Consider the following 114,256-nt stretch of genomic DNA (forward strand, 5'->3'; position numbering starts at 1 on the left):
GCCTCGTCCCAGCCGAGGAGGACGGGCCCGCCGCCGTTCCAGCAGGTGCGGGAGGCGTCAGAGCACCCGGAACAGGCTCACCGAGCTCGCCGGGACGCCCTGCGCCTGTCCGGTGCGGAACCGGGTGCCGTAGCGCCCGTAGAGCACCGACGCGGTGCTGTGCACGAGGGAGTAGACCCCGCCGGCCGGCTCGTCGGCGGGCCCGTCCTCCTCGGCTGGGACGAGGCCCGTGAGGGCGGGGAAGGTGATCGCCATGTCGGCGCTCGCCCCGTTGACGACCATCAGCCCCGTCACCCGCCCCCCGCGGGACCCGATGAGCACCTGGATGGTCCGGGCCCCGGGGGTCTGCCAGTCGACGGCCGACATGGGGGCGCCGTCGGGGCGGAACCAGTGCATCAGCACCTCGTCGGGCCGGGTCGGGAAGTGGGAGGGCTGCCCGGCCAGGAACTCCCGGCGCACGGCGATCAGGGCCCGGGTGGCGGCCAGCATGGCGCGCGCGGCCGGGGTGAGCCGCCAGTCCACCCAGGAGAGCGCGTTGTCCTGGCAGTAGGCGTTGTTGTTGCCCTGCTGGCTGCGCCCGAACTCGTCGCCCGCCGTGATCATGGGCACGCCCTGGGAGAAGAGCAGGGTGGCCATGAGGTTGCGTGACGTCTGCGCGCGGGCGGCACGGATCCGTGCGTCGCGCGCCGGGCCCTCGACGCCGTGGTTCCAGGAGTGGTTGTCGTTCGTGCCGTCCCGGTTCTTCTCGAGGTTCGCCTGGTTGCGCTTGTTGTCGTAGGAGACGAGGTCGGCGAGGGTGAACCCGTCGTGGGCGGTCACGAAGTTCAGGGAGGCCAGGGCGTTGCGCCCGGAGGACGCGAACATCTCGACGGAGCCGGCGAGCGCGCCCGCCAGCCGGGAGGCGTTGCCTCCGTCCCCGCCCACGCTCATGGCGCGCGGTCCGGTGAGCCAGAAGTCCCGCACCGTGTCCCGGAAGCGGTCGTTCCAGTCCGCCCACCCCTCGGGGAAGTGCCCGGTCTGCCACCCGCCCATGCCGACGTCCCACGGCTCGGCGATGAGCTTCACGCCGAACAGGGCGCGGTCCGCGCCGACGGCCACGAGGAAGGGGTGGTTGCGGGTGAAGCGGTGGCGCTCGTCGCGGGCCAGCTCGGGCGCGAGGTCGAAGCGGAACCCGTCGACGTGGCAGCGCTCGACCCAGTAGCGCAGGGAGTCGAGGGCCATCTGCACCACGCGGGGGTTGCCGAAGTTCACGGAGTTGCCGCACCCGGTGACGTCGACGTAGCGCCCGTCCTCGCCGTGGCGGTAGTACGCCTCGTCGCCGAGCCCGCGCCAGCAGTAGGCGGGCTCGTCCTGGCCGGCCTCGGCCGTGTGGTTGTAGACCACGTCGAGGTAGACCTCCAGCCCCGCGCGGTGCAGGTCCCGGACCATGGCCTTGAACTCGTCCAGCACGGCCTGCGGACCCCGGGCGCGGGCGGCCTCGGTGGCGTACCCGGCGTGCGGGGCGAAGAAGCCCAGGGTGTTGTAGCCCCAGTAGTTGCTCAGCCCCAGGCCCGTGAGGTGGGGCTCGTCGAGGTGGGCGTGCACGGGCAGCAGCTCCACGGCGGTGACGCCCAGCGATGTCAGGTACTCGGTCATCACCGGGTGCGCGAGACCGGCGTAGGTGCCCCGCAGCTCCTCGGGGATCCCGGGGTGCTGGATCGTCAGGCCTTTGACGTGGGCCTCGTAGACGACGGTGTCCCGCCACGGCACCGCCGGGGGCCGGTCCTCGTCCCAGTCGAAGTCCTGCTGGACGACCACCGAGACGTAGCGCCCGCCGTAGGCGTCGGGACCGGGCTCGTCGACGTCGAGCGGCGCGGCGACGCGGCGCATCCCCTTGCCGTAGGGGTCGAGGAGGATCTGGCGGTCGGACGGGTCCGGGGCGCGGCGGCCCGCGGCCACGGGTGAGTCCGCGGGGACGAAGCCGTACTCGGTGCCCGCGGGCAGGGCGGGCGCCTCGTCCCGGTGGAGCAGGTAGCGGTAGCCCGTCTCCGAGAGCCGCTGCTGCTCGGCCGGCGGGATGGTCCCGTGGTGCACGCCGCCTGTGCGGGCCGTGAGCCGGCGGCGCTGCCAGCGCCCCCCGGGCAGCCGGTAGACGATGTCGAGGTCCTGGACGCCGGGGGCGTAGACCGCCACGTTGGCGCTGCCGTCCCGCTCGGACGACGGGTGGACGCCGAGCGGGTAGGGGTGGGAGACGTAGGGGCGGCCGGTGTCCTTCCGGAGCGGGTCAGGAACCAGCACGTCGCCGTGACACCTCGTAGAGCGTGATGCCCACGGCCATGGAAGCGTTGAGGGACTCCATGGCCGAGTCGATGGGGATGGACACGACCTGGTCGCAGTTCTCGGTGACCAGCCGCGACAGGCCCTTGCCCTCCGAGCCGACGACGACGACCAGCGGCTCCGTGGCGAGCTCGAGGCCCGGCAGGCTGACGTCGCCGTCGCCGTCGAGGCCCACCACGAAGTAGCCCATGCCCTTGAGCTCCTCGAGCGTGCGGTTGAGGTTGGCCGCCTTCGTCACCGGCACGCGGGCGGCCGCGCCGGCACTGGTCTTCCAGGCGGAGGCGGTGACGCCCACGGAGCGGCGCTCCGGGACGATCACGGCGCTGCCGGAGAACGCGGAGACGCTGCGGATGATGGCCCCGAGGTTGCGGGGGTCGGTGATGCCGTCGAGGGCCACGAGCAGCGGGGGCCGGGAGATGTGCCGCTTCTCCCACTGGGTCATGAGCTTGCGGGCGGTCTCGACGGCGTCCCGGTACTCGTAGGCCGGCACCTGCAGGGCCACGCCCTGGTGGACGGCGTCGAGGGTGAGCCGGTCCAGCTCGGCCTTGGAGGCCTCGAGCACGGGGATCCCCCGCTCGGCGCAGATCTGGAGGATCTCCCGCACGCGGTCGTCGACGTCGATCCGGCTGGCCGCGTAGAGGGCCTTGGCGGGGATCTCCGCGCGCAGCGCCTCGACGACCGAGTTGCGCCCGGTCACCAGGTCCTCGTGCACCTTGCCCCGGGAGTTGCGGGTGCGCCCGCCCTGGGACTGCTGGCGGCGCTCGGCGGCCTTCTTCATCTTGTGCGCCTTGTGGTACGGGCGGTCCTCGGCCTTCGGCGTGGGGCCCTTGCCCTCGAGGGCCTTGCGGCCGTGCCCGCCGGTGCCGACGAGGGGGCCCTTCTTGTTCTTGCGGATCGCGCCGGGACGCTTGGGGGCTGCCATGGGAACCTCTGTTCGGTCGGGGGTGGAAACGGTGGAGGGGCCGGTCAGGCCACGGACCAGGCGGAGCCCTCGGCGCCGTCCCGGACGACGACGCCGGCCGCGGCGAGCTCGTCGCGGATCGCGTCGGCCCGGGCCCAGTCCTTCGCGGCGCGCGCCTGCTCGCGCTGGTCCAGGAGGGAGCGCACGAGCACGTCCAGGGCGGCGTGCTCGGCGGCGTTGCTGGCCGACCCGCCCAGGTCCATGAGCCCGGTCAGCCCGAGCACGTCGGTCATGGCCCGCACGCTGCGGGCGAGGGCCGCGGCGTCCTCGCCGGCCGCGAGCGCGGAGTTGCCGGCGCGGACGGTCTCGTGCAGCACGGCCAGCGCCTGGGGGACGTTGAGGTCGTCGTCCATCGCGGCGGCGAAGGCCTCGGGCATGTCGGCCTCCGTCCAGGACGGCTCGGCGCCCGTCTCCCGGGCGGTGCGTAGGAAGGACTCGACCCGCTCGACGGCGGCCGCCGCCTCGGTCAGGGACGTGGGTCGGTAGTCGAGCACCGAGCGGTAGTGGGCTTGGCCCAGGTAGTAGCGCACGGCCAGGGGGCGGGCCTCGGTGAGCATCTGGGACGGGGAGACCGTGTTGCCCACGGACTTGGACATCTTCTCCCCCGCGTAGGTGACCAGCCCGTTGTGCAGCCAGAAGCCGGCGAAGCGCTGCCCGGCCGCCGCGGACTGGGCGAGCTCGTTCTCGTGGTGGGGGAAGCGCAGGTCGAGGCCGCCGCCGTGGATGTCGAAGTGCTCGCCGAGGTACTTCCCGGCCATCGCCGAGCACTCGAGGTGCCAACCGGGCCGGCCGGCACCCCAGGGGGAGTCCCAGCGCGCGGTCTCCGGCTCCCCCGCCTTGTGGCCCTTCCACAGGGCGAAGTCGCGGGGGTCGCGCTTGCCGCGCGGGTCGGCGTCGGGGGCGTCCTGCATGTCCTCGACGGACTGGTGGGTGAGCTCGCCGTAGCGCTCCCACGAGCGGACGTCGAAGTAGACGTCGCCGGAGCCGTCCGGCGCCGGGTAGGCGTGGCCGGCGTCGACCAGCCGGCCGATCAGGGCGTGCATCTCGGGGACGTGGCCCGTGGCGCGGGGCTCGTAGGTGGGGCGGGCGATGCCGATCGCGTCGTACGCGGCGTTGAAGACCTGCTCGAACCGGTAGGCCAGCGCCCACCACGGCTCGCAGGGGTGCTCGCCGTCGTAGTCGGGAGCGAAGGAGGCCGCGGAGTTGGCGAGGATCTTGTCGTCGATGTCGGTGACGTTGCGCACGGTGGTCACCCGGTGGCCGCGGAAGGCCAGCCAGCGGGCGAGCTGGTCGAAGACCAGCGCGGAGCGCACGTGCCCGATGTGGGGCATCCCCTGCACGGTGGCACCGCAGTAGTACAGCCGGGCCTCGCCCGGGTGGACGGGCTCGAAGTCGCGCACGGAGGCGGTCGCGGTGTCGTAGAAGCGCAGAGTCACACGCCCTATCATAGTGGCGGGCCCGCCCCCGGCCCGGAGCGCGGGGCTCAGGCGCGGACCACCACGAGGGCGGAGGCCACGGCCGCGAGGCCCTCGCCGCGGCCGGGGAAGCCGAGGTGGTCGGAGGTCGTGGCGCTGACCGTCACGGGGGCGCCCGCCGCGGCCGAGAGCACCTCCTCCGCCTCGGCGCGGCGGGGCGCGAAGCGCGGCCGGTCGCCGACCAGCTGCACCGCGACGTTGCCGATCTCGAAGCCGGCCTCCCGCACGATCCGTGCCGCCTCCGCGAGGATCCGCACGCCCGGCGCGCCCTTGAGTTCGGGGCGGTCCACGCCGAAGTTGGAGCCGAGGTCGCCCGTGCCGGACGCGGAGAACAGGGCGTCGGCGGCGGCGTGGGCGACGACGTCGCCGTCGGAGTGCCCGGCCAGGCCGGTCTCCCCGGGCCACTCGAGCCCGGCTAGCCACAGGGGGGTGCCCTCGGGCCCGAAGGCGTGGACGTCCACGGCGATGCCGGTGCGGGGCAGGTTCTTCGTCACCGCACCAGTGTGCCACCTCCCGGCCCGCTGCCCGGGGCGGCGGCCCGGGGGCGCCGGGGAGTCCGGGGCGCTACTGCTCGCAGCCGGAGCCCTCCAGGCTGCGGTCCGGCGGCGCGGGTGCCGGCGGGTCCTGCTGCGTCTTCGTCCTCGAGGCGATGGCCAGCCGCACCTCGGCCAGCACCTCCAGCGGCTTGGTAGCCACGGCCCGGGGCAGGCTCAGCGTGTAGCCCAGCGGGTGCTTGCGGAACCGGCGCATCATGCGCCGCGGCTTGCTGGCGAGGCGCCGTCCGACGTCGGGCAGGTAGTCGTCGGCCACCTGGATGTCCACCCGGGTTCCGCAGTTGCTGCACTTGAAGGCCGCCACGAGCCGGCCGGCGTAGGCGACCTCGTGGTCACACTCCTGGAGGCACGAGGCACAGACAAACGATGCGTGCTGGATCCGTTCCATCGCTACCTTCGATTCTCGGGGACGGCGCGGCCCCAGGTCAGTGGACCTCGTGGTCCAGAGCGGCGAGCAGTTGCTGGGCCACGACGAGGTCGTGGGCGTAGGTGATCTTGAAGTTCTGGTCCTCGCCCGAGATCCACCGGATGGACAGGTCCGTGTAGCGGGCGACGCAGCCCGCCGTGTCCGTGGCGTCCAGGCCGTCCCGGGCCGCCGCCTCGTAGGCGTCCACCAGGGGCTGGGCGGCGAAGCCCTGAGGGGTCTGCGCGCGGACCAGGTGGTCGCCGTGCAGCTCCACGGACGTGGCGCCTTCCTCGCCGGTCACGGACAGGTCGGGACCGTACAGGGCCGGGATCGCGGCCCCGTACTCGCGGGTCGCGTGCAGCACCGCGGCGCACAGCTCCACGGAGAGCAGGGGGCGGGCGGAGTCGTGGATGAGGATGGAGTCCACCAGTCCCGCGTCGATGCGCGGCACCAGGTGGCGGAAGGCACGCAGCTCCGATCCCTGTCGGGTCGAGTCCCCGTAGACGATCTCGACGTCGGCCGTCACCTCCTTGTCGAGAACCGCCTCGGCACGCCGGTGGTCCTCCGGCCTGATGACCAGCACCAGCGGTGAGATGTCACTGATGGCGGCCATGACGTTGAGCGACCAGGAGATCAGGCTCTGCCCCGCGAGGGGCAGGTACGCCTTGTTCACGGACCCGCCGAAGCGGGTGCCCGAACCGGCTGCCAGCACGATCCCGGCTGCCGTGGGTCGAGTGGCGGAGTCCTGGCCTGCTGGGGGCTTCATGCCTCGATCCTAGTCGCGGCGCCATCCCGGCAACCACCCGATCACCGGCCGGCTGGAGACCTGCTCGACGGCGCCCAGCCGGCCGGGGACCTGCTGGCCGGCGGCCTACTCGACGGCGCCCAGCCGGGCGGGGTCGGCGAGGACGGTGCGCAGCGTGGCGATGAACCGGGCCGCGTCCGCCCCGTCGGCGCTGCGGTGGTCGGCGGTCAGCCCGACGGTGCACAGCAGGCGCGCCCCGAACGTGCCGTCCTCGCCCACGACGATCCTGCGCTCGATCGAGCCCAGGGACAGGGCCGTGGCCTGCGGAGGCGTGAGCAGCGCGTTGAAGGAGCTGATCCCGAAGCCCCCCAGGTTGGACAGCACGGCGGTTCCTCCGCTCAGCTGCTCTAGCTTGAGGGAGCCCCTCCGGGCGTCGGCGGCCGCAGCACGGATCTGCCGGTCGAGCTCCAGCAGGGGGACGATGTCCGGGTTCTTGAGCACGGGCGCCAGGAGGCCGTTGTCCGTGTCCACCGCCAGGGCGATCCCCACGTCCGCGTTCGGTGCCAGCCCCTCCTCCGTCCAGTAGGCGTTGAGGGAGTGGTGGGTGCGCAGCGCGACGGCCTGGGCCTTGAGCAGGATCGCGGTCCATCCCGCGCCCTTGAGCACGGTCCTGCGGACCTTCTCGAGGTCGGTGAGGTCCAGGTCCGCGTAGACGGTGAACTGCGGGACCTGGGCGGAGGCCGTCATCACCTTCGCCGTCTGCTTGCGCAGTCGGCGGCGGCGGATCTCCGCCTTGGACACCTCCTCCGTCCGCGGTGCTCCCGCCCTCGGGGACGGCGCGGGCGCCGGGGCGGGCGCCGCCGTCGTGGGCGGCACGGTCGTGGCGACGGGCTGCCGGGTCGGCGTCGCGACCGGGGCCGCGGCTCGCGACCGGGCGCCGGCGACGGCCTCCACGTCCTGCACGCGCACGGTGTTCCACGGCCCCGTGGGCCGCACGGAGGCCAGGTCCACCCGGGACTCGGCCGCGAGCCGGCGGGCCGCCGGGACCGCGACCGGCCAGGCGCCCTTCCATCCGCTCCTCCCGGCCGCCTGCGGGGCGGCTGGTGCCAGGTCCGGGACCGCGCCCGGGAACTCAACCGCCACCGGCACCGAGACCCCACCCCGGGCCTCGGCCGCCGAGGGCACCGGCGGCCCGCCCACCGGCTCGGCCGCCTCCGGTGCGGCCGGGGCGTCGAAGAGGTCCCCCAGCAGGTCCTCGGCCTCGGTGCTCATGTAGCACAGGGGTTCGCCCACCGGGACCACGTCCTCGGGCTGGGCCACGATCTCCTCCAGCACCCCGCTGAACGGGGCTTCCACCTCCATCTCGACCTTGTCGGTCTCCACCTCGCAGATCGGCTCCCCGGCCGTGATGGTGTCCCCGGGCTGCTTGAACCACTGCGCCATGGTGCCCTCCTCCATGGTCATGGACATCTTGGGCATCGTGACCGGTTTGCGGGCCATCTCACCACTCCTGGACCAGTTGGGTGGCGGCTGCCACGATGTCGTCGACTTGGGGCACGGCGGCCTTCTCGAGCTTCGGGGCGTAGGGGATGGGGACGTCCAGCCCGGCGAGGCGCCTGATCGGCGCCCGGAGGTGGCCGAAGGTGTCGGACTCGGCGATCAGGGCCGAGATCTCGCTGATGAACCCGCCGGTTTTGACGGCTTCCTGCACCAGCAGCACGCGCCCGGTGCGCTTGACGGCGGCGAAGATGGTGTCCGTGTCCAGGGGGGTCAGCGTCCTGGGGTCCACCACGGTCGCCTCGATGCCCTGCTCGGCCAGGAGTCCGGCGGCCTCCAGGGAGCGGCTGACCTCCACACCGGTGGCGACGATGGTCAGGTCCTTGCCCTCCCGCACGACCTCGGCCACGCCCAGGGGCGTGCGGTAGGCCCCCTCGGGGACCGGCCCGGAGGTCTTGTAGAGCAGCTTGTGCTCGAGGATCATCACCGGGTTCGGGTCCTCGAGCGCGGCCAGCAGCAGGCCCTTCGCGTCGCGGGCGTTGGACGGCATGACGACCTTGAGCCCCGGGACGTGGGCGAACCACGCCTCCAGGCTCTGGGAGTGCTGGGCCGCAGCACCGGTGCCGGAGCCGCCCGGGGCGCGGATGACCAGGGGGACGTTGACGGATCCGCCGAGCATGAAGTGGATCTTGGCGGCCTGGTTGACGATCTGGTCCATCGCCTGGGCGGTGAAGTCGGAGAACTGGATCTCCACGATCGGCTTCATGCCGGCCAGCGCGGCGCCAACCCCGGCGCCGACGATCCCGAGCTCGCTGATCGTGGTGTCGCGCATCCGCTGCGGTCCCACCTTGTGGACCAGGTCCCCGGTGACCCCGAAGGCTCCGCCGTAGGTGCCGACGTCCTCCCCCATCATGAAGACCCGGTCGTCGGCCTCCATGGCCAGGAGCAGGGCTTCGCGGATGGCTTCGGAGTACGTCATCGTGCGCGTCTGCACGTCGGTCAGGGTGTCAGTCATGGTTCTCGCTCACTTCGCGTAGACGGCGGACAGGAGGTCGTCGGCGGAGGGTTCCGGGGCGGCGTTGGCGGTGCGCACGGCCGCGCGCAGCTCGTCGCGCACCATGGTGCGGATCTCCTCCAGCTGCTTCTCGTCGAGGGTGCCGTGGGCGACGACCTCCTTCTCGAAGGCGAGGATGGGGTCCCGGCCCTGCCACTGCTCGATCTCCTCGCGGGTGCGGTAGAGGTTCTTGTCGCTTTTGGAGTGGCCCTTCCAGCGGTAGGTGAGGGCCTCGATGAACGTCGGCCCCTCGCCGGCCCGGGCCCGGGCCACGGCCGTGGCCACCGCGTCGTGGACCGCCTGGACGTCGTTGCCGTCCACGGTCACCCCGGGGATCCCGTAGCCCAGGGCCCGGTCGGAGAGCTTCTCCAGCCGGAAGGCCTGCTCGGAGCTCATGGACATGCCGTACTTGTTGTTCTCGCAGATGAACACCACGGGCAGCTGCCACATGTTGGCCAGGACCACGCCTTCGTGCCAGGCGCCCTCGCCCATCGCCCCGTCCCCGTGGAAGCACACGGCGACCTGGTCGGTGCCCTTCATCTGGGCGGCCAGGCCTGCGCCGGTGGCGATGGGGATGCCCCCGGCCACGATGCCGTTGGCCCCGAGGTTGCCGGTCTCGGGGTCGGCGATGTGCATGGACCCGCCCCGGCCCTTGCAGTAGCCGGTCTCCTTGGCCAGCAGCTCGGCCATCATCCGCTCGATGCTGGCGCCCTTGGCGATGCAGTGGCCGTGGCCGCGGTGGGTGGAGGTGATGTAGTCCTCCCGCGTCAGGGCCAGGCAGGCGCCTGTGGGGACGGCCTCCTGGCCGATCGACAGGTGCATCGTGCCGTGCATCAGCCCGCGCCCGAAGAGGTCGTCGACCGCTTCCTCGAAGCGCCGGATGCGCCACATGGTGGTGAGGATCTCGACTGCCTTGTCCTTGTCTGCGGCGAGGTTGTTCACTGGAGCACGTTCTCCTTCTGGACTGCGTCCTGGAAAAGGGAGTCGATCGTGGACAGGTTCCCGTCCTTGAGCAGGAGGTCCTGGAGCTTGCGCAGGATGACGATGGTGCGGGTCTCGTCCAGCTCCACGTCGTCGTAGGTGACCGGCGTCCCGGCGGGGACGTCGCGGACCAGGGTGGCCGCGGAGGCCAGCCCGATCGGCAGCTCGCGCCCGGCGGCGGCCTCCTGGGCGGACACGGCCACGCCGTGGACCGTGAAGCCGCCGATGCCGTCGATCTTCTCGCCGGCCTTGAGGTCCCGCTTGGCGACCGCGGTCACCTCGGCGTTCCAGGCGACCGGCGCCAGGGAGGGCTGGCGCTCGAGGACGGCTTCCCCGATGGAGAGCACGGCCTCGATGCTGGCCAGGTGGTAGGGGCGGTAGAACGAGAAGTACGGGCCCTCGCCGAGCTTCAGGTAGCGCAGCTCCTCGCTCACGACGGGGTCCGTCGACTTGCCGATGACGAACACCCCGGGGGCCACCGGCCCGGTCGCGTAGTCGATGACACCGGAGCGGTCGAGGATGCCGCCGTCGGCCTGGGGCTTGAAGACGTCCGGCAGGCCGGCGACGGTGCTCTCCGGGCCGATCATGCCGCGCTGGGTGAGCTCCAGGTTCGCGGCGTTGGCGAGGTCGGCCATCTCGATCATGGTCTTGGTGCCGTCCACGAAGGAGCAGAGCATCCGGGGGTTCATGCCCTTCGCCTCCGCCTCGGCGGTCAGGTCCTCCGGGGTGTCGGTGGGGCGCAGCGGGTTGTTCTTGCCCTTGCCGACGCACACGACGTCCAGGCCGATGTCCTCCACGAACTCCATCAGCTTCAGGCACTCGACCGGCTCGTCACCGCGGCACACGGTGTACACGACGCCGCTGCGCTGGGCCAGGCGGGCGAGCAGGAGACCGACCGTCACGTCGGCCTCGACGGTCATCAGGGCTACGTCCTTGCCGGCGAGGATCGCCGCCAGGGCCACCTTCGCGGCGACCTCCGGCACGCCGGAGCACTCGATCACGATGTCGACGGGGAGCCGGGTGAGGGCCACGGCGTCGCTGACGACCACGTGGCCGCCGGCCTCGACGGCGGCGACGAGCTCGGCGATGTCCTCGCTCTGCTGCACGTCGGTGACGCCGGCGTTGGCCAGCGCGGTGACGGCGCGGTCGGTAGCGATGTCGGCCACGGCCGTGATGTCCATGCCGGGTTGGCGGGCGATCTGGGCGATGAACCCGGATCCCATCTGTCCTGCCCCGACGAGGCCGACGCGCACGGGGCGGCCGGTGGCGGCTTGGCGGGCGACGAGTTTCTTGCTGTATCCCATGGGAGGGCTCCTTAACTGGGGTGTTCTACCGTTGCGGGACGGAGGTCTGGTGGGCGGTCTTCCGGGCTGGCCCCTGCGGCGCGGCGGGGACCTTCTTCTGCTGCCGCATCAGGGCGGCGAACTGCTGCCGCGCGTCCTGCACGGCCAGGGCCAGCTGCGGCTTGGTGGCGCGCTGGTCGGCGTCGCCGACGGGGCCGAGCAGCTCCGGGGCGGGCCGGAAGCGGGCGAGGACCGACATGCCGGTCATCCTCTCGGCGGCCAGCACCTCACGCGTCGCCTCGTCGACGACGAGCAGGACGACGGCCCCGCGCAGCTTCCCCTTGTGCCGGCCGGACACGAGCTTCGCGGCCCGGCCGCGGTAGGCGGCCGCCAGCTGGTTGACCGCGCGGGCGTAGGCGCGGTGCTGCAGCAGCGTTCCCCCGGCCCCGAGGACCAGGGCCGCGCCGAACAGCAGGGCGAACTCGGTGTTCATGACGTGCCCCCCGCTACTCGGCGGATCCGGCGCGGATGGCGAAGCGCGCGCCCGGGGCCGGCAGGTCCAGAGTGCCGTGGGCGTGGATGGCCCCGGGGAGCAGCTTGACGTTCTCCGCGGGGTCCAGGTAGACCACCACGTGCCCCAGCTCCTGCAGGTTGGAGGCAGCCAGGTCGCCCACCCTGGTGATGCGGACGCTGCTGTCGCCGAGCTGCACGACGTCCCCGGGCTGGGGCGCGCGGGTGGCGGGCACCGTGGGCCTGTGCACCACGCTCACCTCCGCCAGCGCGGCGGGGCAGGGATCGGCGAAGAAGATCAGCACGCCGCCCTCCACCATCGACGCGGCCTCCTCGCCCACGCTGCTGACTTCGCTGTCGTAGATCACGGCCTCGGTCTGCGCGGTCATCTCGTTGCTCCTTGCGTCGTTCGTGGTTCGGATCGGATCCATCGGTGTCGTCCCTCTCAGACCAGCAGGAAGCTGGCGGCCCAGGCGATGAGCACGGCCAGCGGGGAGGTGATCATGCGGGAGAACAGCACCGCCGGCGTGCCCACCGCCACGGTCTCGGGCTTGGCCTCGCCCAGCGACAGCCCCACGGGGACGAAGTCGCACCCGACCTGGCCGTTGATGGCGAACAGGGTCGGCAGGGCGTACTGCACGGGCAGGGCGCCCTGGGCGATCTGGGTGCCCATGAGCACGCCCACCACCTGGGCGATGGCCGCCCCGGGCCCCAGGATCGGCGAGAGGATCGGGATCGCCGTGATGAACCCCAGCAGGATGAGGCCCAGCGGGTTGCTGGCCAGGGGCTGCACGCCCCGGGCGATCCACTCGGACACACCCGTGTAGGTGACGATGCCGATCAGGAGGCTGACGTAGACCATGAACGGGAGGATGGTCTGGATGGTCAGCGTCACCGCCTGGCGGCCCGCCGAGAGCAGCGTGTTGATGAAGTAGCCGATGGCGGAGCCGAAGCTGACGACGAAGCGTGAGAACGCGCCCCCGCCCTTGCTCCCGCCCATGGCCTCAGCGGTCTGCGCCAGGCGCTCCTTGGCCGGAGGACGGGCGAAGGGGGTCGACGCCGCCGTGGGCTGTCCCGCGTCGACCGGAGGAACGGCGGTGGCCGGCTGCTCGCCGTCCGCGGGCTGGACCTGGTCCACACCGACGGCCGACACGAACAGGTCCTCGGTGATGAACTGCGCCAGGGGCCCGGAGGGCTCGCCCGGATAGACGTCGACCGTGGCGATCTTCTTGCGCGGATAGACACCGATCCTCGCGGTGCCGCCGCAGTTGATCACGGCCGCGAGCACCGACTCGTCCGGGACGGTGGTCGTGAAGCCGTCCACGGCCTCGGCCCCGGTCAGCTCCGCGATCCGCGCGGCGACCGGGTGGATGCCCCCGCCGGTCACGGACAGCACGATGTTCTTCTCCGGGGTGGGCGTCAGGTGCAGGCCCTTGCCCCAGCCGGCGCCGCCGCGGTTGACGGTCACGGACCGGTACTGGGTGCTCTCGTCGCTGCGCTGGGCAGCGTTGCTGTTCTCGCTCATGCCTAGGCCTCCTTCACGGCCGCAGTGACGCCGGGCTTGCTGGCGGCGAAGTGGCGGTCGAACTCGTCGAACAGTTCCGACCTGCCGGTGCGCCGGATCATCAGGCGGGTGATCCACTCGGTGACCATGCCGCGGATGAAGATCACGACGATGCCGACCAGGAAGTAGAGCAGCGCCAGGCGGGCGTAGGAGGCCTCGCTGGCCTGCAGGACGCCCGAGGCCACACCGGTCCAGACGAAGAGCTCCCCCGCGTTGGCGTGCGGGAAGAAGGACGTGACCGGGTGCACGAAGGAGACGGCCGAGTCGTAGAAGGCGGGCTTCTGCCGCTCGGGCAGGAACTTCGCGAAGGAGTAGCACATCGGGTTGGTCAGGATGATCACGGCGAGGATCGGCATGACCGTGTACCGCGTGATGGCGTACTTGCCGGAGCGCTGGATCGCTCGGTCCATGCGCTCCTCCCCCACCCAGGTGGTGATGGCGTACATCGTCGTCAGCAGCACCAGCAGGGTCGGGAGGATCCCGGTGACGAGGCTCATGAAGGTCTCGCCGGCCTCGTTGAAGAGCCCGATGAAGTTCGTGGCCGCCCAGTCCAGGGCCCCGAGCACGGGGTTGTCCTGACCGGGCGGTGGAGCGATGGGTTGCGTTGTAGCCAGGAGCTGTGTGATCACGGCGACTCCTCTGCTCGTGGCCTTCCGGCCGGTTGGATGGGAGCGTGCTCGGCGCTCAGAGAGTCCTCACATGCACATATGTGATTAACTATCATCCCATATGTGCATGTGATCCATCTAACACGATCCCCCGAACGGTGACAAGAGAGGGGCGAGTTGTTACCGCGGCCCCGGACGGCAGCAGATCCCCACGCGCCCCGTCCTGGCGCCTTCCACTGCGGCCGGGATCCCCGTTCCCGGCCGGCAGGCCTCAGGCCTCCGGGTCCCGGGAGCCGGTTCCCGTCGTCCTGAGGGCGAACGTGAGTCCGAAACCGACCAGGTAGAGGGCTGCGATGATCCACACGGTGGCCTCGATGCCGATCGGGGTGACGAGGCCGGCGACGACGGGCCCGAGGAACCGGCTCAGGCCGGCCCCCAGGTTGAGCACGGCCACCGCGGCCGCCCTGTGGCCGGGAGCCAGGAGCGGGACGATCGCCGAGAGCGGGACGAACATCCCCAGGGCCAGGCCGTAGAGCACGGCCACCGCCACGGTGGGGCCGAGGCGGGGGCCCAGCAGGGTGGGCACGTAGTACAGGCCCAGCACGGTGGCGAAGCAGCCGACCCCCCCGGCCCAGGCCACGACCCGGACGCGCCCGAGCCAGTCGGCGAGATATCCGGAGAGCAGGTTCGCGGCGACGTTGGCGGCGGACATCGTGCCCCAGACGACCTGCCACTGGGCGGTCCCGAAGCCGACGTCGCGGACCATGTAGGTCGTCAGGAACACCACGAAGGCGTAGAAGGACAGCGTGTTGATCAGGCGCACGATCCCGCCGAGGCCGACCCGGGGGTGGGAACCGACGACGGCGACGCCGCTGACCAGGCCTCGGAGGCTGCCACCGACGGTGACGGGGGCGGCCTGGGGGTCGCGCAGCAGGAAGAGGATCATCAGCCCGCCCACGCCCACGAAGGCCAGCGACAGCCACAGGGTGGCCAGCTCGCCGATGAGGGGGATGGCGGCCCCGGCGAGGTAGGAGCCGATGACGCCGTGGCCCAGGGTGGAGAAGAACCAGTACCACCCCACGGCCCGGCCCATCATCGCGGCCGGGGTGCCCATGGTCACCCACACCAGGAATCCGTAGGCGAACATCGCATGCCCCAGCCCGCGGACGGCGAAGGCGATGAGCATGACGGTGAAGTTCCGCTGCACCAGGCCTGCCCCCAGGAAGACGGTCTCGGAGGCGCACCAGATCCCGAACCCGACCAGCACGACGCGCCTGGGTCCCCAGGCCTCGGCCAGGGCGCCGCTGAGCCAGGCCGCCGTGGCGACGACGACGCCGTAGGCGGCCCGCAGCGTCGCGACATCGCCCCTCGAGAAGCCCACGGCGTCCAGGTACGGGGACAGGAAGCCGGTCTCGATGCCGTCGCCGACCATGAAGACGGCCAGCGCCACGAATCCCCAGGCGATCGGCCGGGAGATGCCCTGAAGCCGCAGCAGGCGCGCGACCCGCCCCTCCGCGGCGGGCGGATCGCTGGGGACCATGCCGGCTCCTCGTCGAGTGGGGTCACGAGGGAGAACACTGCTGGGGCCGTCGGCGCACCCGGTCAGGAGGCCGGTCGCAGGCGGCTGGCCGGTGAGCGGACTCCGCGTGCGCCGTGACGCCTGCCAGTGTCGTCGTGCTCCCGCCACGGGGCAAGAGCCCTCGCCCGCCTGGGCGGCCGGGCAGGACACCGTGGCGGTGGTCGGCCACGGCACGGCCATCCGCTGCTGGAGCGCCCGGCGGGCGGACAACCTCGACGCCGCCACCCTGGAACGGCGCCCGCTGGAGAACACCGGCGTGGCGGCCCTCCAGGCCACCCCCCAGGGCGCACGCCCCTGGACGTGCCGCACCTGGATGGGCGCACCCCCCAGTAGCATCGGCACCCACGCCCCGGCCGAGCCCGCCGGCGCACCGCTCGCCTGAGCCCCCGCCGCAGCCCCCGCCGCCGCGGGGGCCCCGGAATGCGGCCGTTGTACACTTCACGCATGGAGGCCGGGGCGTTGAGGGGAACAGGACACGACCGGCCACTCCCCCGGGGCATCGGCTCCCCGCGGTGGCGCCTCGCCGAACCGGTCCGTGCGGCCGCCGCGCTCCCGGACGTGCCGATGCGATCCCGCCGACTTCCCAGTGGAGCAGTGCATGCCGGCACCCCGTGAATCAGCCATGCTCGCTCGTGCCGCACGCATGTACTACCTGGAGAACCGGCCCCAGAGCGACATCGCCCGGGCGCTGGGCGTCAGCCGGTCCAACGTCTCCCGCATCCTCACCGCCGCGCGGGAGGCCGGGATCGTGGAGATCCGGATCCACGAGCCGGCGGTGCGGGGTCACGAGCTGGAGGACGCGCTCCAGGCCGAGTTCGGCCTGAGGGCCTGCCTGGTGGCGGTGGACGGCGTGCACCGGACGCCCCTGGACGCCGTGGGCTCGGTCGGGGCCGCCTGGCTGCAGGACAACCTCGCAGATGCCCGCCGGGTCGCGCTGTCCTGGGGACGGACCGTGCAGTCGCTGGTAACGAACCTCCAGGACGGGTCACCGCACCCCGACCTGGAGGTCCTCCCCCTGGTGGGCGGGTTCTCCACCGTGGACGCGAGCCAGAACCCCAACGCCGTGGCCCGCGGCCTGGCCACGAAGCTGGGCGCGCACTACCGCCCCCTCCTGGCCCCGGCCGTGGTGCGGTCGGCGCAGGTGCGGGACGCGCTGCTCGGCGAACCGTCGATCAGCCAGGTGCTAGACGACGCCGGCAAGGCCGACATCGCCATCATCGGCATCGGCAGCGTCCACCACGGCTCCACCGCCGCCATCGTCGAGGCCATGGAGTTCACCGCCGCGGAGGCCGAGAGCTTCGAGAGCTCCCCCGTCGTGGGGGACGCCTGCACCCGGTTCTTCGACGCCGAGGGCCGCCTGGTGAGCTCCCCGGCGGACAGCCGGGTCATCGGCATCGACCTGGACACCCTGAGGTCCATCCCCACGGTCGTCGCCCTGGCCGAAGGCGCCCAGAAGGTCCGGGCGGTGCACGGCGCCCTGCGCGGCGGCCTGATCGACGTCCTCGTGGTGGACGCCGAGCTCGGCGAGGGCCTGCTGCAGGTGTAGCGCTCAGAGCTTCCGGAAGGCGGCGCTGCCCTCGTGGAAGATCTCCGCGCGGATCACGTCCACCAGGGCGATCATGGGAATCGCCTGCATCTCCCCGGGGAGCACCGTCACCTCGCCGCCCATGCGGTCCGCGATCCCGTGGGCCAGCGTGACGAACGCCTTGCGCACCGACGTCTCCCCGCTCTTCGGGTCCTCGGTGCGGACGGGCGGCAGGCCCTCGACATGCCCCAGCGCCTCGGCGGAGAAGCCCCAGGGGCTCTGCAGGACTCTCACCTGGTCGCGGTCCACGGCGTCGGAGATCAGCCCCGACCCGTCGTCACGGACCACCTTGATGCTGTCCACCACCGGGATGGCGGGGACCACGACGTCGTGGCCCGACTCCAGGGCCTCCACCACCGACCCGATCAGCCGGGGGCTCGCCAGGGCGTGGGAGAGCCGGTGGACCACCACGTTGCGGTAGCCGTGCTCCGCGGCCAGCCGGGAGCAGTGGGCCAGCAGCGCTGCGACCTCCGCCCCGGGGCGGGCGGGCGGCAGCAGGTGCACGCGCGTCCCGCTCAGCGGACCGGTGAGGCACTCGTCGATCTCCGGACGGCTCCGGTCGTCCGTGAGGACCACGACGTCGGTGACGGAGGGGCATTCGGCCAGGGTGGCGAGGGCGTGCGCGAAGACGCTCCGTCCCCTGAGGGCGGAGGTGGTGAAGGGGCACGCTCCCGGGCGCAGGCGGGTGAAGGCCGAGGAGCACGGGACGACCGCCAGGGTTCCGCTCAGACCGGGACCTCGTTTCTGCTCGGCGCACTGCAGGTGTCGCACCGCAATGGCAGGACGTGCGTGGGGGCCTGGCGGCGGGCCGGGGAGGCTCCTGGCCAGGACGACGAGAACCCTAGCACGACCGCACCCGCACGCCCCCGGGGAGCGGCACGCCCCACGAGCGCCGCGGGTCCACGAGAAACGGCGGACCCGCCCGGGGTGGGCGGGTCCGCCGTCGTCGTGGAGCGCACTGCGTCGCCGGTCACGCGGGGATCAGGAGGCGAGGATGTCGTCGAGGCGCTTCTCGGCCTCTTCCTCGTCGATCTTCTTGGCCAGCGCCAGCTCGGAGGTGAGGATCTGGCGGGCCTTCGTGAGCATCCGCTTCTCCCCGGCCGACAGGCCGCGGTCGCGGTCGCGGCGCCACAGGTCGCGCACGACCTCGGCCACCTTGAGGACGTCCCCGGAGGCAAGCTTCTCGAGGTTGGCCTTGTAGCGGCGGGACCAGTTGCTGGCCTCCTCCGTGTCCTTCGCCTGGAGGACGGAGATGACCTTCTTCAGGCCGTCCTCGTCGACGACGTCGCGCACGCCCACCAGATCCACGTTCTCCGCGGGAACCTCGATCACCAGATCGCCCTGGGTCACCTTGAGCTTGAGATACATCTTCTCTTCGCCCTTGATGGTGCGGGTCTTGATCTCCTCGATGGTCGCCGCACCGTGGTGCGGGTAGACAACCGTCTCGCCAACCTCAAAAACCATATGGAAATACCCCTTTCAGAACTCCCATTCTAACATGGTGTAGGGTTCGCCGATCCGGCCGGGAGGGGCCTGCCCGGACCCCGGCGATGCAGACGATCCGTCGGCAGACGGATAGGCTGGACAGGACACCGTCCTGAGCTCCCGAGGAGTACGCGCCGTGAAGATCGCCGCCCGCAAGAAGCTGAAGCGCGCTGGCCTGAGTGCCGCCGCCGTGGCCGCCCTGTTGTCCGCCACCGGGTGCAGCGCCATCAACCCGGTCGCCACGGCCGACGTCGGGTACGCGCCCGCGGACGGCATCGTCCTCGAGATGAGCACGGTGCAGCTGACGGACATGCTGATCGTGGCCAAGGACGCCGAGTCCCCGGGCCGCCTGCTCGGCAGCATCAGCAACATCTCGGGAGACCCCGTGACCGTGTCGGTGAACGCCGGCGGCGCCACCGCGCAGGTCGAGGTCCCCGCCGGTGAGACGTACCTGCTCGAGAACGAGACGCCCGTGATCCTCGACCCGGCCGGCGCCGACCCCGGGCGCATGGTCAAGACCGAGTTCAGCGCCTCCGGCGAGTCCGGGACCGAGTCCGTGCCGGTGCTGGACCACACCTTCGAGCGCTACGCCGAGTTCATCCCGGGCGGCGCGCCCACCACTCCGGCCAACCCGTCCAACACCCCGGCGCTCGTCGAGGGCCAGGTCGGCGAGGGCGGCGGCGAGGAGGCCCCGGAGAGCCAGGACAACGGCGAGGCCGGTCAGGGCAACGAGGCCGCGGGCGGGCACTGACGCCCGCCGGAGCGCACGGGCGAGGGGCCCGGGGACCGATCGGTCCCCGGGCCCCTCGCCCGTCCGGGGCGCGGGCGGCTCAGGGCTCGAACTTGTAGCCCAGCCCCCGCACGGTCACGAGGTGGCGCGGGGACGAGGGGTCCGGCTCGATCTTGGCGCGCAGGCGCTTGACGTGCACGTCGAGGGTCTTGGTGTCCCCCACGTAGTCGGAGCCCCACACCCGGTCGATGAGCTGGCCGCGGGTCAGCACGCGCCCGGCGTTGCGCAGCAGCATCTCCAGCAGCTCGAACTCCTTGAGCGGCATGGCGACCGGCTCGCCGTCGACGCTGACCACGTGCCGCTCGATGTCCATCCGCACGGGCCCGGCGTGGACGGTCGCCGCGACGAGCTCCTCCGGCTCGGCCTGCCGGCGCAGGACCGCGCGGATGCGGGCCACGAGCTCGCGGGAGGAGTAGGGCTTGGTGACGTAGTCGTCGGCGCCGAGCTCGAGGCCCACGACCTTGTCGATCTCGGTGTCCTTGGCGGTGAGCATGATGATCGGCACGGAGGAGCGCTGCCGCACCTGCCGGCACACCTCGGTGCCCGACTGGCCGGGGAGCATGAGGTCCAGCAGCATCAGGTCCGCCCCGGTGCGGTCGAACTCCGTCACGGCGTCGAGCCCGTTGTCCACGACCTGCACCTCGAACCCCTCCTTCCCGAGCAGGTAGGCCAGGGGGTCGCTGAGGGACTCCTCGTCCTCGACGATCAGGATGCGTGTCACTGTCGGTCCTCCGTGTTCCCGGCCGGTGCCGCGGTGGCGGGCGGCCGTGGGGTCGTTGCCTGGGGGGTGCGGGGCGCGGCCGTCGCCGCGGAGGCCGCGCCGGGGGCCGGGTGCTCGGCGTCGTCCGCGTCCTCGATCTGCGGGATGCTCAGCGTGAAGGTGGAGCCGCGCCCGGCCTGGGACCAGACGGTGACCTCCCCGCCGTGCTGGGACATGACGTGCTTGACGATGCTCAGGCCGAGGCCGGTGCCGCCGGTCTGGCGGGAGCGGGCCGTGTCCACCCGGTAGAAGCGCTCGAAGATGCGGTCCTGCTCGTCCTCCGGGATCCCCGGGCCCTGGTCGGTGACGGAGATCTGGGCCATGCCGTCCCGCTCCCGCACGCCGACGCCCACGCGGGTGCCCTCCGGGGAGTAGCGCACCGCGTTGTCGATGAGGTTGCGCAGGGCCGTGACCAGCAGGTCGGGGTCGCCATAGACGGGGCGGGTGACGCGCCCGCCCACCACGATGTCGATCCGCCGGCTCTCCGCGGGGAAGCGGTTGCGGTCCACGGCGTCGGCGACCACCCGCTGGAGGTCCACCGGGCGGCCCTCGGTGACCACGTCGGCGCCCTGCAGCCGGGAGAGCTCGATGATGTCCTGGACGAGGGCGGTCAGGCGCGCGGACTCCTTGTGCAGGCGCCGCGCGAAGCGGCGCACCGCCTCCTCGTCCTCGGCGGCGCCCTCGATGGCCTCGGCGAGCAGGCCGATCGCGCCCACGGGGGTCTTGAGCTCGTGGGAGACGTTGGCGACGAAGTCGTTGCGGATCGACTGCGCCCGCACGATCTCCGTCTGGTCGTCGGCCAGCAGCAGGATGTACTCCTCCGCGATGGGCGCGACCCGGACGTCGAGCACCACGGTGCCCGTCTGGAAGGGCCCCCGGCCCAGCTCGACGCGCCGCTCCTCGATGACGCCGCTGCGGCGGGCCCGGCGGATCATCTCCAGCATCTGCTCGTGCACCACGGTGTGGCCCCGCACCAGCCCGAACGCGTAGGCGGCCGGCGAGGCGCGCACGACGCCGTCGACGCCGTCGACCACCACGTAGGCGCGCCCGATCACGGAGAGCACGTCGGCGGCGCCGTCCGGCAGGACGGGCTCCTGGACGTCGGCGCGGGCCCGGCGCCCGCGGGCGCTCATCTGGAGGGCGACCAGCCCGCTCACCCCTAGGGCGAAACCAATCAGACCCGCGAGGACGGCGATGGCAGTGGGATTCACGGATCCAGCTTAGGGGCACCGTTGCGCCCCGGGACCGCGGGGGACGTCACGGGCTACAGGTTCAACGGACGTTCACCCTAGGATGGGCGAAAGTTCATCCCTGGCTGTGACCGTGGCGTCGGGTGTGCCCGCACCCGCCCCGCCGTCATCCCGCCCCCCGTCGCGCGCCGCCCGGGCGCGGGGCCGGAGGGCGTCGCCGCATCTCGAAAGGACGCATCCGTGCGCAAGGTTTTCCAGGCAGAACTCCACCAGGTCGGTGAGGAGCTCATCCAGATCGCGACCCTCGTGCGCGAGGCCCTCGAGCGCTCCAAGGACGCCCTGTTCAACGCCGACATCCAGCTCGCCGAGGAGGTCATCTCCAACGACGCCCGGATCGACTTCCTGCAGAACGACCTCGACGAGCGCTCCATCGACATCCTGGCCCTGCAGAGCCCGGTCGCCTCGGACCTGCGGATGATCGTGGGCGCCCTGCGGATGAGCGCGTCCCTCGAGCGCATGGGCGACCTCGCCCGCCACCTGGCCCAGCTGGTCCGGCTGCGCTACCCCGCGCCGGTCATCCCCGAGTCCCTCGTGGGGACCTTCACCCGGATGATCGACCTCGACCTGCAGATCGTCGACCGCGTCATCCAGGTCCTCAGCACCCGCGACCTGACTCTCGCCGACGACATCTACGCCCTCAAGCACGAGATCAACACCTTGCACCAGTCGGTCTTCGAGGCCCTCGCCGACCCGAACTGGAGCTCGTCCGTGCCCACGGCCGTGGACGTCACCCTGTGCTCGCGCTACCTGGAGCGCATCGGCGACCACGGCGTGTCGGTGACCCGCAAGGTCTCCTACCTCGTGACCGGCGACTGGGTGGCGCCCACCGCCGACCGCCCCACCGGCCACGGCCACCTCGGCAGCGACGCGTGAGCGCACCCGCCCGCTGAGCCCGCGACCCCGGGGGCGCACGACGGCGGCGGCCCGGCACCACTGCTCGTGGTGCCGGGCCGCCTACGTCGTGGGTGCGGGCTACTTCTTGCCCTGGTTGGCCACGGCCTGGATCGAGCTCGCGGCGGCCTCGGGGTCGAGGTAGGTGCCGCCGGCGACCACCGGGCGGAAGTTGTGGTCCAGCTCGTAGTAGAGCGGGATGCCCGTGGGGATGTTCAGCCCCGCGATGTCCTCGTCCGAGATCCCGTCGAGGTGCTTCACCAGCGCGCGCAGCGAGTTGCCGTGCGCGGCGACCAGCACGGTGCGCCCGGCGCGCAGGTCGGGGAGGATCTCGTCCTCCCAGTACGGCATGAAGCGCTCGAGCACGTCCTGGAGGCACTCGGTGCGCGGCAGGTTCGGGACGTCGGCGTAGCGGGGGTCCCCGGCCTGGGAGAACTCGGAGGAGTCCTCCAGCTCGGGCGGCGGGACGTCGTAGGAGCGGCGCCAGACCATGAACTGCTCCTCCCCGTACTCCTCGCGGATCTGGGTCTTGTCCTTGCCCTGCAGGGCCCCGTAGTGGCGTTCGTTGAGCCGCCACGAGCGCTTGACGGGGATCCAGTGCCGGTCCGCCCGGTCCAGGGCCAGGTGCGCGGTGGTGATCGCCCGGCGCAGCAGGGAGGTGTGCAGCACGTCCGGGGCGATGCCCTTCTCGACGAGCAGCTCGCCGCCGCGCACCGCCTCCGCGCGGCCCTTCTCGGTCAGGTCCACGTCCACCCAGCCGGTGAACAGGTTCTTGTCGTTCCAGTCGGACTGCCCGTGGCGCAGCAGGACGAGCTTGTACGGTGCTGATTCAGTAGCCATGCCCTCATTCTTCCACCGGGGCGGCGCTGCACTGAAAGCGCGCGCCGACGGAGGCGCTGCCCGTGCCGCGGCGCCGGGGCCGCTACAGTGGTCCCCCGTGCCCAGCCTGCTCCTGTCCCGCCCCGCCCGCCCCGTGGGCGTCGCCACCCGCGGCACCACCGGCCCCAACCGGCTGCGCCGCGTGGACCGCTACCTCACCGGCCCCCTCGCCCCGGTGCTGCGCGGGGCCGCCGACCCGCTCGTCGTGGACCTCGGCTTCGGCGCCTCCCCCACGACCGCGGTGGAGCTGCGCGACCGGCTGCGCCCCGTGCGCGCCGACGCGCAGGTGCTGGGCATCGAGATCGACCCCGCGCGGGTCGCCGCGGCCCTGCCGCTGGCGGGCCCCGGGCTGGACTTCCGGGTGGGCGGGTTCGAGCTGCCGACCGACGGGCGGGCTCCTGCGCTCGTGCGCGCGTTCAACGTGCTGCGCCAGTACCCGGTCGGCGAGGTCCCGGGGGTCTGGGACATGGTCCGGGACCGGCTGGCCCCGGACGGGGTGCTCGTGGACGGCACGTGCGACGAGATCGGCCGGCGCGCCGCGTGGATCTGCGTGGGCCCGGAGGGCCCGCGCACGCTGACGCTCTCGTGCCGCTTCGGCGCGGTCGAGCGGCCCTCCGACGTCGCCGAGCGGCTGCCCAAGGCCCTCATCCACCGCAACGTCCTCGGCGAGCGCGTGCACGCGTGGCTGGCCGCGCTCGACGCCGCGTGGCTCGCGGCCGCCCCCCTGGCCGCCTTCGGCCACCGGCAGCGGTGGATCGCGGCGTGCCGCACGGTGCGGGAGCAGGGCTGGCCCGTGCTGGACGGACCCGCCCGCTGGCGGCTCGGGGAGGTCACCGTGCGCTGGGCCGCCGTCGCCCCCTGAGCGCCCGGGCCGGACGGGCCCGGGGCGGGCTCACCAGTTGCTGGGACCCTTGGACTCCAGGCCCACGGCCGGGCGGACGTCGGCGAGGTACACGCCCACGGCCGTGCCCGCGATGAGCAGGATGAACAGGCTGGGCCGCTGCACCAGCAGCGTGAAGGCCGTGAACGCGAGGGAGCCGCCCGTGAGGGCCAGCCAGAACCCCTTGGTGCGCTTGAACGCCCGCTGGAACTGGATGGGCGCCTTCGTCACGCAGTCCACGAAGGCCCAGGCGGCGAGGCCCGCGACGACCAGTGCCAGGGCGATGTCGATCCAGCGCACGAGATAGAAGACCCAGGGGATGGCCATGATGCCGGGAATGTCCACGGGGTCAGCCTACCGGTCGATCCCGGACAGGGCGCGGTCCAGGTCCGCCCACAGGTCCTCGACGTTCTCGATCCCGACGGACAGGCGCAGCAGCGTCTCGGGCACGCTGTGCGGCTCCTCGTGGTGGCGGCGGCGGCGCTCCACGAGCGACTCGACCCCGCCGAGGGAGGTCGCCGGCGTCCACAGGCGCAGGGCGTCCACGGCCGCCTCCACGGCCCCGACGTCCCCGGCGGGGACGATCGCGACGACGGAGCCGAAGCCGTCCATCTGCGCGGCGGCCCGCGCGTGGCCGGGGTCCTCGGGCAGTCCCGGGTAGCGGACCTCGCGCACCGCGGGGTGCTCCGCGAGGCGGCGGGCGAGCTCGCCGGCCGTGGTCGTCGAGCGCTCGACCCGCAGGGCCAGGGTGCGCATCCCCCGCAGCGCCAGCCACGCCTCGAAGGGCCCGGGGATCGCCCCGTGCAGGGAGCGGTGCTTCTTCAGCCGCCCGCGCAGCTCCGGGTCGGAGGTGACGGCCGCGCCGAGCACGACGTCGGAGTGGCCCGCGAGGTACTTGGTGACCGAGTGCACCACGACGTCCGCGCCGTGCTCCAGCGGTCGCTGCACCAGCGGCGTGGCGAACGTGTTGTCCACGCACGAGAGCACCCCGCGCTCCCGGGCCGCCGCGAGCAGCGCGGGCACGTCCGCGACCTCGAGCATGGGGTTCGTGGGGCTCTCCAGCCACAGTGCGTCCGCGCCCTCGAGGGCCGCCACGGTCTGCTCGGTGTCGGCGACGTCGACGGTGGTGACGCTCAGGAGCCCGCGCGCCTCGAGGTCGGAGGCCAGTGCGAGGGAGCCCTGGTAGCTGTGCCGGGGCAGCACGAGCCGACCGCCGGCCGGGACGAGGGAGAGCACCGAGGCGATGGCCGCCAGGCCCGAGGCGTAGAGCAGCCCGGGCAGCTCCGCCCGCTCCAGCCGCGCCAGCACGTCCTCGACGTCCTCCCACGTGGGGTTGCTGAACCGGCCGTAGGCGCGGTCGGCGTCGCGCAGCTCGCCGGAGCCCCGGTAGGTGGAGGTCAGCACGATCGAGGGCCCGACCGGGGCGTCGTGCTCGGGGGCGGGCCGCCCGCCGGCCACCACGACGGTGTCCGGGCGCAGGTCGGCGTCGTGGGCGGGGATGTCCTCGGGGCGCGCAGTCATGGCCCCAGGGTATCGGCCCGCCGGACCCGTCCGGACCCGCCCGCTCCACGTCCTGCGGGTGGCGGCACGCCGCCGTCCGCCCGGGTCGATACTCTTGGAGGGTGATCTCCCCAGCGGACCCCGCACCGGCCCCCGCCGCCCCCTCCCCCGCCCGCTCCGGGCGCGGGGTCTTCGTCGTGTTCGAGGGCGGGGACGGCGCCGGGAAGTCCACGCAGGTGCGGCGCCTGGTGGAGACCCTGCGCGCCGGGGGCCACGACGTCGTGCGCACCCGGGAGCCCGGCGGCACGCCCCTGGGCGAGACGCTGCGGGGCCTCGTGCTGGACCCGGCGCACGCGCCCGTGGACGCGCGCACCGAGGCCCTGCTGTTCGCCGCCGCCCGCGCCGCCCACGTCGAGCAGCTCATCCGCCCGGCCCTGGCCGCCGGGCGGACCGTCGTCTCCGACCGCTTCGCCGACTCCTCCGCCGCCTACCAGGGCGCCGGGCGGGGCCTGGGCGTCGACCGCGTCGCCGCGCTCAACGACTGGGCCACCGCCGGGCTCGTGCCCGACCTCACCGTCCTGCTCGACGTCCCCGCCGGGACCGGGCGCGCCCGCCGCGAGCGGCGCGACGGCCGCGACGGCGACCGGCTGGAGACCGAGCCGGACGCCTTCCACGACGCGAACCGGCAGGCGTTCCTCGCGCTGGCCGCCCGCGACCCGGGCCGCTACCTCGTGCTCGACGCCGTCCGGCCCCCCGAGGAGCTCGCCGCGGAGGTCGCCGCGGCCGTGCACGCCCGCCTCGCCGGGCACCCGCGGCCGGCCGCGGAGGTGGGCGCGTGAGCGTGTGGGACCAGCTGCTGGGCCAGGACGCCGTGGTGGCGCAGCTGCGCCGCGCCGCCCGGGAGGACCGGCCCACGCACGCGTGGCTGTTCACCGGGCCGCCCGGCTCCGGGCGCTCCAACGCGGCGCTCGCGTTCGCGGCGGCCCTGCTGTGCGAGCAGGCGGACCCGGACGAGCGCGGGTGCGGCGTGTGCCACGCGTGCCGCACGGTGCTCGCGAGCTCCCACGCGGACCTCACCCACTTCGTGACCGAGAACCCGCAGATCACCATCGAGGAGGCGCGCGAGCTCGTGGTGCGCGCCCAGGACAAGCCCTCGGTCGGGCGCTGGCGCGTCATGGTGGTCGAGGACGCCGACCGCATGGTGGAGCGCACCTCCAACGTGATGCTCAAGGCCATCGAGGAGCCGCCGCCCAGCACGATCTGGCTGCTGTGCGCCCCCAGCCCCATGGACGTGCTCGTGACCATCCGCTCCCGTTGCCGCCCGGCCACCCTGAAGGTCCCCGCGGTCGAGGACGTCGCGGAGCTGCTGATCCGCCGCCACGGGGTCCCGCGCCGGCGCGCGGAGGAGAGCGCCCGGCTGGCCCAGTCCCACGTGGGGATCGCCAAGCGCCTGGCCCTCTACGACGACGCCCGCACGCGCCGGCAGGAGGTCGTGTCCATGCCGCTGAAGCTCGCCGGGGTGCCCGACGCCGTGCGCGCCGCGGACCGGCTGCACAAGATCGCCGTGGAGGAGTCCCAGGCCGACGCCGAGGCGCGCAACGAGTCGGAGAAGAAGCAGCTGCTCGTCGCCCTGGGCGCCCCGGAGTCCGGGCGGGTGCCCCCCGCGATCCGCGGGGCGCTCAACCGGCTCGAGGCCGACCAGAAGCGCCGGTCCCGGCGGATCCAGACCGACACGCTCGACCGCTTCCTCATCGATCTCACCACGTTCTACCGTGACGTCCTGACCCTGCAGCTGCGCACGGGCTCGGCCCTCGTCAACGAGCACCTCGCCGAGCAGCTGCGGGACCACGCGTCCAACTCCTCCCCCGAGCAGACGCTGCACCGCATCGACGCGATCAGCCGGACCCGGGACCGGATCCGCACCAACGTCAGCGCGCAGCTGGCCTTCGAGGCGATGGCCGTCTCCCTGCTCTGACCCCGCCCGTCTCCCACCCCCAAGGAGCCCCCGTGAGCCGACGCCCCGCCCTCCTCCGCCGCGCCCGTCCCTCCGTCGCGGCGCTCACCGCCGCCGCCCTGCTCCTGAGCGGCTGCGCCGCGTCCGGGCCCGGGACGGGCGAGCCGACGTCGGGGGGCGCGAGCGGCGCCGTCGTCGAGGGCGTCCCGGAGGAGCTGCGCACCTTCTACACGCAGACCGTGTCCTGGGAGGACTGCGTGTTCGAGGTGGACACGCGCGGGGCGGACGAGGACCTGCAGTGCGCCGACGTCGAGGTGCCGCTGGACTGGGAGGACCCCGACGGGGAGACGACCACCGTGGTGATGTCCCGGCTGCCCGCGGCCGGGCAGGCCCGCGGGAGCCTGCTGCTGAACCCGGGCGGGCCCGGGGTCTCCGGGGTGGACGCCATGCTCAACGCCGAGCACATGGTCACCGACGACGTGCGGAAGGCCTACGACGTGGTCGGGTTCGACCCCCGGGGCGTGAGCCGCTCCGCCGGGATCCGGTGCCTCGAGGACGCGGAGATGGACGCGTGGCGGGCCGAGCCGATGTTCGACCCCGGCACCCAGCCCGCGCAGGAGATCCGCGACCAGTACGAACGGATCGGCGCCGAGTGCGTGGCGAACTCCGGCGACGTCGTCGCCGAGATGGACACCGAGAGCGCCGCCCGGGACATGGACGTGCTGCGCGCCGTGCTGGGCGACGAGCGCACCACCTACCTGGGCTTCTCCTACGGCACCCATCTGGGGGCGAGGTACGCCGACCTGTTCCCGGAGCGCGTGGGCCGGCTGGTCCTGGACGGCGGGGTGGACCCGGCCCTGAGCAACGCGCAGGCCGTGGCGGACCAGGCCGCGGGCTTTGAGGAGAACCTGCGGCACTGGGTGCAGTACTGCCAGGCCGAGATCCGGGACTGCGCGGTCGCAGGGTCGGAGGAGGAGGCGACGAGACGGATCCAGCAGCTCATCGCCTCCGTCGAGGAGCAGACCGTGACCGTCCCCGACGGCCGCCGGGTCACCGCCACGAACGTGGTCGAGGGCATCCTCGTCCCGCTGTACTCCCCCGCGAACTACTCCCAGCTCAACGACGCCCTGCGCGCCGCCTTCGACGGGGACCTCTCCCAGCTGATGGCGATGTCCGACTACAACCACGGGCGCAACGAGCAGGGCGTGTACACCGCGAACACGACCCTCGCGTTCACCGCGGTCAACTGCCTCGACCAGCCGGACGAGACGCTCACCGACGAGCAGATGGCCCAGGAGCAGGAGCGCCTGGAGGAGCTGGCGCCGACCTTCGGCCCCTATCTCGGCTACGGGGAGGCCGCGTGCCAGGGCTGGCCCGTGGACGCGGCCGACGCCCCGGCCCCGCTCGACGCCGAGGGCGCCGACCCGATCCTGGTGGTCGGCACCACCCACGACCCCGCGACCCCCTACCCGTGGTCCGAGGCGCTCGTGGAGCAGCTCGGCGCCGCGCGGCTGCTGACCTACGACGGCTGGGGCCACACCGCCTACACCTCGGGCAGCCCGTGCGTGCGGGAGGCCGTGGACGGCTACCTGCTCGAGGGCGCGCTGCCCGACGAGGGCACCACCTGTTCCTGATCCCGTCCGCTCCCGCTCCTCGGAGGCCCCTGTGACCGCTGCGCACCACGACCCCGGGACGACGGTGCTGCGCGCCGCCGACCTGCCCGTCACCCGGCCCGGAGGATGGGCCACGCGCGAGCTCGCGTCCGGCGACGGCTGGTCGCTGTCCCTGCGCGACGTCGAACGGCCCGGCGCGCTGCCGGCTGCCGCCGGGGCGGAGCGCGTCCTGACGGTGGTCGACGGCGAGCTGCTGGTCGTGTCCGCCGGCGGCGGGGAGCTGGCCCTGGAGCGCCACCGCCCGGGACGGACGGCCGGGGACGTCCCGCTCCCCGCGGCCCTGCCCACGGGCCCCGTCCGCGTCCTCGACGTCCTGGCGCACCGGGACGCCGTGCGCGCGCACGTGGTCGTGCTCGAGCTGTCGAAGCAGCGGCCGCACCCCGTGTTCGCGGACCAGCTCGCCGTCCTGCTCACCGGCCGCGCCGCCGTGGCCGCCGGCGGGCGGCGCACGGAGCTGGCCGTCTACGACGCCGTGCGCGGGACCGAGCCGGAGGGCCCGGAGCTGACGGGCCGGGGCTTCGTGGCGGTCGTGTCGCTGGACCCGGTCGCCGGTCCCGTCACGCCGACCTGAGCCGGGCGCCCCGGCGGGCGTCGGCCAGGAGGGCGGGGACGTCCCGGATCGAGTCGACGACCGCGTGGGCGCCGGCCGCGCGCAGGGAGGCGTCGTCGTGGGCCCCCGTCCGGACCCCGACGACGGCGGCCGACCCGGCCCGCAGGCCCGCCTGCACGTCGGCGGCGGTGTCGCCCACCACCATGACCTCGCGGACGTCGCCGAGGTCCAGGGCCAGCACGGCGGTGAGCACCATGTCCGGCCAGGGCCGGCCCCGGCCCGCGTCCGAGGGGCACAGGCTGAGGTCGGCCAGCCCCATCCAGCCGAGCTGCTCGAGGATCGTGTTCTGGGTGTGCCGGTCGTAGCCGGTGGCCAGGCACACCCGGAGACCGGCCTCCCGCAGCTTGACAACCGCCCGCTCGGCGCCGGCCACGGGCCGGACGCCCTCGGCGGCGAGCAGCTCGCCGAGGTGGCGCCCGAGGTCCCGCACGGCCCGCTGCGCGCACCGGGGCTCGTCCGCGAAGAGCTGCTCGAGGACCTCGGCCCGGGACCGGCCGAGGGTGCCGCGGACGTGGCCCAGCATCTGCCGGAACCGCTCCGAGCCGGGGTCGACGCCGAGCCCGGCCACGGTCCGCGCGAAGGCCCGCTCCGTGAGCCCGTTGTCGTGGAACACGGTCCCGGACATGTCGATGAAGGCCAGGCGCAGCCCTCGCGCGGTCTCGGCCGGAATGCTCACTGGGGTCCTCCCGTCGTGGGTGCGGCGGGGCGGTGCACCGCCGCACCCTCCTCCTCGTGTGCCCCCATGGTGCGGACCCGGCCGGCGCCGCGGTAAGGCGCCCCGGTCGAAGCCCGGGTGAACAGGCAACGAACTCCCCCGGCGGCGCGCCGGGCGCCGATTACGGCGGCGTGGCGTCCTCTGCTACAGTTTCACGTGCACTGATCCCGTCCCGGACGGCGACGTGCAGGCCTCCTTAGCTCAGTCGGTAGAGCGTTTCACTCGTAATGAAAAGGTCGTCGGTTCGATTCCGACAGGAGGCTCGCGCAGCACGAAGGCTCCGGTCCCGCCAGGGACCGGAGCCTTCGTCGCTCCGGCGGCAGGCCCGGCCTCACGCGGTGCCGCGGACGGGCTCCCGCTCACCGGCGGGCGCCGCGGCGGGGCCGTCGAGCGGCAGCGTGACGGTGAAGACCGTTCCCTTCCCCAGGGCGCTCTCGCACCGGATGGTCCCGCCGTGGTGCTCGACGATCTCCCGGGCCACGGCCAGCCCGAGGCCCAGTCCCGGGATGGCGCTCATCCGGGCGTTGTGGCTGCGCACGAACCGGCCGAAGACGTGCTCGGCGTCCTCGGGGCGCATGCCCATGCCCCGGTCGGCGACCTGCACCTGCACGGCGCCGCCGGCCGGGGACACCCGCACCGTCACGGGTCCGCCGCCCGGGGAGTACTTGATCGCGTTGGACAGCAGGTTGTCCAGGACCTGGCCGATGCGCACGGGGTCGCAGACGAGCTCCAGGCGCGGCGGGACCTCGGCGCGCAGGTCGACGCCCGCCTCGGCCGCCCGCAGCTCCGCCGCCGCGGCGGACTGCTGGACGACCTGCACGAGGTCGGTGCGCACCGGCTGCAGCTCCAGCACGCGGGTCGCCGTGCCGAGCAGGTCCTCCACGAGGACGAGCAGCTGGTCCGCGTTGCGCTCGACCACCTCCAGACCGGAGCGGACGTGCCCGGGCAGCTGGTCGTCCATGGCCAGGAGCTCGGTGTAGCCCCGGATGGAGGTCAGCGGGGTGCGCAGCTCGTGCGAGACCCCGGCCAGGAAGTCGTCCTTGGCCTGGAGCGCGTCGACGAGGTCGGTGACGTCGTTGAACGCGAGGACGGAGCCCTCCGGGCGGCCGTGCTCGTCGTGCATCGGCCGGGCCGAGACGGAGAGCACGCGCTGGGCGGGAGGCCGCCCGGTCCACACCAGGTAGTCCGAGAAGGACTCCCCGCGCACGGCCCGCGCCGCCGCACGGTCCTCCGCCGGCAGGGGCGTCCCCTCGCCGTCCGCGTAGACCAGTAGGTCGGCCTCCGCGCCGTCGTGGACCCCGTCGGGCAGCGCCAGCTCGTGGATCCACCGCTGCCGGCGGTTCATGAGGATGTCGTGGCCGTCGGCGTCGACGGCGAGCACCCCCACGTCCACGGCCTCCACGATCGCGTGGAGCAGCCGCTCCCGGTGCGCGCTCTGCGCGAGCAGGCCCTCGAGCCGCTCGTCCTTCGCCTCGAGCTCCGCCTTCTGCTGCTCCATGCTCCGGTCCAGCACCTGCACGGTGAGCCCGATGGCCAGCATCATGAACGGGACGAGCAGCGGGTTGGACAGGGTGTCCGCGGTCAGCGGCACATCCCGCACGAAGAGCGGCAGCCACACCATCACCAGGGTCAGCAGGGTGCCGAGCGGAACGGCCAGGCGGGGCAGCTGCCCGGAGGCGGCCAGCCAGATCACGGGGAAGGTGGCCAGCAGGCCCGCCCCCGTCAGGCTGGTCCCCACCCCTTCGCGGAGCAGGCCGATGGGCACGAAGTCCAGCACCGGCACGACGAGGAAGCTGGGGTACGGCAGCCGGTCCCACGGAACGGCGAAGCACAGCAGCAGCAGGACGGCGTTCAGGAGCATGGACAGCTGGAAGAGCGGCTCGGCCAGCACCGGGCGGTGGAAGACGCACACGCCCAGCAGCAGGAAGAGCATGGTCGCGGACAGCGGCAGCTGGGTGAGCACCACCCGGCCGCGCAGGGAGAGGGTGTGGAAGCTTACCTTGTTGAGGACGAAGGCGTTGAGGATGCGGTCCACGGCGGGTCCTCCGACGAAGTTTTGGCCACCTCGCGGGGGTCGGGGTGACATTCGCAAAGATTAGCGGCTTAATTGAGCCATGACCCCCTCCCCCCAGGGTCGCCGTGCCGTGGTGATCGAGGATCACGACGACATCCGCAACCTGCTCGCCCAGACCATCCGCATGCGCGGCTTCACGGTGGCGACCGCCGCCACGGCCCAGGAAGGGCTGGAGGCGGTCCGCCGCGGGGGCGCCGACCTCATCACCCTGGACCTCAACCTGCCCGATCTCGACGGCCTGGAGGTCTGCCGCAGGGTCCGCGAGTTCTCCGACGCCTACCTGCTCATGGTCACCGCGCGGCCCGGCGAGGCCGACCGGCTCAGCGGGCTGGAGCTGGGCGCCGACGACTACATCAGCAAGCCGTTCAGCCCGCGCGAGCTGCAGGCGCGGATCGAGGCGATGTTCCGCCGCCCGCGGGGGCGGGCCGAGCAGGCCGACGCCGAGGAGTTGCGCCGGGCCGCCGAGGTCCAGCGCAGCCTCCTGCCGCTCGGCACCCCCGCGGTCTCCGGCTACGAGCTCGCCGGGGCCTGCCGGCCCTCCCGCAGCGTGGGCGGGGACTTCTTCGACTGGCACGCCGCCGGGGACGGGGTGCAGCTGACGGTCGCGGACGCCATGGGCAAGGGCATGGGCGCCGCTCTCATCGCCGCCACCGTGCGCGCGGTGATGCGCTCCACGGCGCCGCTGCCGGACCTGGCCGAGGCCTTCGCCGACGCCGGCCGCCACCTCGAGCAGGACCTGCAGCAGTCCGGGTCCTTCGTCACCGTCTTCTCGGCCCGGCTCGACGCGGAGAGCGGGGTCGTCGACTACGTCGACGCCGGCCACGGGCTGGGCCTGCACGTCCACGCGGGCGGGGTGGATCGGCTCCCGCCGAGCGGTCCTCCGGTCGGGGCCGTGCCCGGCAGCGGGTGGGTGCCCGGGCGCGTGTCGCTGGGCCCCGGGGACGCGCTCGTTGTCGTCAGCGACGGAATGCTCGACGTCTTCGACGACGTCGAGCAGGCCGCGCGCGCCGTCGCCGCCTCCGTCACCGCCCACGCGGACGCCCGCGTCGCCTGCGAGGCGCTCCTCGGCATGGTCCCGGGGCAGGGCGCGAGCGACGACGTCACCGCCGTCGTGCTGCGCCGCCGCCCCGGCGCCGGTCCGTGAACCGGGTCCTCGTCCGGCTGGTCGTCCTCCTGACCGTCCTGCTGGGCGTCAACTACGTGGCGTGGCGGTGGCTGGAGTCGCTGAACTGGTCCGCGTGGTGGATCGCCGTGCCGCTGGTGCTGGCCGAGACCTACAGCCTCATCGGTGTGACGCTCTTCGGCCTGACGGTCTGGCGGCCCGAGCGCCGCGGCCCGGCGGGCCCGCCGCCCGCGGGCGCCACGGTGGACGTGTTCGTCACGGCCTACGACGAGCCGCCGGAACTCGTGCTGCGCACCGCCCTGGCCGCGCAGGCGATCCGGTACCCGCACAATACGTGGATCCTCGACGACGGCGCCCGCCCCGAGCTCGAGGCGCTCGCGGCCGAGCACGGGCTGGGCTACCTGACCCGCAGCGCCGACTGGGCGGACCGGCCCCGCCACGCCAAGGCCGGCAACCTCAACAACGCCCTGATGATGACCCAGGGCGAGTTCCTGCTCATCCTCGACGCCGACCAGGTCCCCAAGCCCGAGATCCTCGACCGGACCCTGGGCTACTTCAACAACCGCAAGGTCGCCCTGGTCCAGACCCCGCAGTGGTTCGTCAACGTGCCCGAGAGCGACCCGCTGGGCAGCCAGGCCCCGCTGTTCTACGGCCCGCTCCAGCAGGGCAAGGACGGCTGGAACGCGGCCTTCTTCTGCGGCTCCAACGCGATCCTGCGCCGGGAGGCGCTGATGCAGCTGGGCCACACGGGCTACGTCCGGGAGGTCGAGCGGGACGTCAGGGAGTCCCTCGCCCGCGCCCGCGCCGCCCTCCGGAAGGCCCGCCGGTCGCCGGAGGCCGCCGATCCGGTCGTCGTTGGCATGCTCGACGACATCGAGGCCGCCACGTCCCGGGCCCGGTCCGGGCTGCGTGCCGGCACCCCGCTGACCGAGATCACCTATCGGCTGCAGCGGGACGTGGACGCCGCCGCGCGACGGACGGTCACCCAGGACTTCACGGCCATCCAGGCGGACCTCGCCGAGATCGCGGCGCTCGAACTCCCCCCGGAGAGCGGGATGGTCTGGCCCGAGGAGCTCGAGGCCGCCGTGGACCGGATGTCCCGCCGCGACCTCTCCCCCCTGGCCTCCGTCGAGCCCGTCCGGGAGGTGCTCGAGGCGGTGTCCGTGGACCGGCCCGGCGAGGTCCAGCCGGTGGCGCCGCTGGCGACCATCTCGGTCACCGAGGACATGGCCACCTCCATGCGCCTGCACGGCCTCGGCTGGCGCAGCGTGTACCACCACGAGGTCCTCGCCCACGGGCTGGCCCCGGAGGACCTCAGGACCATGCTCACCCAGCGCCTGCTCTGGGCCCAGGGCACGATGCAGGTGCTGCTGCGGGAGAACCCCCTCGTGCAGCGGAGGATGACCTGGGGACAGCGGCTCATGTACTTCGCCACGATGTGGAGCTGCCTGGCCGGCTTCGCGGCCGTGGTCTACATCGCCGCGCCCATCCTCTACCTCGTGCTGGGGGTCCTGCCGGTCACGAGCCTCAGTACGGACTTCTTCGTCCGGTTCGTCCCCTTCATGGTCGCCAGCCAGCTGCTGCTCGTCGTGGTGGCCCGCGGCATCCCCACCTGGCGCGGTCGGCAGTACAGCCTGGCGCTGTTCCCGACCTGGATCAAGGCCTGCACCACGGCCGCGCGCAGCGTGTGGTTCGGCCGGCCCCTGGGCCGGGCCGTGACCCCGGAGGCCCGCCAGGACGGCGGGCCGCCCTGGCGCCTGATCCGTCCGCAGCTGATCGCCATGGGGCTGTTGGGCGTCGCCCTGGTCGTCGGCGTCGTGCGCGCCGCGCTGGGCTTCAACGACCTTCTCGGCACGCTCGTCAGCACCGCCTGGGTCGCAGTCGACCTCGTGGTCCTGAGCGTGCTGATCACCGCCGCCAAGTACAAGGGGTCCGTCCCCGAGGAGAGGAATGCCGATGCAGTTCACGGTTGAGCAGAAACCGACGTTCGCCCACATCACGGGCACCGGCCGGCTGAACATGGTGGGCGCCCCGCGCCTGCGCGAGGTGGTGGCCGACGTCGTCGCCGACGGGTCGACCCACGTGGTGGTCGACCTGGGCGGGACCGAGTTCATGGACTCGTCCGGCCTCGGCGCCCTCATCGGCTGCCTGAAGCTGGCCCGCCAGGCCGGGGGCGACCTGCGCATCGCCAACGTCAGCCCGCAGGTGCGGATGGTGCTGGAGCTGACCAGCATGCACCGGGTGCTCACCCCCTACGCCAGCGCCGACGAGGCGTTCGCCGGTGACTGAGCCCTCGGCCCGCCGCTCCCGCCGCGGGCCCGCCACGGCCCAGACCGTCGACGCCCTGCACGGCGATCTCGAGGCCCTCTGGGACGCCGCGGGCCACGTCCCGGAGACCGACCGGATGGCCTTCGCCCTCGCGGTCGTGGAGGCCGCCGGCAACGTCGTGGTCCACGCCGTGCCGGCGGCGGAGGCCCCGATCGAGCTCGAGGTGGACCTCGCCGCGGGCCCGCACCGGCTGGAGGCGACCATCTACGAGATCGGCGCCGCCCCGGCGCAGGTCGACCTGGGCGGGGCCATGCCGGCGGCGGACGACGAGTCCGGGCGGGGCCTCGCCCTCATCCAGGCCCTCGTGAGCCGGGTGGTCTTCGAGCGCCACGGGGACACGAACGTGTGGGAGCTGTGCCGGGAGTGCGGTCCGGACCCGGCCTAGCCGCGGTCAGGACCGGGGGGGGCGAGCACGAGCAGGGCCGACGGGCTCGGCACGAGCTCCCGGCGCCACGGGGGCGCCGGGGACGAGGACCGGGACCGGTCTGCCGGCCGACGGGATGCGTCAGAAGCCACTGAGGAGAGAATGCAGATGCATGGCACCGGCGCCTGGGGGACAGGCGCGGCGGAGGCGCTGTCCCCGCATTTGCCTCTGTGAACAGTCGGAGGCGGCGCCTAGAGTGGGGTGCAGGAAGTCCAGTGGGGGAAGCTCCTGACGAGGACGTCCGGCCGGGGGGAGACCGGCTCCGGACGTCCGGCACCGCCGGGACGGAGCACGGGCCGAAGAGTCCGGAGGAGTTCATCATGATCACCGCGATCATTGCCGCGCACAACGAGGGGGCGGGCGTGGAGCGGGCCGTCGCGGCCCTGCGCGGCCAGAGCCGGCCGCCGGAGCGCGTCCTCGTGATCTCGGACGAGTCCACGGACTCGACCGTGGACTCGGCGCTGCGGTCCGGCGCCGAGGTGCTGCTCACCGTCGACAACGCCCACCGGAAGGCCGGGGCGCTGAACCAGGCCCTGGGGACGGTGCGACTGGGACCGGCGGATCTCGTCCTGGTGCTCGACGCGCAGGCGGAGCTGCCGTCCGGGTTCCTGGAGCAGGCCGTCGCGGCGCTCGGCGACCGCAACGTGGGCGCCGTCGCCGCCCGGCGCGGCGCCGGGACCGGCTCCGCCGCCCTGGTCCGGTGGCAGGCGCTGGAAGACGTCCACCGCGCGTTCGGCCGCTACTACGACGAGGGCCCCGTGACGGGGCAGGTGCGCCTCGCCCTCGACCTCGAGACGGTCGGCTGGCGGCTCTCGAGCCCCGTGGGGGCCGAGACCGTCCCGGCGGCGGAGGCCGCTGCGGTGCGGGAGGTCGCCGGCGCGCAGGAGGCCGCTGACGAACGGGAGAACGCCCGGGTGCCGCAGCACGCGGTGGCGGTCGCCGGCCGCTGAGCCGGCCGGGCGCTCAGGAGCGGCCGGAGCGCCCGACGACCACGGCGGTCGCCGCGGCCAGGACCGTGGTGGTCAGGCAGCCGATGGGGATGGGCAGGCAGCACCCGCCCACCGAGACGTTGGTCCCGCGGCGGGTGCGGGTGGAGTAGGACGGGAACGGGAGCATGCGGAAGCCCGGGCGGGGTCCGCCCGCCCAGCGCCCGTATCCTCCGCGCCCGTATCCGCCGCGGTGGTAGCCGGGCAGGTCGTAGCCGGGAGCCCCCGGGTACGGGCCCCCCGCACCCGGTCGGCCGAGCCGGGCGCGGGACCAGCGGGCGTCGAACTCGTCGTCGGCGGCACGGTAGTCGAATCCGGTTGTCCTCATGCCGCCCATCCAATCATCAGTACGCTGTCGGGTCCAGCCCTGAGGCCGCGCCGTCCTGCAGCAGCTCCCGAGCCCGCTCCACGTGCTCGCGCACCGCCTCGGCACGCCGGACCACGGCGTCGAGGCGGTGGTCGCCGTCGTCGCGCACGAACCGCGCCATGGTGAGGGCCTCCGCGGCCTGGGCCATGGCGTTGCCCGCCCGGGAGAGCTCGCGGTGGACGTCGTTGAGGTAGCCGCCGGTGGAGGCGGGGATGTCCGTGCCGCTGCTCGGGGCGGTGCGGTGGGCGGCGACGCACACGTCGCGGACCTCCGGCAGCAGGTCGGCCAGCGCGTTGGCGGTGGGCACGACCGCCTGGGCGAGCGCCTTGTCGGGCAGGGTCTCGAGGATCTGGTGGAAGCGGTCCAGTCCCCGGCGGAACCGGTCGTGGGCGCGGCGCCACACGCCCAGACCGAGCTCGGCCTCGTCGCGGCGAGCGGCGCGGTAGTCGCGCAGGAATCCCACGGGTGATCCTTTCATGAGCAGACATCTCATCCTATGCGGCGGCGGCGCCCTCCCCTGCCGGACGGACGGCGGCCCCGGACCGGGAGGTCCGGGGCCGCCGTCGGCGGAGGCCGCCGCGTCAGCAGCAGCGGCCCTGCGGGTTGTCGTCCTGCCACGCGTGGTAGTCGCGCCAGAACTCGGCCTCGGTCATCGGCGGGTGCTCGCACCCGGTCGAGGCGTGGTACTTCAGGTAGTGCTCGTACTTGTCGGCGGTGAGCACGCTCCGGCCGGCCCGGCCGAGCGCGTCAGTGACCCGCCGCAGGAGGTGCCGCAGTTCCTGCCGCAGCAGGGTGGCGTCACCCATGGCTGTGCCTGCGCGGCCGCGGGTGCGCCCGGTGGTACTCCGCCCACTGCCGCTGGAGCTCCTTCTCCGGGGGCGAGGCCACCAGCCCCGCGGGGGCGTACATCTCCGCCGGGCGGTACGGGTCCTCGGTGTCGTGCCGGGAGGGGTGCTCCGGGTCGCCGCGGTGGGCGAAGGCCTGGGCGGTGCGCAGCAGCGCGGTGACGATGACGATCACCGCGAGCACCACGAACAGGATGGACAGCGAGCCCTGGATGAAGGTGTTGCGGATGACCGCGTCGATCGCCTCGGGGGTCCTGGCGGTCCCGAAGGTCTCCGCGCCGGAGGCCTTCGCGGCGCGGAACGCGCTGTTCTGCGCCCAGTAGCCCACCGCGGGTACGGGCGAGAAGATCTTCAGGATCGACCCGTAGACGGTGATCACGGTGACGAACGCGAGCGGCAGCGCGATGATCCAGAGGTACTGGAAGGACCCGCGCTTGGCGGCGATGGTGAGGCACACCGCCAGCGCGATCGCCGCGAGGAGCTGGTTGGCGATGCCGAACAGCGGGAACAGGGTGTTGATCCCGCCCAGGGGGTCCGTCACGCCCATGTAGAGGATGGCTCCCCAGCCGGCCACCATGATCGCGGTGGTGAGCCAGGCGCCCACCCGCCACGAGGTGTCCTTGAACTTCGGGAACACGTTGCCGAGGGAGTCGGAGAGCATGAACCGGGCCACGCGGGTGCCGGCGTCCACGGCGGTGAGGATGAACAGCGCCTCGAACATGATCGCGAAGTGGTACCAGAAGCTCATCATCCCGCCCCCGCCGAAGAGCTGGGCCAGGATGTTGGCGAGGCCCACGGCCAGCGTCGGCGCGCCGCCCGTGCGGGAGACCACCGACTCCTCGCCCACCGCCTCGGCCGTGGCCTGCAGCATGGCCGGGTCGGCGTTCACCCCGGTGAGCCCGAGGGAGTTCACGAAGGCGGCCGCGCCCTCGACGGTGCCCTGGGTGACGGCCGCGGAGGAGTTCATGGCGAAGTAGAGCCCGCGGTCGATGGTCACCGCGGCCACGAGCGCCATGATCGCCACGAAGGACTCCATGAGCATGCCGCCGTAACCGATGAAGCGGGCCTGCCGCTCCTTCTCGAGCAGCTTCGGGGTGGTGCCGGAGGAGATCAGCGCGTGGAACCCGGACAGGGCCCCGCACGCGATGGTGACGAACAGGAACGGGAACAGCGAGCCCGGGAAGACGGGGCCGTCCGAGCGGGACGCGAAGACGTCCACGGCGGGGGCGGTGACCTCGGGGCGGACGACGACGATGGCGATCGCCAGCAGCCCGATCACGCCGATCTTCATGAAGGTGGAGAGGTAGTCGCGGGGGGCCAGCAGCAGCCACACCGGCAGGATCGCGGCGACGAAGCCGTAGATGATGATGCCCCACGCGATGGTGGTGCGCTCCAGGGTGAAGACCTCGGCCCACGCCGCGTTCTCGGCGACCCAGCCGCCGGCGATGATCGCGAGCATCAGCAGCGCGAACCCGATCACGGAGACCTCCATGACCTTGCCCGGGCGCAGGTAGCGCAGGTAGACGCCCATGAACAGCGCGATCGGGATGGTCATGGCCACGGAGAACACGCCCCACGGGGACTCCCCGAGGGCGTTGACGACCACGAGGGCCAAGATCGCGGTGATGATGATCATGATGGCGAGGGTCGCGACGATCGCGGCCGTGCCGCCGACCACGCCTAGGTCCTCGCGGGCCATCTGGCCCAGCGAGCGCCCGCCGCGGCGCATGGAGAAGAACAGGACGAGGTAGTCCTGGACGGCGCCGGCGAGGATGACGCCCACGATGATCCAGATCGTGCCGGGGAGGTAGCCCATCTGCGCGGCCAGCACGGGGCCCACGAGGGGCCCGGCGCCGGCGATCGCCGCGAAGTGGTGCCCGTAGAGCACCCGGCGGTCGGTGGGCATGAAGTCCTTGCCGTTGGCCTTGTACTCGGCGGGGGTCGCCCGGGTGTCGTCCGGGCGGACCAGCCTGTTCTCGATGAACTTCGAGTAGAAGCGGTAGGCGATCAGGTAGGTGGCCACGGCGGCGAAGACGAACCAGATGGCGTTGACGGCCTCGCCGCGGGCGATCGCGAGCATGAACCAGCCCAGGGCGCCGACCAGGGCGATGGCGACCCACAGGGCGATCTTCCCGGGGGTCCACCGGCGGTCCTCGCGCTCGAGGACCTCGGGGTCGAGGGCGGCGGGCGGGCGGTCGCCCGCCGTGGCCGTCGTGGTGCCGGTGAAAGGGCCGGCGGGGGTGGGTTCGCCGGCCCCGCCCGGGGACGGTGGTCCGTAGGAAGTGCTCATCCGAGATCTCCAGACGTGGTCGGGGGAAGCTGTGGATTCTGCGAGAAATCCGCTCCGAGTCTAGACGCCCCGTGAGCCGCGCCACAGGATGTCCGCCCTCATGTCGGTCCCCCGGCGCCCCGGGCGGTCAGGGGACGAGCAGGACCTTGCCGATGTGCGTGCCGGAGTCGAAGTACTCGTGGGCCCGGGCGACCTCGTCGAGCGGGAAGGTGCGGTTGACGACCGGCACGATCCGCCCGGCCTCGACCTGCGGCCACACGTGCTCCCGCACGCCGGCCATGATCCCCGCCTTCTCCCCGGCGGGCCGGGAGCGCAGGGTGGTGCCGATGACGGCGGCGCGCTTGGCCATGAGCGTGCCGAGGTCCAGCTCGCCCCGGCGCCCGCTCTGCGCGCCGATGACGACGATCCGGCCGTTGAGGGCGAGCGCGTCGAGGTTGCGCCCGAGGTACGCGGCGCCCACGACGTCGAGGACGATGTCGGTGCCGTGGCCGTCCGTCAGCTCCTTCACCCGCTCGACGAAGTCCTCCTTGCGGTAGTCGATGGCCTGCGCGCCGAGCTCCCGGGCGGCCGCGGCCTTCTCCGGGCTGCCGACGGTGGTGAGCACGCGCAGCCCGAGCGCCCGGCACATCTGGATGGCGTTGGTGCCGATCCCCCCGGTGCCGCCGTGCACGAGGACGGTCTCCCCCTCCCGGGCCGCGGCGGTCATGAAGACGTTGGAGAACACGGTGGCGCACACCTCGGGCAGCCCGGCCGCGGCGACGACGTCCACCCCGGCGGGGACGGGCAGGACCTGGGCGGCCGGTGCGACGACCTCCTCGGCGTAGCCCCCGGAGTCCAGCAGGGCCACGACGTCGTCGCCCACCGCGAGCCCGGCGTCGCCGGGGACCTCGGGGCCGAGCTCCAGGACGGTGCCGGAGACCTCGAGGCCGAAGATCCTGGAGGCGCCCGGCGGCACCGGGTAGCGCCCCTCGCGCTGCATGGCGTCGGCCCGGTTGATCCCGGCGGCGCGCACGCGGATCCGCACGCCGTCGGGCCTGAGGTCGGGGGCGGGGACGTCGGTGACGGCGAGGACCTCGGGTCCGCCCGGGGTCGTCTCGAGCACTGCGCGCATGGTGGGCCTTCCGGTCGGGGGCGGTTCGCCTCCTATTGTGCTCCCGCCCCGCTTGTGCTCCCGCCCCGCCGGGAGGACGGCCTCACGCCGTGGCGGCGTAGGCGTCCAGGGCCCGCTGCCGGCTGGCCCGCAGGTCCACGATCGGCTCCGGGTAGCCCACGGATGGGCCCAGCAGGCCGGGCTCGTGCGGGTCCACGCCGTGCTCCCCGGCCAGCTCGGGGACCCAGCGGCGGACGTAGCGGGCCTCGGGGTCGAACCGGCGCCCCTGCGTGAGCGGGTTGAAGATCCGGAAGAAGGGGCTCGCGTCGGCGCCCGAGCCGGCGACCCACTGCCAGTTGGCGGGGCCGCTGGCGGGGTCGGCGTCCACGAGCCGGTCCCAGAACCACTGCTCCCCCGCCCGCCAGTCCACCAGCAGGTTCTTCACGAGCAGGGAGGCGGTGACCATGCGCACCCGGTTGTGCATCCACCCGGTGCTCGCCATCTGCCGCATCCCGGCGTCAACCAGGGGCAGCCCGGTGCGCCCGTCCTGCCACGCCCGGAGGTCGCCGGCCGCCTCCTGCGGGCCGCGCCACGGGAACGCGTCGAAGCGGGGGCGCAGGTGGCGCTCGTGCAGGTCGGGGTGCGCGTGCAGCAGGTGCCAGTCGAACTCCCGCCAGCCCAGCTCGGCGAGGAACTTCTCCAGCCCCGGGGTGCTCCCGTGCTGCGCCCGGTGGCGGACGGCGGCGTCCCACACCGCGAAGGGGCTGATCTCCCCCCACCGCAGGTGCGGGGAGAGCCTGCTGGTGCCGTCCCGGTCGGGGCGGTCGTGGCCCTCGGCGTAGCCCGCCACGCCGTCGAGGAAGTCGTCCAGCCGCTGCCACGCGGCGGCCTCGCCGGGCGTCCACGCCGCGGCCAGGCCCTCGGCGTGCTCCGGGTCCGGGAGCAGGTCCCAGTCGTGGAGGTCCTCCCCGCCGGCGGCCGCCGCGGGGACGGGGCCCGCGCCGTGCCCGGGGGTCGGGGCGGGCAGCGGCTGGCGGATCTCGAGGGTCCGGAGGGCCTTCCAGAACGGGGTGTAGACCTTGTACGGCCCGCCCGTTCCCGTGCGCAGCGTCCACGGCTCGTGCAGCAGGTTCGCGTGGAAGGAGTGCGCCGCCACCCCGCGCCGCGCGCAGTCCTGCTTCACGGCGGCGTCCACCGCGCGCTCGGGCCCGCCGTAGCGCCGGTTCCAGGTGACGCCGCCCGCCCCCGTGCGCTCCAGGACCTCACCCAGCACGGGCCTGGCGGGGCCCCGGCGCAGCACCAGGGGGATGCCGAGCTCGGCCAGGGAGGTCCCCAGCGCCGTCAGGGACCCGTGCAGCCACCACCTCGCCGCCGCGCCCAGCGGCCGCACGCCCTCCGACACCTCGTCCAGGACGTAGAGGGCGACCACCGCGCCCCGCCGGCAGGCGGCCTGGAGCGCGGGGTGGTCGGTGACGCGCAGGTCGTCCCGGAACCACACGATCGTCGTCGTCCCGCGGTCGGGGCTCTCCGGTGCGCTCACGCGCCCACCCTAGCCCGGGGCTTTGGCGGGCCTCCAGCGTCCGTGGAAGAATGGGCGACGCGCTCGGCCGGGCCCCGCAGGCCCGGCGCCGGCGCGAGGAAGGTTGTCCGAGCGGCCTAAGGAGCCGGTCTTGAAAACCGGTGTGCGGTGATCCCGTGCCAAGGGTTCAAATCCCTTACCTTCCGCCTCACGACGGCCCCCGGCGACCCCTGCCGGGGGCCGTCGCGCGGGGCGGCACGGGACCGGCGCACCGTCCGGTCACCCGGTGGAGAGAAATGTCGGTGTGCGGTGGCCCACTGATCACATCTGCGTGCTCAAATGGGGACATCGACTCGTCATCCCGCCCCCGGAGGACCCCGTCATGATCCCCACGAAGCACGGTCCTGCCCTGCGCGCGGCCCTCGCCGCCGGTGTCCTCGCCTCGTCCGTCCTGGTCCTCCCGGTGGCACACGCCGACGGGGCCGCCGTTCCCCGGGCCACCGTCCCCGTCGCCGGGACCGCCCCGGAGCCGGCCGCCGACCCGGAGCCCTCGCCCGCCGGGGACGCCCCGGACCAGGACGTGGACCTGCTCTACTTCAACGACTACCACGGCCGGCTGGCCTCCGACCCCGTGCTCTTCGCGGGCGCGGTCGAGCAGCTGCGGGCCGAGGACCCGGACGGCACGCTGCTGCTGTCGGGCGGCGACAACGTGGGCGCCTCCGAGTACGTCTCGGCGGTGCAGGACGACAACCCCACCCTGGACGTGCTCGACGCGCTCGCGCTGGACGCCTCGGCCGTCGGCAACCACGAGTTCGACCAGGGCGTCGCCGACCTCACCGGCCGGATCGAGGAGCGCGCCGGCTTCCCGTACCTCGCGGCCAACGTCTTCGGGGCCGACGGCGAGCTGGTCACCGAGGCCTCCGCGACGTTCGAGGTCGACGGCGTGAGCATCGGCGTGGTCGGGGCCGTCACCCAGCAGACCGCCACCCTCGTCTCCCCCGGCATGATCGAGGGCATCACCTTCGGCGACCCCGTCGAGGCGGTCAACGCCGAGGCGCAGCGGCTCGCGGCGGACGGCGCCGACGTCGTCGTGGCCCTCTACCACGAGGGCGCCGCCAGCGCCGCCGGGGCCCTGGGCGACCGGCTGGCCACCGACACCTCCGCGACCGTCGACGTGGTGCTCAACGCCCACACCCACCAGGTCTACGACGAGGCCGTCGACACGGACGGTGACGGCGACCTCGACCGCGCCGTGCTGCAGGCCGGCTCCTACGGGGGTCACCTCGGGCGGGTCTCGTTCAGCTACGACGAGGCCGCCGACGACGTCGACCTGACCGCCGAGGTGCTCGCCGTCGACGAGACCGTCACCGCGACCGAGGAGGAGCTGATCGCCCGGTACCCCCGCGTCGCGGAGGCCGCCTCGATCGTGGAGCAGGCCGAGGCGTTCGCCGTGGAGCGGGGGAAGACCCCGGTCGGCGAGATCACCGGGGACATCACCACCGCGTACGGGATGCGCGACGGGGTGGCGTCCCGCGACGACCGCAGCGCGGAGTCCAGCCTGGGCAACCTGGTCGCCGAGTCCATCCGCGACACCCTGGACGAGTCCGACGGGGTGCAGATCGGCGTGATCAACCCCGGCGGCCTGCGCGCCGACCTGCTCTACGCCGACGATCCCACCCAGGTCATCGACGGCGACCGGGACGGCGTGGTCACGGAGTCCGAGGCCAACCAGGTGCTGCCCTTTGCCAACAACCTCAACACCATCACGCTGACCGGCGAGCAGTTCGAGCAGGTGCTGGAGCAGCAGTGGCAGCCCGCCGGCGCCTCGCGGCCCTACCTGCAGCTGGGGCTGTCCGAGAACGTGGGCTACACCTTCGACGCGTCGCGGCCCGCCGGGGACCGGATCACCTCCATCACGATCGACGGGCAGCCCTACGACCCCGCCGGGTCCTACGTGGTCGGCTCCGTGTCCTTCCTCGTGGCGGGCGGCGACAACTTCACCGCGTTCACCGAGGGCACCGGCTTCACCGACACCGGCCGGATCGACCGCGACGCCTGGATGGAGTACCTCTCCGCGCACGCCCCGCTGGCGCCGGGGTTCGACCGCCGCTCCGTGTCGATCGCGGGCGCGGCCGCGGACGGCTGCACCGTGAGCTTCGCCGTCTCGGCGCTCGACATGACCTCCCTGGGCGCCCCGGACAACACCGTGCTGTCCGTGCGCGCCGGCTCCCCGCAGGGCCCCGAGCTCGGCACCGCCGCCGTGGTGGACGGCGCGGCGTCCGTCTCGGTCGACACCACCGGGCCGGCCGAGGACGACGCCGTGTGGCTCGTGGCCGCCCCCTCCGGCACGCAGGTCCGCGTCCCGGAGCCGGTGCTCGCGCTCGCGGACGGCTGCGCCGCGCCCCCCACGTCGACCCCGACCGAGCCGACCGGGCAGCCCGCCGGGCCGCAGGAGCCCGGCAAGGGCGCCGGCGAGCACCCCCGCCAGGGCGAGCCCGGCCGCGGCGTGTGGCAGCACGGCTCCGCTCGTGCCCACGAGGTCCTGCGGCGCCTCTTCGGCTGACCCCTCCCGGCCGCTGATCCTCCTCCCCGAGATCCGCCTCCTCCCCAAGACATGCGAAGGACACCTTCTGCCGTGAAGAAGATCTTCTCCCTTCCCCTGAGCGGGGGCGCCGCGGCCGCGCTGCTGGCCGCCCCGCTGACCGTGCCCGTCCACGCCGCCCCGGACGGGTCCGCCGCCCCGGCGCAGAGCCTGCCGATCCGGCAGATCCAGGGCACCGGGGAGGCCTCCCCCGTGGCCGGGCGGACCGTGACCACCCGCGGCGTCGTCACCGCGGTCTACGCCACGGGCGGGCTCAACGGCTGGTACCTCCAGACCCCCGGCACCGGCGGAGCCCTGGACCCCGCCGTCCACGACGGCTCCGACGGGGTGTTCGTGCACGCGCCGGGCGCCGTGTCCGGCGTGCGGCCCGGCCAGTACGTGGAGGTCACGGGCACCGTCTCCGAGCACTACGGCCAGACCCAGATCAGCGTGCGCCCCGAGGGCCTGCGGACCCTGGACGAGACCGTCGAGGCCGTCGGGCCCGCCGCCGTCGGGTGGCCCGCGGACGAGGCCGAGCGCGAGGACCTCGAGGGCATGCTCCTCGACCCCGCCGGCGACTTCGTTATCACCGACAACCACGACGCCCACCGCTACGGCGAGCTGGGCCTGGCCGCCGGCACGACCCCGCTGGTGCATCCCACCGCGGTGGGCGCGCCCGGCTCCGCGGAGGCCCTCGGCCAGGCCGCCGACAACGAGGCCCGCGGCGTCCTGCTCGACGACGGCGCCACCACCGACTACGGCAACTTCGCCAACGCCTTGGTCCCGCTGCCGCACCTCTCCCGCGAGACCCCGATGCGCGTCGGCGCGGCCGTGGACTTCGTCCGTCCGGTGGTGCTCGGCTGGTCCTTCGGCGAGTGGCGTCTCCAGCCGACCACCCACCTCACGGGGGCCGACGCCGAGGACGTCCCGGTCGTGGCCGAGAACACCCGCACCGCCTCCCCCGAGGACGTCGGCGGGGACGTCCAGATCGCCACGTTTAACGTGCTCAACTACTTCACCACCACGGGCGACGAGCTGGCCGGCTGCACCTATTACGGGGACCGTGCCGGCGACCCGGTCTCCGTGCGCGGGGGCTGCGACGCCCGCGGCGCGGCCGAGCAGGAGGACCTGGAGCGCCAGCAGGCGAAGATCGTCGCCGCGATCAACGCCCTCGGCGCCGAGGTGGTCTCCCTCGAGGAGATCGAGAACTCCGCCAGGTTCGGCCGGGACCGGGACCAGGCGCTGTCCGACCTGGTGGACGCCCTCAACGCCGCCGCAGGCGCCGAGGTGTGGGCCTACGCCCCCTCCCCGGCCGAGCGCCCGGCCCTCCAGGACGAGGACGTGATCCGGACCGCGTTCATCTACAAGCCGGCCGCGCTCGAGCTCGTGGGCGAGTCCGTGGTCCTGCAGGACGAGGAGAACTTCGACAACGCCCGCGAGCCGCTGGCCCAGACCTTCCGGCCCGTGCGGGGGACCCCGGCCGACGACTTCACGGTGATCGTCAACCACTTCAAGTCCAAGGGCTCCGCCCCCGCCTCCGGGCCCAACGCCGACGCCGGGGACGGTGCCGGCGGCTGGAACGCCGACCGCACCGCGCAGGCGCGGGCGCTCGTGGCCTTCGCGGAGGAGCTGAAGACCTCCCGGCGCACGGACAAGGTCCTCCTCGCCGGCGACTTCAACTCCTACGACCAGGAGGACCCGATCCGGGTGCTGCACGAGGCCGGCTACACCGGGCTCGCACCCGAGGACCAGTACCCCTACGCCTTCGGGGGCATGGTCGGCTCGCTCGACCACGTGCTGGCCTCCCCCGCGGCCCTCGAGACCGTGACCGGCTCCAACGTGTGGGAGATCAACGCGCACGAGTCCGTGGGCTTCGAGTACAGCCGGCACAACCACAACGCGGTCGAGCTCTACGCGGCCGACCCGTACCGGGCCTCCGACCACAACCCGGAGGTCGTGGGCCTGCAGCTGGGCCGGGAGTACCCCGTTCGGGGTGAGACCGGCCGGGGCGTGCGGGAGCACGGCAGCGAGCGCGCCCGCGAGGTGCTGGAGCGCCTCTTCGGCTGAGCCCTCCCGTCCAGGACCGGCGCGCGGCCCGCCGGGGAACCATGCACGAACGCGGTTCCCCGGCGGGCCGCAGGGCGTCCGGCGGGTGCGGTCAGCCGGCGGCGGGGCCGGGCGCGAGGACGGCGGCGGCGACCCGGTCGGCGTCCGCGAGCGTGCGGGCCCCCAGCTCCGCCGACGAGCCGGCCTCGGCGGCGATCGCCACGCCCCACTGCACGGCCGACAGCTGCAGGCCGAGCACAAAGACGCCGGGCTCGACGCCGCCGTCGACCCGCACGGCCCGGTACGGGGGCGCGCTGACGTCGAGGCCGGTGGAGGGCACGGTGGCGACCCCGTCGACCGTGGCCATGGCCCGGACCCGGACCAGCCCCTCCCGGTGCATCGAGGTCAGCAGCGGGGAGATGTTGCGGCGGACGTCGTTGGGCGGGGACATGGCCTCGACCAGGTGGTCGGCGTGCACAGGCGCGTCCTGGACCCAGGGCGAGGTCCCGACGAAGCAGCCGAGCTCCTCGTCCACGACGAACTGCGGGTCCGGGCCCAGGAACCGGACGATCCCCGCGCGGGCCAGCGCCGCGAGCTGCTGGATCCGCAGCACGGGCGGCCCGGACGCGAGACCCTCGACGAAGGGCTCGAAGCTACGGCGCAGCTCGTCGGTCCAGGAGGCGTCGTCGATGCCGAGGTCCGCGAGCACCGCCTTGAGCACGGTGCGGGAGGCGTTGAGGGAGGCGACGGCCATCCGCAGGGGGTCGTCCTCGCCGGCGAGGGCCCCGTGCACGTCCCGGTCGAGGTGGTGCACCACCGCGGCGGCGTACGCGTCGTGGGAGTCGAAGCTCACGCCCTCGAAGGGGCGGGCGAGACGGGCGGCGTTGATGTGCCGGCCGGGCACCACGGAGGCGGCGACGAGCCGTTCGGCGCGCGTGGCCCACGGGCCCTCGGGGTGGTCGTCCCCGGAGTCCAGGACCGCGTCGAGGCGCTCGAGGAAGTCCTGCGGGTCGGTCTCGAAGGCGTCGGGGGACGTGCGCGCCAGCACCGCGTAGTAGTTGTGCAGCGCGTCCTTGCGGATCAGCGGCCAGAGGTCGGCGTCGAAGGACAGCCGGTCCTGCGTGCGCGCCGCGAGCGCCCGCACCGCCGCCAGGGTGAAGAACCGGGTCTCGACGCCGGACGCGTAGTAGCCCTCGAACTGGCCCCTCGCCCGGTACGGGAGGCCGCGGCGGGAGCCGGCCACGATGATCGGCTCCCGCCCGGAGGGGTGGTAGCGGTACCGCTCCCCCTCCTGCGTGAAGATCCCGCCGCGGCCCTCGGTCACCTGGGCGAGGACGTCGCAAAAGTTCAGCCCGAGGCCGCGCACGAGGACCGTCTCCCCGGCGGGGAGCTCGTCCCAGTGCACGTCGGCGGGCACGGCCGGCGGCCAGTAGCTGAGCCCGAACTCGGCGGCTCCGTCCACGAGCTCCTTCTGGTCCGGGCGCAGGTCGGCGTCGAGGTGGCCCAGCGCGAGCACCACGGCGTCCGCGGGGAGGTTCTGTCCTCCGCTGAGCTCGACGTCGTAGCGGTGCCGGGACTGGGCCCGCACGTGCACGCCGACGGCCTCGGCGCGGTGCACGTCCAGCTGGACCGACGCGGGCAGCGCCTCCTGCAGGGTGCGGAACACCCAGTCGAGGTACACCCCGTACATGCGCCGGGAGGGATACGACTGCGGGGTCATGCGGGTCAGGTGCGCGGCGTCGTCGGGGTCCACCGTGATCTCACCGGCGACGGCCGCGAGCCGCCACCGCTCGAAGCTCATGCTCCGCAGCGGGGCGAGCGGGTCCACGCCCAGCACGCCGTCGTCGGCGAGGACCGTGGGGAACACGGACGGGGTGTTCATCAGGTACAGCGGGGACTGGTTGGTCCGCCACACGTGCCCCGGGCCGGGCGGGAACGGGTCGACCACGTCGATCCGCACCCGGGTGCCCGTCGCCGCCGACCGCGCGGCGAGCCGCTCCACCGCCGACAGCCCGCGCGGGCCCGCGCCCACCACCACGACCCGCCGCTCCGCCCCTGACCTGCCCGATGCACTCATGCCGACCAGGGTATCCACCCCCGCCGGGGCCCGCGGCCGCGCGGAGCCGCCTACGATGGCGGACATGACCGAGACCACGGGGACCGCCGACCGACCGACCGCCGAGCAGCCGCACGACGAGCACCTGTGGCTCGAGGACATCACCGGCTCCGCCCCGCTGGACTGGGTGGCGCAGCAGAACGCGCGCACGCTCGCGATGCTCGAGGGCCCGCAGCTGCGCCGCCTGGAGGCGGACGTGCTGGAGGTGATGGACTCGGCGGAGCGCATCCCCATGGTCGCCAAGCACGGGCCGCACTACTACAACTTCTGGCGCGACGCCGAGCACCCGCGCGGCGTCTTCCGCCGCACCACGTGGGAGTCCTGGATCAGCGAGGACCCGCAGTGGGAGCTGCTGCTCGACGTCGACGCGCTCGCCGCCGAGGAGGGGGTCGAGTGGGTCTGGGGCGGGGCCCGCCTGCTGCGTCCCCAGTACACCGGCGGGGTGCACCGGCGGATGCTGGTCAGCCTCTCCCCCGACGGCGGCGACGCGAAGCGGGTCCGGGAGTTCGACCTCGCCGAGAAGCGCTTCGTGCCGGGCGGCTTCGACGTTCCCACCGCCAAGTCCTCCGTCACGTGGGCGGACGCCGACACGCTGCACGTGGGCACCGACTTCGGGCCGGGCTCGATGACGACCTCGTCCTACCCCCGCACCGTGCGCGTGCTGCGCCGGGGACAGGAGCTCGCCGAGGCGGAGCAGGTGTTCGAGGTGGCCGAGGACCACATCCAGGCCGTGCTGGTGCGCGACCACACCCCGGGCTTCGTGCGGGACGTGGCCGTGGACGTCGTCGACTTCTTCTCCTCCCGCACCCACCTGGTGCGGGGCGGCCGGCTCGTGCACATCGACGTCCCCGACTCCGTGACCGTGGACCTGCACCGGCAGTGGGTGCTGCTGCGCCCCCAGGAGGAGCTGGAGCTGGCCGGCGCGGTCCACCCCGCCGGGTCCCTGCTGGCCGCCGACCTCGAGGCCTTCCTGGCCGGGAACCGGTCCGTGACGGCCGTCTTCGTCCCGGACGGGCGCACGTCCCTGCAGTCCTGGTCGTGGACGGCGGAGCGGCTGGTGCTCAACCTGCTGCGCGACGTCTCCTCGGTGGTCCGGGTCGCCGAGCCGGGCCCGTGGACGACCTCCGAGCTGCCGGGGGCGCCCGCGCTGCACAGCGTGGACGCCTACGCCGTCGACGACGAGGACCCGGAGGCCGGCAACGACCACTGGCTCGTGGCCACCGGCTTCCTCACCCCGACCACCGTCTCCCGCGGGACCCTGCCCGCCGGGGGCCGGCCCGGGGCAGCACCCGCGGTGGCCCGGACGGCGCCCGCGTTCTTCGACGCCTCGGGGCTGCACGTCGAGCAGCACTTCGCGGTCTCCGAGGACGGGACCCGGGTCCCGTACTTCCAGGTGGGCCCCGCCGGGCTCGTGCTGGACGGCGCCAACCCCACGCTGCTCTCCGGCTACGGCGGCTTCGAGGTCTCGCGGACCCCCGCCTACTCCGGGGCCCTCGGGCGGTCCTGGCTGACCCGCACCGACGAGGCCGGCCGGTCCGGGGTCTACGTGCTGGCCAACATCCGCGGCGGCGGCGAGTACGGGCCCGACTGGCACCGGGCCGCGCTGCGGGAGAACCGGCACCGCGCCTACGAGGACTTCGCGGCGGTCGCCGCGGACCTCCAGGCCCGCGGCGTGTGCTCCCGGGAGACGCTGGCCTGCTCGGGCGGGTCCAACGGCGGGCTGCTCGTGGGCAACATGCTCACCCGGTGGCCGCACCTGTTCGGGGCGGTCTCCTGCGGGGTGCCCCTGCTGGACATGCGCCGCTACACGCGGCTCTCCGCGGGCTACTCCTGGATCGCGGAGTACGGCGACCCGGACGACCCCGAGCAGTGGGAGTTCATCCGCACGTTTTCCCCGTACCACCTGCTGCGCGAGGGCGAGGACTACCCGCCCGTGCTGTTCTGGACCGCCACGAGCGACGACCGGGTGGGACCCGTGCAGGCGCGCAAGACCGCGGCCCGCATGCTCGATCTCGGCCACGAGGACGTGTGGTTCTACGAGGCGCTCGAGGGCGGGCACGCGGGCGCCGGGGACAACAAGCAGGCGGCCCGGCTGCACGCGCTCTCCCACGAGTTCCTCTGGCGGATGCTGCACCGGGGCTGAGCGGGCCCGGTGCGGCGGGTCAGGGGCGCCGGCCGGTGACCGCCCAGCCCACGGCGGCGGCCGTGGCGAAAAACGCCAGCCCCAAGGTCAGGGCGAGGCGCCCGACGTCCACCGCGGGTTGCCAGCTCACCGTGGTCCCTGCGACCACGTAGACGCCGGCGGGCTCGGCGTGGACGCCGAAGCCCAGGCCCGACCCGCCGCCGGAGTTGCGGGGCTGGCTGCCGGAGGCGCTCTGCTCGCCCGCGCCGCCGCCGCCGCCTCCACCGCCGCGGACGCGGGCCACGGGGATCACCGTGGCGCCGCCCAGCTCGTAGGCCTCCCCGAAGACGCGGCGCACCGTCACGGCATCGAGGGCCCGCTCGAGCACCGACCGGTCGGGCACCCCGGCCCGCCAGTCGGAGGTCGCCGCGGGGGTGCCCTCGGGAGTGGTGCGGGAGGTGTCGGGACGGGCGTCGTCGGTCATGGGATCCCCCTCGGTGCGGACGGAGCGCGGTTCCGCCAGTCTAGGAAGCGCACGGGGCCGGGTCACGGATCGGGGGAGCATTACGCCCGGGCAGCACGGAGGTCGGGGCGCGGACCGGAAAGCACGACGCCCCGGGCCGGGGCCCGGGGCGTCGTGGAAGCGCGGAGACGGGGGGATTTGAACCCCCGGTCGAGTTTAACCCCGACCCTTCATTAGCAGTGAAGTCCATTCGGCCGCTCTGGCACGTCTCCATCCGTTGTCCGCCGCGCGGACAACACAGGCCAGCTTAAGCGAGGACCGGGTGCGGGGTCAAAGCCGCGGTCTCAGCGGTGGGCGAGCTGCTCGTAGAGCTCGCCGAACCGGGCGCCCACGGCGCCGCGGGAGAAGCGTTCCCGGACGGTGCCGGCAACCCGGGCCGGGTCCACGTCCCGGAACCGCTCCCACGCCCGCAGGACGGCGTCGGCGAGCTCCTGCGGGTCCCAGCTGTCGGTGAGCACCGAGTTCTCGTCGGTGCAGTAGTCGTCGAAACCGCCGCTGAGCGGCACGGCCGCCGGCCGGCCCGCGGCGAGGGACTCGGCGACGGCCGTGAAGAAGTTCTCCTGCGCGCTGGGCAGGAAGAACACGTGCGCACGGGACATCTCCTGGAACACCCGGGCCGGCGCGACGGGCCCGGTGAACTCCACGCGCTCGGCGATGCCCAGCTCCCGGGCCCGCCGCCGAGCCTGCTCCAGGAGCGGCCCGGCGCCCACCATCGTGTAGTGCACGTCCGTGCCGCGCTCGACGAGCTCGGCCACGGTCTCCAGGGCGAGCAGCGGCCGCTTGCGCTCGATGAAGGCCCCGACGCCCACGAGCCGCAGCGGCGGCGCGGCCGGGAACGGGACCACGGGGAAGGGGTTGTCCACCACGCAGGGCACCACGTGCGTGGCCCCGGGCCGGGCGAAGCGGGCCATCTCGTCCGCCAGCTCGCGCGTCACGCCGGTCACGGCGTGGGGCAGGCGCAGGGCGTGGCGGGACCAGGCGAGCCGCTCCCACAGGGGTCCCACGCTCGCGGGGTTGACCACGCCGTTCCAGTGCTCAGTGTGCACCCAGGGGCGCCGGAGCAGGACCCAGGACGGGCCGGCGAGCAGGACCGCGGAGAACGCCATGGTGTGCAGGACGTCCGCGCCGCGCAGCCCGCGGGCGATGGTGCGGGCGACGCGGGCGTAGCTGCGCGGATCCGCCACGTCGAGCCACACCCGGGTGACGGGCACGCCCTCGTAGACCTCCTGGACGCTCTCCTGCCGGGTCCGCCCGATGACGACGTGCACGGCCGCGACCTCGTGTCCCGCCTCCTGCAGGGACCAGCAGTGTTCCAGGACGAACGGGGTGCGGCTGGGCACGTCCCGGTCCGGGAACCAGGCGGTGACCACGAGAGAGCGCATAGGGGAACGACCTTCCGACGGAGTGGGGCCCGGGCGGGCTGCGCCCAACTCTAACGGGCGCGGCTAGACTCGTCCCCGATGAACTCCCGTGCCCCCCGGGCGGCCGCATGACGTCCCGCCTCCGCGCCATCCTCCTCCCCCCGCCGAACCACGAGAACACCGACAACCCGCTGGGCTCGGCGTTCGCGCTGACCGTCGTGGCGGTCTTCGTGCAGGGACTGACGCGCTTCGGCTACAGCATCCTGGTGGGCCGGGTGCTGGGCAAGGAGGCGCTGGCGGACGTCACCACCGTCATCTCCGTGGCCACCCTCCTGGTGTTGCTGTGGCCCCAGGGCAGCGGCACGGCCGCGTCCAAGTTCATCGCGATGGCACGCTCCCGCCAGGACCGGGTGGAGCAGGCGGCCGTCAGTGCGTTCACGGCCCGGAGCGCGGCCACCGCGATGGCCGGGCTCTCGGTGGTGGCCACCGTCTTCACCGCATTCGCCCTGCACCTGCCCTGGCACTATGCCCTCTCCACCGGCCTGTTCATGATTGCCCTTGCCTCCTACACCTTCGTGCGGGGTGTGCGGACCGGCAACAACCAGTTTGTGACCACCACCGCGTGGGACGCCATCAGCTCCTTCATCAGCCTCACCGCCCTGACGTTGGTCCTGCTGGGCGGGTGGACGCCCTGGCTGATGGCCCCGCTGATCGTGGGATACCTCCTCTACGCCTTCTCGGCCTGGCCCCGTCGCGCCGGCACGTCACTGGACCCCGGCCTGCGAAGGGACATCCTCGTCTTCACCGCGTGGACCTCGGCGCACCTGCTGACCTCGACCGGTCTGCTGCAGCTGTCCGTGGTCATCGGCCGCACGATCGACTCCAAGGAAGCCCTCGGTCTCTACTCTGCTGCGGTGAGCCTGGCCACGCCTGCGAGCATGCTCTCGGGGTCCATGCTGACCGCCCTGTCCCCGAGCGTGTCCCGGATGTACGGAGCCGGGGACGTCGACGGTCTGCGCGCCCAGGTGGACCGGATCATGCGCATCATGGTCCTGGTGTTCCTGCCCGTCTTTGCCGTCGGCATGCTCTGGGCCGACGTGCTGCTGGCTGTCGTCTACGGCGCGTCCTTCGCCGCAGCGGAACCGCTGCTCGTCCTGCTGTTCGCCGCAGTGTCCCTCACGAGCTTCAACGCCGCCAACGCCCGGCTCAGCGGAACGGTGTCATGGGGAGTGCGCGTCCTGGCCGCCGCCAACGCTCTGGGCCTCGTCGTGGGGGTGGCCACCATCTGGGCGCTGGCTCCGACGCTCGGCGTTCTGGCCGCCGCCGTCGGCTATCTTGTCGGCACGGCCCTCGCCGCCGTGATCCCGCTGGCCGTGGTCTGGCGCTACGACCGCATGCCCTGGGCGGGAACCGCCGTGCGACTCGCCGTCGGCTACACGTTGGTTACGCTGGCACTGCTGGCAGCTCAGGGCCATGACGGGTGGTGGTTACGGGTCGCGCTCACGGCGGGGTTCCTGGCGGTGTGGGCCCTGATGGGGCGCCGGGATCTGGTGCTACTGCTGCGCCGAGGCCGCTAGCTGTACCCGGGCAGGAGGTTGGTAGCGGCAGGGTGTTGACGTGAGGAGAGCCTCCGGGTGGGGTGTGGCTTGTCGAAGGCCCACATCCACCACGGAGGCTCCCATGTCCCACGGTAATGCCCGCACCACCGTCCACGGCAGGCTCCTGATCGTGCAGCGCCACCAGGCCGGGATGCCCAAGGCCCACATCGCCGCGGCCATGGGTGTGTCCCGCAAGTGCGTGGCGACCTGGATCGCCCGCTACGAGCACGAGGGCGAGGCCGGCCTCCACGACCGGTCCTGTCGCCCGCACACCACCCCGACCCGCACCCGACCCGAGGTCGAGCAGCAGGTGCTGGCGCTGCGCCGCACCACCCGGCGGGGTCAGGACTGGCTCGGCCCCGAACTCGGGATGGCCCCCAGGACCGTGGGACGGGTCCTGCGCCGCCACCGGGTCCCGTACCTGCGGGAGCTGGACCGGCTCACCGGGGCGGTCATCCGGGCCTCGAAGGCCACCGCGGTGCGCTACGAACGCGACCGGCCCGGGGAGCTGGTGCACATGGACGCCGAAGTTGCTCGGCCGGATCCCTGACGGTGGCGGGTGGCGGGCTCACGGGCGAGCCGGCAGCCGCCTCGGGCGGGACCGCAGCACCCGGGTGGGGTTCGACTACGTCCACTCACTGGTCGATGACTACTCCCGTCTGGCCTACTCCGAGGTCCTGGCCGATGAGAAGGGCACCACCTGTGCAGGGTTCCTGGCCCGGGCCGCGGCCTACTTCGCCGCCCATGGCATCCCCCGGATCGAGCGGGTGATGACCGACAACGCCTGGGCCTACCGCCATTCCACGGCCGTGCGCGAGGTCATCACTACCCTGGGCGCGAGGCAGGTGTTCATCCGCCCGCACTGTCCCTGGCAGAACGGGAAGGTGGAGCGGTTCAACCGCACCCTGGCCACCGAGTGGGCCTACCGGCAGGTCTTCACCAGCAACGACGAACGCGCCGCGGCCCTTGCCCCGTGGCTCGAGCACTACAACACTGGCAGGCGTCACAGCGCACTCGGAGGCCACCCACCGATCACCCGCCTGCGACCAACCCAGTGACCGGGTACAGCTAGCGGGTGTGCAGTGGCCGCCCGGTCGGCCACTGCACACCCGCTAGGACATCAGCGCCGAGGCCGCCATGAACCGAAGGGACCCGTCCCGGTGGAGCAGCTTCGTGAACCGGCGCGGCACCAGCGTCGCCGGGGCGCCGAATCGACGCCGCGCCTCGGCCGCCCCGGCAACCTTCGCGACGTCCGTCTCCCCTCGGCCCAGCAGGTCCATCAGGTCCCGGTCGGCCCGGCACATGGCTTCCTCAGCCCCCGGCGCCTGCTCGAGGAGACCCAGGAGTGCGGCCTGGGCTGCCTGGGCGTCCTCGGCGGACCACCGACCGCTGCGGACGCGGTCCGTCACCTGACCGAAGAGGTGGATCCGCAGCACCTTCACGGCGTAACTACGCCGCAGCGCCGGTGACTGGGACCGCAACCAGGGTGAATCGCCGAACATCAGGAAGGGCCTCAGCTCGTCGGCCAGCGGGTTGAACGTCGTGGTCACCCGGTGTTCCACGTCCTCGTGGACCATGTAGCCGGGGCGCCCCCGGGCGTAGTCGACGCGCCCTGCCTCCGCGTAGAACTGCAGGGAGAAGGACTGGTCCTCCCCCGCCACCATGCCTTCGGGGAACCTGAGGCCCAGCCGCTCGATCGCGTCGGTGCGGACCAGCCCGAAGATGCTCGTCCGGTAGGCGAGGCGGTCGGCCAGGACGTCGAGGTTCTTCGAGCGCCACGGCCGCGTAGCCGGCGTCCGGACGTGCCCTCCCCCGCTGCGGGACAGTCGAGGAACCACGACGGCGGAGCCGTGCTCCCGGGCGATGCCGGCCCAGCGGGCGAGTGCCCCGGGGTCGAACGTGTCGTCGCTGTCCAGGAACGCCACATACTCGGCCTCGACGTGTCCCAGGGCGAAGTTGCGGGGCTCGCCGGGGGTCCTGCCGTTGTCGCGCCGCTCGAGGTAGGTGACCATGTCCCGGAACTCCGGCCGGAGCATGGGGGGCACCAGCTCCGGGTCGAGGTTGTGGCATACCACGAGGATCCGGACCCCGCCGTTAGGAGTCACCGGCAAGCCACCGTCGACCACGGAGGCGACGGCGCGGTCGAGGGGCCGGTCCGTCCGGTGCACGGGAAGGATGACGTCGATGAGGGGGCGGGGGGCGTCGGTCATGCCGCCAAGTCTACAAGTCCGTGCAGCTCAGCCCTGGGCGGCGAGCACGAACGGCAGCACCGGGCCGGAGCCCGCCCGGCGCAGCGTGCGGGCGGCCACGGCGAGCGTCCAGCGGCTGTCCACGAGGTCGTCGACGAGCAGCACGGGGGCGCCGCCGAGCCGTTCGAGCTGCTCCGCCAGCTGCGGCGGGACGCGGAAGCGGTCCCACACGGCGGCGAGCCGGTAGGCGCTGTTGCCGCCGTGGCCCCCCGCGGGGAACTCCTCGGGGACCTCCAGCTCCCCCAGGTAGGGCAGCCGGCCCACCGCGGCCATGCCCTCCGCCAGCGAGCGCACGAGCTGCGGCCGGGAGCGGGACGGCACGGAGACCACTGCCGCGGGCCGCTGCGCCCAGGTCCACTCGGCGAGCACCTGCACGCACGCGCGCCCGAGGGCGGGGTCCACAGGCTGGTCGAGCGGCGCGCCGTCCTCGTCGGTGCGGAACAGCTCGCGCAGCCGGTTGCCCCAGCCCAGGTCGGTGAGGCGGGCCAGGGCCCGGCCCTCCGAGCAGCGCTCCTCCTCCGGGATGCGGCCCTTCACGTCCACCCCGAGCCGCGGCATCCCGGTGGGCCACTGCGCCCGGGGCTCCACGACGACGCCCACGCGGGTCAGGGCCGCTCCGGCGGAGTCGGTGGCGGCTTCGTCGACCGCGGTGGGGTACCACGCCCCGGCGCAGATGTCGCACCGGCCGCACGGCTCGGCCGTGGGGTCGTCCAGCTGCCGGGCGAGGAACTGCATCCGGCACTGCGCGGTGGTCTCGTACTCGAGCATCGCGTTCTGCTCCGCGACCCGGGCGGCGCCGATCCGCCCGTAGCGCTCGGCGTCGTAGCGCCACGGCGTGCCCGTGGCCTGCCACCCGCCCTGGACGCGCTCCACGGCGCCCTCCACGGCGAGGACCTTGAGCAGCAGCTCGAGCGGGGTGCGCCGCACGTCCACGCGGGACTCCAGCACGGCGACCGACAGCGGCCCGCCCGCCGCGCCCAGCTCCGCGAGGACGGCGGAGGCCTTCTGCTCGGTGGGCATGGAGGCGGTGGCGAAGTACTCCCAGATCTGCCGGTCCTCGGTGCCGGGCAGCAGCAGGACGTCGGCGTTGTCGGTGGCGCGCCCGGCACGGCCGACCTGCTGGTAGTAGGCGACGGGCGAGGAGGGCGAGCCGAGATGGACCACGAAGCCGAGGTCGGGCTTGTCGAAGCCCATGCCCAGCGCGGAGGTGGCCACGAGGGCCTTGACCCGGTTCTCCTTGAGCGCGGCCTCCAGCTCCTCGCGCTCGGCCTGGTCGGTGCGGCCGGTGTAGGCGCGCACCGGGATCCCCGCGTCGGAGAGCGCCTGCGCGGTGTCCTCGGCGGCGCCGATCGTGAGGGTGTAGACGATCCCGCTGCCCGGCAGCGCGCCCAGGTGCTCCAGGAGCCAGGCGAGACGGGCGGTGGCCGAAGGAAGGCGCAGCACCCCGAGCCGCAGCGAGGCCCGGGACAGGGGCCCGCGCAGGGTGAACACCGCGTCCGTGCCGGCGCCGCCGGGGCGGACGCCCAGCTGCTCCTCGATGTCGGCGACCACCCGTTCGTTGGCGGTGGCCGTGGTGGCCAGGACGGGGACCTGCTCGGGCAGCCGGGCGATGAGGTCCCGGATGCGCCGGTAGTCGGGGCGGAAGTCGTGGCCCCAGTCGGAGATGCAGTGCGCCTCGTCGACCACGAGCAGCCCGAGCCGGGCGACGAGCTGGGGCAACTGCTGCTCGCGGAACACGGGGTTGTTGAGCCGCTCCGGGGAGACCAGCAGGACGTCGAGCTCGTCGGCCTCCAGCTGGGCGGCGATCCCGCCCCACTCGGTGGCGTTGGCGGAGTTGATGGCCGCGGCCCGTACCCCGGCGCGCGCGGCGGCGGAGACCTGGTCCCGCATCAGGGCCAGCAGCGGGGAGACGATGAGGGTGGGCCCCCGGCCCCGTGCGCGCAGCAGCAGGGCGGAGAGGAAGTAGACCGCCGACTTGCCCCACCCGGTCCGCTGGACCACCAGGGCCCGCCGGCCGCTCCCCACCAGCGCCTCGATCGCCTCGAACTGGCCGGGGTGGAAGGCGGCGTCCGCCCGCCCGGTGAGGGCGCGGAGCAGGGACAGCGCGTCCTCGTGCAGCCGGGGGTCCTGCGGCGCGGCGGCAGGCGCGGTGTCCTGGAAGGGGGAGGTCGTCATGGGCCCAGTCTTCCAGGGCCCACCGACGCCGGGAGACGGAGGGCCGGCCGTGCGGTGCGGACGGGCCGGGACAGAGCGATGCGCCCGCTGCCCATCCGTCGAACGGATGGCCCCCGCAGCGGGCGCATCGACCGGCCTGACGGCCGGTGGCGAGCAGAGACTCGCCTTGTCGGGAGTACCGCCCCCCAGCGGTGCTCCCGGCCGGTTCACCCCCCGATGAACCGAGCCGCACCGGCATCCCCCGATGCCTGGTGCGAGCGGCTCACCGTGCGGTGAACCGCGGTCGATCCGCCCCCCGACGGATCGGTCGGCCCGTCCCTTCCGGGTGGGCCATTGCCACCATGCTTGCAGGGTTTCCGGGGCCTGTCACGGGTCCCCGCTTCGCGATCACAACGGTGGACAAAAGTTCAGAAGCATGCATTTGCAGACGTCAGCCCGGGGTTCCACAACGGTCCCGACTGGCCAAAAGTCTATTTGCAGGTGTGAACGTGGCACGAAATGGGGACAGTGCCTGACCGGCCCGTCCCCCGATGCGCGTACGGTGCCCCGGTACGCGTTACGCAAGGTTGCGCACCGCCGGACGGCGCGGCGGGCCCGCGGAGCGGGGTCAGTCGCGCAGACCGGGGAAGTCGGCCTCCGTGTACTCCACGCCCAGCCCGCCGGCCGCGCGGACGGCGGCGTCCACCGGCCGGGAGCGGTCCCGGGTCTGCTCCTGCTCGCGCAGCACCACGCGGCGGATCTTGCCGGAGATGGTCTTGGGCAGGTCGGTGAACTCGACCTTGCGCACGCGCTTGTAGGGCGCGAGGTGCTCCCGCGCGAAGCGCAGGATCTCGCCGGCGAGCTCCTGGGTCGGCTCGGCACCGCCGGCGAGGACCAGGTACGCCTTGGGCACGGCGTGCCGGACGGGGTCCGGGGCGGGGACCACCGCGGCCTCCGCGACGGCGGGGTGCTCGATGAGCACGGACTCCAGCTCGAACGGGGAGATCCGGTAGTCGGAGGCCTTGAACACGTCGTCCGTGCGCCCCACGTACGTGTAGACGCCGTGCTCGTCGCGGGAGGCGATGTCCCGGGTGTGGTACCAGCCGCCCTTGACCACCTCCGCGGTGCGCTCCGGCTCGTCGATGTAGCCGGCCATGATCCCCGGCGGGCCGTCCTCGACCTTGAGGCAGATCTCGCCCTCCTGGGCGGGCTCGCCGGTCTGCGGGTCGAGGAGCTCGACGACGAAGCCCGGCAGCGGCCGGCCCATGGCGCCCGGCACGACCGGCTGCCCGGGGGTGTTGGCGATCTGCAGGGTGGTCTCGGTCTGCCCGTAGCCGTCACGGATGGTCACGCCCCACGCGTCCTGCACCCGGCGGATCACCTCCGGGTTGAGCGGCTCCCCGGCGGAGACCGCGGAGGTGGGGGGATGCTGCACGCGGTGCAGGTCCGCCTGGATGAGCATCCGCCACACGGTGGGCGGGGCGCAGAAGCTGGTGACGCCGGCCCGGTCCATCTGCTCCATCAGCCCGCTGGCGTCGAAGCGGTCCTGGTTGTGGATGAAGACGGTGGCCTCGGCGATCCAGGGAGCGAAGAAGTTCGACCACGAGTGCTTGCCCCAGCCGGGGGACGCGATGTTGAGGTGGACGTCGCCGGGGCGCAGGCCGATCCAGTACATCGTGGACAGGTGCCCGAACGAGTACGAGTAGTGGGTGTGCTCCACGAGCTTCGCCTGGGATGTGGTCCCGGAGGTGAAGTAGAGCAGCAGCGGGTCGTGGGAGCTCGTGGGCGCGTCCGGGACGAACTGCGCGGGCGAGGCGGCCGCGTCGGCGTAGGCGTGCACGGGACGGTCCAGCCGCTCCCCCACCGCGGCGGCCTCCTCCTCGGCGCCGACGACGACGAGCCCGTAGTCCCCGTCCACGGAGGCGAACTTGGGCGCGTTCTGCGCGTCGGTGACGACCCAGGAGACCTTGCCGCGCTGCACCCGGTCCGCCAGGTCCGCGGGGGGCATCATCACGGCGGTGGGGATCACGGGCGCGCCGAGCTTCATGCCGGCGAGCTGCGTCTCCCACAGCTCCAGCTGGTTGCCTAGCATCAGCAGGATGCGGTTTCCACGCCGGACGCCCATGCCCCGCAGCCAGTTGGCCGTGCGCGCGGACGACGCGGAGAGCTCTCGGAAGGTGCGCCGGAGCTCGGTGCCGTCCTGGTCCACGATCCACAGTGCGTCCCGGGCGCCGCGCTCGGGGTCCGCGGCGATGTGGTCGAACCAGTCCAGGGCGTAGTTGAACTGCTCCATCCGGGGCCAGCGGAACTCCTCCCGCGCCCGGTCGTAGTCCTCGCGCAGCTCCAGGAGCCGGTCGCGGACCGCCTCGTACTGCCGGGAGACGTCCTGCTCGGGGACGTCCGCCTCGGACCCGCCCTGCTGCGGGACGCCGGCGGCGGACGCCGCGCTCGTGGGGACCGGCTCGACCATCGGGGACCTCTTTCTCCGCGTTCTGCGCTTGCTCCGCTTCCGGGCGGACCCGTCCGGCCGGCTCTCCCGTGCAGTCTAGTGCCGCGGCCGCCGGCGCCCCGGGGGGCTCCCGGCTCTGCGAGGATGGAGCCCCACCCCGGTCCCGTGAGGAGTTCCCGCCCCGCCATGACGTCCCGAGCCCCCGACGCCCCCGTCCGAGCCGGCGCCCGCGAGTGGGGCGCTCTGGTGGTCCTGATGCTTCCGGTGCTGCTCATCTCCGTGGACAACACGGTGCTGAACTTCGCCCTGCCGCAGATCTCCCGGGAGCTGCGGCCCACCGGCCGTCAGCTGCTGTGGACGGTCGACGCCTATCCTCTGGTCCTGGCCGGGCTGCTCGTGCCCATGGGCGCGTTCGGGGACCGGGTGGGCCGGCGCCGGCTGCTGCTGGTCGGCAGCACTGGGTTCGCGGTGGTCTCCGCCCTCGCCGCGTTCGCCCCCTCCGGGGCGGCGCTCGTGGCCGCCCGGGCCCTGCTGGGGGTCTTCGGGGCGATGCTCATGCCGACGACCCTGTCCCTGATCCGCAACATCTTCGCCGAGCCCGTGCAGCGGCGCACCGCCATCGCCGTGTGGGCCACCGGCTTCTCCGCGGGCGGTGCGCTGGGCCCGATCGTGGGCGGGTTCCTGCTGGAGCACTTCTGGTGGGGGTCGGTGTTCCTCATCGCCGTGCCCGTCCTCGTGCCGCTGCTCGTGCTGGCCCCGGTCCTCGTGCCCGAGTCCCGCGACCCCCGGCCCGGGCCGGTGGACCTGGCGAGCGCGGCCCTGATCATGGGCGCCGTCGTGGCGCTGCTGTGGACCCTCAAGAGCCTCGGCTCCGAGGGCCCCTCGGCCGTCGCCGCGGCCGCGGCCCTCGCCGCCGCCGCGGCGGGGACGCTGTTCGTGCGCCGCCAGCTGCGCCGGCCCGTGCCCATGCTGGACATGCGCCTGTTCCGCCGCCGGGCCTTCACCGGGGGCCTGCTCAACAACCTCGTGGCGTCCACCGTGTACATCGGCTTCCTGTTCTTCGTCTCGCAGCACCTCCAGCTGGTGGAGGGGATGGCCCCGATGCGGGCCGGCCTCGCCCTGCTGCCGGGCGCCGCGGTGACGGTCGTCTCGGGCCTGCTCGTGGTGCGGGTGGCCCGCCGCGTGCCGCCGGCGCTCGTGGTGGGCGGAGGCCTGCTCGTGATGACCGCCGGCTTCCTGCTGGTGGCCCTCGGGGACCTGCGCGGCGGGACCCTGCTGGTGGTGGCCCTCATGGTCGTGGGCCTGGGCTCCGGGGCGGCCCAGACGCTCGCCGGGGACCTCGTGCTCTCCCAGGTCGAGCCCGAGCGGGCGGGAGCGGCGTCGGCGATCTCCGAGACCGCCTTCGAGCTGGGCGCCGCCCTCGGCGTGGCCGTCCTGGGCACGGCCGTCACCGCCACCTACACCCGGGCGCTCACCGTGCCGCCGGGCCTGTCCCCGGAGCAGGCCGCGACCGCGTCGGAGACCCTTGGCGGCGCCGTGGACGTGGCCGGGACCCTCGGGCCGGCGCCGGCCGGCGAGCTGCTCGCCGCGGCGGTGGGGGCCTTCCAGACCGGCGTGCACGTGTCCGCCGCGATCGCCGCGGCGCTGCTGGCCGGCACGGCCGTCGTCGTCGCCCTGCTCCTGCGGCGGGTGCACGGGGCGCCGGGGCCGCGGGACGCGGCGCGGCCGTAATGTCCGTCCTCGTGGGAGGGGTGTTCCCCCGTGCGGCGCGCAGGAGCACAATGGCAACTGCCCGGCGCTGGAGACGACCGACGAGACAGGACGTGAGGACATGATCGATCCGAGCCGTTCCCGACCGACCGAGCGGCGACGGGCGCCGGCCCCGCCGCCCGAGACCACGGGGCGCTGGGTGGTGGTCTTCGACGCCGACCTGCCGGACCCCGAGCCCCTGCTCCGCGAGGCCGGGCTGACGCGCGTGGCCACCGACGGGCAGGCGCTCGCGGGTCCGGAGGGCCTGCCCGCGGACGTCGACGCCCTCGTCTTCCCCGTCCTGAAGGTCGCGGTGGTGACCGGCGACCAGGAGCGGCTGGCCCGCCTGCAGGCGCCCGGGCAGGGGGCCGCACGGGTGCTCTCCGTGGCCCCCGAGCTCGTCCACCGCGTCCGCGCGGAGGTGCCGGGCGGGTGGGCCGAGTACCTGGAGGGCTACCGCGACGGCGTCGTGGACCTCAGCGACCGGCTCATCTCCCGCGGGGCCCCCGAGGAGGAGCCGTCCCCGACCCCGCAGCTGCCGCCGTGGTTCCGGGACGACGACGCGTCCACCTGGGGGCTCAAGGCCGTGCAGGCCACCACGTCGCCCGTCTCGGGAGCCGGCGTGCGGGTGGCGGTGCTGGACACCGGGTTCGACCTCGGGCACCCCGACTTCGCGGGCCGCAACGTGACGACGCAGTCGTTCATCCCCGGCGAGAGCGCCCAGGACGGCCACGGGCACGGCACCCACTGCATCGGCACCGCGTGCGGCCCCCTGGCTCCCGGCGAGGGCCGCCGCTACGGGGTCGCCCACGGCGCCGAGGTGTTCGCCGGGAAGGTGCTCAGCAACGAGGGCTCGGGCACCGACGCCCAGGTGCTGGCGGGCATCGAGTGGGCCCTGCAGAACGGGTGCGCGGTGATTTCGATGTCCCTGGGCGCCGACGTCACGGAGGTCTCCCCCACCTACACCGCCGTGGGCCTGCGGGCCCTCGAGCAGGGGGCGCTCATCGTGGCCGCGGCCGGCAACAACGCCGACCGGGCGAACGGGAACTTCGGCTTCGTGGGCGCGCCCGCCAACAGCCCCTACATCATGGCCGTGGGGGCGCTCAACCAGCAGCTCGACGTCACGTTCTTCTCCGCCCGCAGCCTCCCCGTGCGGGGCGGGCACGTGGACGTCGCCGCCCCCGGGCTGCAGGTGTACTCCTCCTGGCCCATGCCGCAGCGCTACGACGTGATCAGCGGCACCAGCATGGCCACCCCGCACGTGGCGGGGGTCGCCGCCCTGTGGGCCGAGGCCACCGGCCTGCGCGGCCGCGAGCTGTGGTCCTCGCTCGTGCAGGAGTCGCACCGGCTGCTCTCGCCGTCCGCGGACGTCGGGTCGGGCCTGACCCTGGCGCCGCAACAGTGAGCGCCGCGTCCGGCGGGCAGGCCCGGCGGGCCGGTGCGGTGCGCGTGACGGTCGTGGTGGACGAGGAGCACCGCCCCGGCCTCGCGCAGCTCTGCGACAGGCTGCGGGCGCAGGGCATGCAGGTGGAGCAGGTCCTCGAGCAGCTCGGCATGGTCACGGGCGAGGTGCCGGAGAACAGGCTGCCCTCCGTGCGCCGGATCGAGGGCGTCGTCTCGGTGGAGCCGCAGCACCGCCACCGGATCCCTCCGCCGGACGCGCCGGTGCAGTAGGAGCCGGGCCCGGCCCGTCGCCGCCCGCGCCGCCCGGGTAAGCTGGGCGACCGACCAGCTCACCTGCGGGCGGAGGATCTCCCTGCCGTCCGCGTCCCCGTCTGCGAGGAGAAACATCCCATGACCGACCCCCAGCGACCGCACCGGCGGAGCATGCCCGCCTGGTCGTGGCGCGCCGCCGTCGTGCCGGCCGTGGCCCTGCTGGCGCTGACCGGCTGCGGGTCCGACTACCCCCTGGGCGCGGAGCAGGAGCGCGCGGCCCAGCAGGGCGGATCGGACCTGTCGGGAATCCTCACGGGCGTGGGCTCCTCCGCCCAGAACGCGGCCATGCTTACCTGGCGCAGCGGGTTCGAGTCCCTGCACCCCGGCGCGCGGGTGCAGTACCTCTCCGCCGGCTCCGGCGCCGGCCGCAGCGCCCTGGTCGGGGGCGGCACGGACTTCGCGGGCTCGGACGCATACCTGGACGAGGAGGAGCAGGCCGAGGTGCGCGAGTACTGCGGCCCCAAGGGCGCGATCAACGTCCCCGTGTACATCTCCCCGATCAGCGTCGCCTTCAACCTGCCGGGGATCCAGACGCTCGACCTGGACGCCGCGACTATCGCGGGCATCTTCCGCAGCGAGATCACCCGCTGGGACGACCCGGCCATCGCCGCGCAGAACGAGGGCGTCGACCTGCCGGACCTGCCGATCACCCCCATCTCCCGCGCCGACGACTCGGGGACCACCGAGAACTTCACCGACTACCTGCACTCCGTGGCCCCGAAGGTGTGGACCGACGAGGAGGACGGCAGCTGGCCGGAGGGGCTGCCGACCGAGCGGGCGCAGGGCAACGCCGGCGTGGTCAGCCTCGCCGCCCGCACCCAGGGCGCCGTCACCTACGCCGACGACTCCCTCGTGGACGAGTCCATGGGCAAGGCGAAGGTCAAGGTCGGCTCCGAGTACGTGGCCGTCAGCGGCGAGGCCGCCGGCACCGCCGTGGGTGAGGCCAGCCGGGTCGAGGGCACCGCGGAGCACGACATCGCCCTCGAGCTCGACCGGGACCCGGACGCGGGCGGGGCCTACCCCGTGGTGCTCGTCTCGTACCACGTGTATTGCACCAGTTACGCGGACCCCGAGACCCTGGCGCTCGCCAAGGCCTTCGGCCACTACGTGGTGAGCGAGGAGGGCCAGCAGGCCGCTTCGGACGCCGTCAAGAGCGCGCCGCTGCCGGAGAACCTGACCATCGAGGCGCAGGCGGCGATCGACTCCATCAGCCTGCGCTGACCGTCACTCGATCTCCGCGGCGCCCCAGGCGATGGTCCCCAGGGGTTCCCGGTTCTTCTGCCGCTCGTGGGCGCACGACCAGCACCAGGGTCCGTAGATCGGCGGGGCACCGCAGCTGCAGAGCCGGATCCGGGCCATGGAACTCATCTCCAACGTGGACGGGGCGGGCAGGTGGTGGCCTGCCGGAAGGCAGCCCGCGCAGGGCCCTCACCCCTGTTACCGGCGCCGGGCCGTCCGTGGATGCACCGACGGGACACGAGAACGACGAAACCCCCTCGGCCGCCGGGAACTCGGCGGCCGAGGGGGTTTCCCCGGTGGGCCCCGTGGGGCTCGAACCCACGACCCATGGATTAAAAGTCCACTGCTCTACCAACTGAGCTAGAGGCCCGCGCTCCGCCGCACCACCCTCGGTGGCCTCCGGAGCGGGCACCACTCTACCGCACGGGCCGGGCGGACCCCGGCCCGCCGAGCCCCGCGCCCCGGCCGCCCCGGGGCGGCCGGGGCGCACCCGGCCGGCGGCTAGGGTGGGGGGACCCCCGACCGACGCCGTTCCCCACCCGACCCCGACCGGAGGACCCCCGTGGCCCAGCTGAGCACCGAGGCCGAAGCGCGCACCGACATCGACCTGTTCGGCCCCTCTGCCGTCACCGACTACCTTGCCCAGGTCGTCGAGGAGCTGCGCGGCGAGCGCGGCGGCGCCCCCAGCGAATCGATCCCCGCCTTGGCCGGGGCAGACCCGGAGCGCTTCGGGATCGTCATCGCGACCGCCGACGGCCACGTCTACGAGGCCGGGGACGTCGGCGCCGAGTTCAGCCTCCAGTCCATCTCGAAGGCGTTCACGTACGCGCTGGCCCTCGAGGACCTCGGCGTCGAGGCCGTGCACGAGAAGATGGACGTGGAGCCCAGCGGGGACGCCTTCAACGAGATCTCCCTGCAGCCCGGCACCGGACGACCCGCGAACCCCATGATCAACGCCGGCGCGATCGCCTCGACGTGGCTCGTGCCCGACGGCGACCGCGACCTGCGGCGCGACCGGATCCGCGAGACCTACTCGCGGTGCGCGGGCCGGGACCTGGCCATCAGCCCCGAGGTGTATGCCCAGGAGCACGACGCCGGGGACCGCAACCGGGCCCTCGGCTACCTCCTGGCCTCCGCGGGGATCATCGAGGGGGACCCGGTGCAGGGCCTCGAGGACTACTTCGCCCAGTGCTCCGTGCTCGTCACCTGCCGCGATCTCGCCCTCATGGGCGCCACCCTGGCCAACGGGGGCACCAACCCGGTCACCGGGGAGCGAATCTTCGACCCGCGGACGGTCTCCCGGACCCTGTCGGTGATGAGCTCCTGCGGGATGTACGACGACGCCGGCGAGTGGATGGTCCGGGTCGGGCTGCCCGCGAAGTCGGGGGTGGGCGGGGGCATCGTGGCGGTGCTGCCGGGACAGCTGGCCGTCGCCACGTTCTCCCCGGCCCTGGACCGGCACGGCAACAGCGTGCGCGGCGTGCTCGCGTGCGAACGGCTCTCCCAGGACCTCGACCTGCACTTCAGCCACACCGCGCGCGTGGCCCGCTCCACGGTCCGGGCGAGCTACCCGATAGACCAGTCCCCGTCGCTGGTGCGCCGCAACGCCGAGGCCGAGTCCGTGCTGGCCGAGCACGGCCGCGAGGCGGTCGTCGTCGAGCTTCAGGGCGACCTGCTGTTCACGGGCGCCGAGACGGCGATCCGCACGGTGCGGGACGTGGCCCTCGAGGCCCGCTACGTCGTCGTGGACCTGCGGCGGGTGGACGTGATCGCCGACTACGCCCTGCCCCTCCTGGCCCGCACCCGGGCCGAGCTGCAGGAGGCCGGCCGCACCGTGGTGGTGGTCTCCGGGGACCGCGGACTGGCCGGGACCTTCGAGGGCGAGCCGCCGCTGCAGGTGTTCCCCAGTCGTGCGGCGGCCGTCAAGTGGGTCGAGGACGCCCTGCTCGAGGAGCACGGCGGCCCCCGGTGCACCCCCGACCGGGTCGGGCCCGTGGAGTCCGAGCTGCTCTCCCGCCTGGAGCCCGACGACGCGCGTGCCCTCCGGGCGCGCACGGTCGAGCGGACGTGGAGGGCCGGGGAGAACATCCTGCGGGCGGGGCAGAATTTCGCGGGCATCCACCTGATCGTCAGCGGCGACGTGTCGATGTCCCTGCGCACCCCCACGGGGGAGCGCGTCGAGCTGCAGATCCTGGGCCCCGGCATGAGCTTCGGCGAGCTGGCGCTGGGCTCCGGGGACAAGCAACACGTGACGCTGAGCGCGCTCGGCGACGTCACCGCGCGCGTGCTCGCCCCGGAGGTGCTCGCCGAGCTGGAGCGGGAGGACCCGGTGCTGGCGCTGCGGCTGTGGAAGGCGCTGGCCCGGGACGGCTACGAGCGCGCCGACCAGCAGTGGCGGGACGCGGCCGTCCACGCCTCGGCCACCGACTGGTGAGCGCTCCGTGGCCGGGCCACGCCTCCGGCCGTACGCTGGACGCATGAGCGACACCCCGCGCCACCACAAGCCGGTGAGGTTCTCGCCCGGGAAGTTCGAGGCCCACGAGGGCGGGCCCGACCCGGCGCGCGTCTCCGAGGCCGCGCACCTCGCGGCCCATGCCCTCGTCTCCCGGGGGCGGGCCACCGACGACCCGGAGATCACCCGCCGGCTGATCGAGCTGACGGACGAGCAGGGCCTCGAGGGCATCGCCGAGATGTGGGCGGAGGCACCCGCCGTCTCCCTGCCCGGTGCGCTGTGGCGGCTCTACGCGCTGCGCGCGGCGGTCCGCGCGGACCCCGTGCGGATGGGCCGCTGCTTCGCGGCCGGGCGCGGCACCGCACAGGTCTCCCACGTCGTGGCCGGGGTCGCGGAGCCGCCGGGCGCCGAGGAGATCACCACGATGGCCGACGCGATCCTCTCCGGCGCGTTCCGCGGGAAGTTCGACGTCGCCCTCGAGCGGTTCGCCGCATTCTGCCGGGTCATCGCCCTGGGCCGGATCCGGCTCGCCGACACCGGGCAGGTGCCCGTCGTCGATCCCGCGGCCGCACGCCGACCGAGCCCCGTGGCCCTCACCCAGCGCCTCGAGCGCACCGCCGAGGAGCTCGAGGCGGCGGCCGTGGCGTGGCGCCACGGGCACCTCGACTGACCCCTGCCCCGCGGGGTCCCGTGCGGGATCCCACACCGGCAGGCCTTGGCCTGCGGGTCAGGTCGACTACCATGGACGCAGGTGTCGGGCCGTGGTAACCCCGGGCTCCAACTCATAGCCGCCGCGAGCGGCCTTCCGCCGAGAGGCGTTCCCGGTCCGACACCGCCTACTCCTCCTCTGCCTCTCCCCACGATCGGCGCCCCGGCCGGCTCCGCCGCCCCGTGTACAGTGGGTCCCGCCGCGATCCGCGGCGCCGGTACGACGCCCAGGACGGTCAGCAGATGGCTCTTCGCATCTTCCCGGAGGACGAGCAGGTGCTGGACCTCCTGGCGGACATGTCGGGACAGGTGACGGAGGCCGTGCGGTTCCTCTCCGAGCTGCTCGGCAGCCCTGACACCGCGCTGAGCGCCCTAGAGGGGCTCCGTGCGTGCGAGACCCGCTCCACCGACCTGTACTTCGCGGTGATGACCACCGTGCGCTCCACGTTCGTGATCCCCGTGCCCCGGCAGGACGTCTACGTCCTGGGGCACTGGCTGAACAAGGCCGCGGAGGAGCTGCTGGCCGTCGCGGAGGCCCACGTCGCCAACGGCCTCTCCCGCCCGCCCTCGTTCGCCACCGACCAGCTCGGGGTGATCGTGCGGATGTCCGAGCTCACCACGCGCGCGATGCGCAACCTCAGCAGCCTCGAGGGCCTGGACGACTACTGGTACGAGATGCTGCGCCTGGGCAAGCAGGCCGAGCGGATCAATCAGATGCACATGGCCCACCTGCTCGAGAACCACAAACCGATCCAGGTGATGCGCCGGCAGGGCGTCGTCGACCGCTTCCTGGCCGCCGCCCGGGCGCTCGGGCAGGTCTCCACCGAGGTGGGCCGCATCGTCGTGGCCGAGTCCTGACGCGCCGTGCTCCTCGTCCTCACCGTCCTGGGCCTGCTCCTCGCCGCCGTCTCCACCGGGGTCAACGGCTTCCACGACGCCCCCAACGCCCTGGCCCTGCCCGTCCGCGCCCGGGCGCTGACCCCGCGGGTCGGCCTGGTCCTGAGCGCCCTCGTCAACGTCGTGGGGGTCCTGACGGCGGGGTACCTGCTGGCCGACTGGGTCTTCGTGGCCGCCCCGGTGCCCTACGGCGTCGTGGGCTCGGCGACGCTGGTCTGCGCGCTGGCGACCACCGTGGCGTGGAACCTGCTGACGTGGTGGCTGGGGATGCCGTCCTCGTCGACGACCGCCCTAGCGGGCGGGCTGGTCGGGGCGCTGCTCGGCGCCCACGCGGTCGGCCTGGGGTCCGGGAACCCGCTCACGGCGGAGACCCTCAGGGCGATCGCCACCCCCCTGATCGTCGCGCCCCTGGTGGCCTACGGGCTCGCGTGGGTGCTGGTGGTGCCGCTGGTGCACCTGCTGCGCCACTCCGAGCCCGCCGCCACCACCTACCGCTCCCGGCTGGTGCTGGCCACGGGAGCCGCGGCCGTGTCCTTCGGCCACGGCATCAACCACGGTCGGCGGGCGGCGTGGGTGTTCACGACGCTGCTGCTGTGCGCCGGCGTGCCCGTCTCGGCCGGCCACCCGGAACCGTGGATCCTGCTGCTGGTGGCCGGGGGTCTCGCCGTGGGGACCCTGTTCGGCGGCTGGCGGATCGCCTACACCCTGTCCTCCCGGATGGTCACCATCGACCCCTTCCGGGGCGCCGTCGCCCAGGGCGTCGCCGGCTCCCTGCTGTTCCTGGGCGGCACGCTCATCCCCGTGCCCATGTCCTCGTCCCAGACTACGGCGGCGGCCGTCCTGGGCGCCGGCCGCCAGCAGCGCTTCCACACCTTCAACACCCGTGTCGTGCGGCGCGTGCTGATCGTGTGGGCCCTCACCGTCCCGGTCTGCGCGCTCGTCTCCGGGACCTTCTTCCTGGCCCTCTCGCCCCTGCTCTAACCCCTCCCGCGGCCGCGCCCGCCTCCGGGAACGACGGCGCCCGCCCCGCCTCGGACCGAGGTGGGGCGGGCGCCGTCGTCGCGCGGGCGGGGCCGGCTCAGCCGAAGCGGCCGGAGACGTAGTCCTCCGTCTGCTTCTGCTTGGGGTTGGAGAAGATCTCGGAGGTGGAACCGTACTCGATGAGCTTGCCCGGCTTGCCGGTGCCCGCGATGTTGAAGAACGCGGTGCGGTCGGAGATGCGCGCGGCCTGCTGCATGTTGTGGGTCACGATCACCACGGTGTAGTCCTGCTTGAGGTCGTTGATGAGGTCCTCGATCGCCAGGGTGGAGATCGGGTCCAGCGCGGAGGCGGGCTCGTCCATCAGGATCACCTCCGGCTTCACCGCGATGGCGCGGGCGATGCACAGGCGCTGCTGCTGGCCGCCGGAGAGGCTCGAGCCGGGCCTGTCCAGGCGGTCCTTGACCTCGTTCCACAGGTTCGCGCCCTGCAGGGAGGACTCCACGAGGTCGTCGGCGTCCGAGCGGGAGATCCGCTTGCTGTTGAGCTTCACCCCCGCGAGGACGTTGTCCCGGATCGACATGGTCGGAAAGGGGTTGGGCCGCTGGAAGACCATGCCGATCATCGAGCGCACGATGACCGGGTCGACTCCCGGGCCGTAGAGGTCCTCGCCGTCGAGCAGCACCTTGCCCTCGGCGTGCGCGCCGGGGATCACCTCGTGCATGCGGTTCAGCGTGCGCAGGAAGGTGGACTTGCCGCAGCCGGAGGGACCGATGAACGCGGTGACCGACCGGGCGTCGATTCCCATGCTCACGTCGTCGACCGCCAGGAAGTCGCCGTAGTAGACGTTGAGGTGCTCGACGTCGATTCGCTTGGACATGTTGGGTTCCTTGCTTCTTTCTCGCAGGGCCTGCCGGGAGGCCCGTGTGGAGGGTCTGGACGGGTCGCCGTGCCGCTCAGCGGCCGGTGACCTTGGGGGCGAAGGCCCGCGCGACGAGGCGGGCGACGAGGTTGAGCAGCATCACGATCAGGATCAGGATTAGGGCGGCCGCCCAGGCGCGCTGCTGCGACGGGTCGGGGCTCGTCGGGGAGGTCGGCGTCATGATCTGGTAGTAGATGAACGTCGGCAGCGTGGTCATCCATCCGGAGAAGGAGTTCCAGTTGATCGCTGTCGCGAAGCCCGCGGTCACCAGCAGCGGGGCCGTCTCCCCGATCACGCGGGCGATCGCCAGGGTGACGCCGGAGGCGATGCCGGAGATCGCCGTGGGGATCACGACCTTGAGGATGGTCCGCCACTTGCGCACGCCCAGCGCGTAGGAAGCCTCGCGCAGCTCGTTCGGCACGATCTTGAGCATCTCTTCGGTGTTCTTCACCACCGTGGGGATCATCAGGACGGTCAGGGCGACGGCGGCCACGAAGCCGAACCGGGTGGACGGCCCGAAGACCAGCCCGAACAGGGCCGCAGCGAACAGGCCGGCGACGATCGAGGGGATGCCGGTCATGACGTCCACGAAGAATGTGATGCCGCGGCCCAGCCAGCCGCCCCGAGAGTACTCCACGAGGTAGATCGCCGTGAGCAGGCCGATCGGCACGGACAGCAGCGTGGCCCAGAAGGTGATCGACACGGTACCCACGATCGCGTGGTAGGCGCCGCCGAGCACGGGACCCTGCCCCTCGGCGGCGGCGTTGTCGTGCACGCCCGTCACGCCGTTCATGGAGGTGAACAGCAGGTTCGAGGTCAGGCCCGGCAGGCCGTTGGCCAGCACGGTCCACAGCACGGAGATCAGGGGCACCACGGCGAGGATGAATGCCGTGTAGACCAGGTAGGTCACCAGAGAGTCGGCGCCCTTGCGCCCGCCCTCGATCACCGACACGGCGATCGGGGCCGCCACCAAGAAGACGACGGCGGCGAAGACGGCCCACAGGGCGGGCGAGAAGCCCACGAGAGCCGAGAGGGCCGCGCCGACCACGACGGCGGCGGCGCCGATCACGGGCACCAGCCACGTGGGCCGCTGGTTGCGGGTCAGCTGCGAGCGTCGGGGCGAGGAGGGACGCACCGGCGTCGGGCTGTGGAAGGAGGCGGTGGTGGACATCAGTTGGCTCCCGAGAATTCCTTGTAGCGGGCGATGATCGCGCGGGCGATCATGTTCACGACCAGGGTGATGAGGAATAGGATCAGGCCGGCCGCGATCAGCTCGGACAGCCGCAGGCCGTAGGCCTCCGGGAAGTTCAGGGCGATCTCCGCCGCGATGGTCTGGTTTCCCGACTGGACGAGCGACGCCGTGAGCGGCCCGCTCGAGAGCACCAGGGCGACTGCCATGGTCTCACCGAGTGCCCGCCCCAGGGCGAGCATGACGGAGGAGATGATACCCGGACGGGCGAAGGGCAGGACCGTCATCCGGATCATCTCCCAGCGGGTGGCACCGAGGGCCAGTGCCGCCTCCTCGTGCAGTCGGGGCGTCTGGACGAAGAGCTCACGGGACATCGCCGTGATGATCGGCAGGATCATGATGGCCAGCACGATCCCGGCCGTGAGCATCGTCTTGCCGGTCTGGGAGGCCGGCCCGCCAAAGAGCGGGATGAACCCCAGGTTGTTCGTGAGCCAGTCGTAGAACGGCACGAGCGAGGAGGCCAGGACCGTGGTGCCCCACGCGCCGTAGATCACCGAGGGGATCGCGGCGAGCAGGTCGATGACGTAGCCGACGGGCTTGGCGATCCGCGCCGGCGCGTAGTGCGAGATGTACAGCGCTACGAGCACGCCGATCGGGGTGGCGATCAACAGTGCGATGAGAGCCGCGATCACGGTGCCGATCACCATGGGCCAGATGTAGGACAGGAAGCCCGCGCCACCCGAGATGTCCTCGGCGGGGGCCTGGAACGTGGGCAGCGCCTGCAGAAACAGGAACAGCGCCACGGCGGCCAGGACCGCCAGGATCAGGACGCCAGCCCCTAGGCTGAGCCCGGAGAAGATCGAGTCGCCCGCCCGGCCGCCTGAGGCGGACTTCTTGGTGGTGACGGTGGTGGACATGTCGGTGCCCCTTCGATTGCATGACACGGGTCGCGCCGGAGTCGGATCCTCTCCGGCGCCTGGGTCCGGTGACGCGCCTCACCCAGGAGGTGCCCCACACAGAAATGTCCCGTTCGGTGCGGGAGCGGGCCCTGGGGCCCGCTCCCGCACCGAACGGGATCAGCGGAACTGGATCAGCCGGCGACGGTGATCTTGCCGAGGGCCTCCTGCGCGCGGGTGCGCAGGGTCTCGGACATCGGGGCGGACCCGGCGGCGTCGGCCGCCGCCTGCTGGCCCTCCTCACTGATCACGTACTCGCCGAAGGCCTTCGCCAGGTCAGCGGTCTCCTGGGTATCGTACTGGGGGCAGAAGATCTCGTAGGAGACGAGCACGATCGGGTAGGCCCCCGACTCGGTGGTGTCGCGTTCGAGGTCCATGGCCATGTCGTACTCGGCGCGGCCCTCGACCGGGCTGGAGGCCTCGACGGCCCTGGCGGCGGCATCGGAGGAGTACTGGACGTACTCCTCGCCGACGCCCACGGCGACGGTGCCCAGGTCGCCGACCGCGGAGGCGTCGGCGTAGGTGATGGCGCCCTCGGTGGCGGTGGTCGACTGGACCACGCCGGCCGTGCCCTTGTTGTTCTCGGCGGCCCACTGGGACGGCCAGTTGCCGGAGGCCTCCTCGGTCCACACCTCGGGAGCGGCCGCGGCGAGGTACTCCTGGAAGTTCTCGGTGGTGCCGGACTCGTCATTGCGGTGCACCACGGTGATCGGGGTGTCGGGGAGATCGGCGTCCGGGTTCTGGTCGGCGATCGCCGGGTCGTTCCAGCTCTGGATCTTGCCCGTGAACACCTGGGCGATCGTCTCGGCGTCCATGTTCACGGTCTCGACGCCCGGGAGGTTGAAGGCCACGGCGATCGGGGAGATGTAGGCGGGCACGTGGAAGGCGCCCTCGGGGCCGCAGACTTCCTGGGACGCCGCGTACTCCTTCTCGTCGAGGTAGGCGTCGGAGCCGGCGAAGTCCGCGCCACCGGCCACGAAGGCCTCACGCCCGGCGCCGGAGCCGTCCGGCGAGTACTGCACGGTCGCCTCGGCGTTGGCCTGCTGGAAGCCGTTCTGCCACGCGGTCATGGCGGCGTTCTGCGCGGACGAGCCGATGCCGGTCAGCGTGCCGGTGACACCCGAGGCCGCAGCGGTCGAGGTCTCGGAGCCGCCGCCCTGCTGGGTGGCGTTGTCGGAGCCGCACGCGGTGAGCGCGAGCGAGCCGATGGCCAGGACGGCGGCGGAACGGCCGAAGTGGGATGCCTTCACGTGATGAGCCCCTTAGATCACAGTCGTGGCCCGTCGAGGGGCCGAGGTGAGCGTGGCCCCGGGCAACGCCGGAGCCAGGGAGAGGGCGGATCAGCGGGAAGCCCGCGGTCCTCTTCCGCCGAGTGACGCTACGGAGCGCAGGTGACCGGATCTGCCCGGCCAGGTGAACGGAGGGTGAACACTGACCCGCCGCCGGCCGTGCCCGAGGCCGAGGCAGTGCCCGTCACCGGGTCCGGCACCGGCCCCCGGCTAGGATGGCCCCATGCAGCCAGCCCACCGCGCGCGTGCCGCGGCCCGCGCCGTGGGCGCTCGGATCCGGGTGGGACTGACCCGGGCCCGCTCCGGGCTGCTGCAGAGCTTCCAGATGACGGTCGCCAGCGTGGGCGCCTACCTGATCGCCGAGCACCTGCTGGGCCACACCGGGCCCATCTTCGCCGCCACGGCCGCGCTCGTGTCCCTGGGCTTCGCCAAGGGCGGGCTGCGCTACCGGCGGGTCCTCGAGGTCTCGATCGGCTGCACGCTGGGCATCGCCGTGGGCGACACCTTGATCCACGTCCTGGGCACGGGGGTGTGGCAGGCCGCCGTCGTGCTCATGACCTCGATCCTGCTCTCCCGCTTCCTCGACAACGGGACCATCTTCAGCACGCAGATGGGCCTGCAGTCCGTGCTCGTGGTCCTCCTCCCGCCGTCCGCGGACGGGGTGTTCGCCCGCTCCACGGACGCCGTCGTGGGCGGTGCGTGCGCGCTCGCCATGGCGTACTTCGTGCCGGCGGACCCCCGCCGGGAGCCGCGCGAGGACCTCCGGAACCTGGTGGCCGAGTTCGCAAGCGTCCTGCGCGAGGCGGGCCGTGCCGTCGAGGACTACGACTCGACGGAGGCGTGGCACGCGCTCGTGCGGGCCCGCCAGACCCAGCCGCTGGTGGACTCGGTCACCACCGGGCTCACCGCCGCCCTGGAGATCGCCCAGGCCTCGCCCCTGTACCGCGGGCGCCGCGACGAGGTGGAGGCGATCAAGGACTCGGCCCACTACCTGGACCTCGCCGTGCGCAACGTCCGGGTGCTCGCCCGCCGCCTCGCCTCCGTGATCAACCACGTGACCCTCTCCGACGAGGCCGTCGCCTCCCTCGCCGACGCCCTCGACGACCTCGCGGACGCCGTCACGACCCTGGGCAGCGCGCTGGCCGTGGCCTCGGCGGGGTCCCGGGAGAGCTACCTGCGCCAGGCCCGCAACGAGCTGTCGAGCGTGGCCGCGCGCCTGCACCCTAGGACCATGGGGGTGCGCACCATGGAGGGCGAGACGCTGGTGCTCGACATGCGCCCCATGGTGGTGGACCTGCTCGAGGCGGCGGGGATGTCCCACGAGGAGGCCGTCTCCCAGCTGCCCCGGCTCGAGGGCTGGGACCGGGTCTGAGCCCGCGCCCGCGGCCTTAGCGCGTCCGGGGCGGCGGCTAGCCTGGACGCCATGAGCACCCGCACCCGACGCACCTCCCCCGCCTACCGCTGCACCGAGTGCGGCTGGGCCACGGCCAAGTGGGTGGGCCGCTGCGGGGAGTGCCAGGCGTGGGGCACGGTCGAGGAGATCGGGGAGCACAAGGCGCGGACCACCGCCGCCCGCTCGATCGCCGAGCCCGCCCGCCCCATCGCCCAGGTGGACGCGACCGTGGCCACCGCCGTGCCCACCGGGGTCCCCGAGCTGAACCGGGTGCTGGGCGGCGGCCTGGTGCCCGGGGCGGTCGTGCTGATGGCGGGCGAGCCGGGGGTCGGCAAGTCGACCCTGCTGCTGGACGTCGCCGCCCGCTTCGCCGAGGGCACCGGGGACGGCGCCCGCGACGTCCTCTACGTCACCGGGGAGGAGTCGGCCGCGCAGGTGAAGCTGCGGGCGGACCGGATCGGCGCGGTGGCCCCCACGCTGTACCTGACCGCCGAGACGGACCTCGCCACCGCGCTGGGCCACATCGAGAAGATCGCGCCGCGGCTGCTCGTCGTGGACTCGGTGCAGACCCTCGCGAGCGCAGAGGTCGAGGGCTCCGCGGGCGGGGTCACGCAGGTCCGGGAGGTCGCCGCGTCCCTCATCGCCGCGGCCAAGCGCCGGAACATGACCACCCTGCTCGTGGGGCACGTGACGAAGGACGGCTCCATCGCCGGGCCCCGCCTGCTCGAGCACCTGGTGGACGTCGTGTGCCAGTTCGAGGGAGAGAAGCACTCCCGGATCCGGCTGCTGCGGGCGGTGAAGAACCGCTACGGCCCCACCGACGAGGTCGGGTGCTTCGACCTCACCGAGACCGGGATCACGAGCGTCGAGGACCCCTCGGGACTGTTCGTCTCGCGCACCGCCCTGCCCGTCTCCGGCACGTGCCTCACGGTGACCCTGGAGGGCCGCCGCCCCCTGCTCGCCGAGGTCCAGGCCCTGCTGGACCGCTCCTCCACCGCCCAGCCGCGGCGGGCCACCGCCGGTCTGGAGTCCTCGCGGGTGGCCATGCTGCTCGCCGTGCTGCAGCGGCGGGCTGGCGTGAACCTCGCGGGCCTGGACTGCTACGTCTCCACCGTGGGCGGGGTGAAGCTCACGGAGCCCTCCACCGACCTGGCGGTGGCCATGGCGCTGGCCTCCGCGGCGCAGGACCGCCCGCTCCCCCAGCGGCTCGTGTGCTTCGGGGAGGTCGGCCTGGCCGGGGAGGTGCGGCCCGTGCCCGGGATCGGGCGGCGGATCCAGGAGGTCGCGCGCCTGGGGTTCACCCACGCGGTCGTCCCCGCGAGCCCCACCGGGCCGGGCCCCGTCCCGCCGGGCTTCACGGTGCGCGAGGTGACCACGATCTCGGACGCCATGGAGCTGCTCTTCCCCGGCTCCGCCGCCGGTCCGCGGCAGAAGAGGGAGACCGCCGCGGCCGTATGATGAGGACCGTGGCGAAGACCCCTGAGAACGCACTGCGCAAGACGCTGGCCCGCCTTGCTCCCGGCACGGAGCTGCGCGCCGGGCTCGAGCGGATCCTGCGCGGGCGCACCGGCGGGCTCGTCGTCCTCGGCTTCGACCGCTCCGTGGAGGCCATCTGCTCCGGCGGCTTCGACATCAACACCGACTTCTCCGCGCCGAAGCTGCGCGAGCTGGCCAAGATGGACGGCGCCATCGTCTGCGACCGGGACGCCACGCGCATCCTCAAGGCCGGTGTCCAGCTCGTCCCGGACCCCTCGATCGACACCACGGAGTCCGGCACCCGCCACCGCTCGGCCGAGCGCACCGCCAAGGAGACCGGGCTGCCCGTCATCTCGGTGAGCCAGTCGATGAGCGTCATCACGATCTACGTGGGCGAGACCCGCTACGCGGTGGAGGGCTCCCAGTCCATCATGGCCCGCGCCAACCAGGCCCTGCAGACCCTGGAGCACTACAGCAACCGCATGGAGCAGGTGCTCGGCAACCTCTCCTCCCTGGAGATCGAGGCGTCGGTGACCGTGCGGGACGTCGCCCTGACGCTGCAGCGCATGGAGATGGTGCGCCGGATCTCCTCGGAGATCGGGTGGTACGTCCTGGAGCTCGGCGTCGACGGGCGGCTGATCGCGCTGCAGCTCGAGGAGCTCACCGCCGGCACCGGCCCCGGCCCCGACGTCGTGCTGCGCGACTACCTCCCCGAGCACACCCCGGCGGAGGGCATCGAGCTGGGGCTGGAGCGGCTGGCCGAGCTCACCCCCGCGGAGCTCATCGACCTGCAGCGGATCGCGGTGTCCGTGGGGCTGGTCGAGCCGCAGGGCAGCCTCGAGACGGACCTGCACCCGCACGGCTACCGGCTGCTGGAGGGGATCAAGTCGATGCCCCGCGCCGTGGCCAACCGGCTCGTGCGCCAGTTCGACGGCCTGCAGTCCCTGATGGCCGCGAACCTCGAGGACCTCAAGGCGGTCGAGGGCATCGGCGAGCAGCGGGCCCGCACGGTGCGCGAGTCGCTGTCCCGGATGGCCGAGACGAGCCTGCTCGAGCGCTTCATGTGAGCCCGCGGGCTCACTCCAGCACGAACGTGGCCGGCTCGCTGGTGCGCTCCCCCAGCGAGACGACCAGGCGGTAGTACCCGGCCACGGCCGCCTCGCCGGCCTCCGTGCAGCCCTCGGCGGTGCGCAGGCGGTCCCAGCTCAGCCGGGCGCTCTCCTCCTGCCCGGGCTCGAGGGTGATCTCCCGGTCCTCGGAGCCCGCCTGGCAGTGGCGGCTGTCGAACACGGTGTCCGCCCCCGAGGCGACCTCGTAGACCATCCGGGAGGTGCCGGCGTTGACCCGGCACGGGTCCTCGCCGGTGTTCTCCAGCGTCAGCACCAGCACGGGCGGGACGTCGGCCGGGTAGCTCTCCCGGTCGGTGGAGGCCCGCACGAACAGCTCCGAGCCGCACTCCTCGGCCGGCTCCTCCGTGGCGTCGGCGGACGCCGACGCGGAGGCCGAGGCGCTCCCGTCCGGGCGCGGCGTGAAGTCGGCGAAGGGCTCCTGGGAGGCCGCGGCGGCGGACGCGGTGGCGGTCTCCGGGTCCCGGACGGTCCCCGGGTCGTCGGGGCCGAGCATCGAGGCGACGGCCGAGACCACGCCCACCGCCACGACCAGCAGGAGCACGGCCGCGGCGAGCGCCACGAGGATCCGGCGGCGCCGGTAGACCTCGGGGGCCTCGCGGCGGGGCGCCCGGCTCCGGTCGCCGTCGAACCCGTTCCCCGGTCTCCCCCGGAAGGTGCTCCCCGAACCCTTCTGCGCCATGCCCCAAGGCTACAGTGGGTCCGGTGAGCTCCGTTCCCGCCCTCCCGCCCCCCGCCGCGCACCGGGACCTGCCAGGCCTCCACGAGGCCGTGGTCCGGTGGTTCGACGACGCCGCCCGCGACCTCCCGTGGCGGGACCCCGACTGCACCCCGTGGGGAGTCATGGTCAGCGAGTTCATGCTCCAGCAGACCCCCGTGGTCCGCGTGCTGCCGGTGTGGCGGGCGTGGCTGCAGCGCTGGCCGCGCCCGGCGGACCTCGCCGCCGACACCGCCGGGGAGGCGGTGCGCGCGTGGGGCCGGCTGGGCTATCCGCGGCGGGCCCTGCGCCTGCACGCGGCCGCGGTCGAGATCGTCCGCCGCCACGGCGGGCAGGTGCCCGCCGCGCACGACGAGCTCCTGGCGCTGCCGGGGGTGGGCGCCTACACGGCCGCGGCGATCGCGGTGTTCGCGTTCGGGGACCGGCAGACCGTGGTCGACACGAACATCCGCCGGGTGCACGCCCGGGTCGTCTCGGGGCGGGCCCTGCCGTCCCGGTCGCTCACGGCCGCGGAGGTGCGGCTGGCCGAGGAGCTGATGCCCGCCGACGACGCCCTGGCGGTGCGGTGGAACAAGGCCGTCATGGAGCTCGGGGCCCTCGTGTGCACCGCCCGCTCCCCCCGCTGCGAGCAGTGCCCCGTGCGGGAGGCCTGTGCGTGGGTGGCCGCGGGCCGCCCGGAGCCGGAGCACGCACCGCGAGGGCAGAGCTGGGCGGGCACGGACCGGCAGGTGCGCGGTGCGATCATGGCCGTGCTGCGCGCCGGGGCGGAGCCGGTCCCCGCGCGGCACCTGGCCGGCCCGGTGGACCAGGCCGCGGGGATCGAGGTCGAGGGCCTCACGCCCGGGGCCCTGCGGGCGCTGGACGCCCTGCACGGGCTCGCGGCCCCGGAGGAGCAGCGGCGGCGGGCCCTCGACGGGCTGCTGCAGGACGGGCTCGCGGTGGACGGGGCAGCGGGGATCAGCCTTCCGGGCTGAGCCGGAGGATCATCCGGGTGTTGCCCAGCGTGTTCGGCTTCACCCGCGCGAGGTCGAGGTACTCGGCCACGCCCTCGTCGTGGGAGCGCAGCAGCTCGGCGAAGACGTCCGGGGCGATCTGATCCTGGTTGGCCATCACCTCGAAGCCCTGCCGGGCGAAGAAGTCGACCTCGAACGTGAGGCAGAAGACCCGGGAGACCCCCACGGCCCGGGCGCGGTCGAGCAGCCCGGCCAGCAGCGTGCGGCCCACGCCGCGGCCACGCCACTGCTCGGAGGTGGCCAGGGTCCGGACCTCCCCGAGGTCCTCCCACATCACGTGCAGGGCCCCGCAGCCGGCCAGCCGGGGCGTGCCCTCGTCGTCGAGCGCCTCGACCACCAGGAACTCCTGGATGCCCTCGTAGTAGGCGACCGTGTCCTTGCTGATGAGCACACCCTCCCGGGCCAGCGGCGCCACGAGGTCCTTGATCGCGGGGACGTCAGACGTGCGGGCGGGGCGCAGGAGCAGGTCGGTCACGCGGCAAGTGTACGCGCACGCCCGCCCCCGGCAGCGTGACCTCCCCGGGGGCGGCGGGCCGGGAACACGCGGAAGGGCCCGCCGCGCGGCGCGCGGCGGGCCCTTCACGGACGGCGGCGGATCAGCCCTCGGTACCGGACTGGCCGTCCCGGCGCACGGCCTCCGCCTCCTCGAAGCCGCCCATCGGGTCGACCATCTCGTCGGCCGTCAGGTCGAACATCGGCGTGGAGGAGAAGACGAACTTCTGCGCGTCGCCCTCGCCCTCCGTGTCAACGCTGATCTTCTCGCCGGGGCGGATCTCCCCGAAAAGGATCTTCTCGGAGAGCTGGTCCTCGATCTCCCGCTGCATCGTGCGGCGCAGCGGGCGGGCGCCCATCGACGGGTCGTAGCCCTTGCGGCTGAGCAGCACCTTCGCGGAGTCGCTGAGCTCGATGGACATCCCCTGGTCCCGCAGCCGCTCCTGCAGCCGGGCCACGAAGAGGTCGACGATCTGCACGATCTCGCTCTCCGTCAGCTGCGGGAAGACGATAATCTCGTCCACGCGGTTGAGGAACTCGGGACGGAAGTGCTCCTTGAGCTCCTCCTGCACCTTCTGCTGCATCCGGTCGTAGGTGGACGCGCTGTCCACCCCGGCCTGGAAGCCGACCGGCACGGCCCGGGAGATGTCCTTGGTGCCCAGGTTCGTGGTCATGATGATCACGGTGTTCTTGAAGTCCACCACGCGGCCCTGCGAGTCGGTCAGGCGGCCGTCCTCGAGGATCTGCAGCAGCGAGTTGAACAGGTCCTGGTGGGCCTTCTCGACCTCGTCGAACAGCACCACGGAGAACGGCTTACGGCGCACCTTCTCGGTGAGCTGGCCGCCCTCCTCGTAGCCGACGTAGCCGGGAGGCGCACCGAAGAGCCGGGAGACCGTGTGCTTCTCCTGGTACTCGGACATGTCGAGGGTGATGAGGGCGTCCTCGTCCCCGAACAGGAACTCGGCCAGCGCCTTCGCGAGCTCGGTCTTGCCCACGCCGGTGGGGCCGGCGAAGATGAACGACCCGCCGGGGCGCTTGGGGTCCTTCAGGCCCGCCCGGGTGCGCCGCATCGACCGCGACAGCGCCTTGATGGCGTCGTCCTGGCCGATGATCCGCTTGTGGAGCTCGTCCTCCATGTGCAGCAGGCGGCCGGTCTCCTCCTCGGTGAGCTTGTACACGGGCACGCCGGTGGACGCGGAGAGGACGTCGGAGATGACCTCGGGGGTCACCTCGGCGAGCTCGTCACCGCCGTCGCGCCACGAGCGCTCCTTGTCGTCGCGCTCGGCGATCAGCTTCTGCTCGCTGTCGCGCAGCGAGGCGGCCAGCTCGTAGTCCTGGCCGTCGATCGCGGCCTCCTTGCGGCGCTTCACGTCCGCGATCCGGTCCTCGAGCTCCTTGATCTCCGGCGGGGCCGTCATCCGCTTGATCCGCAGGCGGGCACCGGCCTCGTCGATCAGGTCGATCGCCTTGTCCGGCAGGAAGCGGTCGGAGATGTAGCGGGCCGCGAGGTGCACGGCCGACTCGAGGGCCTCGTCCGAGATCGACACCCGGTGGTGCGCCTCGTACTTGTCCCGCAGGCCCTTGAGGATCTCGACGGCGTGGGCCTCGGAGGGCTCGTCCACCTGGATCGGCTGGAAGCGGCGCTCCAGCGCGGCGTCCTTCTCGATGTGCTTGCGGTACTCGTCGAGGGTCGTGGCCCCGATGGTCTGCAGCTCGCCGCGGGCCAGCATGGGCTTGAGGATCGACGCGGCGTCGATCGCGCCCTCGGCCGCACCGGCCCCGACGAGGGTGTGGATCTCGTCGATGAACAGGATGATGTCCCCGCGGGTGCGGATCTCCTTGAGCACCTTCTTGAGCCGCTCCTCGAAGTCGCCGCGGTAGCGGGAGCCCGCCACGAGGGAGCCGAGGTCGAGGGTGTAGAGGTGCTTGTCCTTGAGGGTCTCGGGGACGTCGCCGCGCACGATGGCCTGGGCGAGGCCCTCGACCACCGCGGTCTTGCCGACGCCCGGCTCGCCGATCAGCACCGGGTTGTTCTTGGTGCGCCGGGAGAGGATCTGCATGACCCGCTCCATCTCGCGGAAGCGCCCGATCACCGGGTCCAGCTTGCCCTCGCGGGCGGCGGCGGTGAGGTTGCGGCCGAACTGGTCGAGCACGGCCGAGCCGGCGGGCACGCCCTCGGCCTGCCCGGCGGAGCGCACGCCGGCGCCCTCCTTCTCGGGGGTTCCCCCGCCCTGGTAGCCGGAGATCAGCTCGAGCACCGTGGAGCGCACCTTCTGGGGCTCCGCGCCGAGCTTGGTGAGCACCTGGGCGGCCACGCCCTCCCCGGCCCGGATGATGCCCAGGAGGATGTGCTCGGTGCCGATGTAGTTGTGCCCCAGCTGGAGCGCCTCGCGCAGCGAGAGCTCGAGGACCTTCTTGGCCCGGGGGGTGAACGGGATGTGCCCGGAGGGAGCCTGCTGGCCCGGACCGATGATGTCCTGGACCTGCTCCCGGGCGCCGGTGAGGGTGATGCCCATCGAGTCGAGCGCCTTGGCGGCGACCCCCTCGCCCTCGTGGATCAGCCCGAGCAGCAGGTGTTCGGTGCCGATGTAGTTGTGGTTGAGCATCCTGGCCTCTTCCTGGGCCAGCACCACGACCCGGCGGGCGCGGTCGGTGAAGCGTTCGAACATGGATACTCCTCAGTCGATGTCTGCACTCGATGCTACGCACCCGGAGGGGCTTGCGGACCCCTGTTCGCCACCGGCGAGACGGCTGCCGGTCCGGACGGGGAGCGCTCACCGGGCCGTCCCCGCACCAGGGGACAGGATTTCCCTTTGTTCGCGCCCGCCGGGCAAAAGCGCAGGTCACCGGAAAAATGCGTCTGCATTTGTCCCCCGACGGCCCCACGGGGAATTCCCGGGGAGTTCCGGCGGGGAAACAGCAAAAAGGAGGGACCGGTTGTCCGGTCCCTCCTGGTCTCGGCTTTCCGCCGTGCCCGTTCTTACTGCCGTTCTTACTGCCGGGCTTTACTGCTGGGCCGCGTAGTAAGCCTTCTGGACGTCCTGGTGTATCCGGCCGCGGTCGGAGACCGGGTAGTTGTTCTCCCGGGCCCACTGCCGGATGGCCGCGGTGTCCGGGTTGCCCTTCCCGGCGGGGCGGCCGCCGCCGGAGCGCTGCTTCGGGGCCTGCTGCTTGCCCTGGGCGCGCCGGGCCTTCGCGATGAACGGGCGCATCGCGTCGCGCAGCCTGGCGGCGTTCTCCTCGGAGAGATCGATCTCGTACTGCCCGCCGTCCAGGGCGAAGCGGACGGTCTCCTCGGCGGGACCGCCGTCGAGGTCGTCCTCGAGAACGATCTTCACAGTCTGTGCCATGGCTGGAACTCTCCTCCGCCTCTCGGCGCTCGTCGTTCCCGGGACGTCCCGTCCCGGGGGCACCCGGAGGTCGTGCTGATTCCCCCGTGCCGTGCCGTCCGTTCCGCGGTGCGTTACCGCGGGATATCCCGGCCGGCGACGCGAACACTCGTTCCCGGTGTCGCCGAGTTTATCCTACAATTTCCCGGCGCAATTCGTCATCCGGGCGGCGGAGGGAATTCCGTGCCGATTACTTCTTCCGGGAAATGCCCAGGGAGCGGACGGCAAATGCGGAAGGTCAGCGCTCGGGGCCGGGCCGGCGGGGTCCGGGGTCGCCGAAGGGCAGGTCCTCCCCGTCGCGCTCCTTCAGCTGCTCGTACCAGCGCTCGGCGTCAACCTCGGAGCGCGCCTGGACCGAGCGCTCGGTGCGGTCGCCGCGGAAGATCCAGCGGAGGATCAGCCAGAAGATGATGCCGATGCTGACGGACGGCAGCAGGACCGCGATGTATTCCATGGACGCATTCTCCCCGGGGGATCTGGACGGACGCTGACGGCAGAGGGAGGAGGTCAGTCCTGCTCGGGCTTCATGAGCGGGAACAGGATGGTCTCCCGGATCCCCAGGTCCGTGAAGAGCATGATGAGCCGGTCCAGGCCGAGGCCGAGCCCGCCCATGGGCGGGGCGCCGTGCTCGAGGGCCCGCAGGAAGTCCTCGTCCAGCTGCATGGCCTCGTCGTCGCCGGCCGCGGCGCGGCGGGACTGCTCGGTGAGCCGCTCGCGCTGGACGACCGGGTCGATCAGCTCGGAGAAGGCCGTGCCGCGCTCCATGCCGCCGATGATCAGGTCCCACGCCTCGATCAGCCCGTGCTCGGAGCGGTGCTGGCGGGCCAGCGGCTGCGCCGAGGGCGGGTAGTCGCACACGAAGGTGGGCTGGATCAGCGTCGGCTCGACGATCTCGCCGAACAGCTCCAGCACGAGCTTCTCCGCGTCCCACGCCGGGTCGGCGGGCACCTCGCGCTCCTCGGCGATCCGCCGGAGGACCTCGACGGGGGTGCCGGGGGTGATCTCCCGGCCCACGGCCTCGGAGAGGGCCGGGTACACGGAGAGCCAGCGCCACTCCCCGCGCAGGTCGATCGTGCCCCGGTCCGTCTCGATGGTGTCCGTGCCCAGGGCGTCGGCGCACGCGAGGATGATCTCCTTGATCCGCTCCGCCATCGTGAACTGGTCGCCGTAGGCCTCGTACGCCTCGAGCGTGGTGAACTCGGGGCTGTGGGAGGAGTCGACGCCCTCGTTGCGGAAGACCTTCCCGATCTCGAAGACCCGCTCGATCCCGCCCACCACGGCGCGCTTGAGGTAGAGCTCCGTGGCGATGCGCAGGGTCATGTCCTGGTCGAAGGCGTTGAGGTGGGTCCCGAACGGGCGGGCCGTGGCCCCGCCGTGCACAAGCTGCAGCATGGGGGTCTCGATCTCGACGTAGCCCCGGTCCACCAGGGTGTTGCGCACCGTCTGGATGATCTTGGCGCGCTTGACCACCACGTCCCGCGCCTCCTCCCGCACGATGAGGTCGAGGTAGCGCTGGCGGACCCGCGTCTCCTCGTTGAGCTCGTTGTGCAGGGTCGGCAGGGGCCGCAGGGCCTTCGACGCCATGGCCCAGGTGTCGGCCATGACGGACAGCTCGCCGCGGCGGGAGCAGATCACCTCGCCGTGGACGGCCACGAAGTCGCCGAGGTCCACGAGGGACTTCCACTCGGCCAGGGCCTCCTCGCCGACCTGGGCGAGGGAGAGCATGACCTGCAGGCGGGTGCCGTCGCCCTCCTGGAGGGTCGCGAAGCACAGCTTGCCGGTGTTGCGCACGAAGACCACGCGGCCCGCCACGCCCACGAACCGGCCCGTCTCCTCCCCGGGCTCCAGGTGGCCGTAGGCCTCCCGGACCTCCCGGAGGGTGTGGCTGCGCTCGACCCCCACGGGGTAGGCCTCCCGGCCCGACTCGAGCAGCCGGGCGCGCTTGGCGAGCCGGAACTGCATCTGGTCCGAGAGCTCGGCCTGCTCGGCGGCCCGGTCCTGGGCCTGGTCCTGGGCGGTCGTGGAGGTGTTCTGCGCGTTGGTCACAGTTGTCCAGGATAACGCGGGGGGTCAAATCCCCGCCGGTCCCTCCCCGCCCCGCGCCGGGACGGACCGGGTCAGAGCACCCGGTTGTCGATCAGACGCGTGGGGCCCACGTACGCGGCCACGAGCGCGAGCGCGCCGGGGCCGGGCTCGGCCGGGGCGAGCGTGGCGGGGTCGACGACGACGAGGTAGTCCAGCCGGACCTGGTCCTCGGCGTCGATCCGTGCGCGGGCGGCGTCGAGGCCGAGCTCCCCGGCGGCAAGCGCGCCCAGGGCGCGGGAGAGCACGAGCGCGGACCGGCGCTGGCCGGCGTCGAGGTACTGGTTGCGGGAGGACAGGGCCAGCCCGTCGGCGTCGCGCACGATGGGCACGGGCCGGACCGTGACGGGCAGGGCGAAGTCGGCGACCATCCGCCGCACGAGCAGCAGCTGCTGGGCGTCCTTCTCCCCGAAGTACGCCCGGTAGGCGGCCGGCACGGGCGGGGCCGCGATGTTGACCAGCTTGTTCACGACGGTCAGGACGCCGTCGAAGTGCCCCGGCCGGCTCGCGCCGTCGAGCACGGCGCCCAGCCGCCCGGAGGTCACGCGCACGAGCGGCTCCCCGCCGGGGTACATCTGCTCGACGGAGGGGGCGAGGACCAGGTCGGCCCCGAACCGGGCGAGCAGCTCGACGTCGGCGTCCAGGTCGCGGGGGTAGCGCTCGAAGTCCTCGTCCGGGCCGAACTGCAGGGGGTTGACGAACACCGACACGGCGACCACCGCGTTCTCCTGGCGGGCCAGGCGCACCAGGTGGCCGTGGCCCTCGTGCAGGGCGCCCATCGTGGGCACGAGCCCCAGGGAGGCCTCACCCGGCACCGCACCGAGCCGGGCGGCGAGGGCCGCCCGGAACTCCGCGACGCCGCGGCAGACCAGGGGGGTGGTGGCAGGCACGGGAGTGCTCACGGGGTGTCCTTTCCGTCGGCGGGGTCGAGGGCCGCGAGCACGGCGTCGTAGCGGGCGCGGTCCAGCAGCCCCCGGTCGAGGGCCCGGCGGGCCGTGACCCGGGCCAGGTCGAGGTAGGCGAGCAGCACGTCGTCGTCCCCGTGGCCGTGCGCGTACTCGTCCAGGGCGCCCCGGTGGGCGGCGACGGTCCCGGCGTCCCCCCGCGCCACGGGCCCGGTCAGGGCCGACTCCCCCGCGGCCAGGGCGTTGTCGAGGGTCGCGCGCAGCAGGGGCCCGAGCACGCGGTCGGGGTGGTCCACCCCGATGTCGCGCAGCACCTGCATCGACTGGCCCGCGACGGTCATGAGGTGGTTGGCCCCGTGCGCGAGGGCCGCGTGGTAGAGCGCGCGGTCGGCCTCGGCGACGACGACGGGCTCCGCCCCCATCTCGACGACGAGCGCCTGGGCGATGGGCAGGACGGGGGCGGGCGCCGTGATGCCGAACGAGCAGTCGTTCAGGCGGGCGAGGTCCAGGCTGAGCCCGGTGAAGGTCATGGCGGGGTGCACGGCGAGCGGGATGGCCCCGGCCCGGCGGGCGGGGTCCAGCACGCCGGTGCCCCAGCGCCCGGCGGTGTGCACCACGAGCTGGCCCGCCTGCCACAGCCCGGCGTCGGCGAGCCCCTGCACGAGGCCGGGCAGCTCGTCGTCGGGCACGGCCAGCAGGACGAGCTCGGAGCGCTCGAGCACGGCGGGGACGTCCAGCACCGGCACGCCCGGCAGGAGGGCCTCGGCCCGGTCCCGGCTGGCCTCGGAGACGGCGCTGACCCCGACGACGGCGTGGCCGGCGGCGCGCAGCGCCGCCCCCAGGACGGCGCCCACCTTCCCGGCGCTGACGACGCCGACCCCGAGGCGTCCCGGGCGGTCGGACGGGTGGGTCATGCTCGCTCCTGCTCGTGGGCCTGGTCGCGGATCTGCTCGTGGGCCCGGTGCGGGCCGTCGGCCAGTCTACGGGCGCCGGCGGCGTGCTCGGCCTGGGCCGCGGCGAGCGCGCGGGCGTCGCCGGTGTCCAGGTGGGGCACGAGCACGGTCACGGGCCCCGGGGTCGAGTGCAGGTGGACGTCGGCGAGGCCCAGCGCCCGCTCGAGGGGCCCCTGCGTCACGGCCACGGACTGCGTCTTCTCGTGGGGCACCACGGCGGTGCGGCGGGCGAGGCGCCCGGAGCGGACGGCCAGGACGTCGTCGGTCGCCGCGAAACCGGTGCGGCGGTGCGTCAGGGGGTCCAGCCACCGGGCGCGGCGCGGGGAGGTCGTGAACCGCCCCTCGCCCCCGGCCCCGTGCAGGCCCTCCCCCAGCAGCGCGCTCAGCTCGTCCCCCCGGACCCCGGGCAGGGCCAGGTGCAGGACGGTGCGCACCTCCGGGAGGGTGCCGACGGGCAGCAGCGTGGAGCGCAGCGCGTCGCTCTCGCCCGCCGCGGCGCCGTAGCCGGCCACGTTGACCCGGACCCGGTACCAGCCGAAGGGCCGCCACAGCACGGGCTGGTCCACCCCGACCGCCTGGATCCGGCCCGCGGGCACGGTCTGGGAGCGCACCCCGAGCAGCCCGTGGCGCACGCGCATGCCCTCGGGGATGCGCAGCAGCCGGAACCGCCAGCCCTGCTCGACGCGGCGGTAGGCGACCGTGCCGAAGCTGATGAGCCCGGGCAGCCAGGCCGCCAGCAGGCCCGCCCCCCTCGCCGGGTCGAGCAGCAGGACGGCCGGGACGGCCGCGAGCAGCAGGGCCAGCACGACGGCGGTGCCCGAGGCGAGCACGGACCCGACCAGACGGGCCACCGGGACCGCGAGGACCGGGTGCTCCTCGTCGCCGGCCGGCGCCCACGGGGCGCGCCGCGGCCCGGGGAGCCCGGGCTCGCCGGCGGGGCCCGGGCCGGCGGGGCCCTCGGCCGTCCCCGGCCGGGTGGCGGGCAGCCCGAGGCGGCCGAGCAGCTCGGCGCGCAGCGCGCGCGCCTGGGCGTGGGTGAGGTAGGCCAGGGACACGGCCGACTGCCCGGCGTCGGCGACCTCGAACTTCAGCTCGGCCAGGCCCAGCACGCGCGGCAGGAACGGGCGGTGGATGTCGATCGCCTGGACCCGGTCCAGGCGGGCCTGGCGCTCCTGCCGGAAGAGCACCCCGGAGCGCACGCGCACGTGCTCGGCGCTCACCTGGTAGCGGGTGAACCACCACGAGACGAGCACCGCGGCGGTGAACACGCCCAGCAGCAGGGTGAGGATCCCGGCCAGCGCCCACCAGAAGACGGGACCCGCCCGGGTGAGGTCGAGGTCCTGCCCCGGCGGGGCGCCCGGGCCGACGGGGTGGCCGAGGTAGGAGGCCACCAGGTCGTCGACCGCGATGTTGAGCACGGCGCCGGCGAGCACGAGCATCGCCAGCCAGCCCCGGACCGCGGGGGTCAGGGGGTGGACGCGGCGCCACGCGGGGGCCCCGGGGCCGTCCCCGGGCACGGGCCCTGCCGGGGGCAGGGGGGGCGCGCTCACAGGCCCGCCAGGAGCGCCTCGCCGCGCGCGGTGAGCCGTTCGCGCAGCCGTGAGGCCTCGGCGTGCTCGACGCCGGGGATCTCGGCGTGGCTGCCCACGGCGGCGGTGTGCAGCCGCACCGTGGCGAGGCCGAACGCCCGCTGCAGCGGGGAGACCGACACGTCCACGTACTGCATCCGCCCGTACGGGACGACCGTGACGCGCTGGTAGAGCAGGCCCCGGCGCACGAGCAGGTCCTCGCCGCGCTCGGCGTAGCCGATCGCCCGGACCCGGCGGGGCGCCAGCAGGACGGAGAGCATTCCCGCCGCCACGACGGCCCCGGGCGGGAGCAGGAACCAGGGCAGCAGTCCGGCGGGCCAGACGCCGAGGCCGGCGAGCACGGCCGGCCAGCCGAGCGCCGCCGCCCAGAAGGCGGTGCTGATCAGGGTGCCGAGCACCACCACGGAGACGTGCCGGGGCGAGACCCGGGTCCAGGCGAGGCCCTCGGGGTCGATCGCGCGGTTGCCCGGCGGTGCGCCGCCGGGCCCCGGCTCCCGAACCGGTGCGCCGCCGGGCCTCGGCTCCCGGACCGGCGCGCCGGGGGGCGCCGCGTCACGCGGTGCCGTGCCCGCCGGGCCGCTCGCGGGGTCGTCGGGGGATCTCACGGGCATAACCACCTTCTCCCTCGGGCAGCTCCTTCTCCCGCCCCCTACGGTACTCGGCGCCCTCCTCCGCGTCGGGGTCGTCCGGCGGCAGCTTGCAGAAGCTCTCCACGACCCAGCCGACGACGACGAGCACGACCCCCGCGGCGGCGTGCCCGAGGCTCGCCCACAGCGGCCCCTGGTCCGAGCGCACGCTCACGAGGGCGAGCTGCTCGACGGCGATCGCGCCGTGCCAGCCGGTCAGCATCGCCCCGGCCCATGCGACGGCCTGGGCTCCCGCCGCGGTGCGGGCCGCCACGAGCGGGTCGAAGCGCTCGGGGTGCAGCCCGTCCTGGTAGCGCTTGACCCGCAGCCCCAGCACGAGCAGGCCCACGGCCACGGCGGCGACCGCGGCCAGCGAGGCCCAGGGCAGGATCAGCAGCGGACCGCCGGCCCCGGTGGACAGCCGGTTGGCGCTCCAGCCGACCGCTCCGGCGGCCGCGGCGCACATCAGCAGGGCGGGGACGGTGAGCATGTGCACGGCCCGGCCCCTCAGCCCGCGGCGGGGCCGGGGGTCCCGGCCGGGAGCAGGGGGACGGCGTCCGGGCCGACGCCGCCCAGGTCGGGGGCCCGCCGGGCGAGCTCGGCCACGCTCTGTCCGGCCAACACGGCGTCCCGGTCCATCAGGGCCCAGGGCACCAGCACGAACGCGCGGCAGTGCGCGCGCAGGTGCGGGACGGTGAGCTCCGGCTCGTCGAGGCGCAGGTCCCCGTAGACGATGATGTCGATGTCGAGCGTGCGCGGGCCCCAGCGCTCCGCGCGGGTGCGGTGGTGGCGCGCCTCGATCCCCTGGCAGACCTCGAGCAGCTCGAACGGGCTCAGGTCGGTGTCGACCTCCACGACGGCGTTGCGGAAGTCGTCCTGTCCCGCCGGCCCGCCCACCGGCTTGGAGCGCACGACGGGAGAGGCGCGGGTCAGCCGGATCCGGGGGTGGGCGGCCAGGTCGAGGGCCGCCCGGCGCAGGGTCTCCTCCCGGTCGCCGAGGTTCGCGCCGAGCGCGAGCACCACCGCCGTGCCCATCTCAGCGCTCCCGGTAGATCGTGACGGACACGTCGGAGAAGGTCACCTCGATGGGGGCCTTGGGCTTGTGCACGGTCACCTCCACCGCCTCGAGGGGGAAGTGCCCGAGCAGGTGCCGGGCGATCTGCTCGGCGAGCGTTTCGATGAGGTTGACGCTGGGGCCGGTGACGATGTCGCGGACCTGCTCGGCGACCTCCCCGTAGTGGGCGGTCAGGGTGACGTCGTCCGCGGCCCCGGCCGCGGACAGGTCCATGTACATCACGAGGTCCACGAAGAAGGGCTGCCCGCTGCGCTTCTCCTGGTCGAGGACCCCGTGGTAGCCCACGGCCCCGATGCCCAGGAGATTGATCCGGTCGCGGCGCTCGGCCGGGCGCACGGCGGCCAGGGGGACGTGCTGGCGGCCCGCGCGCTCTCCGGCGCGCAGCCGCTCGGCGTCATCGCGGGACACGCGGTTCACGCACGCTCACCCCCCGGGGCCACCGGCACGGCGGCGTCCGCCCGGGGGCGCAGCACGGGCGGCTCGACGCCGCGCCACGCGTGCGCGGCGGCGACCGCGTCGGCGCTGGAGCGCACGTCGTGCACGCGCACCGCCCACGCCCCGCCGTGGGCGGACAGGGCGCTGACGGCGGCGGTCGCGGCGTCCCGCTCCCCGGCGGGACGGGCCCGTCCGCCCTCCTCCAGCAGGGTGCCGAGGAAGCGCTTGCGGGACGCGCCCACGAGCACCTTGTGGCCGGTGGCGACGAGCCGCGGCAGGGCGCGCAGCAGCTCCCAGTTCTGGGCGCCGCGCTTGGCGAAGCCGAGGCCGGGGTCGAGGACCAGCTTCTCGGGGGCGAGCCCGGCGGAGAGGAAGCGGGCCCGCAGCCCGTCGAGCTCCCCGAGCACCTCCCCCACGACGTCGTCGTAGACGGCGAGCGCGTCCATCGTGTCGGGGGTGCCGCGGGCGTGCATGAGGACGTACGGGACCTGCCGCTCGGCGACGAGCTCGACCATGTCGGGGGAGACGTTGAGCCCGGACACGTCGTTGACGATCTGCGCCCCGGCGTCCAGGACCGCCTCGGCGGTCGAGACGTGGAGCGTGTCGACGCTGACCACCACGCCGGCCGCGGCCAGGGCCTCGACCACCGGCAGGATGCGGCGGCGCTCCTCGGCCGGGGGGATCCGCTCGGAGCCCGGGCGGGTGGACTCCCCGCCGACGTCGACGACGTCGGCGCCGGCGGCCGCCATCGCCAGCCCGTGGGCGATCGCCGCCCCGGGCCCGGCGTGCTCGCCGCCGTCGCTGAAGGAGTCGGGGGTGACGTTGAGGATGCCCATGACCAGGGTCCGGTCCCGGGGCAGGTCCTCGAAGGAGCCCCAGCCGGCGGCGGGGCGGTCGGGGCGGGACGTCGTCGTCATCAGCTCAGCGCCCCAGGATGAGGCTCATGGCCTCGGCGCGGGTCGCGGGCTCGCGCAGCTGCCCGCGCACGGCGGAGGTCACGGTCTGGGCGCCGGGCTTGCGCACCCCCCGCATGGACATGCACAGGTGCTCGCACTCGACGACGACGATGACGCCCGCCGGCTGCAGGTGCTCCACGATCGCCTCGACGATCTGGGTGGTGAGCCGCTCCTGCACCTGCGGGCGCCGGGCGTAGAGGTCCACCAGCCGGGCGAGCTTGCTCAGGCCCGTGACCATCCCGTCGTGGCCGGGGATGTAGCCGACGTGGGCGTGGCCGTGGAACGGCACGAGGTGGTGCTCGCAGGTCGAGTAGAAGGGGATGTCCTTGACGAGGACCATCTCGGAGTGGCCGATGTCGAAGGTCGTGCCCAGCACCTCCGCCGGGTCCTGGTGCAGGCCCGCGAACATCTCCGCGTACGCCCGCGCCACCCGCCCCGGGGTGCCCTGCAGGCCCTCCCGGTCCGGGTCCTCGCCGATGGCGAGCAGCAGCTCCCGGACGGCCGCGGCGACGCGGGGCTGGTCGACCTCGCCCGCGCCGGCCCCCAGGGCCGGGTCGGGGTCGGGGTACGGCGGCTCGAACGCCTCCGCGCGCACGTCGTGCGTGCTCATGTGCTTCGTGCGGGCCTCGTGGGGCAACGCGCCCTCCTTCGGGATCTCCGGGTCCGCCGGGCGCAGGTCGGGGGACCCGCTCGGCTGTCGCTCCATCCTAGGCCACCGCCCCGCCGCGGCCGGGCTCAGTCTGTGGCGGTCGTGGAGCCCGAGGCGTCCCCGGGGGACACGGAGTGCCCGCGCTCCGGGACCTCGACCGGGTGCTCCGGCTTGGCCGCCACGGCCTGGTCCTGCGGGGCGAGGGTCGAGGGGTCCTGGGCGTGGAGCCGCCGGGCCTCCTCGCGCTCGGCCTGGGTGACCACCGGCGGGACGTCCGGGACGGGGCGGGTGTCCTTGGACAGCCACACCGGGCGCAGGTCGCGCTTGCGCACGTCGTGGAAGATGTCGGCGATCTGCGCCTCGTTGAGGGTCTCGCGCTCCAGCAGCTCGAGGGCCAGCCGGTCGAGCACGTGGCGGTTGTCCAGGAGGATCTCGTAGGCCTCGTCGTGGGCCTGCTCGAGCAGGGCCCGGACCTCCTCGTCGACGATCGCGGCGGTGCGCTCGGAGTACTCCCGGCCGCTGCCGGCGGCGTCCCGGCCCAGGAACGGCTCGGAGCTGTCCCCGCCGAGCTTGATGGAGCCCACGCGCGCGCTCATCCCGTACTGGGTGACCATCTTGCGCGCGGTGTCGGTCGCCTTCTGGATGTCGTTGGACGCGCCCGTGGACGGGTCCCGGAAGACGATCTCCTCCGCGGCGCGCCCGCCCATGGCGTAGGCCATCTGGTCCAGCAGCTCGTTGCGAGTGGTCGAGTACTTGTCGTCCATGGGCATGACCATGGTGTAGCCCAGGGCCCGGCCGCGGGGCAGGATCGTGATCTTGGTGACCGGGTCCGTGTTGCGCAGGGCCGCGGCCACGAGCGCGTGGCCGCCCTCGTGGTAGGCGGTGACCTTGCGCTCGAGCTCCTTCATGATCCGGCTGCGCTTCTGCGGGCCCGCGATGACGCGGTCGATGGCCTCGTCCACGGCGCGGTCGTCGATCAGCTGCGCGTGGGAGCGGGCCGTCAGCAGGGCGGCCTCGTTCATCACGTTGGCGAGCTCGGCGCCGGTGAAGCCGGGCGTGCGCTTGGCCACGGACGCGAGGTCCACGTTGTCCGCGAGGGGCTTGCCCTGCGAGTGCACCCGGAGGATCTGCAGGCGGCCCTTCATGTCCGGGGCGTCCACGCCGATCTGCCGGTCGAACCGGCCCGGGCGCAGCAGGGCGGGGTCGAGCACGTCGGGGCGGTTGGTGGCGGCGATGAGGATGACGTTGGTCGTGGCGTCGAACCCGTCCATCTCGACGAGCAGCTGGTTGAGGGTCTGCTCGCGCTCGTCGTTGCCGCCGCCCATGCCGGCGCCGCGCTGGCGGCCCACGGCGTCGATCTCGTCGACGAAGATGATCGCGGGGGCGTTCTCCTTGGCCTGCTGGAAGAGGTCCCGCACGCGGGAGGCGCCCACGCCCACGAACATCTCGACGAAGTCCGAGCCGGAGATCGAGAAGAACGGCACGCCCGCCTCGCCGGCCACCGCGCGGGCGAGCAGGGTCTTGCCGGTGCCGGGGGGACCGTAGAGCAGCACGCCCTTGGGCACCTTCGCCCCGAGGGCGGTGAACCGGTCGCGCTCCACGAGGAACTGCTTGATCTCGTCGAGCTCCTGGACGGCCTCGTCCGCGCCGGCGACGTCGGCGAAGGTCACCGTGGGGTTGTCCTTGTCGAACATCTTGGCCCGGGAGCGCCCGAAGCGCATGACCTGCGAGCCGCCGCCCTGCATGCGGGAGAACACGAACCAGAAGATCGCGAGGATGATCAGGAACGGCAGCAGGAAGCCGATGAGGCTGGTGAACCAGTTCGACTCGACCGGCTGGTCGGTGAACCCTTCGAGGTCGGCCGCGTTCATGGCCCGCACGACCTCGTCGCCGCGCGGGGTGACGTAGTAGAACTCGACGTTGCGCCCGAGCTCCCGGCCGTCGAGGGTCAGGTCCTCCTTGAGCTGGAGCTCCACCTTCTGCTGGCCGTCGTAGATCTTCGCCTCGGCGACCTTGTCGTCGGCGAGCAGCCCCAGGCCCACGTTGGTGTCCACGCGCCCGGACGAGCCGGTGGTGAGCGTGCCCACGAGGGGGAAGAGGACCAGGACGGCCAGGAGCACCCAGAACCAGGGTCCCCTGAAGAAGTTGTTGGGTTTTTTCGCCGTGGCCAAGCCGCTGATCCTCCCGTGGATGGTTGTCCGGGCCCCCTCGGGCCCGGGCCCGCCCGGGGCCGGGTCCAGGGGACGCAGACCTACAATGTACAGCCCGCGCACCCGCGGACACCGGGAAGGGCCCCGGAGTTCCCTGTCAGCGGACAGCCGCCGCGGCGCCCGCCGGGAGAGCCCTCCCCGCGGGCCCCCGGCTCACTCGTAGACGTGCGGGGCGAGGGTCGCGATGCAGTCGAGGTTGCGGTACTTCTCGGCGTAGTCCAGGCCGTAGCCGACCACGAACTCGTTGGGGATGTCCCAGCCCACGTACTTGACGTCGATCGCCGTCTTGGCGGCCTCCGGCTTGCGCAGCAGCGCGCAGATCTCCACGGAGGCGGCCCGGCGCGAGACCAGGTTGGCCCGCAGCCAGGACAGGGTGAGACCGGAGTCGATGATGTCCTCGACGATGAGCACGTCACGACCGGTGAGGTCGGTGTCGAGGTCCTTGAGGATCCGCACCACGCCGGAGGACTTGGTCCCCGACCCGTAGGAGGACACGGCCATCCAGTCCATGGGGTACTGGCCCTTGAGGGCGCGGCACAGGTCGGCCATGACCATCACCGCCCCCTTGAGCACCCCCACGAGCAGGACGTCGCGGCCCTGGTAGTCGGCGTCGACGGCCGCCGCCAGCTCGGCGATCTTGGCCTCGATGTCTTCCTTGGTGAACAGGACCTCGGTGAGGTCCCCGGGGACGTCCTCAGGCTTCACGGCGCTCCTCGTGCGGTGCGGAATCGGGTTCGGTGGCGGGTCCCGCGGGCCGCGGCCCGACGAGCTCGAGGTGCCCCGGGCCGCGCGTGCCGGCCGGCGGGCGCCTGCGCCACACCGACACCTTACCCGCCATCTGCACGGGCCCCGCGGCGCCGCGGCCCTCGGCGAAGGCGTCCAGCGCGCCGAGCCGCTCGTAGGCCGGGGTCTCCCCGCCGGCCGCGACGACGGCCGCGGACAGCGCCCGGCGGCGCAGGGCGGGGTGGGCCTGCTGCAGCACCCGCAGGTCGAGCGCCACGGCGGGCCCGCGCCCGGGGGCGGCGGCCCGGGCACGCCCCAGCAGCTCGTGGGCGGCGCCGTCCAGGAAGTCCGCGTCCGGGCCGAGGATCGCGGCGGAGCGGGCGAGCGCCCGCGCCAGGCCGGGCCCGAGCTCGGCCTCGAGCAGCGGCAGGACGCGGTGGCGGACCCGGGAGCGCATCAGGGACGTGTCGTGGTTGGTGGGGTCGTGCCACGGCTCGAGCTGCTCGGCGGCGCAGATCTCCAGGGTCTGCTCGCGGGAAAGGTCCAGGAAGGGGCGCAGGTACGTGACGCCGTCGAGCTCGCGCACCGGGGGCATGCCGGCGAGCGAACGGGTGCCGGAGCCGCGGGCCAGGCCCAGCAGCACGGACTCCGCCTGGTCGTCCAGGGTGTGCCCGAGCAGCACGGCGTCGGCGCCGGTGCGGGCCACGACGACCGCGATGCCGCCGTAGCGCGCGGTGCGGGCGGCCATCTCGGGCCCGCCCGCGTCCCGGTGCACGGTGACGGCCGTGACGACGACGGGGGCGAGACCGAGCTGCTCGAGGGTGCGGGCGGTGCGGGCGGCCACGTCGGCGGAGCCCTCCTGCAGGCCGTGGTCGACCACGACGGCACCCACGCGCAGGGCACCGCGCCGGGCGAAGTGGGCGGCGGCGGCGGCCAGCGCCAGGGAGTCGGGTCCGCCGCTGCAGGCGACGAGGAGCAGGGGGAGCTCGGCGGGGGGCGGGGGGAGGTGGCGGCGGACCGCGTCGAGCACACGGCGCCGCCCCGCGGCGACGTCGGGGGACAGTCGGCCGCGGCGGGCGAACTGGGTCACCCGCGGGCGTCCTCGCGGGCGGTCGCGGCCTGGCGCTGCTCGGCCTCCCGCACGGCAAGGCGCACGACCTTGGTGAGGGTGGGCGCGCCCTCCCCCAGCAGGTCGACCGCGACCTCGAGCTCGCGCAGCGGGACGACCGTGGCCAGCGCGGCCACGGTGTTGGTCTCGCTGTGGATCCCGGCCTGGATCTGGGTCGTGGACAGCACGGGCTGGGAGGCCTCCACCTCGGCGAGGGTCTCCTCGACCTCCGGGGTGCCGATCCGCTGCTCGAGCATGACCAGGCGCTCGTAGACCGCCGGGTTGCCGATCTTGATCCGGCGGCCGCTGTTGAGCTGCGACAGCATGGGGGCGGAGAGGCCGAGCACCTCGGCGAGCCGCCGCTGGGTGATGCCGTAGGCCTGCACGATGGCCCCGAAGCGCTCCGAGAGCGGCTGGCCGTAGAGCCTGACCTGCTGTTCGATGTTCTCTGTGCTCACGTGAAGATAGTGGCACAGAAATGTGATGTCACCTACCGCGTGTCGTGCTGTGACCGGTTTCGACACGCCGTGGACGATCGTCGACACCTTGATGAATTCGCATGTCAGCGGGGGGTGGGGAGAGCTCTACCACACCTTTCCCGGACCGGGGGCGGCCGGGCTCAGCGGGAGGGGGTCCCGGGGTCCAGCACGCGGGCGATCCAGCGCTCCGGGGCGTGGATTTCCGCCTCCGTGGGCAGGTGCTCCGGGGCCTCCCAGATCCGGTTGAACCCGTCGAGGCCCGCGGCCGCGACCACGGCGGTGACGAACTTCTGCCCGTCGCTGTACTGGCGCATCTTGGCGTCCATGCCCAGCAGCCGGCGCACGAACCGGTCGAGGGCGCCCTGCAGCTCCGAGCGCCGCTCGAAGCGGCGCCGGATGGTCTTCACCGTGGGCACCACGGAGGCGTCCACCCCGTCCATCACGAAGTTGGCGTGGCCCTCGAGCAGGCTCATGACCGCGGTGAGGTGGGAGAGGATCTCCTTCTCCCGCGGGCCCATGAGCAGGCCCACGACGCCGAGCGAGGCGGCGGGCCGCCCGGCGTCCGGCGTCCGACCGGTGAGCGAGCGGACGGCCTCCGTGAGCCGCTCCCGCAGGGACTCGGCCTGGCCCACGAGGGCGTCGGTGAGCTCCTGGATCTGCCCGAGCATGTGCTCGCGCAGCCACGGGGCGGCGGCGAACTGGACGCGGTGGGTCTGCTCGTGCAGGCAGACCCACAGCCGGAAGTCCTCGGGCTCGACGTTGAGCTCGCTTTCGACGGTGAGGATGTTGGGGGCCACGAGCATCAGCCGCCCGCCCGGGTGCCGCTGCGCGGCCGCGGCGGAGACGAGCCCCGCGTAGGGGTCGTACTGGCCGAGGACCTTCGCGGAGAGGAAGCCCAGCACCGCGGCCATCTCCATGGCGGTGGCGGTCCCGCCGAGCGCGGCGGCGGCGGCGCTGAACTGCTCCGGGCGCCGCCGCCGCAGGGCCTGGACGGCGGGCTCCATGAGCACCTCGAAGGCCTGGGCGTTGGCCCGGGCCCACCCGGCGCGGTCCACGACGAGGACCGTGGAGTCCCGCAGGTCGCGGGCGGCCTCCAGCCCGCTGATGCGGTGGACGTGGTCCACGGAGGCCTCGGCGTGGCGGCGCATGGACGTCACCGCCGCCTCCATGTCCCGGGCGGACATCCGGGGGCCGGCCGGGGTGATCCGGGCCGCGGCCTCCGCCGCGAGGTCCCACCGGACGAGGGCGGGCGCCTCGGCGTCCGGGGTGCGGTCTGCTGCGCTCATGCCCTCATGCAACCACACGCCCCTGGGAGCCGCCGTGGTGGCGCCAGGGAGCCCGGGCGTCCCGTCACAGTCGGGCGAGGGCGGCGACCGCGCGGTCGACGGCGTCCCGGGCCGCCGCGGGGTCGGAGACGTCGCCGAGCAGCACGGAGAACGTCAGCAGCCGGCCGCCGTCCGTGGTGACGTGGCCACTGAGGGAGACCACGGTGTACAGCGTGCCCGTCTTCGCCCGGACGACCCCCTGGCCGGGGTGCTCGGGGGCGTCGTCGAACCGGTCGGCGAGGGTGCCGCCGCCGCCGGCCACCGGCAGGGCGCGGGCGCCGGGGGCGAGCGCCCCCGTGCCGTCCGTGGCCATCGCCCGCACTACGTGCTCCAGGGTGCGGGCGGAGAGGCGGTTGCGCAGGGACATCCCGGAGGCGTCCGAGAGCTCGGCACCGGCCGCCGGGACCCCGTGCGCTGCGAGGGCCTCGGCCGCGGCGGCGCGCCCGCCGGCGATGCTGCCGGGATGCCCGGCGGCCGCTGCCGCGAGCCGCGAGAGGACCTCGGCGAGGTGGTTGTCGGAGTCCTGGACCATGAGCCGCGCCTGCTCGGCGAGCGTCGCCGACTCCACGGCGGCCAGCTCCTCGGCCCCCGCGGGGGCGCGGCCCGGGGCGATCGTCACGGCCGGCGGCCCGCCGGGCCCGGCGGGCCGCAGCTCCCGCAGCTCGGCGGCGAGGACGGCGGCCACGTCCCGGGCGGGCTCCTGCGGGCGCGCGGCCCCCGGGCCGTCCCCGTCGGGGACGCGGTGGGACCAGAACGCCATGGGGGCAACGGGCCCGATCCGGCCTGCGGCGACGTCCTCCGCGGCCCAGGCGTCGTTGAGGGCGGGACCGGCGAACAGCCCGGCGTCCCACCGGACGGTGACCGGGCCCGTGATCCCGCGCGCGGCGAGCTCCCGCGCGGTCCGCTCGGCGAGGGTCCGGATGCCCGCCCGGCCCATGACCGCCGCGGGGTCGGAGCGGCCCGAGCTCAGGAGCGTGTCCCCGCCGGCGACGAGCACGACCGTGGCCGGGTCCTCCCCGGCGAGCACGCGCGTGCGCAGGCGCTCGCCGGGATCGGCGTGGGCGAGCAGCGACAGGAGCGTGACGAGCTTCTGGTTGGAGGCCGGGACCAGGGCCGCGTCCGCGTCCCGCTCCAGCAGCGGCTGCCCCGTGAGCGCGTCGGCCACGAGCGCCGAGCGGCGCCCGGCCGGGACGCCGGCCAGCGCGGCGTCCACCGCCGCCGCCACCTCCCCCGGGGCGGGCGCGGGCGCCGCCGGGTCCGGGCGGACGGCCCCGGCGGGCGCCGGCGGGTCCGCGGGCACGGAGCGCGCCGCGGACACGGCGTCCCCGCCCGGGCCCAGCAGCGGAGCCCAGTGCGGGTGCAGCCACGCGGCCACGCCCACGCAGCCGGCCGCGAGCAGGGCTGCGGCCGTGCGGGGGGCGGAGGCGCCGCGGCGCCGGGAGCTGCTCATGGCCCCATTCTGGCCTGTCCGCCCGGCCCGCCCCGGCCCGCCGCACGGGGCCGCCCGCGCCCGGCGGTTACCGCCGCCCGCGGGGCCCCGACTATCGTGGGGACGGATCTGCCCACCCCGACGGGGCGGTGCGGCCCTCCCCGGCCGCCGTCAGCCCTGCCCAGTCCTTCCAGCACGAGGAGAAGCACCATGGAGATGGACGTCACCATCGAGATCCCGCGGGGATCGCGCGTCAAGTACGAGATCGACCACGAGACCGGCCGCCTGCGCCTGGACCGCGTCCTGTTCACGTCCATGCAGTACCCGGCGCACTACGGCTACTTCGAGGACACCCTCGGCGAGGACGGCGACCCCCTGGACGCCCTGGTCCTGCTCGACGTCGAGATCGTCCCGGGGGTCATCGTCGAGGCCCGCCCGATCGCCGTGTTCAACATGAACGACGAGGCCGGCGGGGACGCGAAGGTCCTGTGCGTGTCCACCGACAAGCGCTACGACCACATCCAGGGCCTCGACGACATCGACGAGTTCAAGCAGAAGGAGATCCAGCACTTCTTCGAGCGCTACAAGGACCTCGAGCCCAACAAGTGGGTCAAGGGCGAGGGCTGGGAGGGCAAGGAGACCGCCGAGCGCCTCGTCGTGGAGGCCCGCGAGCGCTTCGAGCAGTCCCACTTCGAGTCGGCCGCCGAGGCCGAGGCGAAGGCCGACGCCACCGACTGAGCGCCGGCAGGGGCGCACCTCGGGAGGGCCGGGGACCGTGACGGTCCCCGGCCCTCCCGCACCTCCGGGATCTACTACTGCAAATACATGAATTCCGTTATATTCGGGAGTGGCCGGCTCCGCCGGCCCGTCGGCCCAGATGCATCCCCCCCATGGCATCCGGGCCGGCCGACCGGGATCGAGGTCTGCCGGTGAGCACCCGAGGGTGCCCGGCGGCGGCGGGGGTCCCCCCACCTGCGCCGCACCACCGATCTCTCCCGGTCCATCCCGGCGCCCGGGTCCCGGGCGCGGGGAGTCGGCCGGCAGGTCTGCGACCTGCCGGCCGATCCCCGTCCTGCTCCCGGTTCCTCGCCCGGCGCTTGTGACGTCCGGTCCCTGTGGTTCGATGGAGCCGGAACCGGGGACGGCCCCGGCCACGTCGAGAGGAAGCGCATGTTCCTGCTGGGCCCCGAGGCCGAGCTCGTCTTCTCGGCCAGCGACCTCGTGCGCGCCGCCGAGTGCCCGTACGCCGGGCTGTGCCTGCTCGACGAGCTGCTGGGGCGGGCGCCCCGGCGCCCGGAGCAGCGGGACGCCATGCTCGCCCGCACCGCCGAGCTCGGCGACGCCCACGAGCGCCGGGTCCTCGCGGACCACCTCCGCGCGTTCGGCCCGTGGGACCCCGCCACCGGCCGGGGGGTCCACGAGGTCGCGCCCGCCCGCCGCACGGACCGGGCCGGGCTCACCGCCAAGCACGAGCAGACGCTCGCCGCCCTGCGCGACGGCGCCGACGTCGTGTTCCAGGCATCCTTCTTCGACGGCGCCTTCCACGGCCGCGCCGACTTCCTGGTCCGGTGCCCGGACGGGTCCTACGCCGTGCACGACACCAAGCTCGCCCGGCACGCGAAGGTCACCGCCCTGCTGCAGCTCGCCGCCTACGCCGACCAGCTCGAGCGCGCAGGGGTCCCCGTGGCCCCCGAGGTCGTGCTCGTGCTGGGCGACCGGCGGGAGGCCGTGTTCCCGGTCGCGGAGCACCTCGCGGTCTACCGCGAGCGCCGCGAGCGGTTCGTGGCGGCGACCGCGGCCCACCGCGCCCGCGCCGCCGCGGTGGACTGGCAGGACGACGCCGTGGCCCGCTGCGGCCGCTGCGAGCGCTGCGCGCGCTCCGTCGCGGAGCACCGGGACCTGCTGCTGACCGCCGGCATGTCCGTGCGCACGCGCCGGACGCTGCGCGAGCAGCACGGCGTGCGGACCGTCGACGAGCTGGCCGTCCTGCGGGACCGGCCGGGCCACCGGCTGCCCGCCGCGCTGCGCCGGCTGCGGGACCAGGCGGCCATGCAGACCGGGCGCGGCGGGGAGGACGGGGCGGTCGACTACGTCGAGGGCGGCACGGCCCGCCGGGTGGCCTACCGGCTGCTCTCCACGGAGCCGGTCAGGCGGCTGCCCGCCCCGGACCCCGGGGACGTCTTCTTCGACTTCGAGGGCGACCCCCTGTGGCAGGACCCGCAGGACCCGACGTCCTGGGGCCTGGAGTACCTCTTCGGCGTCGTCGAGCAGCCCCCCTCCCCCGGCGCCGAGCCCGTGTTCCGGCCGTTCTGGGCGCACTCCCGCGCCCAGGAGCGGGAGGCGCTGCGGGACTTCCTCGACTACGTCGCCGCGCGGCGCCGGGCGCACCCCGGGATGCACGTCTACCACTACGCCAACTACGAGAAGGCCGCGCTGCGCCGACTCTCCCTGGCCCACGCGGTGGGCGAGGACGTCGTCGACGGGCTGCTGCGCGAGGGCGTGCTCGTGGACCTCTACGACACCGTGCGCGGGAGCCTGCGGCTGTCCGAGAGCTCGTACTCCATCAAGAAGCTGGAACCGCTGTACATGGGCGGGCGGCTGCGCGGCGGGGACGTCGTCGACGCGGGGGCCTCCGTGGTCGCCTACGCCGGCTCCTGCGCCGCGCGCGACGCCGGGCGCGCCGGGGAGGCCGAGCGGATCCTCGCCGGGATCGCCGACTACAACGCCTACGACTGCCTCTCCACCCTGCGGCTGCGCGACTGGCTGCTCGGGCTCGCCGGGATCTCCCCCGACCCGGCCGCCCACCGGGGCCGGCCCGTCCAGGAGGTGCTCGCGCTGCCGGAGCCCGTGCCCGGGGAGCAGGTCCCGGACGGCGAGCAGCGGCTGCGGGCGTTCCTCGACGAGCCCGGCACCCTGCAGCTGCTGGGCGCGCAGGAGCGCACCGCCGTGGCCATGGTCGCCTCGGCCACCGGGTACCACCAGCGGGAGCGCAAGCAGTACTGGTGGTCGCACTTCGACCGGCTCGAGGGCCCCGTGGAGGACTGGGAGGACGCCCGCGACGTCGTCGTGCTGCACCGCGTCGCGGTCCTGCAGGACTGGGCCCCGGACCCGGAGCGGCCCCGCGCCGCCCCGACCCGGCTGCTGCGGGCCACCGGCCGGCCCGGCCGCGGCACCGTCCTGCGCCCCGGGGCGAAGGACCTGTTCCTGATGTACGCCCCGCCCGTGCCCCCGCACCTGGCCGAGGACGCCGCGCGGCGCGCGAGCGGGCGCTCCGGGGAGTGGACCGCGGCCCTCGAGGAGCTCGAGGAGCACGAGGACGGCACGGTCGTGCTCACGCTGCGGGAGCGGCTGCGCCGGCCGAGGGGCGCTCCCGCGCCCGAGCCGTGGGCCGCGCTGCCGATGGCGCTGACCCCGGCCACGCCCCTCGCGACCGCCGCCCTCGAGGAGTCCCTGCAGGCGCTCGCCGCGCGCACCGCCGACGCCCTGCCGCAGCTGCCCCGGCACCCGGGGCTGGACCTGCTGCTGCGCCGCCCGCCGCGCCCGGCCGGCGGCGAGGCGCTGCCCGCCCCGCACGGCGGCCCGGGCGGGACCGTCGACGCCGTGGTGGACGCGCTGGCCGGCCTCGACCGCGGCTTCCTGGCGGTGCAGGGCCCGCCCGGCAGCGGCAAGACGTTCCTGGGCTCGCACGTGGTCGGCCGCCTCGTGGACGCCGGGTGGCGGATCGGGGTCGTGGCGCAGTCCCACGCCGTGGTCGAGAACCTGCTCTCCGGGGTGGCCGCGAAGGGCGGGGTCGACCCGCAGCGGATCGCCAAGAAGCCGGCCACGGGCGAGCCCGCGGACCGGCCGACGCCGTGGCAGAAGGTCGCCGGCAAGGACTTCGCCCGCTTCCTGGACGAGGGCGGCGCCGTCGTGGGCGGCACCGCCTGGGACTTCTCGAACGGGAAGCACCTCGACGACGAGGCCCTGGACCTGCTCGTGGTCGACGAGGCCGGGCAGTTCTCCCTGGCCAACACGCTGGCCGTCTCCCGCGCCGCCCGGCGCCTGCTGCTGCTGGGCGACCCCCAGCAGCTGCCCCAGGTCTCCCAGGGCACCCACCCGCTGCCCGTGGACGAGTCGGCGCTCGGCTGGCTCTCGCACGGCGCCCCCACGCTGCCGGCCCGGTTCGGCTACTTCCTCGACCGCACGTGGCGGCTGCACCCGCAGCTGTGCGAGCCCGTCTCGGAGCTCTCCTATGCCGGGCGGCTGCGCTCGGCCCCGGCCGCGGCGGGCCGGGAGCTGACCGGCGTGGCCCCCGGGCTGCGCACCTGCTACGTCGACCACGCCGGCAACGTCACGGCCTCCCCCGAGGAGGCCGAGCGCGTCGTCGCCCTCGTGCGGGAGTTCGTGGGCACGCCGTGGCGCCCCGCCCCGGACGCGGAGCCCGTGGCGCTCGGGCCCGGGGACGTGCTCGTGGTCGCCGCCTACAACGCGCAGGTCGAGCTCATCGGCCGGGAGCTCGTGGCCGCGGGCCTGCGCGACGCCGACGGCGGCGGGGTCCGCGTGGGCACCGTGGACCGGTTCCAGGGGCAGGAGGCGCCCGTGGTGATCGTGTCCATGGCCGCCTCCGCGCCCGAGGGACCGCGCGGCATGGAGTTCCTGCTCATGCCGAACCGGCTCAACGTGGCGGTCTCGCGCGGGCAGTGGTGCGCCGTCCTCGTGCGCTCCCCCGCCCTCACCGACTACCTGCCCGCCACGCCCGAGGGGCTGCAGGTGCTCGGCCGCTTCACCCGGCTGTGCCGCCGCGGGGAGCCCGCGGGGACGCCGTGAGCGCCGGCAGCTCCGCCCGCGTGCCCTACGTCCTGCACTTCGAGGGCAGGACGGTGGTGCTCGGCGAGCCGGCCCACCTCGAGGAGCTCGACGCCCTGCTGCGCTCCGGCGGCGTCGACACCCGGCCGACGTACTGGCACGGCATGCGGGCGCACGAGCCCGGCGCCGCGCTCAACAGCGTGGGCACGGACCTCACCGCCGGGCAGTTCTGGGACCGGGTGGACGCCGGGGTCTTCGCCGCCGCGCGGTGGCCCGTGGACGTCGACGGACCCCTCTACCTGCCCGCCCCGCCGGGGTGGCTGCAGCGCGCCCGCGCGTGGGACTACGACCCCGTGGCACCGGCCCTGGGCGCCGCCGAGCCCGGGGGCTGGCTGCGCGTGCCCGGGTGGGCGGGCACGGAGAACAACGACGCCGGGGCGCCCGTGGGGCTGCTCCAGCTCACCGACCCGGGCTCCTTCTGGGTGCTCGGCTCCGACGCCGACGTCCTGGAGGTCGCCGAGATCGGCAAGGAGCTGGCGCGCTACCGGCTCGGCTTCGACCGGCTCGCCGCCTACTTCGGCCCCGACGACCGGATCGGGTGCCTGCGCCTGCCCCTGCTGTGCCGGGAGCCCCTCGAGGACGAGCTGATCGCCCGCGGGGTGGACATCGAGCCCCGGTTCTGGGAGTGAGCCGCGTCCCGGCCGCCCCGGGAGCCCCGGTGGCCGATACTGGGAGCGTGTACGTCGTGACCCTCGACCAGCGCCGCCGCGGGGGCGGCGACCCGGCAGCCCTGGTGCGCCGGCTCGCGTCCCTGGACGCCGTGGTGCCGTTCCAGCGCGCCCGGGAGCACACGGTGCAGGGCATCACCGGCGGCCCCGCGGCGGCCGTCGAGGCGGCGCTGGCGGGGCTGCGGGGCGGGGCGTGGAGCGTGGGGATCGGCGTGGGCCCGGTCCACCTGCAGACGGCCGTAGACGAGGAGGGTCGCGCGGGGCTGCGCGCCGAGGGCCCCGGCACGGTGCACGGGCGGGCGGCGGCCGGTGCGGCGCTCGGCACGGCCCGGGTGCCGGTGTGCGTCGCGGCCGCCGACGCGCCGGCCGCTGCCCAGGCGCAGGCCGTCCTGCGGCTGCTCGGGCGGATCGTGCTGGAGCGCAGCGAGGCGGAGTGGCGCGTCGTCGACCTGCTGGTCCCCGGGGCACGGGGGCAGCAGAAGGTGGTGGCCGCGGAGCTCGGTATCACCCCGCAGGCCGTGTCCAAGGCGGTCGCCCGCTCCCTGTGGCAGGACGAGTGGGACGCCCGCCCCGCGGCGGCGCGGCTGCTGGGCCTGTGCGAGCCCGGGGAGCCGGGCACGGGCCCCGTCCGCGCGTAGGCCCGGCGCTCGGTGCCGGGCGCCGCTCAGAGCAGGGAGCGCAGAACCGCGGCGACGCCGTCCTCGTACACGCTGTGCGTGACCTCGTGGCAGGCGGCCGCGACCTCGTCCGGGGACTGGCCCATGGCCACGCCCCGGGCGGCCCAGTCGAGCATCTCGATGTCGTTGCGCCCGTCGCCGACCGCGACGGTGTGGGAGGGGTCCACGCCGAGCCGGCGGCGGACCTGCTCCAGGGCGCTGGCCTTGGTGACGCCGCTGGCCGCGATGTCCAGCCAGGCGCTCCAGCCCACGGAGTAGGTCACGCCGTGCAGGCCGGCCTCGTCGATGGCCTCGGCGAACTCCTCCGGGGTGTGCTCCGTGCTGTAGACGACCATGCGCACGGCGTCCATGCCGGCCAGCTGGTGGAGGTCCACGCCGACGGCCTCGATCCCGAAGGAGGGGTCCTGGAAGCGCTCGGTGGAGTAGAACGAGCCGTCCGCGGTCTCGAGGGCGAACTTCGCGGTGGGCAGCCGCTCCTCCAGCGCCACCAGGGCCTGGCTCGGGTCGAAGGACACGCACTCCAGCACGCGGTGGTAGTCGGGCAGGCCGGGGTCGAGCTCCAGGGTCATCCCGCCGTTGGAGCAGATGGCGTAGCCGCGCTCCTGGCCGATGAGCTCGATCACGGGCAGGGTGGCGCCCTTGGAGCGCCCGGTCGAGATGACCACGTGGTGGCCCGCGGCGAGCACGGCCTGCGCGGCCTCGCGCACCGCCGGGGACATGTGACCGTCGTGGTCCACGAGGGTGCCGTCGACGTCGAGGGCCACGAGGTACTGGACGCCCGCTTCCTTCTTCCACCCGTTCGAGCGCGGCGGGTGGACCTTCAGCGGGATCCGGACGTCAGCGGCGGAGCGCTGGCGGGCGGGAGCGGTGGTGCCACCGGCCGTGTCCGTGAGGTCCTCCGAGTGCTCGACCTTCAGCGGGACGGTGGAGTTGATGCCGACGAGTTCGTGCTGGTCCTCGGTGCCAGCGATCTTCTCTTTTGTCATGCGGGTCATGGTGCCACATCAGTCCGACAGGATGACCATGATTTCGGTAAGAGATGAATTCGCGTCGAACAGTGCACCACAAGTGGGGACGGCTCAGCGCAGCACCGGGATGGTCTCCTGGCCCCGCAGGTACGGCCGCAGCGCCTCGGGCACGCGCACGGAACCGTCCGGCCGCTGGTGCGTCTCGAGGATGGCCACCAGCCACCGGGTGGTCGCGAGGGTCCCGTTGAGCGTGGCCACGGCCCGGGTCCCGCCCTTGCGCACCTTCCCGTCGGGGCCGGTGGTGTCGGCCGTGCGCTCGCGGACGTTGAGCCGGCGGGCCTGGTACGTGGTGCAGTTGGAGGTCGAGCTCAGCTCGCGGTAGCGGCCCTGCGTGGGCACCCAGGCCTCGCAGTCGAACTTGCGGGCGGCCGAGGTGCCGAGGTCGCCGGCCGCGGTGTCGATGACGCGGTAGGCCAGCTCGCACCGGGCGAGCATCTCCTCCTCCCAGGCGAGCATCCGGGCGTGCTCGGCCTCGGCCTCCTCCTGCGCGCAGTAGACGAACATCTCGAGCTTGTTGAACTGGTGCACGCGGATGATGCCGCGGGTGTCCTTGCCCCCGGAGCCGGCCTCGCGCCGGTAGCACGAGGACCACCCGGCGTAGCGCAGCGGGCCCGCGGAGAGGTCGAGGATCTCGTCGGCGTGGTAGCCGGCCAGGGGCACCTCCGAGGTGCCCACCAGGTACAGGTCGTCCTTGCCGACGTGGTAGATCTCGTCCGAGTGGGCGACGTCGAAGCCGGTCCCGCTCATGATCTCGGGGCGCACCAGGCTGGGGGTGGTCACGGGGACAAAGCCGTTGTCCAGGGCCAGGTCCTGGCCCATGAGCAGCAGCGCGGTCTCGAGGCGGGCGACGTCCCGCTTGAGGAAGTAGAACCGGGCGCCGGAGACCTTGGCCCCGCGCTCCATGTCGATGCCGTCCACGAGCTCCCCGATCTCGAGGTGGTCGCGGGGCTCGAAGCCCTCCCCGGCGAAGTCGCGGGGCTCGCCCACCGTGCGCAGCACCGTGTAGTCGTCCTCGCCCCCGGCGGGCACCCCGTCCAGGACGAGGTTCTCGACGACGGCGACGAGCTCGTCCTGCCGCGCCCGGGCGGCCTCGGCGGCCGCCTGGGCCCCCTTGACGCGCGCGGCGAGGTCCTTGACCTCGGCGAGCAGGGCCGTCTTCTCGTCGCCCTGGGCGCGGGCGACCTTCTTGCCGAACGCGTTCTGCTCGGCGCGCAGAGCCTCGTGCTCGGTGATCAGGGTGCGGCGCTCGACGTCCGCCTCCAGGATCCGGTCGATCAGGGAGACGTCGGCCCCCCGGGCGCGCTGGGAGGCGCGGAAGACGTCGGGGTTCTCGCGGAGCTGGTTGATGTCGATCACCCGAACAGCGTACCCAAGACGGGCGCGGGGACCGGGTTAGGCTGTGAGCACTGCGGATGCCCGCGGCGCCGCGGCACGTGCGCCGCGCCCGGACCCGTCCCCGACCCCGAGGAGCTCCTCCGTGACCGCACACCCTCCCGCTCCCCAGCGGGTCGCCGTCGTGATCAACCCCATCAAGGCCGACGCCGACGTCGCGCGGGACGCCATCGTCATCGCGTGCCGCAAGGGCGGGTTCCCGGACCCCGTGTTCTTCGAGACCGCGGAGGACGACCCGGGCTTCTCCATGACGGAGCGGGCCCTCGAGCAGGGCTTCGACCTCGTCCTGGCCGCCGGCGGGGACGGCACCGTCCGGTCCGTGGCGGAGGTGCTCATGGGCCACGACGTCCCGCTGGGGCTGCTGCCGTTGGGGACGGGCAACCTCCTGGCCCGCAACCTGGGCGCAGATCTCGGCGACCCGCACCGCAACGTGGACATCGCCCTGTTCGGCGACGAGCGGGCGATCGACATGGCCAGCTTCCGCGTGGAGCTCGAGGACGGGCAGGTGCAGGACCACGGCTTCTGCGTCATGGGCGGGGCGGGCTTCGACGCCCAGATCATGACCGACACCAAGGACGAGCTGAAGAAGCTCGTCGGCTGGGCCGCCTACGGGGAGGCGGGCGTGCGGCACCTGTTCGCCCCTCCCCGCTGGGCGCGGTTCCGGATCGACGACGGCGAGTGGCAGAGCCGCCGGGTCCGCTCCATCATGGCCGCCAACTGCGGCATCCTCACCGCGGGCATGATCCTGGTCCCCCAGGCGAAGATCAACGACGGCGTCCTCGACGTCGTGGTGATGTCCCCGCGCAGCACGCTGGAGTGGGCGCTGATGGCCGCGAAGGTCGTCTTCCGGCAGCGCCGGGACCTGCCGGTGATCGAGTTCTTCACCGGCCGGAAGGTGCGCGTGGAGTTCCACGAGCCCATCGAGTCCCAGGTCGACGGGGACGGCACCGGGGTGATCCGCGCGTTCGAGTCGGAGATCCGCCCGGGCGTGCTCTCCGTGCGGGTCCCGCCGTCGCAGGCCGACTGAGGCCGGCCGCGCCCGTCCGTCACGCCGTGCCCGGCGGGGCCTCCCCCACGGGCCGCGCGCCCCGGGGGCCGAGGCCCTGCAGCCCCGCCACCCACGCCTGGGCGTCGCGGAAGGCCCCGTCCGAGTGGTGGTCGGCGACGGCCGCCGGCTTCCGGTCCGCGCGCGGGTAGGAGCCGAGGAACCGGGTGCTCGGGCAGACCCGGCGCAGGCCCACCAAGGCGTCGGCCACCCGGGCGTCGTGGATGTGCCCGTCGACGTCCACGCTGAAGAAGTACTCGCCGAGGTAGTTGCCCGTGGGCCGGGACTCGATCCGCGAGAGGTTGACCCCGCGCGTGGCGAACTGCTCGAGGATCTCCATCAGTGCACCGGCCCGGTCCTCCCACAGGGGGATGACGAGCGTCGTGCGGTCGGCCCCCGTGCGCGGGGGCAGGGGCGCGTCCGGCGGCGCGACGAGGACGAACCGGGTCACGGCGCCGCGGTTGTCGCCGATGTCCTGCGCGAGCACCTCCAGCTCGGGGTGCTGCTGGACGACCACGGGCGAGCAGACGGCGGCGTCGAAGCCCGGCGCCTCCCCGGCCCGTCCCGGCAGCAGCGCCAGCGCGGCGGCGGCCGTGGAGGACGCGGGGACGTAGCCGGCGCCGGGCAGGTGCGCCTCCATCCAGCCCCGCACCTGCGCCCAGGCGTGGGAGTGGGTGGAGACGGTCCGCACGTCGGACAGGGCCGTCCCCGGCGGCGCCACGAGGACGAACCGGACGGGCACGAGGGCCTCCCGCACGATGCGCAGCTCCGTGCCCGTCGCCACGGCGTCGAGGGTGACCGTCACCCCGCCCTCGACGGAGTTCTCGATGGGCACCATGGCGGCGTCCACCTCCCCCGACCGGACGGCGGCCAGCGCGACGGGCACGGAGGACACGGGGACGCGCTCGGCCTCGCGCGCGCCCTCCACGCCCAGCAGCGCGGCCTCGGTGAAGGTGCCGGCGGGGCCCAGGTAGGCGTACCTCACCGGACGGTCGGCGTCTCGCCGGTCTCGGAGACCATCGGCTTGCCGGCGTCGGCCCACGCGCCCATCCCGCCCAGCACGTTGATCGGGTCGAAGCCGTACTGCTGCAGGTAGGCCGTGGCCTTGAGGGAGCGCCCGCCGGAGCGGCAGATCACGTACACGTCCTCGTCCACGGCGACCTCGCCGTAGCGCTCGGGGAGCAGGCCGAGCGGGATGTGCTGGGCGCCGGCGATGTGCCCGGCCTCCCACTCGAAGTCCTCGCGCACGTCCAGGACGCGCGCGCCCTCGGGGATCTCCTCGACCGAGGCGCTGGGGAGGTTGTCGACGTTGTCCATGGTCGGGGTCCTCTCGTGGGGAACGGGTTGTCCGGGCACCAGCCTAGTTCCCGGGCGGGCGCAGGATCCCCACCCGGGCGGAGCCGCCGGCGCCCCGGCGGGGACCCGCCCGGGGACTAAGCTGTCCCCGGTCCGCGAGCGCGACGGGAGGAGGCCCCATGATCACGGTCGCGCACGTGCTCGGGCTGCCCGGCCTGGGCCTGGAGGCGGTGGTCGAGGGGGACACCGGCGCCGCGGTGAGCTGGGTCGCCACGAGCGAGCTGGCGGATCCCACGCCCTACCTCGAG

102 protein-coding genes, 4 tRNA genes and 1 pseudogene (1 of these 107 cut by a window edge) are annotated in these 114,256 nt (G+C 73.8%); 39 read left to right on the forward strand and 68 right to left on the reverse strand.

All coding sequences use genetic code 11. The features are described from left to right. Positions 1 to 57 precede the first annotated feature (57 nt). From glgX to M3185_RS08095, 15 genes are all read right to left on the reverse strand, one after another. The gene (gene glgX, locus M3185_RS08025) at positions 58 to 2,277 is read right to left on the reverse strand and encodes a glycogen debranching protein GlgX (protein ID WP_251333146.1); all 2,220 of its coding nucleotides are present in this window, start codon (positions 2,275 to 2,277) and stop codon (positions 58 to 60) included. Then, positions 2,264 to 3,238 (reverse strand): 23S rRNA (guanosine(2251)-2'-O)-methyltransferase RlmB, encoded by a 975-nt coding sequence (rlmB, locus tag M3185_RS08030; protein WP_251333147.1) that lies wholly within the window; start codon positions 3,236 to 3,238, stop codon positions 2,264 to 2,266. The genes glgX and rlmB overlap by 14 nt, the downstream gene beginning before the upstream one ends. A gap of 44 nt (positions 3,239 to 3,282) precedes the next feature. Beyond that, entirely contained in the window at positions 3,283 to 4,713 is a 1,431-nt protein-coding gene (gene cysS / locus M3185_RS08035) for a cysteine--tRNA ligase (protein ID WP_251333148.1), read from the reverse strand. Between the two features lie 47 nt (positions 4,714 to 4,760). Continuing rightward, complete coding sequence (ispF, locus tag M3185_RS08040) at positions 4,761 to 5,246, reverse strand: 2-C-methyl-D-erythritol 2,4-cyclodiphosphate synthase (protein WP_251333149.1); 486 nt, start codon at positions 5,244 to 5,246, stop codon at positions 4,761 to 4,763. 70 nt (positions 5,247 to 5,316) lie between these two features. Further along, positions 5,317 to 5,694, reverse strand: a complete 378-nt coding sequence (locus M3185_RS08045) for a hypothetical protein (RefSeq protein WP_251333150.1) — start codon at positions 5,692 to 5,694, stop codon at positions 5,317 to 5,319. Between the two features lie 37 nt (positions 5,695 to 5,731). Continuing rightward, positions 5,732 to 6,478, reverse strand: coding sequence for an IspD/TarI family cytidylyltransferase (locus M3185_RS08050; protein WP_251333151.1), 747 nt, complete (start codon positions 6,476 to 6,478; stop codon positions 5,732 to 5,734). A 105-nt stretch (positions 6,479 to 6,583) separates the two neighbouring features. Next, the gene (locus tag M3185_RS08055; protein WP_251333152.1) at positions 6,584 to 7,957 is read right to left on the reverse strand and encodes a dihydrolipoamide acetyltransferase family protein; all 1,374 of its coding nucleotides are present in this window, start codon (positions 7,955 to 7,957) and stop codon (positions 6,584 to 6,586) included. A 1-nt stretch (position 7,958) separates the two neighbouring features. After that, positions 7,959 to 8,969 carry an alpha-ketoacid dehydrogenase subunit beta gene (locus M3185_RS08060; RefSeq protein WP_251333153.1) on the reverse strand — a complete coding sequence of 337 codons (1,011 nt, stop codon included), beginning with the start codon at positions 8,967 to 8,969 and terminating at the stop codon, positions 7,959 to 7,961. A 9-nt stretch (positions 8,970 to 8,978) separates the two neighbouring features. Further along, positions 8,979 to 9,950, reverse strand: a complete 972-nt coding sequence (locus M3185_RS08065) for a thiamine pyrophosphate-dependent dehydrogenase E1 component subunit alpha (protein WP_251333154.1) — start codon at positions 9,948 to 9,950, stop codon at positions 8,979 to 8,981. Further along, on the reverse strand, positions 9,947 to 11,293 hold the full coding sequence (locus M3185_RS08070) for an NAD(P)H-dependent oxidoreductase (RefSeq protein ID WP_251333155.1): 1,347 nt from the start codon (positions 11,291 to 11,293) through the stop codon (positions 9,947 to 9,949). Before M3185_RS08070 ends, M3185_RS08065 begins: the two co-directional genes overlap by 4 nt. 25 nt (positions 11,294 to 11,318) lie before the next feature. Continuing rightward, positions 11,319 to 11,765 carry a transcriptional regulator GutM gene (locus M3185_RS08075; protein WP_251333156.1) on the reverse strand — a complete coding sequence of 149 codons (447 nt, stop codon included), beginning with the start codon at positions 11,763 to 11,765 and terminating at the stop codon, positions 11,319 to 11,321. Between the two features lie 13 nt (positions 11,766 to 11,778). Next, complete coding sequence (locus M3185_RS08080; RefSeq protein WP_251333157.1) at positions 11,779 to 12,171, reverse strand: PTS glucitol/sorbitol transporter subunit IIA; 393 nt, start codon at positions 12,169 to 12,171, stop codon at positions 11,779 to 11,781. A gap of 56 nt (positions 12,172 to 12,227) precedes the next feature. Continuing rightward, entirely contained in the window at positions 12,228 to 13,307 is a 1,080-nt protein-coding gene (gene srlE, locus M3185_RS08085) for a PTS glucitol/sorbitol transporter subunit IIB (RefSeq protein ID WP_251333158.1), read from the reverse strand. A gap of 2 nt (positions 13,308 to 13,309) precedes the next feature. After that, on the reverse strand, positions 13,310 to 13,975 hold the full coding sequence (gene srlA, locus M3185_RS08090) for a PTS glucitol/sorbitol transporter subunit IIC (protein ID WP_251333159.1): 666 nt from the start codon (positions 13,973 to 13,975) through the stop codon (positions 13,310 to 13,312). 250 nt (positions 13,976 to 14,225) lie between these two features. Then, positions 14,226 to 15,494, reverse strand: coding sequence for an MFS transporter (locus M3185_RS08095; protein WP_251333160.1), 1,269 nt, complete (start codon positions 15,492 to 15,494; stop codon positions 14,226 to 14,228). Positions 15,495 to 15,585: 91 nt separating this feature from the next. Between M3185_RS08095 and M3185_RS08100 the strand changes: the two genes are divergently transcribed. Both M3185_RS08100 and M3185_RS08105 read left to right on the forward strand, forming a co-directional pair. Continuing rightward, positions 15,586 to 15,915 carry a histidine phosphatase family protein gene (locus tag M3185_RS08100; RefSeq protein ID WP_251333161.1) on the forward strand — a complete coding sequence of 110 codons (330 nt, stop codon included), beginning with the start codon at positions 15,586 to 15,588 and terminating at the stop codon, positions 15,913 to 15,915. A 240-nt stretch (positions 15,916 to 16,155) separates the two neighbouring features. After that, positions 16,156 to 17,079 (forward strand): sugar-binding transcriptional regulator, encoded by a 924-nt coding sequence (locus M3185_RS08105; RefSeq protein WP_251333162.1) that lies wholly within the window; start codon positions 16,156 to 16,158, stop codon positions 17,077 to 17,079. A gap of 3 nt (positions 17,080 to 17,082) precedes the next feature. On the opposite strand, the gene M3185_RS08110 is transcribed toward M3185_RS08105, so the two are convergent. Both M3185_RS08110 and M3185_RS08115 read right to left on the reverse strand, forming a co-directional pair. Next, a complete protein-coding gene (locus M3185_RS08110) occupies positions 17,083 to 17,889 on the reverse strand; it encodes an IspD/TarI family cytidylyltransferase (protein WP_251333163.1) in 807 nt (268 codons plus the stop codon). 210 nt (positions 17,890 to 18,099) lie between these two features. Then, a complete protein-coding gene (locus tag M3185_RS08115; RefSeq protein ID WP_047803020.1) occupies positions 18,100 to 18,582 on the reverse strand; it encodes a CarD family transcriptional regulator in 483 nt (160 codons plus the stop codon). Positions 18,583 to 18,739: 157 nt separating this feature from the next. On the opposite strand from M3185_RS08115, the gene M3185_RS08120 reads away from it, so the two are divergent. Beyond that, positions 18,740 to 19,354, forward strand: coding sequence for a hypothetical protein (locus M3185_RS08120; protein ID WP_251333164.1), 615 nt, complete (start codon positions 18,740 to 18,742; stop codon positions 19,352 to 19,354). 79 nt (positions 19,355 to 19,433) lie between these two features. On the opposite strand, the gene M3185_RS08125 is transcribed toward M3185_RS08120, so the two are convergent. Beyond that, positions 19,434 to 20,114, reverse strand: coding sequence for a winged helix-turn-helix domain-containing protein (locus M3185_RS08125; protein ID WP_251333165.1), 681 nt, complete (start codon positions 20,112 to 20,114; stop codon positions 19,434 to 19,436). Beyond that, positions 20,111 to 21,364 (reverse strand): sensor histidine kinase, encoded by a 1,254-nt coding sequence (locus M3185_RS08130; protein ID WP_251333166.1) that lies wholly within the window; start codon positions 21,362 to 21,364, stop codon positions 20,111 to 20,113. The genes M3185_RS08125 and M3185_RS08130 overlap by 4 nt, the downstream gene beginning before the upstream one ends. 219 nt (positions 21,365 to 21,583) lie before the next feature. On the opposite strand from M3185_RS08130, the gene phoU reads away from it, so the two are divergent. Beyond that, entirely contained in the window at positions 21,584 to 22,276 is a 693-nt protein-coding gene (gene phoU, locus M3185_RS08135; RefSeq protein WP_251333167.1) for a phosphate signaling complex protein PhoU, read from the forward strand. A gap of 99 nt (positions 22,277 to 22,375) precedes the next feature. Here the strand turns inward: phoU and M3185_RS08140 are convergent, their stop codons facing one another. Continuing rightward, positions 22,376 to 23,134, reverse strand: coding sequence for a phosphoglyceromutase (locus M3185_RS08140; RefSeq protein WP_251333168.1), 759 nt, complete (start codon positions 23,132 to 23,134; stop codon positions 22,376 to 22,378). Positions 23,135 to 23,231: 97 nt separating this feature from the next. Between M3185_RS08140 and M3185_RS08145 the strand changes: the two genes are divergently transcribed. Continuing rightward, positions 23,232 to 24,035, forward strand: a complete 804-nt coding sequence (locus tag M3185_RS08145) for a class I SAM-dependent methyltransferase (RefSeq protein WP_251333169.1) — start codon at positions 23,232 to 23,234, stop codon at positions 24,033 to 24,035. Between the two features lie 30 nt (positions 24,036 to 24,065). On the opposite strand, the gene M3185_RS08150 is transcribed toward M3185_RS08145, so the two are convergent. Continuing rightward, positions 24,066 to 24,398 (reverse strand): DUF2516 family protein, encoded by a 333-nt coding sequence (locus M3185_RS08150; protein ID WP_308222184.1) that lies wholly within the window; start codon positions 24,396 to 24,398, stop codon positions 24,066 to 24,068. 9 nt (positions 24,399 to 24,407) lie between these two features. Further along, complete coding sequence (locus M3185_RS08155; protein WP_251333170.1) at positions 24,408 to 25,574, reverse strand: trans-sulfuration enzyme family protein; 1,167 nt, start codon at positions 25,572 to 25,574, stop codon at positions 24,408 to 24,410. A gap of 104 nt (positions 25,575 to 25,678) precedes the next feature. On the opposite strand from M3185_RS08155, the gene tmk reads away from it, so the two are divergent. From tmk to M3185_RS08175, 4 genes are read left to right on the forward strand one after another with little or no spacing between them, the layout of a single operon-like run. After that, positions 25,679 to 26,392, forward strand: coding sequence for a dTMP kinase (gene tmk / locus M3185_RS08160; protein ID WP_251333288.1), 714 nt, complete (start codon positions 25,679 to 25,681; stop codon positions 26,390 to 26,392). Next, positions 26,389 to 27,528: a DNA polymerase III subunit delta' gene (locus tag M3185_RS08165; protein ID WP_251333171.1), complete on the forward strand. Its 1,140-nt coding sequence runs from the start codon at positions 26,389 to 26,391 to the stop codon at positions 27,526 to 27,528. Before tmk ends, M3185_RS08165 begins: the two co-directional genes overlap by 4 nt. A 32-nt stretch (positions 27,529 to 27,560) precedes the next feature. After that, positions 27,561 to 29,141 (forward strand): alpha/beta hydrolase, encoded by a 1,581-nt coding sequence (locus M3185_RS08170; protein ID WP_251333172.1) that lies wholly within the window; start codon positions 27,561 to 27,563, stop codon positions 29,139 to 29,141. Positions 29,142 to 29,172: 31 nt separating this feature from the next. Then, complete coding sequence (locus M3185_RS08175; protein WP_251333173.1) at positions 29,173 to 29,751, forward strand: HutD family protein; 579 nt, start codon at positions 29,173 to 29,175, stop codon at positions 29,749 to 29,751. Here M3185_RS08175 and M3185_RS08180 read toward each other — a convergent pair. Next, positions 29,738 to 30,466, reverse strand: coding sequence for an HAD-IA family hydrolase (locus M3185_RS08180; protein ID WP_251333174.1), 729 nt, complete (start codon positions 30,464 to 30,466; stop codon positions 29,738 to 29,740). The two genes, M3185_RS08175 and M3185_RS08180, sit on opposite strands and share 14 nt — an antisense overlap. A 229-nt stretch (positions 30,467 to 30,695) precedes the next feature. Between M3185_RS08180 and M3185_RS08185 the strand changes: the two genes are divergently transcribed. Further along, positions 30,696 to 30,768 (forward strand) — tRNA-Thr (locus tag M3185_RS08185). Positions 30,769 to 30,836: 68 nt separating this feature from the next. On the opposite strand, the gene M3185_RS08190 is transcribed toward M3185_RS08185, so the two are convergent. Continuing rightward, a complete protein-coding gene (locus M3185_RS08190) occupies positions 30,837 to 32,540 on the reverse strand; it encodes a sensor histidine kinase (RefSeq protein ID WP_251333175.1) in 1,704 nt (567 codons plus the stop codon). 79 nt (positions 32,541 to 32,619) lie between these two features. Between M3185_RS08190 and M3185_RS08195 the strand changes: the two genes are divergently transcribed. From M3185_RS08195 to M3185_RS08215, 5 genes are all read left to right on the forward strand, one after another. Next, positions 32,620 to 33,723, forward strand: a complete 1,104-nt coding sequence (locus tag M3185_RS08195; RefSeq protein ID WP_251333176.1) for a PP2C family protein-serine/threonine phosphatase — start codon at positions 32,620 to 32,622, stop codon at positions 33,721 to 33,723. After that, positions 33,720 to 35,675, forward strand: coding sequence for a glycosyltransferase family 2 protein (locus M3185_RS08200; protein ID WP_251333177.1), 1,956 nt, complete (start codon positions 33,720 to 33,722; stop codon positions 35,673 to 35,675). The genes M3185_RS08195 and M3185_RS08200 overlap by 4 nt, the downstream gene beginning before the upstream one ends. Next, the gene (locus tag M3185_RS08205) at positions 35,659 to 35,991 is read left to right on the forward strand and encodes an STAS domain-containing protein (protein ID WP_251333178.1); all 333 of its coding nucleotides are present in this window, start codon (positions 35,659 to 35,661) and stop codon (positions 35,989 to 35,991) included. The genes M3185_RS08200 and M3185_RS08205 overlap by 17 nt, the downstream gene beginning before the upstream one ends. Next, a complete protein-coding gene (locus tag M3185_RS08210) occupies positions 35,984 to 36,415 on the forward strand; it encodes an ATP-binding protein (protein WP_251333179.1) in 432 nt (143 codons plus the stop codon). Before M3185_RS08205 ends, M3185_RS08210 begins: the two co-directional genes overlap by 8 nt. 359 nt (positions 36,416 to 36,774) lie before the next feature. Then, positions 36,775 to 37,404 (forward strand): glycosyltransferase family 2 protein, encoded by a 630-nt coding sequence (locus M3185_RS08215; protein ID WP_251333180.1) that lies wholly within the window; start codon positions 36,775 to 36,777, stop codon positions 37,402 to 37,404. Between the two features lie 13 nt (positions 37,405 to 37,417). On the opposite strand, the gene M3185_RS08220 is transcribed toward M3185_RS08215, so the two are convergent. The 6 genes from M3185_RS08220 to M3185_RS08245 form a co-directional block, all read right to left on the reverse strand. Further along, the gene (locus M3185_RS08220; protein WP_251333181.1) at positions 37,418 to 37,768 is read right to left on the reverse strand and encodes a hypothetical protein; all 351 of its coding nucleotides are present in this window, start codon (positions 37,766 to 37,768) and stop codon (positions 37,418 to 37,420) included. A 16-nt stretch (positions 37,769 to 37,784) separates the two neighbouring features. Then, entirely contained in the window at positions 37,785 to 38,285 is a 501-nt protein-coding gene (locus M3185_RS08225) for a hypothetical protein (RefSeq protein WP_251333182.1), read from the reverse strand. Between the two features lie 103 nt (positions 38,286 to 38,388). Continuing rightward, positions 38,389 to 38,613, reverse strand: coding sequence for a YbdD/YjiX family protein (locus M3185_RS08230; protein ID WP_251333183.1), 225 nt, complete (start codon positions 38,611 to 38,613; stop codon positions 38,389 to 38,391). Further along, a complete protein-coding gene (locus M3185_RS08235) occupies positions 38,606 to 40,942 on the reverse strand; it encodes a carbon starvation CstA family protein (protein WP_251333184.1) in 2,337 nt (778 codons plus the stop codon). Before M3185_RS08235 ends, M3185_RS08230 begins: the two co-directional genes overlap by 8 nt. Before the next feature lie 127 nt (positions 40,943 to 41,069). After that, positions 41,070 to 42,053 carry an NAD(P)H-quinone oxidoreductase gene (locus M3185_RS08240; RefSeq protein WP_251333185.1) on the reverse strand — a complete coding sequence of 328 codons (984 nt, stop codon included), beginning with the start codon at positions 42,051 to 42,053 and terminating at the stop codon, positions 41,070 to 41,072. Positions 42,054 to 42,135: 82 nt separating this feature from the next. Beyond that, on the reverse strand, positions 42,136 to 43,572 hold the full coding sequence (locus M3185_RS08245; protein ID WP_251333186.1) for a cryptochrome/photolyase family protein: 1,437 nt from the start codon (positions 43,570 to 43,572) through the stop codon (positions 42,136 to 42,138). Between the two features lie 97 nt (positions 43,573 to 43,669). On the opposite strand from M3185_RS08245, the gene M3185_RS08250 reads away from it, so the two are divergent. The 3 genes from M3185_RS08250 (at position 43,670) to M3185_RS08260 (ending at position 48,199) form a co-directional block, all read left to right on the forward strand. After that, positions 43,670 to 43,757 (forward strand) — tRNA-Ser (locus M3185_RS08250). A gap of 176 nt (positions 43,758 to 43,933) precedes the next feature. Beyond that, complete coding sequence (locus M3185_RS08255) at positions 43,934 to 46,114, forward strand: bifunctional metallophosphatase/5'-nucleotidase (protein WP_251333187.1); 2,181 nt, start codon at positions 43,934 to 43,936, stop codon at positions 46,112 to 46,114. Between the two features lie 72 nt (positions 46,115 to 46,186). Continuing rightward, entirely contained in the window at positions 46,187 to 48,199 is a 2,013-nt protein-coding gene (locus M3185_RS08260; protein ID WP_251333188.1) for an ExeM/NucH family extracellular endonuclease, read from the forward strand. A gap of 91 nt (positions 48,200 to 48,290) precedes the next feature. On the opposite strand, the gene M3185_RS08265 is transcribed toward M3185_RS08260, so the two are convergent. Continuing rightward, positions 48,291 to 50,255: an FAD/NAD(P)-binding protein gene (locus M3185_RS08265; RefSeq protein ID WP_251333189.1), complete on the reverse strand. Its 1,965-nt coding sequence runs from the start codon at positions 50,253 to 50,255 to the stop codon at positions 48,291 to 48,293. A 64-nt stretch (positions 50,256 to 50,319) separates the two neighbouring features. On the opposite strand from M3185_RS08265, the gene M3185_RS08270 reads away from it, so the two are divergent. After that, positions 50,320 to 52,437, forward strand: a complete 2,118-nt coding sequence (locus tag M3185_RS08270; RefSeq protein ID WP_251333190.1) for a prolyl oligopeptidase family serine peptidase — start codon at positions 50,320 to 50,322, stop codon at positions 52,435 to 52,437. 19 nt (positions 52,438 to 52,456) lie between these two features. Here the strand turns inward: M3185_RS08270 and M3185_RS08275 are convergent, their stop codons facing one another. From M3185_RS08275 to M3185_RS08285, 3 genes are all read right to left on the reverse strand, one after another. Further along, complete coding sequence (locus tag M3185_RS08275; protein WP_251333191.1) at positions 52,457 to 52,900, reverse strand: spore germination protein GerW family protein; 444 nt, start codon at positions 52,898 to 52,900, stop codon at positions 52,457 to 52,459. A 162-nt stretch (positions 52,901 to 53,062) separates the two neighbouring features. Continuing rightward, positions 53,063 to 53,151 (reverse strand) — tRNA-Ser (locus tag M3185_RS08280). Between the two features lie 72 nt (positions 53,152 to 53,223). Further along, complete coding sequence (locus M3185_RS08285; RefSeq protein WP_251333192.1) at positions 53,224 to 54,321, reverse strand: glycosyltransferase; 1,098 nt, start codon at positions 54,319 to 54,321, stop codon at positions 53,224 to 53,226. Between the two features lie 107 nt (positions 54,322 to 54,428). Here M3185_RS08285 and M3185_RS08290 point away from each other — a divergent pair, with 107 nt between their 5' ends. Beyond that, the gene (locus M3185_RS08290; RefSeq protein WP_251333193.1) at positions 54,429 to 55,877 is read left to right on the forward strand and encodes a lipopolysaccharide biosynthesis protein; all 1,449 of its coding nucleotides are present in this window, start codon (positions 54,429 to 54,431) and stop codon (positions 55,875 to 55,877) included. Between the two features lie 103 nt (positions 55,878 to 55,980). Beyond that, positions 55,981 to 56,956, forward strand: a pseudogene (locus M3185_RS08295) (IS481 family transposase). Positions 56,957 to 57,010: 54 nt separating this feature from the next. Here the strand turns inward: M3185_RS08295 and M3185_RS08300 are convergent. From M3185_RS08300 to M3185_RS08310, 3 genes are all read right to left on the reverse strand, one after another. Beyond that, positions 57,011 to 58,108, reverse strand: coding sequence for a glycosyltransferase family 2 protein (locus M3185_RS08300; RefSeq protein ID WP_251333194.1), 1,098 nt, complete (start codon positions 58,106 to 58,108; stop codon positions 57,011 to 57,013). Between the two features lie 27 nt (positions 58,109 to 58,135). Continuing rightward, entirely contained in the window at positions 58,136 to 60,322 is a 2,187-nt protein-coding gene (locus M3185_RS08305; protein WP_251333195.1) for a RecQ family ATP-dependent DNA helicase, read from the reverse strand. A 607-nt stretch (positions 60,323 to 60,929) separates the two neighbouring features. Beyond that, a complete protein-coding gene (locus M3185_RS08310) occupies positions 60,930 to 62,771 on the reverse strand; it encodes an AMP-binding protein (protein WP_251333196.1) in 1,842 nt (613 codons plus the stop codon). 165 nt (positions 62,772 to 62,936) lie between these two features. On the opposite strand from M3185_RS08310, the gene M3185_RS08315 reads away from it, so the two are divergent. From M3185_RS08315 to pstS (M3185_RS08330), 4 genes are all read left to right on the forward strand, one after another. Next, on the forward strand, positions 62,937 to 64,481 hold the full coding sequence (locus M3185_RS08315) for an MFS transporter (protein ID WP_251333197.1): 1,545 nt from the start codon (positions 62,937 to 62,939) through the stop codon (positions 64,479 to 64,481). 100 nt (positions 64,482 to 64,581) lie between these two features. Beyond that, positions 64,582 to 65,904: a S8 family peptidase gene (locus tag M3185_RS08320; RefSeq protein WP_251333198.1), complete on the forward strand. Its 1,323-nt coding sequence runs from the start codon at positions 64,582 to 64,584 to the stop codon at positions 65,902 to 65,904. Then, positions 65,901 to 66,173 (forward strand): hypothetical protein, encoded by a 273-nt coding sequence (locus tag M3185_RS08325; RefSeq protein WP_251333199.1) that lies wholly within the window; start codon positions 65,901 to 65,903, stop codon positions 66,171 to 66,173. The genes M3185_RS08320 and M3185_RS08325 overlap by 4 nt, the downstream gene beginning before the upstream one ends. Before the next feature lie 120 nt (positions 66,174 to 66,293). Next, positions 66,294 to 67,436, forward strand: coding sequence for a phosphate ABC transporter substrate-binding protein PstS (gene pstS / locus M3185_RS08330; RefSeq protein WP_251333200.1), 1,143 nt, complete (start codon positions 66,294 to 66,296; stop codon positions 67,434 to 67,436). Positions 67,437 to 67,439: 3 nt separating this feature from the next. On the opposite strand, the gene M3185_RS08335 is transcribed toward pstS (M3185_RS08330), so the two are convergent. Beyond that, a complete protein-coding gene (locus M3185_RS08335; protein ID WP_251333201.1) occupies positions 67,440 to 67,583 on the reverse strand; it encodes a hypothetical protein in 144 nt (47 codons plus the stop codon). A 168-nt stretch (positions 67,584 to 67,751) separates the two neighbouring features. Continuing rightward, positions 67,752 to 67,824, reverse strand: a tRNA-Lys gene (locus tag M3185_RS08340). A 192-nt stretch (positions 67,825 to 68,016) separates the two neighbouring features. Between M3185_RS08340 and glsA the strand changes: the two genes are divergently transcribed. From glsA to M3185_RS08360, 4 genes are all read left to right on the forward strand, one after another. After that, on the forward strand, positions 68,017 to 69,888 hold the full coding sequence (gene glsA / locus M3185_RS08345; protein WP_251333202.1) for a glutaminase A: 1,872 nt from the start codon (positions 68,017 to 68,019) through the stop codon (positions 69,886 to 69,888). 43 nt (positions 69,889 to 69,931) lie between these two features. Further along, positions 69,932 to 70,576 carry a hypothetical protein gene (locus M3185_RS08350; protein ID WP_251333203.1) on the forward strand — a complete coding sequence of 215 codons (645 nt, stop codon included), beginning with the start codon at positions 69,932 to 69,934 and terminating at the stop codon, positions 70,574 to 70,576. Positions 70,577 to 70,857: 281 nt separating this feature from the next. Further along, positions 70,858 to 71,472, forward strand: coding sequence for a DUF47 domain-containing protein (locus M3185_RS08355; RefSeq protein ID WP_251333204.1), 615 nt, complete (start codon positions 70,858 to 70,860; stop codon positions 71,470 to 71,472). Between the two features lie 6 nt (positions 71,473 to 71,478). Next, on the forward strand, positions 71,479 to 72,492 hold the full coding sequence (locus tag M3185_RS08360; protein WP_251333205.1) for an inorganic phosphate transporter: 1,014 nt from the start codon (positions 71,479 to 71,481) through the stop codon (positions 72,490 to 72,492). A gap of 97 nt (positions 72,493 to 72,589) precedes the next feature. Here the strand turns inward: M3185_RS08360 and pstB are convergent, their stop codons facing one another. The 4 genes from pstB to pstS (M3185_RS08380) all read right to left on the reverse strand — a co-directional run bounded on the left by pstB (position 72,590) and on the right by pstS (M3185_RS08380) (position 76,806). Further along, positions 72,590 to 73,369, reverse strand: coding sequence for a phosphate ABC transporter ATP-binding protein PstB (gene pstB / locus M3185_RS08365; protein ID WP_251333206.1), 780 nt, complete (start codon positions 73,367 to 73,369; stop codon positions 72,590 to 72,592). Between the two features lie 76 nt (positions 73,370 to 73,445). Beyond that, entirely contained in the window at positions 73,446 to 74,582 is a 1,137-nt protein-coding gene (gene pstA, locus M3185_RS08370; protein ID WP_251333207.1) for a phosphate ABC transporter permease PstA, read from the reverse strand. Next, on the reverse strand, positions 74,582 to 75,517 hold the full coding sequence (gene pstC, locus M3185_RS08375; protein WP_251333208.1) for a phosphate ABC transporter permease subunit PstC: 936 nt from the start codon (positions 75,515 to 75,517) through the stop codon (positions 74,582 to 74,584). The genes pstA and pstC overlap by 1 nt, the downstream gene beginning before the upstream one ends. 173 nt (positions 75,518 to 75,690) lie before the next feature. Continuing rightward, positions 75,691 to 76,806 (reverse strand): phosphate ABC transporter substrate-binding protein PstS, encoded by a 1,116-nt coding sequence (gene pstS / locus M3185_RS08380; protein ID WP_251333209.1) that lies wholly within the window; start codon positions 76,804 to 76,806, stop codon positions 75,691 to 75,693. A gap of 262 nt (positions 76,807 to 77,068) precedes the next feature. Here pstS (M3185_RS08380) and M3185_RS08385 point away from each other — a divergent pair, with 262 nt between their 5' ends. Genes M3185_RS08385 through disA form a run of 3 tightly spaced genes read left to right on the forward strand, consistent with a single transcriptional unit; the run spans position 77,069 to position 80,781 of the window. Next, entirely contained in the window at positions 77,069 to 78,217 is a 1,149-nt protein-coding gene (locus tag M3185_RS08385) for an FUSC family protein (RefSeq protein WP_251333210.1), read from the forward strand. 51 nt (positions 78,218 to 78,268) lie between these two features. Then, positions 78,269 to 79,696: a DNA repair protein RadA gene (gene radA / locus M3185_RS08390; protein WP_251333211.1), complete on the forward strand. Its 1,428-nt coding sequence runs from the start codon at positions 78,269 to 78,271 to the stop codon at positions 79,694 to 79,696. 8 nt (positions 79,697 to 79,704) lie between these two features. After that, positions 79,705 to 80,781, forward strand: coding sequence for a DNA integrity scanning diadenylate cyclase DisA (gene disA / locus M3185_RS08395; RefSeq protein ID WP_251333212.1), 1,077 nt, complete (start codon positions 79,705 to 79,707; stop codon positions 80,779 to 80,781). A 10-nt stretch (positions 80,782 to 80,791) separates the two neighbouring features. Here the strand turns inward: disA and M3185_RS08400 are convergent, their stop codons facing one another. Continuing rightward, the gene (locus tag M3185_RS08400) at positions 80,792 to 81,523 is read right to left on the reverse strand and encodes a hypothetical protein (RefSeq protein ID WP_251333213.1); all 732 of its coding nucleotides are present in this window, start codon (positions 81,521 to 81,523) and stop codon (positions 80,792 to 80,794) included. Positions 81,524 to 81,546: 23 nt separating this feature from the next. Between M3185_RS08400 and M3185_RS08405 the strand changes: the two genes are divergently transcribed. Beyond that, on the forward strand, positions 81,547 to 82,533 hold the full coding sequence (locus tag M3185_RS08405) for an A/G-specific adenine glycosylase (protein WP_251333214.1): 987 nt from the start codon (positions 81,547 to 81,549) through the stop codon (positions 82,531 to 82,533). Here M3185_RS08405 and M3185_RS08410 read toward each other — a convergent pair. The 20 genes from M3185_RS08410 to dacB all read right to left on the reverse strand — a co-directional run bounded on the left by M3185_RS08410 (position 82,517) and on the right by dacB (position 103,018). Then, a complete protein-coding gene (locus M3185_RS08410; RefSeq protein WP_251333215.1) occupies positions 82,517 to 83,047 on the reverse strand; it encodes an amino-acid N-acetyltransferase in 531 nt (176 codons plus the stop codon). The genes M3185_RS08405 and M3185_RS08410 overlap by 17 nt on opposite strands. A 121-nt stretch (positions 83,048 to 83,168) precedes the next feature. After that, positions 83,169 to 85,733 (reverse strand): ATP-dependent Clp protease ATP-binding subunit, encoded by a 2,565-nt coding sequence (locus M3185_RS08415; RefSeq protein WP_251333216.1) that lies wholly within the window; start codon positions 85,731 to 85,733, stop codon positions 83,169 to 83,171. 336 nt (positions 85,734 to 86,069) lie between these two features. Next, entirely contained in the window at positions 86,070 to 86,414 is a 345-nt protein-coding gene (locus M3185_RS08420; RefSeq protein WP_251333217.1) for a histone-like nucleoid-structuring protein Lsr2, read from the reverse strand. Positions 86,415 to 86,691: 277 nt separating this feature from the next. Then, a complete protein-coding gene (locus M3185_RS08425) occupies positions 86,692 to 86,907 on the reverse strand; it encodes a hypothetical protein (protein ID WP_251333218.1) in 216 nt (71 codons plus the stop codon). A 53-nt stretch (positions 86,908 to 86,960) separates the two neighbouring features. Continuing rightward, positions 86,961 to 88,415 (reverse strand): lysine--tRNA ligase, encoded by a 1,455-nt coding sequence (gene lysS / locus M3185_RS08430; protein ID WP_251333289.1) that lies wholly within the window; start codon positions 88,413 to 88,415, stop codon positions 86,961 to 86,963. 155 nt (positions 88,416 to 88,570) lie between these two features. Then, complete coding sequence (gene panC, locus M3185_RS08435; RefSeq protein WP_251333219.1) at positions 88,571 to 89,437, reverse strand: pantoate--beta-alanine ligase; 867 nt, start codon at positions 89,435 to 89,437, stop codon at positions 88,571 to 88,573. Then, positions 89,434 to 90,354 (reverse strand): Rossmann-like and DUF2520 domain-containing protein, encoded by a 921-nt coding sequence (locus M3185_RS08440; RefSeq protein WP_251333220.1) that lies wholly within the window; start codon positions 90,352 to 90,354, stop codon positions 89,434 to 89,436. Before M3185_RS08440 ends, panC begins: the two co-directional genes overlap by 4 nt. Continuing rightward, a complete protein-coding gene (locus tag M3185_RS08445; RefSeq protein WP_251333221.1) occupies positions 90,351 to 91,943 on the reverse strand; it encodes a PH domain-containing protein in 1,593 nt (530 codons plus the stop codon). The genes M3185_RS08440 and M3185_RS08445 overlap by 4 nt, the downstream gene beginning before the upstream one ends. Beyond that, the gene (locus M3185_RS08450) at positions 91,940 to 92,593 is read right to left on the reverse strand and encodes a PH domain-containing protein (RefSeq protein ID WP_374238482.1); all 654 of its coding nucleotides are present in this window, start codon (positions 92,591 to 92,593) and stop codon (positions 91,940 to 91,942) included. The genes M3185_RS08445 and M3185_RS08450 overlap by 4 nt, the downstream gene beginning before the upstream one ends. Next, positions 92,535 to 93,098, reverse strand: coding sequence for a DUF3180 family protein (locus M3185_RS08455; protein WP_251333291.1), 564 nt, complete (start codon positions 93,096 to 93,098; stop codon positions 92,535 to 92,537). Before M3185_RS08455 ends, M3185_RS08450 begins: the two co-directional genes overlap by 59 nt. 17 nt (positions 93,099 to 93,115) lie before the next feature. Next, positions 93,116 to 93,643, reverse strand: a complete 528-nt coding sequence (folK, locus tag M3185_RS08460; RefSeq protein ID WP_251333222.1) for a 2-amino-4-hydroxy-6-hydroxymethyldihydropteridine diphosphokinase — start codon at positions 93,641 to 93,643, stop codon at positions 93,116 to 93,118. Position 93,644: 1 nt separating this feature from the next. Continuing rightward, a complete protein-coding gene (gene folB / locus M3185_RS08465) occupies positions 93,645 to 94,100 on the reverse strand; it encodes a dihydroneopterin aldolase (RefSeq protein WP_251333223.1) in 456 nt (151 codons plus the stop codon). After that, entirely contained in the window at positions 94,097 to 95,035 is a 939-nt protein-coding gene (gene folP, locus M3185_RS08470; protein WP_251333224.1) for a dihydropteroate synthase, read from the reverse strand. Before folP ends, folB begins: the two co-directional genes overlap by 4 nt. Before the next feature lie 4 nt (positions 95,036 to 95,039). Further along, positions 95,040 to 95,780, reverse strand: a complete 741-nt coding sequence (gene folE / locus M3185_RS08475; RefSeq protein ID WP_251333225.1) for a GTP cyclohydrolase I FolE — start codon at positions 95,778 to 95,780, stop codon at positions 95,040 to 95,042. Between the two features lie 29 nt (positions 95,781 to 95,809). Next, positions 95,810 to 97,894: an ATP-dependent zinc metalloprotease FtsH gene (ftsH, locus tag M3185_RS08480; protein ID WP_251333226.1), complete on the reverse strand. Its 2,085-nt coding sequence runs from the start codon at positions 97,892 to 97,894 to the stop codon at positions 95,810 to 95,812. A 192-nt stretch (positions 97,895 to 98,086) separates the two neighbouring features. Then, positions 98,087 to 98,638 (reverse strand): hypoxanthine phosphoribosyltransferase, encoded by a 552-nt coding sequence (gene hpt / locus M3185_RS08485; protein WP_251333227.1) that lies wholly within the window; start codon positions 98,636 to 98,638, stop codon positions 98,087 to 98,089. Continuing rightward, positions 98,628 to 99,746, reverse strand: coding sequence for a tRNA lysidine(34) synthetase TilS (gene tilS / locus M3185_RS08490; RefSeq protein WP_251333228.1), 1,119 nt, complete (start codon positions 99,744 to 99,746; stop codon positions 98,628 to 98,630). Before tilS ends, hpt begins: the two co-directional genes overlap by 11 nt. Continuing rightward, on the reverse strand, positions 99,743 to 100,222 hold the full coding sequence (locus M3185_RS08495; RefSeq protein ID WP_251333229.1) for a DNA-binding protein: 480 nt from the start codon (positions 100,220 to 100,222) through the stop codon (positions 99,743 to 99,745). Before M3185_RS08495 ends, tilS begins: the two co-directional genes overlap by 4 nt. Positions 100,223 to 100,383: 161 nt before the next feature. Then, on the reverse strand, positions 100,384 to 101,529 hold the full coding sequence (locus tag M3185_RS08500; RefSeq protein WP_251333230.1) for a zinc-dependent metalloprotease: 1,146 nt from the start codon (positions 101,527 to 101,529) through the stop codon (positions 100,384 to 100,386). A gap of 64 nt (positions 101,530 to 101,593) precedes the next feature. Then, positions 101,594 to 103,018, reverse strand: a complete 1,425-nt coding sequence (dacB, locus tag M3185_RS08505) for a D-alanyl-D-alanine carboxypeptidase/D-alanyl-D-alanine endopeptidase (protein ID WP_251333231.1) — start codon at positions 103,016 to 103,018, stop codon at positions 101,594 to 101,596. A 189-nt stretch (positions 103,019 to 103,207) separates the two neighbouring features. Here dacB and M3185_RS08510 point away from each other — a divergent pair, with 189 nt between their 5' ends. From M3185_RS08510 to M3185_RS08525, 4 genes are all read left to right on the forward strand, one after another. Further along, complete coding sequence (locus M3185_RS08510) at positions 103,208 to 103,735, forward strand: inorganic diphosphatase (protein WP_251333232.1); 528 nt, start codon at positions 103,208 to 103,210, stop codon at positions 103,733 to 103,735. Between the two features lie 432 nt (positions 103,736 to 104,167). Then, entirely contained in the window at positions 104,168 to 107,803 is a 3,636-nt protein-coding gene (locus M3185_RS08515; RefSeq protein ID WP_251333233.1) for a TM0106 family RecB-like putative nuclease, read from the forward strand. Continuing rightward, on the forward strand, positions 107,800 to 108,471 hold the full coding sequence (locus M3185_RS08520; protein ID WP_251333234.1) for a hypothetical protein: 672 nt from the start codon (positions 107,800 to 107,802) through the stop codon (positions 108,469 to 108,471). Before M3185_RS08515 ends, M3185_RS08520 begins: the two co-directional genes overlap by 4 nt. 47 nt (positions 108,472 to 108,518) lie before the next feature. Then, complete coding sequence (locus M3185_RS08525; RefSeq protein WP_251333235.1) at positions 108,519 to 109,148, forward strand: hypothetical protein; 630 nt, start codon at positions 108,519 to 108,521, stop codon at positions 109,146 to 109,148. A gap of 26 nt (positions 109,149 to 109,174) precedes the next feature. On the opposite strand, the gene M3185_RS08530 is transcribed toward M3185_RS08525, so the two are convergent. After that, a complete protein-coding gene (locus M3185_RS08530) occupies positions 109,175 to 110,182 on the reverse strand; it encodes an HAD family hydrolase (RefSeq protein WP_251333236.1) in 1,008 nt (335 codons plus the stop codon). Between the two features lie 84 nt (positions 110,183 to 110,266). Then, positions 110,267 to 111,571, reverse strand: a complete 1,305-nt coding sequence (gene serS / locus M3185_RS08535) for a serine--tRNA ligase (protein WP_251333237.1) — start codon at positions 111,569 to 111,571, stop codon at positions 110,267 to 110,269. Between the two features lie 121 nt (positions 111,572 to 111,692). Here serS and M3185_RS17370 point away from each other — a divergent pair, with 121 nt between their 5' ends. Then, complete coding sequence (locus M3185_RS17370) at positions 111,693 to 112,634, forward strand: diacylglycerol/lipid kinase family protein (protein ID WP_251333238.1); 942 nt, start codon at positions 111,693 to 111,695, stop codon at positions 112,632 to 112,634. Positions 112,635 to 112,653: 19 nt separating this feature from the next. Here the strand turns inward: M3185_RS17370 and pheA are convergent, their stop codons facing one another. Both pheA and M3185_RS08550 read right to left on the reverse strand, forming a co-directional pair. Beyond that, complete coding sequence (gene pheA / locus M3185_RS08545) at positions 112,654 to 113,637, reverse strand: prephenate dehydratase (RefSeq protein WP_251333239.1); 984 nt, start codon at positions 113,635 to 113,637, stop codon at positions 112,654 to 112,656. Continuing rightward, a complete protein-coding gene (locus M3185_RS08550) occupies positions 113,634 to 113,969 on the reverse strand; it encodes a rhodanese-like domain-containing protein (RefSeq protein ID WP_251333240.1) in 336 nt (111 codons plus the stop codon). The genes pheA and M3185_RS08550 overlap by 4 nt, the downstream gene beginning before the upstream one ends. Before the next feature lie 158 nt (positions 113,970 to 114,127). On the opposite strand from M3185_RS08550, the gene M3185_RS08555 reads away from it, so the two are divergent. Continuing rightward, positions 114,128 to 114,256, forward strand: the beginning of a protein-coding gene (locus M3185_RS08555; protein WP_251333241.1) for a PucR family transcriptional regulator. 1,413 nt of this gene lie beyond the right edge of the window; the window shows 129 of its 1,542 coding nt (coding positions 1–129); it begins with the start codon at positions 114,128 to 114,130; the stop codon falls past the right edge of the window.

Source organism: Kocuria rosea (genome assembly GCF_023715525.1).
Taxonomy (GTDB): Bacteria; Actinomycetota; Actinomycetes; order Actinomycetales; family Micrococcaceae; genus Kocuria; species Kocuria rosea_A.

Bases quoted from the DNA above. Each gene is read 5' to 3' on its own strand.
- rlmB (WP_251333147.1), bottom strand. From the start codon at position 3,238: ATGGCAGCCCCCAAGCGTCCCGGCGCGATCCGCAAGAACAAGAAGGGC.
- M3185_RS08045 (WP_251333150.1), bottom strand. From the start codon at position 5,694: ATGGAACGGATCCAGCACGCATCGTTTGTCTGTGCCTCGTGCCTCCAG.
- M3185_RS08050 (WP_251333151.1), bottom strand. From the start codon at position 6,478: ATGAAGCCCCCAGCAGGCCAGGACTCCGCCACTCGACCCACGGCAGCC.
- M3185_RS08055 (WP_251333152.1), bottom strand. From the start codon at position 7,957: ATGGCCCGCAAACCGGTCACGATGCCCAAGATGTCCATGACCATGGAG.
- M3185_RS08060 (WP_251333153.1), bottom strand. From the start codon at position 8,969: ATGACTGACACCCTGACCGACGTGCAGACGCGCACGATGACGTACTCC.
- M3185_RS08070 (WP_251333155.1), bottom strand. From the start codon at position 11,293: ATGGGATACAGCAAGAAACTCGTCGCCCGCCAAGCCGCCACCGGCCGC.
- M3185_RS08075 (WP_251333156.1), bottom strand. From the start codon at position 11,765: ATGAACACCGAGTTCGCCCTGCTGTTCGGCGCGGCCCTGGTCCTCGGG.
- M3185_RS08080 (WP_251333157.1), bottom strand. From the start codon at position 12,171: ATGACCGCGCAGACCGAGGCCGTGATCTACGACAGCGAAGTCAGCAGC.
- srlE (WP_251333158.1), bottom strand. From the start codon at position 13,307: ATGAGCGAGAACAGCAACGCTGCCCAGCGCAGCGACGAGAGCACCCAG.
- M3185_RS08095 (WP_251333160.1), bottom strand. From the start codon at position 15,494: ATGGTCCCCAGCGATCCGCCCGCCGCGGAGGGGCGGGTCGCGCGCCTG.
- M3185_RS08105 (WP_251333162.1), top strand. From the start codon at position 16,156: ATGCTCGCTCGTGCCGCACGCATGTACTACCTGGAGAACCGGCCCCAG.
- M3185_RS08115 (WP_047803020.1), bottom strand. From the start codon at position 18,582: ATGGTTTTTGAGGTTGGCGAGACGGTTGTCTACCCGCACCACGGTGCG.
- M3185_RS08140 (WP_251333168.1), bottom strand. From the start codon at position 23,134: ATGGCTACTGAATCAGCACCGTACAAGCTCGTCCTGCTGCGCCACGGG.
- M3185_RS08155 (WP_251333170.1), bottom strand. From the start codon at position 25,574: ATGACTGCGCGCCCCGAGGACATCCCCGCCCACGACGCCGACCTGCGC.
- M3185_RS08195 (WP_251333176.1), top strand. From the start codon at position 32,620: ATGACCCCCTCCCCCCAGGGTCGCCGTGCCGTGGTGATCGAGGATCAC.
- M3185_RS08205 (WP_251333178.1), top strand. From the start codon at position 35,659: ATGCAGTTCACGGTTGAGCAGAAACCGACGTTCGCCCACATCACGGGC.
- M3185_RS08215 (WP_251333180.1), top strand. From the start codon at position 36,775: ATGATCACCGCGATCATTGCCGCGCACAACGAGGGGGCGGGCGTGGAG.
- M3185_RS08220 (WP_251333181.1), bottom strand. From the start codon at position 37,768: ATGAGGACAACCGGATTCGACTACCGTGCCGCCGACGACGAGTTCGAC.
- M3185_RS08225 (WP_251333182.1), bottom strand. From the start codon at position 38,285: ATGAAAGGATCACCCGTGGGATTCCTGCGCGACTACCGCGCCGCTCGC.
- M3185_RS08230 (WP_251333183.1), bottom strand. From the start codon at position 38,613: ATGGGTGACGCCACCCTGCTGCGGCAGGAACTGCGGCACCTCCTGCGG.
- M3185_RS08235 (WP_251333184.1), bottom strand. From the start codon at position 40,942: ATGAGCACTTCCTACGGACCACCGTCCCCGGGCGGGGCCGGCGAACCC.
- M3185_RS08240 (WP_251333185.1), bottom strand. From the start codon at position 42,053: ATGCGCGCAGTGCTCGAGACGACCCCGGGCGGACCCGAGGTCCTCGCC.
- M3185_RS08255 (WP_251333187.1), top strand. From the start codon at position 43,934: ATGATCCCCACGAAGCACGGTCCTGCCCTGCGCGCGGCCCTCGCCGCC.
- M3185_RS08265 (WP_251333189.1), bottom strand. From the start codon at position 50,255: ATGAGTGCATCGGGCAGGTCAGGGGCGGAGCGGCGGGTCGTGGTGGTG.
- M3185_RS08270 (WP_251333190.1), top strand. From the start codon at position 50,320: ATGACCGAGACCACGGGGACCGCCGACCGACCGACCGCCGAGCAGCCG.
- M3185_RS08275 (WP_251333191.1), bottom strand. From the start codon at position 52,900: ATGACCGACGACGCCCGTCCCGACACCTCCCGCACCACTCCCGAGGGC.
- M3185_RS08285 (WP_251333192.1), bottom strand. From the start codon at position 54,321: ATGCGCTCTCTCGTGGTCACCGCCTGGTTCCCGGACCGGGACGTGCCC.
- M3185_RS08290 (WP_251333193.1), top strand. From the start codon at position 54,429: ATGACGTCCCGCCTCCGCGCCATCCTCCTCCCCCCGCCGAACCACGAG.
- M3185_RS08300 (WP_251333194.1), bottom strand. From the start codon at position 58,108: ATGACCGACGCCCCCCGCCCCCTCATCGACGTCATCCTTCCCGTGCAC.
- M3185_RS08305 (WP_251333195.1), bottom strand. From the start codon at position 60,322: ATGACGACCTCCCCCTTCCAGGACACCGCGCCTGCCGCCGCGCCGCAG.
- M3185_RS08310 (WP_251333196.1), bottom strand. From the start codon at position 62,771: ATGGTCGAGCCGGTCCCCACGAGCGCGGCGTCCGCCGCCGGCGTCCCG.
- M3185_RS08315 (WP_251333197.1), top strand. From the start codon at position 62,937: ATGACGTCCCGAGCCCCCGACGCCCCCGTCCGAGCCGGCGCCCGCGAG.
- M3185_RS08320 (WP_251333198.1), top strand. From the start codon at position 64,582: ATGATCGATCCGAGCCGTTCCCGACCGACCGAGCGGCGACGGGCGCCG.
- pstS (WP_251333200.1), top strand. From the start codon at position 66,294: ATGACCGACCCCCAGCGACCGCACCGGCGGAGCATGCCCGCCTGGTCG.
- M3185_RS08335 (WP_251333201.1), bottom strand. From the start codon at position 67,583: ATGAGTTCCATGGCCCGGATCCGGCTCTGCAGCTGCGGTGCCCCGCCG.
- M3185_RS08350 (WP_251333203.1), top strand. From the start codon at position 69,932: ATGAGCGACACCCCGCGCCACCACAAGCCGGTGAGGTTCTCGCCCGGG.
- M3185_RS08355 (WP_251333204.1), top strand. From the start codon at position 70,858: ATGGCTCTTCGCATCTTCCCGGAGGACGAGCAGGTGCTGGACCTCCTG.
- pstB (WP_251333206.1), bottom strand. From the start codon at position 73,369: ATGTCCAAGCGAATCGACGTCGAGCACCTCAACGTCTACTACGGCGAC.
- pstA (WP_251333207.1), bottom strand. From the start codon at position 74,582: ATGTCCACCACCGCCTCCTTCCACAGCCCGACGCCGGTGCGTCCCTCC.
- pstC (WP_251333208.1), bottom strand. From the start codon at position 75,517: ATGTCCACCACCGTCACCACCAAGAAGTCCGCCTCAGGCGGCCGGGCG.
- M3185_RS08385 (WP_251333210.1), top strand. From the start codon at position 77,069: ATGCAGCCAGCCCACCGCGCGCGTGCCGCGGCCCGCGCCGTGGGCGCT.
- radA (WP_251333211.1), top strand. From the start codon at position 78,269: ATGAGCACCCGCACCCGACGCACCTCCCCCGCCTACCGCTGCACCGAG.
- M3185_RS08400 (WP_251333213.1), bottom strand. From the start codon at position 81,523: ATGGCGCAGAAGGGTTCGGGGAGCACCTTCCGGGGGAGACCGGGGAAC.
- M3185_RS08415 (WP_251333216.1), bottom strand. From the start codon at position 85,733: ATGTTCGAACGCTTCACCGACCGCGCCCGCCGGGTCGTGGTGCTGGCC.
- M3185_RS08420 (WP_251333217.1), bottom strand. From the start codon at position 86,414: ATGGCACAGACTGTGAAGATCGTTCTCGAGGACGACCTCGACGGCGGT.
- M3185_RS08425 (WP_251333218.1), bottom strand. From the start codon at position 86,907: ATGGAATACATCGCGGTCCTGCTGCCGTCCGTCAGCATCGGCATCATC.
- lysS (WP_251333289.1), bottom strand. From the start codon at position 88,415: ATGCAGTTCCGGCTCGCCAAGCGCGCCCGGCTGCTCGAGTCGGGCCGG.
- M3185_RS08440 (WP_251333220.1), bottom strand. From the start codon at position 90,354: ATGACCCACCCGTCCGACCGCCCGGGACGCCTCGGGGTCGGCGTCGTC.
- M3185_RS08450 (WP_374238482.1), bottom strand. From the start codon at position 92,593: ATGCCCGTGAGATCCCCCGACGACCCCGCGAGCGGCCCGGCGGGCACG.
- M3185_RS08455 (WP_251333291.1), bottom strand. From the start codon at position 93,098: ATGCTCACCGTCCCCGCCCTGCTGATGTGCGCCGCGGCCGCCGGAGCG.
- folK (WP_251333222.1), bottom strand. From the start codon at position 93,643: ATGGGCACGGCGGTGGTGCTCGCGCTCGGCGCGAACCTCGGCGACCGG.
- folP (WP_251333224.1), bottom strand. From the start codon at position 95,035: ATGACGACGACGTCCCGCCCCGACCGCCCCGCCGCCGGCTGGGGCTCC.
- folE (WP_251333225.1), bottom strand. From the start codon at position 95,780: ATGGAGCGACAGCCGAGCGGGTCCCCCGACCTGCGCCCGGCGGACCCG.
- M3185_RS08500 (WP_251333230.1), bottom strand. From the start codon at position 101,529: ATGAGCGCAGCAGACCGCACCCCGGACGCCGAGGCGCCCGCCCTCGTC.
- dacB (WP_251333231.1), bottom strand. From the start codon at position 103,018: ATGAGCAGCTCCCGGCGCCGCGGCGCCTCCGCCCCCCGCACGGCCGCA.
- M3185_RS08510 (WP_251333232.1), top strand. From the start codon at position 103,208: ATGGAGATGGACGTCACCATCGAGATCCCGCGGGGATCGCGCGTCAAG.
- M3185_RS08515 (WP_251333233.1), top strand. From the start codon at position 104,168: ATGTTCCTGCTGGGCCCCGAGGCCGAGCTCGTCTTCTCGGCCAGCGAC.
- M3185_RS08530 (WP_251333236.1), bottom strand. From the start codon at position 110,182: ATGACCCGCATGACAAAAGAGAAGATCGCTGGCACCGAGGACCAGCAC.
- M3185_RS08550 (WP_251333240.1), bottom strand. From the start codon at position 113,969: ATGGACAACGTCGACAACCTCCCCAGCGCCTCGGTCGAGGAGATCCCC.